General features: G+C 61.0%; 94 protein-coding genes and 8 pseudogenes (1 of these 102 running past the window's edge). 44 read left to right on the top strand and 58 right to left on the bottom strand.

Features of this window, described 5'->3' with window-relative positions; genetic code table 11:
• Positions 1 to 319 precede the first annotated feature (319 nt).
• From GJB56_RS29340 to GJB56_RS29355, 4 genes are all read right to left on the bottom strand, one after another.
• On the bottom strand, positions 320 to 2,332 hold the full coding sequence (locus GJB56_RS29340; RefSeq protein ID WP_154606709.1) for a hypothetical protein: 2,013 nt from the start codon (positions 2,330 to 2,332) through the stop codon (positions 320 to 322).
• A 172-nt stretch (positions 2,333 to 2,504) separates the two neighbouring features.
• A complete protein-coding gene (locus GJB56_RS29345; RefSeq protein WP_113683927.1) occupies positions 2,505 to 4,661 on the bottom strand; it encodes an N-6 DNA methylase in 2,157 nt (718 codons plus the stop codon).
• Positions 4,658 to 5,209: an NYN domain-containing protein gene (locus GJB56_RS29350; RefSeq protein WP_113683926.1), complete on the bottom strand. Its 552-nt coding sequence runs from the start codon at positions 5,207 to 5,209 to the stop codon at positions 4,658 to 4,660. Before GJB56_RS29350 ends, GJB56_RS29345 begins: the two co-directional genes overlap by 4 nt.
• 593 nt (positions 5,210 to 5,802) lie before the next feature.
• The gene (locus tag GJB56_RS29355; RefSeq protein ID WP_113683925.1) at positions 5,803 to 6,759 is read right to left on the bottom strand and encodes a recombinase family protein; all 957 of its coding nucleotides are present in this window, start codon (positions 6,757 to 6,759) and stop codon (positions 5,803 to 5,805) included.
• Between the two features lie 413 nt (positions 6,760 to 7,172).
• Here GJB56_RS29355 and GJB56_RS29360 point away from each other — a divergent pair, with 413 nt between their 5' ends.
• From GJB56_RS29360 to GJB56_RS29370, 3 genes are all read left to right on the top strand, one after another.
• On the top strand, positions 7,173 to 7,376 hold the full coding sequence (locus tag GJB56_RS29360; RefSeq protein ID WP_003939930.1) for a cold-shock protein: 204 nt from the start codon (positions 7,173 to 7,175) through the stop codon (positions 7,374 to 7,376).
• 712 nt (positions 7,377 to 8,088) lie between these two features.
• On the top strand, positions 8,089 to 8,814 hold the full coding sequence (locus tag GJB56_RS29365) for a DUF4352 domain-containing protein (RefSeq protein ID WP_154606710.1): 726 nt from the start codon (positions 8,089 to 8,091) through the stop codon (positions 8,812 to 8,814).
• Positions 8,815 to 9,700: 886 nt separating this feature from the next.
• Positions 9,701 to 10,132: a hypothetical protein gene (locus tag GJB56_RS29370; RefSeq protein ID WP_154606711.1), complete on the top strand. Its 432-nt coding sequence runs from the start codon at positions 9,701 to 9,703 to the stop codon at positions 10,130 to 10,132.
• A 385-nt stretch (positions 10,133 to 10,517) separates the two neighbouring features.
• Here the strand turns inward: GJB56_RS29370 and GJB56_RS29375 are convergent, their stop codons facing one another.
• The 4 genes from GJB56_RS29375 to GJB56_RS29390 form a co-directional block, all read right to left on the bottom strand.
• Positions 10,518 to 12,305, bottom strand: coding sequence for an AMP-dependent synthetase/ligase (locus tag GJB56_RS29375; protein ID WP_113683920.1), 1,788 nt, complete (start codon positions 12,303 to 12,305; stop codon positions 10,518 to 10,520).
• A gap of 161 nt (positions 12,306 to 12,466) precedes the next feature.
• On the bottom strand, positions 12,467 to 13,873 hold the full coding sequence (locus tag GJB56_RS29380) for an FAD-dependent oxidoreductase (RefSeq protein WP_113684008.1): 1,407 nt from the start codon (positions 13,871 to 13,873) through the stop codon (positions 12,467 to 12,469).
• Positions 13,874 to 14,019: 146 nt separating this feature from the next.
• Positions 14,020 to 14,847, bottom strand: coding sequence for an SDR family oxidoreductase (locus GJB56_RS29385; RefSeq protein WP_113683919.1), 828 nt, complete (start codon positions 14,845 to 14,847; stop codon positions 14,020 to 14,022).
• A gap of 24 nt (positions 14,848 to 14,871) precedes the next feature.
• Positions 14,872 to 16,425, bottom strand: a complete 1,554-nt coding sequence (locus GJB56_RS29390) for an aldehyde dehydrogenase family protein (protein WP_113683918.1) — start codon at positions 16,423 to 16,425, stop codon at positions 14,872 to 14,874.
• Between the two features lie 134 nt (positions 16,426 to 16,559).
• Here GJB56_RS29390 and GJB56_RS29395 point away from each other — a divergent pair, with 134 nt between their 5' ends.
• Positions 16,560 to 17,801 carry a PucR family transcriptional regulator gene (locus GJB56_RS29395; RefSeq protein ID WP_113683917.1) on the top strand — a complete coding sequence of 414 codons (1,242 nt, stop codon included), beginning with the start codon at positions 16,560 to 16,562 and terminating at the stop codon, positions 17,799 to 17,801.
• An 84-nt stretch (positions 17,802 to 17,885) separates the two neighbouring features.
• On the opposite strand, the gene GJB56_RS29400 is transcribed toward GJB56_RS29395, so the two are convergent.
• On the bottom strand, positions 17,886 to 18,506 hold the full coding sequence (locus GJB56_RS29400) for a TetR/AcrR family transcriptional regulator (RefSeq protein WP_024488148.1): 621 nt from the start codon (positions 18,504 to 18,506) through the stop codon (positions 17,886 to 17,888).
• 93 nt (positions 18,507 to 18,599) lie between these two features.
• Here GJB56_RS29400 and GJB56_RS29405 point away from each other — a divergent pair, with 93 nt between their 5' ends.
• Positions 18,600 to 19,958: a cytochrome P450 gene (locus GJB56_RS29405; protein ID WP_113683916.1), complete on the top strand. Its 1,359-nt coding sequence runs from the start codon at positions 18,600 to 18,602 to the stop codon at positions 19,956 to 19,958.
• 162 nt (positions 19,959 to 20,120) lie between these two features.
• Positions 20,121 to 21,263, top strand: a complete 1,143-nt coding sequence (locus GJB56_RS29410; protein ID WP_113683915.1) for an acyl-CoA dehydrogenase family protein — start codon at positions 20,121 to 20,123, stop codon at positions 21,261 to 21,263.
• Between the two features lie 419 nt (positions 21,264 to 21,682).
• Here the strand turns inward: GJB56_RS29410 and GJB56_RS29415 are convergent.
• Both GJB56_RS29415 and GJB56_RS31790 read right to left on the bottom strand, forming a co-directional pair.
• Positions 21,683 to 21,985, bottom strand: a pseudogene (locus GJB56_RS29415) (hypothetical protein); the annotation flags it as partial.
• Between the two features lie 170 nt (positions 21,986 to 22,155).
• Positions 22,156 to 22,386: pseudogene (locus tag GJB56_RS31790) on the bottom strand (SOS response-associated peptidase family protein); the annotation flags it as partial.
• An 898-nt stretch (positions 22,387 to 23,284) separates the two neighbouring features.
• Here GJB56_RS31790 and GJB56_RS29420 point away from each other — a divergent pair.
• From GJB56_RS29420 to GJB56_RS29460, 9 genes are all read left to right on the top strand, one after another.
• A complete protein-coding gene (locus tag GJB56_RS29420) occupies positions 23,285 to 23,962 on the top strand; it encodes a hypothetical protein (protein WP_113683914.1) in 678 nt (225 codons plus the stop codon).
• A gap of 4 nt (positions 23,963 to 23,966) precedes the next feature.
• Positions 23,967 to 25,253, top strand: coding sequence for a molybdopterin-dependent oxidoreductase (locus GJB56_RS29425; RefSeq protein WP_113683913.1), 1,287 nt, complete (start codon positions 23,967 to 23,969; stop codon positions 25,251 to 25,253).
• 1 nt (position 25,254) lies between these two features.
• Positions 25,255 to 25,767: a hypothetical protein gene (locus tag GJB56_RS29430; RefSeq protein WP_113683912.1), complete on the top strand. Its 513-nt coding sequence runs from the start codon at positions 25,255 to 25,257 to the stop codon at positions 25,765 to 25,767.
• Between the two features lie 77 nt (positions 25,768 to 25,844).
• Positions 25,845 to 26,450: a methyltransferase domain-containing protein gene (locus tag GJB56_RS29435; protein WP_230091241.1), complete on the top strand. Its 606-nt coding sequence runs from the start codon at positions 25,845 to 25,847 to the stop codon at positions 26,448 to 26,450.
• On the top strand, positions 26,450 to 27,811 hold the full coding sequence (locus tag GJB56_RS29440; protein ID WP_113683910.1) for a hypothetical protein: 1,362 nt from the start codon (positions 26,450 to 26,452) through the stop codon (positions 27,809 to 27,811). The genes GJB56_RS29435 and GJB56_RS29440 overlap by 1 nt, the downstream gene beginning before the upstream one ends.
• A 63-nt stretch (positions 27,812 to 27,874) precedes the next feature.
• Positions 27,875 to 28,687, top strand: coding sequence for an S-methyl-5'-thioadenosine phosphorylase (locus GJB56_RS29445; RefSeq protein ID WP_113683909.1), 813 nt, complete (start codon positions 27,875 to 27,877; stop codon positions 28,685 to 28,687).
• Positions 28,684 to 29,742, top strand: a complete 1,059-nt coding sequence (locus GJB56_RS29450) for an NAD-dependent epimerase/dehydratase family protein (protein ID WP_113683908.1) — start codon at positions 28,684 to 28,686, stop codon at positions 29,740 to 29,742. The genes GJB56_RS29445 and GJB56_RS29450 overlap by 4 nt, the downstream gene beginning before the upstream one ends.
• Positions 29,735 to 30,409: a glycosyltransferase family 2 protein gene (locus GJB56_RS29455; RefSeq protein ID WP_113683907.1), complete on the top strand. Its 675-nt coding sequence runs from the start codon at positions 29,735 to 29,737 to the stop codon at positions 30,407 to 30,409. Before GJB56_RS29450 ends, GJB56_RS29455 begins: the two co-directional genes overlap by 8 nt.
• Positions 30,406 to 31,104 (top strand): TIGR04282 family arsenosugar biosynthesis glycosyltransferase, encoded by a 699-nt coding sequence (locus tag GJB56_RS29460; RefSeq protein ID WP_113683906.1) that lies wholly within the window; start codon positions 30,406 to 30,408, stop codon positions 31,102 to 31,104. Before GJB56_RS29455 ends, GJB56_RS29460 begins: the two co-directional genes overlap by 4 nt.
• A gap of 375 nt (positions 31,105 to 31,479) precedes the next feature.
• Here GJB56_RS29460 and GJB56_RS29465 read toward each other — a convergent pair whose 3' ends face one another.
• The 6 genes and pseudogenes from GJB56_RS29465 to GJB56_RS29490 all read right to left on the bottom strand — a co-directional run bounded on the left by GJB56_RS29465 (position 31,480) and on the right by GJB56_RS29490 (position 39,184).
• On the bottom strand, positions 31,480 to 31,950 hold the full coding sequence (locus tag GJB56_RS29465; protein ID WP_162793442.1) for a GtrA family protein: 471 nt from the start codon (positions 31,948 to 31,950) through the stop codon (positions 31,480 to 31,482).
• Complete coding sequence (locus tag GJB56_RS32140) at positions 31,950 to 32,663, bottom strand: anti-sigma factor (protein WP_154606712.1); 714 nt, start codon at positions 32,661 to 32,663, stop codon at positions 31,950 to 31,952. The genes GJB56_RS29465 and GJB56_RS32140 overlap by 1 nt, the downstream gene beginning before the upstream one ends.
• Positions 32,664 to 33,890: 1,227 nt before the next feature.
• A pseudogene (locus GJB56_RS29475) lies at positions 33,891 to 35,083 on the bottom strand (IS110 family transposase).
• 614 nt (positions 35,084 to 35,697) lie between these two features.
• Entirely contained in the window at positions 35,698 to 36,273 is a 576-nt protein-coding gene (locus GJB56_RS29480; protein ID WP_113683903.1) for a zeta toxin family protein, read from the bottom strand.
• Complete coding sequence (locus GJB56_RS29485) at positions 36,270 to 36,647, bottom strand: TA system antitoxin ParD family protein (RefSeq protein WP_113683902.1); 378 nt, start codon at positions 36,645 to 36,647, stop codon at positions 36,270 to 36,272. The genes GJB56_RS29480 and GJB56_RS29485 overlap by 4 nt, the downstream gene beginning before the upstream one ends.
• A gap of 584 nt (positions 36,648 to 37,231) precedes the next feature.
• Positions 37,232 to 39,184 (bottom strand): cutinase family protein, encoded by a 1,953-nt coding sequence (locus GJB56_RS29490; protein WP_230091249.1) that lies wholly within the window; start codon positions 39,182 to 39,184, stop codon positions 37,232 to 37,234.
• Positions 39,185 to 39,480: 296 nt separating this feature from the next.
• Here GJB56_RS29490 and GJB56_RS29495 point away from each other — a divergent pair, with 296 nt between their 5' ends.
• Entirely contained in the window at positions 39,481 to 40,551 is a 1,071-nt protein-coding gene (locus GJB56_RS29495; protein ID WP_113683900.1) for a PDDEXK nuclease domain-containing protein, read from the top strand.
• A 109-nt stretch (positions 40,552 to 40,660) separates the two neighbouring features.
• Here GJB56_RS29495 and GJB56_RS29500 read toward each other — a convergent pair whose 3' ends face one another.
• From GJB56_RS29500 to GJB56_RS29560, 12 genes are all read right to left on the bottom strand, one after another.
• Complete coding sequence (locus GJB56_RS29500; RefSeq protein WP_113683899.1) at positions 40,661 to 41,458, bottom strand: hypothetical protein; 798 nt, start codon at positions 41,456 to 41,458, stop codon at positions 40,661 to 40,663.
• On the bottom strand, positions 41,458 to 43,308 hold the full coding sequence (locus tag GJB56_RS29505) for a hypothetical protein (RefSeq protein WP_113683898.1): 1,851 nt from the start codon (positions 43,306 to 43,308) through the stop codon (positions 41,458 to 41,460). Before GJB56_RS29505 ends, GJB56_RS29500 begins: the two co-directional genes overlap by 1 nt.
• 28 nt (positions 43,309 to 43,336) lie before the next feature.
• Positions 43,337 to 43,636, bottom strand: coding sequence for a type II toxin-antitoxin system PemK/MazF family toxin (locus GJB56_RS29510; protein WP_113683897.1), 300 nt, complete (start codon positions 43,634 to 43,636; stop codon positions 43,337 to 43,339).
• A complete protein-coding gene (locus tag GJB56_RS29515; protein WP_113683896.1) occupies positions 43,636 to 43,872 on the bottom strand; it encodes a YlcI/YnfO family protein in 237 nt (78 codons plus the stop codon). Before GJB56_RS29515 ends, GJB56_RS29510 begins: the two co-directional genes overlap by 1 nt.
• A 433-nt stretch (positions 43,873 to 44,305) precedes the next feature.
• The gene (locus tag GJB56_RS29520; RefSeq protein ID WP_230091242.1) at positions 44,306 to 44,932 is read right to left on the bottom strand and encodes a TetR family transcriptional regulator; all 627 of its coding nucleotides are present in this window, start codon (positions 44,930 to 44,932) and stop codon (positions 44,306 to 44,308) included.
• A 110-nt stretch (positions 44,933 to 45,042) separates the two neighbouring features.
• On the bottom strand, positions 45,043 to 46,017 hold the full coding sequence (locus GJB56_RS29525; RefSeq protein ID WP_113683894.1) for a DUF2637 domain-containing protein: 975 nt from the start codon (positions 46,015 to 46,017) through the stop codon (positions 45,043 to 45,045).
• Between the two features lie 640 nt (positions 46,018 to 46,657).
• The gene (locus GJB56_RS31800) at positions 46,658 to 46,810 is read right to left on the bottom strand and encodes a hypothetical protein (RefSeq protein WP_007733689.1); all 153 of its coding nucleotides are present in this window, start codon (positions 46,808 to 46,810) and stop codon (positions 46,658 to 46,660) included.
• A 158-nt stretch (positions 46,811 to 46,968) separates the two neighbouring features.
• Entirely contained in the window at positions 46,969 to 47,751 is a 783-nt protein-coding gene (locus tag GJB56_RS29535; protein ID WP_007733691.1) for a ParA family protein, read from the bottom strand.
• Positions 47,752 to 52,030: 4,279 nt separating this feature from the next.
• Complete coding sequence (locus tag GJB56_RS29540) at positions 52,031 to 52,288, bottom strand: hypothetical protein (RefSeq protein WP_007733695.1); 258 nt, start codon at positions 52,286 to 52,288, stop codon at positions 52,031 to 52,033.
• Between the two features lie 777 nt (positions 52,289 to 53,065).
• Entirely contained in the window at positions 53,066 to 54,007 is a 942-nt protein-coding gene (locus GJB56_RS29545) for a phospholipase D family protein (protein ID WP_113683892.1), read from the bottom strand.
• A 670-nt stretch (positions 54,008 to 54,677) separates the two neighbouring features.
• Positions 54,678 to 54,860 carry a hypothetical protein gene (locus GJB56_RS29555; protein WP_154606713.1) on the bottom strand — a complete coding sequence of 61 codons (183 nt, stop codon included), beginning with the start codon at positions 54,858 to 54,860 and terminating at the stop codon, positions 54,678 to 54,680.
• Between the two features lie 28 nt (positions 54,861 to 54,888).
• On the bottom strand, positions 54,889 to 55,371 hold the full coding sequence (locus tag GJB56_RS29560; RefSeq protein WP_019749519.1) for an SRPBCC family protein: 483 nt from the start codon (positions 55,369 to 55,371) through the stop codon (positions 54,889 to 54,891).
• Positions 55,372 to 56,132: 761 nt separating this feature from the next.
• On the opposite strand from GJB56_RS29560, the gene GJB56_RS31955 reads away from it, so the two are divergent.
• Positions 56,133 to 56,267, top strand: a complete 135-nt coding sequence (locus GJB56_RS31955; protein WP_256065141.1) for a hypothetical protein — start codon at positions 56,133 to 56,135, stop codon at positions 56,265 to 56,267.
• Between the two features lie 528 nt (positions 56,268 to 56,795).
• On the opposite strand, the pseudogene GJB56_RS32145 reads toward GJB56_RS31955, so the two are convergent.
• A pseudogene (locus GJB56_RS32145) lies at positions 56,796 to 56,950 on the bottom strand (transposase); the annotation flags it as partial.
• Positions 56,951 to 58,133: 1,183 nt separating this feature from the next.
• Between GJB56_RS32145 and GJB56_RS29570 the strand changes: the two are divergent.
• A complete protein-coding gene (locus tag GJB56_RS29570; protein WP_113683887.1) occupies positions 58,134 to 58,316 on the top strand; it encodes a hypothetical protein in 183 nt (60 codons plus the stop codon).
• 1,346 nt (positions 58,317 to 59,662) lie between these two features.
• Positions 59,663 to 60,442 (top strand): hypothetical protein, encoded by a 780-nt coding sequence (locus tag GJB56_RS29575; RefSeq protein ID WP_113683886.1) that lies wholly within the window; start codon positions 59,663 to 59,665, stop codon positions 60,440 to 60,442.
• Between the two features lie 203 nt (positions 60,443 to 60,645).
• Here the strand turns inward: GJB56_RS29575 and GJB56_RS31500 are convergent, their stop codons facing one another.
• Positions 60,646 to 61,215, bottom strand: coding sequence for a DUF6328 family protein (locus tag GJB56_RS31500; RefSeq protein WP_195849642.1), 570 nt, complete (start codon positions 61,213 to 61,215; stop codon positions 60,646 to 60,648).
• A 348-nt stretch (positions 61,216 to 61,563) separates the two neighbouring features.
• On the opposite strand from GJB56_RS31500, the gene GJB56_RS29585 reads away from it, so the two are divergent.
• A complete protein-coding gene (locus GJB56_RS29585) occupies positions 61,564 to 61,878 on the top strand; it encodes a WhiB family transcriptional regulator (protein WP_113684007.1) in 315 nt (104 codons plus the stop codon).
• 109 nt (positions 61,879 to 61,987) lie between these two features.
• Here GJB56_RS29585 and GJB56_RS29590 read toward each other — a convergent pair whose 3' ends face one another.
• Positions 61,988 to 62,284 carry a phosphate signaling complex PhoU family protein gene (locus GJB56_RS29590; RefSeq protein ID WP_113683885.1) on the bottom strand — a complete coding sequence of 99 codons (297 nt, stop codon included), beginning with the start codon at positions 62,282 to 62,284 and terminating at the stop codon, positions 61,988 to 61,990.
• Positions 62,285 to 62,685: 401 nt separating this feature from the next.
• Positions 62,686 to 62,892 (bottom strand): annotated as a pseudogene (locus GJB56_RS29595) (SRPBCC domain-containing protein); the annotation flags it as partial.
• Between the two features lie 228 nt (positions 62,893 to 63,120).
• On the opposite strand from GJB56_RS29595, the gene GJB56_RS29600 reads away from it, so the two are divergent.
• Positions 63,121 to 63,693: a TIGR03086 family metal-binding protein gene (locus tag GJB56_RS29600; protein WP_113683884.1), complete on the top strand. Its 573-nt coding sequence runs from the start codon at positions 63,121 to 63,123 to the stop codon at positions 63,691 to 63,693.
• A 1,114-nt stretch (positions 63,694 to 64,807) separates the two neighbouring features.
• Here GJB56_RS29600 and GJB56_RS29605 read toward each other — a convergent pair.
• Positions 64,808 to 65,194, bottom strand: a complete 387-nt coding sequence (locus GJB56_RS29605) for a hypothetical protein (RefSeq protein WP_113683883.1) — start codon at positions 65,192 to 65,194, stop codon at positions 64,808 to 64,810.
• Positions 65,194 to 65,835: a nucleotidyltransferase domain-containing protein gene (locus GJB56_RS29610; RefSeq protein ID WP_113683882.1), complete on the bottom strand. Its 642-nt coding sequence runs from the start codon at positions 65,833 to 65,835 to the stop codon at positions 65,194 to 65,196. Before GJB56_RS29610 ends, GJB56_RS29605 begins: the two co-directional genes overlap by 1 nt.
• Positions 65,836 to 67,051: 1,216 nt before the next feature.
• Between GJB56_RS29610 and GJB56_RS29615 the strand changes: the two genes are divergently transcribed.
• From GJB56_RS29615 to GJB56_RS29635, 5 genes are all read left to right on the top strand, one after another.
• Entirely contained in the window at positions 67,052 to 67,714 is a 663-nt protein-coding gene (locus GJB56_RS29615) for a response regulator transcription factor (RefSeq protein WP_195849643.1), read from the top strand.
• Positions 67,711 to 68,946 (top strand): sensor histidine kinase, encoded by a 1,236-nt coding sequence (locus GJB56_RS29620; RefSeq protein ID WP_113683879.1) that lies wholly within the window; start codon positions 67,711 to 67,713, stop codon positions 68,944 to 68,946. The genes GJB56_RS29615 and GJB56_RS29620 overlap by 4 nt, the downstream gene beginning before the upstream one ends.
• Before the next feature lie 63 nt (positions 68,947 to 69,009).
• Positions 69,010 to 69,507, top strand: coding sequence for a DUF2231 domain-containing protein (locus GJB56_RS29625; protein ID WP_113683878.1), 498 nt, complete (start codon positions 69,010 to 69,012; stop codon positions 69,505 to 69,507).
• Between the two features lie 35 nt (positions 69,508 to 69,542).
• Complete coding sequence (locus GJB56_RS29630; protein ID WP_113683877.1) at positions 69,543 to 70,190, top strand: HemK2/MTQ2 family protein methyltransferase; 648 nt, start codon at positions 69,543 to 69,545, stop codon at positions 70,188 to 70,190.
• The gene (locus GJB56_RS29635) at positions 70,187 to 74,560 is read left to right on the top strand and encodes a non-ribosomal peptide synthetase (protein WP_113683876.1); all 4,374 of its coding nucleotides are present in this window, start codon (positions 70,187 to 70,189) and stop codon (positions 74,558 to 74,560) included. Before GJB56_RS29630 ends, GJB56_RS29635 begins: the two co-directional genes overlap by 4 nt.
• Positions 74,561 to 74,563: 3 nt before the next feature.
• Here GJB56_RS29635 and GJB56_RS29640 read toward each other — a convergent pair whose 3' ends face one another.
• On the bottom strand, positions 74,564 to 74,998 hold the full coding sequence (locus tag GJB56_RS29640) for a DUF1003 domain-containing protein (RefSeq protein WP_240190418.1): 435 nt from the start codon (positions 74,996 to 74,998) through the stop codon (positions 74,564 to 74,566).
• 964 nt (positions 74,999 to 75,962) lie between these two features.
• On the bottom strand, positions 75,963 to 76,154 hold the full coding sequence (locus GJB56_RS29645) for a hypothetical protein (protein WP_113683875.1): 192 nt from the start codon (positions 76,152 to 76,154) through the stop codon (positions 75,963 to 75,965).
• A 1,006-nt stretch (positions 76,155 to 77,160) separates the two neighbouring features.
• Between GJB56_RS29645 and GJB56_RS29650 the strand changes: the two genes are divergently transcribed.
• Complete coding sequence (locus GJB56_RS29650) at positions 77,161 to 77,451, top strand: hypothetical protein (protein WP_154606715.1); 291 nt, start codon at positions 77,161 to 77,163, stop codon at positions 77,449 to 77,451.
• A 501-nt stretch (positions 77,452 to 77,952) separates the two neighbouring features.
• Positions 77,953 to 79,248 (top strand): alpha/beta hydrolase, encoded by a 1,296-nt coding sequence (locus GJB56_RS29655; RefSeq protein WP_162793441.1) that lies wholly within the window; start codon positions 77,953 to 77,955, stop codon positions 79,246 to 79,248.
• Positions 79,249 to 79,499: 251 nt separating this feature from the next.
• On the opposite strand, the gene GJB56_RS29660 is transcribed toward GJB56_RS29655, so the two are convergent.
• Positions 79,500 to 80,756 (bottom strand): COG4705 family protein, encoded by a 1,257-nt coding sequence (locus GJB56_RS29660; protein ID WP_113683871.1) that lies wholly within the window; start codon positions 80,754 to 80,756, stop codon positions 79,500 to 79,502.
• Positions 80,757 to 80,895: 139 nt separating this feature from the next.
• On the opposite strand from GJB56_RS29660, the gene GJB56_RS29665 reads away from it, so the two are divergent.
• The 3 genes from GJB56_RS29665 to GJB56_RS29675 all read left to right on the top strand — a co-directional run bounded on the left by GJB56_RS29665 (position 80,896) and on the right by GJB56_RS29675 (position 84,004).
• Positions 80,896 to 81,822 carry a phosphatase PAP2 family protein gene (locus GJB56_RS29665; protein ID WP_113683870.1) on the top strand — a complete coding sequence of 309 codons (927 nt, stop codon included), beginning with the start codon at positions 80,896 to 80,898 and terminating at the stop codon, positions 81,820 to 81,822.
• Entirely contained in the window at positions 81,819 to 82,490 is a 672-nt protein-coding gene (locus GJB56_RS29670; RefSeq protein ID WP_113683869.1) for a DedA family protein, read from the top strand. The genes GJB56_RS29665 and GJB56_RS29670 overlap by 4 nt, the downstream gene beginning before the upstream one ends.
• Positions 82,491 to 82,603: 113 nt before the next feature.
• Entirely contained in the window at positions 82,604 to 84,004 is a 1,401-nt protein-coding gene (locus GJB56_RS29675; protein WP_113683868.1) for a sensor histidine kinase, read from the top strand.
• Between the two features lie 221 nt (positions 84,005 to 84,225).
• Here the strand turns inward: GJB56_RS29675 and GJB56_RS29680 are convergent, their stop codons facing one another.
• From GJB56_RS29680 to GJB56_RS29705, 6 genes and pseudogenes are all read right to left on the bottom strand, one after another.
• On the bottom strand, positions 84,226 to 85,266 hold the full coding sequence (locus GJB56_RS29680) for an ABC transporter ATP-binding protein (protein WP_113683867.1): 1,041 nt from the start codon (positions 85,264 to 85,266) through the stop codon (positions 84,226 to 84,228).
• 76 nt (positions 85,267 to 85,342) lie between these two features.
• Complete coding sequence (locus GJB56_RS29685) at positions 85,343 to 85,507, bottom strand: hypothetical protein (protein ID WP_154606716.1); 165 nt, start codon at positions 85,505 to 85,507, stop codon at positions 85,343 to 85,345.
• 255 nt (positions 85,508 to 85,762) lie between these two features.
• Positions 85,763 to 86,274: pseudogene (locus tag GJB56_RS29690) on the bottom strand (hypothetical protein).
• A 422-nt stretch (positions 86,275 to 86,696) separates the two neighbouring features.
• A pseudogene (locus GJB56_RS32150) lies at positions 86,697 to 86,957 on the bottom strand (MerR family transcriptional regulator); the annotation flags it as partial.
• Between the two features lie 1,300 nt (positions 86,958 to 88,257).
• Positions 88,258 to 88,395, bottom strand: coding sequence for a hypothetical protein (locus tag GJB56_RS29700; protein WP_154606717.1), 138 nt, complete (start codon positions 88,393 to 88,395; stop codon positions 88,258 to 88,260).
• Between the two features lie 152 nt (positions 88,396 to 88,547).
• Complete coding sequence (locus GJB56_RS29705) at positions 88,548 to 89,246, bottom strand: helix-turn-helix domain-containing protein (protein ID WP_195849644.1); 699 nt, start codon at positions 89,244 to 89,246, stop codon at positions 88,548 to 88,550.
• A gap of 252 nt (positions 89,247 to 89,498) precedes the next feature.
• On the opposite strand from GJB56_RS29705, the gene GJB56_RS29710 reads away from it, so the two are divergent.
• Both GJB56_RS29710 and GJB56_RS31505 read left to right on the top strand, forming a co-directional pair.
• Complete coding sequence (locus tag GJB56_RS29710; RefSeq protein WP_113683863.1) at positions 89,499 to 90,614, top strand: ABC transporter substrate-binding protein; 1,116 nt, start codon at positions 89,499 to 89,501, stop codon at positions 90,612 to 90,614.
• Between the two features lie 81 nt (positions 90,615 to 90,695).
• A complete protein-coding gene (locus GJB56_RS31505; protein WP_195849645.1) occupies positions 90,696 to 91,292 on the top strand; it encodes a hypothetical protein in 597 nt (198 codons plus the stop codon).
• A gap of 32 nt (positions 91,293 to 91,324) precedes the next feature.
• On the opposite strand, the gene GJB56_RS29720 is transcribed toward GJB56_RS31505, so the two are convergent.
• The 4 genes and pseudogenes from GJB56_RS29720 to GJB56_RS29735 all read right to left on the bottom strand — a co-directional run bounded on the left by GJB56_RS29720 (position 91,325) and on the right by GJB56_RS29735 (position 94,665).
• On the bottom strand, positions 91,325 to 91,849 hold the full coding sequence (locus GJB56_RS29720; RefSeq protein WP_230091243.1) for a hypothetical protein: 525 nt from the start codon (positions 91,847 to 91,849) through the stop codon (positions 91,325 to 91,327).
• A gap of 195 nt (positions 91,850 to 92,044) precedes the next feature.
• Positions 92,045 to 92,158: pseudogene (locus tag GJB56_RS29725) on the bottom strand (pyrroline-5-carboxylate reductase); the annotation flags it as partial.
• 510 nt (positions 92,159 to 92,668) lie between these two features.
• Positions 92,669 to 94,105 (bottom strand): MFS transporter, encoded by a 1,437-nt coding sequence (locus tag GJB56_RS29730; protein ID WP_113683861.1) that lies wholly within the window; start codon positions 94,103 to 94,105, stop codon positions 92,669 to 92,671.
• Complete coding sequence (locus tag GJB56_RS29735; protein WP_113683860.1) at positions 94,102 to 94,665, bottom strand: TetR/AcrR family transcriptional regulator; 564 nt, start codon at positions 94,663 to 94,665, stop codon at positions 94,102 to 94,104. Before GJB56_RS29735 ends, GJB56_RS29730 begins: the two co-directional genes overlap by 4 nt.
• 343 nt (positions 94,666 to 95,008) lie before the next feature.
• On the opposite strand from GJB56_RS29735, the gene GJB56_RS29740 reads away from it, so the two are divergent.
• Both GJB56_RS29740 and GJB56_RS29745 read left to right on the top strand, forming a co-directional pair.
• Complete coding sequence (locus GJB56_RS29740) at positions 95,009 to 96,154, top strand: cytochrome P450 (RefSeq protein ID WP_268248337.1); 1,146 nt, start codon at positions 95,009 to 95,011, stop codon at positions 96,152 to 96,154.
• A 147-nt stretch (positions 96,155 to 96,301) separates the two neighbouring features.
• Positions 96,302 to 96,634 (top strand): hypothetical protein, encoded by a 333-nt coding sequence (locus GJB56_RS29745; RefSeq protein ID WP_162793439.1) that lies wholly within the window; start codon positions 96,302 to 96,304, stop codon positions 96,632 to 96,634.
• Between the two features lie 39 nt (positions 96,635 to 96,673).
• On the opposite strand, the gene GJB56_RS29750 is transcribed toward GJB56_RS29745, so the two are convergent.
• Complete coding sequence (locus tag GJB56_RS29750) at positions 96,674 to 97,660, bottom strand: DMT family transporter (RefSeq protein WP_230091245.1); 987 nt, start codon at positions 97,658 to 97,660, stop codon at positions 96,674 to 96,676.
• Positions 97,661 to 97,734: 74 nt separating this feature from the next.
• On the opposite strand from GJB56_RS29750, the gene GJB56_RS29755 reads away from it, so the two are divergent.
• The 5 genes from GJB56_RS29755 (at position 97,735) to GJB56_RS29775 (ending at position 101,916) form a co-directional block, all read left to right on the top strand.
• Positions 97,735 to 98,610 carry a LysR family transcriptional regulator gene (locus GJB56_RS29755; RefSeq protein WP_113683858.1) on the top strand — a complete coding sequence of 292 codons (876 nt, stop codon included), beginning with the start codon at positions 97,735 to 97,737 and terminating at the stop codon, positions 98,608 to 98,610.
• Positions 98,611 to 98,705: 95 nt separating this feature from the next.
• Positions 98,706 to 98,963 carry a hypothetical protein gene (locus GJB56_RS29760; protein ID WP_113683857.1) on the top strand — a complete coding sequence of 86 codons (258 nt, stop codon included), beginning with the start codon at positions 98,706 to 98,708 and terminating at the stop codon, positions 98,961 to 98,963.
• A gap of 108 nt (positions 98,964 to 99,071) precedes the next feature.
• Positions 99,072 to 99,980 (top strand): transposase, encoded by a 909-nt coding sequence (locus GJB56_RS29765; protein WP_230091246.1) that lies wholly within the window; start codon positions 99,072 to 99,074, stop codon positions 99,978 to 99,980.
• Positions 99,981 to 101,244: 1,264 nt separating this feature from the next.
• Entirely contained in the window at positions 101,245 to 101,565 is a 321-nt protein-coding gene (locus GJB56_RS29770) for a hypothetical protein (protein ID WP_113683854.1), read from the top strand.
• Positions 101,566 to 101,643: 78 nt separating this feature from the next.
• Positions 101,644 to 101,916, top strand: a complete 273-nt coding sequence (locus tag GJB56_RS29775; protein ID WP_154606719.1) for a hypothetical protein — start codon at positions 101,644 to 101,646, stop codon at positions 101,914 to 101,916.
• Between the two features lie 642 nt (positions 101,917 to 102,558).
• Here the strand turns inward: GJB56_RS29775 and GJB56_RS29780 are convergent.
• Positions 102,559 to 103,242, bottom strand: coding sequence for a hypothetical protein (locus GJB56_RS29780; RefSeq protein ID WP_154606720.1), 684 nt, complete (start codon positions 103,240 to 103,242; stop codon positions 102,559 to 102,561).
• Positions 103,243 to 103,521: 279 nt separating this feature from the next.
• Here GJB56_RS29780 and GJB56_RS29785 point away from each other — a divergent pair, with 279 nt between their 5' ends.
• Complete coding sequence (locus GJB56_RS29785) at positions 103,522 to 103,962, top strand: hypothetical protein (protein WP_230091247.1); 441 nt, start codon at positions 103,522 to 103,524, stop codon at positions 103,960 to 103,962.
• Positions 103,963 to 104,259: 297 nt separating this feature from the next.
• On the opposite strand, the gene GJB56_RS29790 is transcribed toward GJB56_RS29785, so the two are convergent.
• Positions 104,260 to 104,688, bottom strand: coding sequence for a hypothetical protein (locus GJB56_RS29790; protein WP_230091248.1), 429 nt, complete (start codon positions 104,686 to 104,688; stop codon positions 104,260 to 104,262).
• Positions 104,689 to 105,467: 779 nt separating this feature from the next.
• On the opposite strand from GJB56_RS29790, the gene GJB56_RS29795 reads away from it, so the two are divergent.
• Positions 105,468 to 106,004, top strand: a complete 537-nt coding sequence (locus GJB56_RS29795) for a hypothetical protein (RefSeq protein ID WP_113683848.1) — start codon at positions 105,468 to 105,470, stop codon at positions 106,002 to 106,004.
• 934 nt (positions 106,005 to 106,938) lie between these two features.
• Here GJB56_RS29795 and GJB56_RS29800 read toward each other — a convergent pair.
• The gene (locus GJB56_RS29800) at positions 106,939 to 107,598 is read right to left on the bottom strand and encodes a hypothetical protein (protein ID WP_113683847.1); all 660 of its coding nucleotides are present in this window, start codon (positions 107,596 to 107,598) and stop codon (positions 106,939 to 106,941) included.
• A gap of 77 nt (positions 107,599 to 107,675) precedes the next feature.
• Positions 107,676 to 108,047, bottom strand: a complete 372-nt coding sequence (locus tag GJB56_RS29805; RefSeq protein WP_154606721.1) for a hypothetical protein — start codon at positions 108,045 to 108,047, stop codon at positions 107,676 to 107,678.
• 410 nt (positions 108,048 to 108,457) lie between these two features.
• Here GJB56_RS29805 and GJB56_RS32020 point away from each other — a divergent pair, with 410 nt between their 5' ends.
• A complete protein-coding gene (locus tag GJB56_RS32020) occupies positions 108,458 to 109,054 on the top strand; it encodes a hypothetical protein (RefSeq protein ID WP_326839314.1) in 597 nt (198 codons plus the stop codon).
• Between the two features lie 48 nt (positions 109,055 to 109,102).
• Here GJB56_RS32020 and GJB56_RS29815 read toward each other — a convergent pair whose 3' ends face one another.
• From GJB56_RS29815 to GJB56_RS29835, 5 genes are all read right to left on the bottom strand, one after another.
• Positions 109,103 to 110,488 (bottom strand): exodeoxyribonuclease VII large subunit, encoded by a 1,386-nt coding sequence (locus GJB56_RS29815; protein ID WP_113683845.1) that lies wholly within the window; start codon positions 110,486 to 110,488, stop codon positions 109,103 to 109,105.
• Positions 110,489 to 112,332: 1,844 nt separating this feature from the next.
• Positions 112,333 to 112,662: a hypothetical protein gene (locus GJB56_RS29820; protein WP_113683843.1), complete on the bottom strand. Its 330-nt coding sequence runs from the start codon at positions 112,660 to 112,662 to the stop codon at positions 112,333 to 112,335.
• Positions 112,659 to 113,219 (bottom strand): hypothetical protein, encoded by a 561-nt coding sequence (locus GJB56_RS29825; protein ID WP_113683842.1) that lies wholly within the window; start codon positions 113,217 to 113,219, stop codon positions 112,659 to 112,661. Before GJB56_RS29825 ends, GJB56_RS29820 begins: the two co-directional genes overlap by 4 nt.
• Positions 113,216 to 113,671, bottom strand: coding sequence for a hypothetical protein (locus tag GJB56_RS29830; RefSeq protein WP_113683841.1), 456 nt, complete (start codon positions 113,669 to 113,671; stop codon positions 113,216 to 113,218). The genes GJB56_RS29825 and GJB56_RS29830 overlap by 4 nt, the downstream gene beginning before the upstream one ends.
• A 301-nt stretch (positions 113,672 to 113,972) precedes the next feature.
• Positions 113,973 to 114,284, bottom strand: coding sequence for a hypothetical protein (locus GJB56_RS29835; RefSeq protein WP_154606722.1), 312 nt, complete (start codon positions 114,282 to 114,284; stop codon positions 113,973 to 113,975).
• Positions 114,285 to 114,896: 612 nt separating this feature from the next.
• Between GJB56_RS29835 and GJB56_RS29840 the strand changes: the two genes are divergently transcribed.
• On the top strand, positions 114,897 to 115,343 hold the 5' portion of the coding sequence (locus GJB56_RS29840; RefSeq protein WP_080666669.1) for a helix-turn-helix domain-containing protein. 18 nt of this gene lie beyond the right edge of the window; 447 of the gene's 465 nt are visible here — the first part of the coding sequence; its start codon is at positions 114,897 to 114,899; the stop codon falls past the right edge of the window.

The raw sequence follows: 115,343 nt of genomic DNA on the forward strand, positions 1-115,343 counted from the left end.
ATTCGCTATCACAGCGATCGTTGGTACGAGAGGTTCGTTGTCGACTCTCGCCGTGAGATCGAAGAGGTACGGCAGTCGATCACGGAGTACAGATACGTGTATCGAACGGACGCGTTCGTGCTTACCTTCGGGACATGCCCCCTGGTCTCACAGCGAATTAGATGCCGGTGTGAGCCCCACCCTGGATCTGAGCCTAGTTTGGTCGACCGACTGCAGTTTTCGCGATCGCACGCAAACGGTGGTACCGATAGCGCGTTGCGCATTCGGTACCACCGTCATTGGGCTCATCTTGATCCTATGTCGTTGCGACAGTTGCATATCACCGGATCGTGATGTCGATTTCCTTGGCCGCCTCGTCGAGACTGGCGAGAACCTCGTGAAGGAAACCGTTGGGGTCCGAGGCGTGGACGTGGCGGCGAAGGATCTCCTCGCCGATGTACCTCGCGCGGTCGACCGTCGATCCCGCTCCGCTGAAAGCGAGGGATCTCTGCCATGCGGGTTGAGCTGTTACCGACAACCTGTCGTGGATCGGGTCGGACAGCCTTTTGGCGATGGCATTGGAGAACTCGTCGATCACCGCGGTCAAGATGATCGAATCGTCAGGGCGGCGACCGGTCCAACTCGTCGGGGTTTCGAGCTGCTTGTAGATCTCTTCCTTGACGAATTCCCGCAGGTCTGACGATGGACGCAGTGTGTTGTATTCGTCGGCGCTGCCTTCGGCGAAGCGGCGGTTGAGGGCTTTGATCCGGGTCCAATGTTCGCGGGCAATGCCGGACAGTGCCTTCAGCCCGAGCACGGCGTCCCAGCGGCGGTGAAAATCTCCGATTCCGGCGACGACCGCCTTCTCGAGGCCTGCCTTGTCGTAGACCGGACGAGCTGGACCCAGATCGGGTCGGTCCGTGACCTTTTCGATCATCTCGAGCAGCCGCGTGAACTGATTGATCGACCACTTTCCATCGGTGTCTGTCCGCTGGAGGGCCATGTCGATACGCGAGAGAAATACTCTGTTGTCATCCAACCGCCGACGCAGCGCTTGTTCTGCACGTGAGTTGAAATCGTCTCGGATCGTTGCCAACAGGTTGTTCACACTGTCGAGAACATGATGAGCCCGGTCCTTGATGGAAGCAAGATTGTCGCCGGTGACCTCGTCGAAGTGAGTGAAACAGAAGATCAGTTTCTCTGCGTTGCCCGAGGTCAGGATCGAGCGGACCGCGGCGGCGGGAGCTGCCTGCATCGGCTGGGCGGCATTGTCCACCAGCAGTACCGCATCGACGGTGTTGATGCGGTTCGCGACTGCTGTCGACAGGGACGCGGAGGACTTCGGGGTGTGACCCAACCCTTCGCCGTCGATGAGGACCAGACGAGGGATTTCTCCCTGCCACCAGGTGGGGTGGAACGGTCCTGCGACGCGGATTCCGTCGACCAGCGGGGTGAGAAGATGTCCGAACAGTGGTGCGTAGTTGGAGGAGAACCTGTTGACGGCGCGAAGGAACGCAGTCCGGTCGCTACTTTCCCACGTCCAGTTTTCCGGCCATCCGTGAACGTCTCGCTCGATCTGTCCGGTGGACAGGGCTGAGAACCGTTTTTCCATCTCCGCCAGCAGAGACGTGATGACCGCTTGGAACCTCTCGTCGGTGCGCAGCAGACGATCGAGTTCGTCGTCGAGGAGCTCGGTGACAACCTGCTCGTCTTCGGTCGTCGCGTCGAGTTCCTTGCGGATTGTCTCCGCATACGCGGTTACCAGCTCACGCAGCGTCCCGATCGCCTGATCGATCACCGCGTTCGTCTCCTCCAAGTCGATGGAGGGAAGGTACTCAGGGTCGGCATCGAAACTCGCGCTCTCCCCTTCTGCGTCGTCTGCGGAGTCGAATTCATCGAATTCATCGAACTCGTCGAACTGCTTCACGCTCTGTTCGTTCGCGGCGGGTTCGGTTCGTCGTCCCAGGATGTAGCTGAAACGGAACCGTTGTTGCTCGTGATCGAGTAGGCGATCGCGCACGTCTTTCTCAGCCGCGCCGTGCAGGATCGCCAGTGCTGCGCTGCAGCCGCAGTCTTCGAGATGTTTGACGACCTCACTGCGACCGAAGAAGGTGATGACCGCTTTGAAGTCCCCGTCGGCGAGGACGATCTCGGAGTCGGCCACTGTGGTCTTGGCTGTGGAGGTGGAGGGGAATCGGTCGTTGACGGGATCGGTTCCCAGCAACTGACGAACAACGGTGGTCTTGCCTGCCCCCGTCGTACCGAGCAGCAGGATCTGCCGGTAGTCGTCGTCCACCGTGGGCAAAGGGATGTAGCGCTCTCGAACTGTCCTGCTCTGTTCAACTGCTCCCATGAGGGGTTCTCCTTGTTTTCTACGTACAAAGCGTGTGGACCGGTGTCGGTCATGTCGCGGCGGCACATGCCCTCCCCTTCTCGCTGGTGGAGTGAGCAGAACCTGGTCAACGAGGTTCAGCAGGTAAAGCGGTTGTGCACCCGCCGATCTACCTGACGAATTCGGCCAAATCTCAGCGTGCGACGGTGATTGCGTGTGAGGCGAACGCCACCGAAAGCGAACTCAGAAGCTTCTTGTTCAGATTCGCCTGTCGTTGAGCGAGGTCGGCGGTGTGTTCCAGTTGCGTCATCATTGCGCCGATCTCTTGTTGTTCGGCCAGCGGCAATACCGGGACCTCGATCTTGTTGATCTGCACTGTAGACGGACCGACCGGATTGCTTGCTAGAGCTGGTCGGTTCGCCGATCGGATGCACGTTCGAATGAAACCGGGGTCGGCTACCTCCGGATCCACCCGAACCACATAGAAGTGCTGCGAAATGGTCCAGCCGGCTTCCTGATCAGTCAGGACGGTGCTGACAAGTTCGGTTCTCCCTGGTGTCAATGCTTGGGCCAGGATGTCTCCGGAGCGGGTTTCCACCCGACGCCGAATCGACACTCGGTCGACGAACTGCACCTCCGGTTCGACGCCGGCCCGTAAATCACGCACTACCCGCGGGGTCAGTACTCCGATCCGATCGGATCCAGACTCTCCGGACTTTCCGGACTCGCGAGAATCGATCACCGGAGCTCCCCGGATCACCTCGACTCCGGGATACGCCTCGAGGCGTTCGGCCCGCACTTCACGTTCGACCACGGCGAGAGGGACATCGAGCGGTAGGTCGCGTTCGGTGGGGATCCGCCGAAGCTCTTCTGCCAGAGCGTGGATCTCGTCGAGTTGCTGTTGCGGGTCGACGACGTTCTGCTTGGCGAGCCAGGTTTCCGGATCCAGGCCGGTTCCCGGTTCGAGCAGAGTCCTGACGGGGAGAACGATCTCGGTATCGCTGTCGGCGATAGTGCCTGACGAACGCCACCGTCGGTACTGTTCGACGACGGTAGCCGTCTCGATCTGCTTGCCTCGCCCGTGTGGTTCGGCGATGCACGCCAAGAACACGCGATCAGAGTCGACCGTGCTCCCCGGTGTTGCCAAAATCCACAGTGCAGAGGCAATCGCGGTGTAGGGGCGCATCATTCCGGCGGGAAGGGCGATGACCGCTTCGATTGCACCTCGCCGCAGCATTTCGTCGCGCCAGTCCTTGGTGCGCCCGCTTGCCGAGAGGTCTCGACGTGGAGTCAATACCAATGCTCGCCCCTGCGGCGCCAAGTGGGAGATCGCATGCTGGAGCCAGATGCCATTGTCACGTTGTGTCGGCCTTCCGAACACCCACCTAGGGTCTGCCAGATTCACATCGTTATCGATGTGGGTACCCCACGGCGGGTTGGTGACCACGATGTCGGCTTCGATCCCGTGGAACGGATCATCGGCTACGGAGTTACCGACGCGAAGTTGGAGGTCCTGGTGTCGCAGCACTGCCCGGCTGGTCGCCACGGCAAGCACCCCTGGATCGGTATCGACACCGAACAAAGTCGCCTGCGGCTGCGCTTTTCCTACCGCGATCAACAAATTCGCGTAGCCGACGGCCGGGTCGAGGACGACACCGGCGCCAGCGGGCAGCAGATCGACGAACAGATCGGTGATCGCCGAGGGCTCGGTGTAGCTGCCGAGAGCTCGGGGATCTATCGTCAGCAGTTCGTCGTACACCTCCGCCAACCCCTCTGCCGGCACGCTCGCGACGATATCGGCCACGGATTCGAGCACGACGTCCTCGACGATCATGCGGCCCGATCGGTCAACCAACTCCAACAAGCACCCCTGCAGATTCGTCTCTCTCGCACAGATGAGATCGATGACCTGTTCGGTTGTCCGGTCTCCGGCATTTTCGGTCAGTAGCCGGCTCAAGGAATCTGCGCCGATGTCGGAGAGGTCCAGTCCTGCCGCCGGGCCCTGCTCGATCGCGGCGCGGGAAGCAGTACGCAGTAGGTGATCGAGCACGATGGCCGAACATGCAATCTTGATTGCCGTACCGGGGGCGTAGCGGCCTTGGAGGTGCTGCATCAATCGCGACGCGATGGACCGATGACCTTGTGTCTCGGTCCGACGCAGCAGGATTCCGCGTCCGTTGTCGACGAGCCACTGCTCGATCTCCGTGCGGTCGAACAGTGGGCTGGCGGTATCCGCCGCTTCCTTGGGAGCAGGAAAATCACTGTGCCGTTTACGCCACTGGGTTACCGCGGCGCGGCTGACGCCCGCCATCTCCGCGATGTCCGACGCCCTGACGAGAGGGGTACTCATGCAACAACATCCTTGGTGGAGAGTGGGTGATCGAGAAGAGTCACGTCGTGCGCGGAGAGGCGAAGTGCTCGCGAGAGGTTTCGGGTTCGACTGACCACGTGGGTGCGCATACCGGCAGCGGCCAGGGTGGACAGGTCCTGGGCGAAGATGCCGTCTCCGGACCCGAGGTAAATCGTGGTGAAGCGGCCGGCGAGGTCTTCGGTGGCAATCACCTCGCGCAGAGCTTCGTCGGCGCCGTTCACTCCTGATCTCGGTGGCAGCAGTCGCGCCGACCTCCAGGCCAAACCCGAGGCGAGGGCGTTGTGATGCGAGGCCGCCACGATGATGTGGTCATCGACGGCGGCACTGACGGCGGCAATGTAACGACGCATCGTCAACGCAGCGCCGATGCCGCGGACATCCGCTGCGTTGCACAGATTTTCCATGTCGAGCAGATGCACCACACGTTCTCCGGCGGCGCGTGCCGGGGCCATCTCCACCGGCCGGTCCAGAAGTCGAACCGGGGCCTTGGCTTCCATCAAGCGCACACCACTGCTGCAAGCGTTCATCTCAGATCCTCCTGGCCGACGGGTCCTCGTACTGCTGATGACGCTAGTACACACCCATCCTCAATGCAAGCGTTAACTCGGTTAACGCACTTAACTAAAGTCAATTTCGAAATGTGTCACTACACTGCCGATCCAAGAATTAACTTAACTAGCAGGCCAGGAAGAAGACGCTGCACCTACACCCGGGCAATAATGCAGGGCTTGAACCTCACTGAACCGCATCCCGGACCTGCCACTCGTTCCCGGCGAACATGAGATCTGTTAACACCAGGGCATCGACCGCGAGAACACTCCAGCCACTCGGCTGGGCACCAGTTGCCTCACTGGCTCCACTTGGCAGGTACAAAATGCGAAACAGGCCACCACTTCCGACCAATCGGCAAGAGATGGAGTCCTTGCAGATCAGGACCGCCGATGGTGCCGCGGCCAGAGTCAGTGTGGCGACCTGTTGCTCGTCGCGGTATCGACGCTAGCTGCTAGGTCTGACAGTGATGGTGGATGTTGTCGGTTCCCGAATATTGCCCCGGTAGTGAATCCGGCAGCCGGTCAGGCGTGCGCCGCAGCCTACCGACGTGATCTCGTATGCAACCCACTCAGGTGTGGTCCGGGCATCGCAGCTCAGGCAGTACGGTCCAGCCGCTCGCGGTGAGCCACTCCTGCACCGGATCCGGCAGGGTGCCACTGCGTGCGGACTGTGCGAAATCGCCTGCGAGGATTGGTCCGTCACCGCACACCGTGCAGGCGACATCGAACGCCGGCGGCCCCGGCTCGCACTGATGGCAATGCGATCGGGCGAGCACCGCAGCTGAATCGGCCGGATTGTCGGTATGAGGATGCAACCAGATCACCGCCAGGTCGCCGCGTTGATGGGCCGCTTCGGCTCTGGTGCTCGGCTCGTACCCACAGGACGGGCAGATCCGCGACATTCGCGCCGCCGCAACAGGGACCACAGCCACCGTACTCACCGGATCAGTCGACACATTCGCCGCCGGTGCGCGCTTGTTCAGATGCCCGTAGACAGTAGTGCGGGGAACGTTCAACATCGCCGCGATCTGCGCGACCGTCTTCTCCCCCGCGTCGTAGAGCTGCTGGGCGAGCACGATCTGATCGCCAGACAGTTTCGACGGACGGCCGCCGGTACGGCCTCGGGCGCGCGCTGCGGCCAATCCGTCGCGGGTGTTGGCAACGATCAGCTCACGTTGGAGTTCGGCGAGGACGGAGAGCATCCCGAACATCGCTCGCCCTTCCGCAGTGCCAGTGTCGATGCCCTGCTCGAGAACCTTCAAGCCGATCCCCCGCTCGCGCAACTCTGCACCGAGGGTGATCAGATGCAACACCGAACGCCCCAACCGATCCAGCCGGGTTATCACCAACGTGTCACCGTCCCGCATCCGAGTCAGCACCGTATCGAGTTGCGGCCGTGAAGCTTTCGCGCCGCCCGCGTGGTCGGTGTGGATGTTTGCGGCGTCGATCCCCGCTCGCGTCAGGGCATCGATCTGATGGGCAGGATTCTGGTCTGCGGTCGAGACCCGCACGTAACCGAACAGCATGTGTCGAAAACTACGCCTGTTTGAGGTTTTCGACAGAAGTTACAGCGCACGCTCCCTCGAAAAACTCCCGGCTCCGAACGAACGCGGTGACACCGCCGTACGATGGCCGTTCCTGTCAAGCTGCACCGGAAGCCATCACCTCAGGCTGCAGCACTGCACCCGAATCGACCCGATCCGAGCACCGGTTCGTTCCAGCAGACCGGCGAATGCAGGTTGGCCGCAATCCGAATCCACATCGAAACCACCCGGCCAGCGGGCATTTCATCGCCTTCCTGCTTTGTCGGACTGCATGTCTCCACCGCACTACCTATCGATGCTCTGTAGCGAGTCTGTCGTGGCCGGGCATGCAAGGATGGGAAACGAGATCGGGACTTCGATGTGAAACCCCGATCAATTGTGTAGGGAGTATCGGTATGGCACAGGGCATCGTGAAGTGGTTCAACGGCGAAAAGGGCTTTGGTTTCATCGCTCCCGACGACGGAACACCGGACGTGTTCGTTCATTACTCTGAAATCTCGGGCAACGGCTACAAGTCGCTCGACGAGAACCAGCGTGTGGAGTTCGAGGTTGGCCAGGGCCAGAAGGGTCCTCAAGCAACCAATGTGCGCGCTGTCTAATCAGTGACACAAGAAGAGGGCCGCACCCGCAAGGGTGCGGCCCTCTTCTGCATAGCGGAGGCCCTGTCGGTACGGCCAAGCTAACCGACTGTCCGTCGTCGAAAACCTCACGATACACAGCGACCTGACATAGTTTTCCGACACGAATTTATCGACGGTTCCGAACCGCACAAACTCTATTTTCAACTACGGTGGCAGATTCAGGTTCCTTTGCACTCAGCGATCCCCGTCGTCGACAAGCGCAAGCGCTGCGACAATCGGGTACGACCGGCACTGATTGAGATTGCTGTTTGCACAGTGAATTTCATCTGGATCCACCGTCGACAGTCACGTGGGACGGGAATCGACGTGCCGGACCGTGGCAGGTTACGACCGGAAGTCCGGGCGGCGCGGCGGCGCAGCGCCTACCCGGGATAACGACTGTCGCGCGTTGCCCGGCGGTATGCCCACGCATATTCGGATTCGATGTTCGGGTGTGCTTGGCCCAGGTCCTGGCGCCGAGTAGCGGTTCAACCGACGGAGGGGTCAGAGAGGTGATGTCGTGTCAGTGACCAGCGCAACCGAAAGTTCCGATCGGTGTCACCATTCTTTTCGAGAAACGTAATTTTGGGACCAAAGAGGTATTTGTCGCATCGCGATGGTAGAACTAATCGAATTTTAAACCGCAAGGGAGCTGCGAGCGAACTCTGCGAACAAATAAGAAGAAGGACACATGAATCCCGACCCGAACAACCCAGCTAACAGCAGCGACCCACAAAAAGCGCCGCAGCAGCCGTACGGACAACAACCCCCTCAGTACGGGATGCCGCAGCAGCCATACGGACAACAACCCCCGCACTACGGGATGCCGCAGCAGCCATACGGGCAGCCGCCGCAACCGCCAAAGAAGAAGCGATGGGGTTTGTGGATCATCCTGGCGATCGTTGCTTTGTTGTTCGCGGGTTGCGTGGCCGCAGTCGCTGGTGGGGGTGACGAGCCAGCGACAGTAGTGGATAACAACGGATCAAGTTCTGCGGATTCCGACAGCGCAGCCAGCCTGGATTTCCCAGGAAAGACGAGCAAGGACACCGGCGCCGACGCGGGAGCTACCGTCGATAAAAAGGGCGTTCAAATCACTGCTGCGCCTCTGGAGTCGGCAGAGCGTTCATACGGTGGTTCTCTTCTGTGCACGAACGTCACCGTCGTCAACGGCACTGACAAGCAGCAACGTTTCAATGGTTACTTGGATTGGAAATTGCAGGATCCTAACGGTGTCTCGAAAGACGCGACGTTCGTCTCCGACCGCTCCACGCTGGAATCGGGTGAGTTGGCTCCCGGAGGTCGGGTCGCGGGAGACGTTTGTTTCGACGATCCGGCAGCCTCCGGACAGTACGTAGTGCTCATGGAAACACTGCTCTCCTTCGACAGCTCACGCATCGGGTGGATCAACCAGATCTGAACGCCCCGATACAACCCTGGGGCAGGCGAGCGTTTGTTGACGCTCACCTGCCCCAGCCCGATAAGTATGCAAGCCACGCCGTGACCGTGGCCCTGACCCTGGCCGGACAAGGTCCCTCCGTACACATGGTCGGGAACCCACCACAGCAACCTCAGCGAATACGAGCTCCGGCGACGCAACATCGCCAGCCCACTCGCCGACGTTCGAGGACCCGAGGGGCGCAGCCGCATTGGCCCCGACGAATTACCAGGTGCGGTCCGGGTACCGCAGCTCAGGCAATACAGTCCATCCACTCGCGGTGAGCCACTGCTGCACCGGACGTGGCAGGGTGCCATTCCGTGCGGTGTGCGCGAAATCGCCCGGCGGACGGAACCATCCGACGGTGCCATCACCTACATCGCCAGGGTGCTTTCCACCGGAAAGCACCACACCAACAGAAAGCGGACATCGATGAACGAGACGTCCTCGCGGGCTCACCTACGTCGCAGCGATCACGCGGGACGGGGCCCTCGAAGTCGACGGGAAACGCTACGGGCCGTCCTCGGCGCCGTTGACGGACATGATGGGCCGGCATCGGCACGGTTGGAGGGACTGTCAACTGGCCGATGGGCGGCAACTTCGACAGCTGCGGCGGCAAGCGTACGCAGAAATGTCTAGTTGACACCCGTCCTAGCTCTGCCACCACACGCCGACTCGTCCACAGAATGAAGCGATCGCAATGACAATGAAAAAGTCCTGGCTAGCAGCGCCAATCCTTCTTCTCGCGCTCAGTGCGTGCAGCGACCAAGGCTCGTCTACCGAACCTGTCCCGTATGAGAGAGCAACTGCGACCGCCACGACGCCGAGCTCGTCAGGGACGCCCACACCGGTCTCCAGTGCCACGATTGTGGAACCCACGACGGACACCATCGTCGAACCGCCCACCGCTGAGGCAACATTCATCGACACGCCAACGCCGGCGGTGGCCAAGCACATCGACTACTGCACCTCGCCCGGTCCGAACACCGCGTTCACGGACGGAACCTACGGTTGGACGGACGAATGCGCCGGCCCCGCAGCCATGAACCGAGTCAGCGAAATCACCGCCAACGGAGGATCTTGCGACGGAACCACGTGCACCAACTCACTCGGAATGACCTTCACCGACCCTCGGGCCGAAGCCGGAATGACCGATGCACCGCCAACAGCTGGCACTCCACGGACCACGACAAGCACGCCCACAGTAACGAATCCGCCGAACCATCCCCAGGTCCTGTGGTCGAATTGCCTACAACAAGGCAACACCCCGGAACAATGCCGCGAAATACTCGACAACTGATGCCACGCCTAGAGAAAGTCCATTCTCGACAGGAAGTTGCATTTCTCTTGCCACAGACATGGCATTTCACGCGGGCCGCGGCCGGTGCTGACACGAGTAGCCGACAAGTCGGTGTCGACGCGGGCGCCGCCGACTAGGCACCCGGCGCAAGTCGCTATGTCTCAATACCTGAAGCGTTTCGTTGGTCGCCGCATCGCACACTATTGAGACGAGAGTTTTGGTACGCACTTCTGAGACGCGTTGAGCTGGGGCAACGCCTGATTTGTGACTTTCGGGTGAATGTGGCGTGGTTTTCGATGCCTGATTTGGCATGCTTTCAGGTTTGTCGATTTTCTCCTCAAGTTCTCCAAGGGAATTTTGGATACCAGTGAGCGGAGTCGATGGGTCAGGCGTAGAGGGCGCTGATTTTGGTCTTGTGAGCTTCGTGAATGATGTTGCGCTTGAGCTTGAGCGTCGGCGTCAATTCACCGGTCTCCTGGGTGAAGTCGACCTCGAGGATCGTGTACTTCTTGATCTGCTCGGGGTTGGAGACCTTCTTGTTGGCGTCGGCAACGGCCGAGTCGATCTCGGCGATCAGGTCGGCGTTCTTCACCAGATCGGCAATCGGGGTGCCGGCGGGCAGTCCGTTGCGCTCGACCCAACCGGGCAGAGTCTCCGGATCGAGGGTGATCAGTGCACCGATGAACGGCTGACCGTCGCCGACGACGAGGCACTGGCTGATCAGAGCATGCGCGCGCAGGGAATCCTCGAGGCCTGCCGGTGCGACGTTCTTGCCTCCGGCCGTGACGATGATTTCCTTCTTGCGCCCGGTGATGGAGACGTAGCCCTCGTTGTCGATCGAGCCGAGGTCGCCGGTGTGGAACCAGCCGTCGACGATCGATTCGGCCGTCGCCTTGTCGTTGTGCCAGTAGCCGGCGAAGACGACCGGGCCCTGCAGGAGGAGTTCGCCGTCCTCGGCGATCCGTGCGGCGTGGCCGTTGATCGGCTTGCCGACGGTGCCGACGCGCTGCGCGCTCGAGGTGTTGACGGTGATTGCGGCGCTGGTCTCGGTGAGTCCGTAGCCCTCGTAGATCGGGATGCCGACGCCGCGGAAGTAGTGGCCGAGGCGCGCGCCGAGGGCTGCGCCACCGGAGACTGCACGCTCGCACTCGCCGCCCAGAGCTGCGCGCAACTTCGAGTAGACGAGCTTGTCGAATACCGCGTGCTTGAGCTTGAGTGCCAGTCCGGGGCCACCCTTTTCGAGGGATTCGCTGTATTCGATGGCAGTGGCGGCAGCTTTGTCGAAGATGCTGCCCTTACCGCCGTCGACTGCCTTCTGGCGAGCCGAGTTGTACACCTTCTCGAACACGCGCGGTACCGAGAGGATGAAGTTGGGCTTGAAACCGGCGAACTGCTCGAGGAGCGTCGTCAGGTCCGACGTGTGGGCGACGGTGACCTTGGCGTCGAAAGCGCCGTAGGAGATCGCTCGTGCGAATGCGTGGGCGAGCGGCAGGAACATCAGCGTCTTCTTGCCGGGGACCATCGACTCCGGCATCGCCAGGCGGCAGGCGTTGGACTCGGCGTGGAGGTTGGAGTGCGTCAGCTGGACGCCCTTGGGGCGTCCTGTGGTTCCGGAGGTGTAGATCAGGGTCGCGGGCGAGGCTGCGGTGACCTGGTGACGACGGGTGTGCAGTTCTTCGTCGGTGATTGCCGAACCGCGACTGGACAGCTCGTCGATAGCACCTGACTCGATGACGAGAACCTCGCGGAGGGCTTCTGCGCCGTCGGTGACTTCCTTGTGAGTCTCCGCGTGCTTGGCCGTTTCGACGACCAGAAGTGTTGTCGCGGAATCCTCGAGGATCCACTGCGCCTGGTCGGGGGAGGAGGTCTCGTAGATCGCGACGGTGCATCCTCCGGCAGTCCAGATGGCGTAGTCGAGAACGACCCACTCGTAGCGAGTTGCTGACAGGATAGCGACGCGGTCGCCGAGCTCGACGCCTGACGCGATCAGGCCCTTGGCAACTGCGGAGACCTGCTTCGCGAATTCAGCTGCAGTGACGTCGACCCATCCGCCGTTCGACGGCCTCGTGAACGGTACGAATGTGGGGTCTTCTTCGGCGTGACGGAACACGGAGTCGGCCGTGGAAATGTTTCCAGGAATTGAGAACGACTGTGGAACTGAGAACTCGCGCACTATTGACCCCTTCAGTGACAGCTCTGTGGCCGCTTCGGTAAATGAAAACCCCCGTTCTTCTTGGAATCGGGGATGGTGTCTGCCACATGAAACGCCTTGAAGAGTTCGGACACTTCTGGGCATATTCAGGTGTTCGAGCACTCAGTTCACATGGATTCGACTCAGTTCGCGCGGTCGGGCTCCGACGCCTTCAGCATGTCGTGACGCTCGACGACTTTGATGCGCTCACGGCCTTCGGGCTCGCCCAGGCTGCGCTCGTGCGCGTCGAGGCGGTACCAGCCCTGCCAAGTCGTGTACGGCACCTGCTTGCCTTCGAGGAACTCGATGACGGCGTTCTCGTCGGGGTTCGCGGCGCCGGCGAAGCCGACGGAATCCTCGAGAAGATTCGCGACGGTTTCGTTGGCGTCACCCTTGGTGTGGCCGATGAGGCCGACGGGGCCGCGCTTGATCCAGCCGGTGACGTAGGTGGCCGGCATGAACCGGGCTGCGCCTTCGGCGTTGTCGTCGGCGACGACGCGTCCGGCGTCGTTGGGGACGGTGCCTGCCTGGTCGTCGAACGGCAGCTGCGTGACGTTCTGTGAGAGGTAGCCGACGGCGCGGTACACGGCCTGGACATCCCAGTCCTTGTACGTGCCGGTGCGCTTGACGTTGCCGGTGCCGTCGAGCTGAGTGCGCTCGGTGCGCAGGCCGACGACCTTGCCGTCTTCGCCGAGGATCTCGGTGGGAGATTCGAAGAAGTGCAGGAACAGCTTGTGGGGACGGGCGCCGACGTCGCGAATTGCCCAGTCCTGCAGCGTATTCGCAACCATGTCGACCTGCTTGGAGTTGCGGCGAGCCTGCTCGGAACCTTCGTCGTAGTCGATGTCCTCGGGGTCGACGATGACCTCGATGGTCGGCGAGTGGTCGAGTTCGCGCAGTTCGAGAGGCGTGAACTTGGCCTGGGCCGGGCCGCGTCGTCCGAAGACGTGAACCTCGAGGGCCTTGTTGTTCTTGAGGCCCTCGTAGACGTTGGCGGGGATCTCGGTGGGCAGCAGTTCGTCGCCGGTCTTGGCGAGGACGCGGGCGATGTCGAGCGCAACGTTGCCCACGCCGAGGACGGCGACCTTCTCGGCTTCGAGCGGCCACGTACGCGGTACGTCGGGGTGGCCGTCATACCAGGAGACGAAGTCGGCCGCGCCGTAGCTGCCGTCGAGTTCGATACCCGGAATGCCCAGCGCACGGTCGGCGTTGGCGCCGGTGGAGAAGATGACCGCGTCGTAGAACGACTGCAGGTCGTCGAGGGTGATGTCGGTGCCGTAGTCGATGTTGCCGAGCAGGCGTACCTGAGGCTTGTCGAGCACCTTGTGCAGGGCGGTGATGATGCCCTTGATGCGCGGATGATCGGGCGCGACGCCGTAGCGAATCAGGCCGAAGGGCGCGGGCATGCGCTCGAAGAGGTCGATGCTGACGCCGCGGCCGGAGACTGCGGTGTCGGATTTCATGAGGGCGTCGGCGGCGTAGATGCCGGCGGGGCCGGCGCCGACGATCGCGACCCGGAGTGGGCGTGGAACATTGTCCTCGGGCGACATCGGTGTCGCGGAAATGGAAGCTTCGGTGGTCATGAAGATCTTCTGTGCCTTCTGTCGTTGACTGAGATGAAGTGCTGTCATGTCGACTCCGGAAGAATCGGAGCGACGACCGAGACGAAGGGCCCGCGCATCGCGGGCACTCTGGCTCAGCTGTGACGAGCCCGCTCTTCGTAGGCCCGCCTGGCTGCGGTGTCGACGTCTTCGAGAAACACTCTGTCTGTGTGAAGCGCTCGGGTGAGCGCTTCGCTGACCTGGCGAGGGAAGAACTTCTGACTGGCGGCGAGGGCGCCGACGAGCTTGGTCACCCGTACCTTCGGCTTGGGGCGTTCGATCAATGCCACGACGGCACGTGCGATGTCTTCCGGTTCGGCGTTCTTGAGTCCGGGAAGCCCCTTGGTACCCGCCGTCAACTCGGTGTTGACGAAGGATGGCAGTACCGCGGAAAACTCGATTCCCGTGCCGCGGTGCTCCACCCGCGCGGCGTCGGTGAAACCGACGACGGCATATTTGCTGGCGCAGTAGGTGGCCAGTCCGGGCGTGTAGATTTCGCCGGCGAGTGAGGCGATGTTGACCACGTGTCCGCGGCCGCGCGGCAGCATTCGCCGAACAGCGAGTTTGGAGCCGGTGATCACCCCGAGGACGTTGATATCGAGGATCCGGCGGGTGACCGCGTCGGGTTCGTCCGCAATCCGGCCGGCGGGCATGATGCCGGCGTTGTTGACGAGCACGTCGATAGGCCCGAGGGTTGCTTCCACGTCGTCGAGGAAGGCCTCGAAGGATTCGGTGTCGGTCACGTCGAGCTTGCAGTAGCTGGTCAGGCCGAGTTGGGTCGCGGCCTGCTTGAGTTTGGCCTCGTCGATGTCCCCGATTGCCACCTTCGCGCCGAGTCTGGTCAACGCGGTCGCGGTCGCGAACCCGATTCCGCGGGCACCGCCGGTGATCGCGATGACGCGACCGTGCAGAGATTGTGTCATTTTCCTTGTGTCCTTCAGTCGTCGTTACAGGGAGTTCGAGCGGCTTGATCCGGACAGTCGGCGGCGCGGGTCACGCGCGACGAGGGCGCGCAGCAGCCGGCCGACGAAAAGACCCCGGAAGGGGGTGTACGGATACCAGAGCAATTCCCGCTTCATCACGGGTCCGCGCGGCATCGTGATCGCCTGCTGCCGGGTGTACTTGCGGATTCCGTATTCACCCCCGAATCGTGCGCCGAGACCGGATTGCTTCCAGCCTCCGTGCGGTAGCCCCAGCGCGAACAGATTGGAGAAGGCGTCGTTGATGTTCACCGCGCCGGCGTCGAGTCGGCGGGCGATCTCCTCGCCGCGGGTTCTGTTCCCGCACCACACCGTCGCAGACAGGCCGTACTCGGAATCGTTGGCCAAACGTACGGCTTCGTCGGCGTCGGCGACCTTGACCACGGGGATGGTGGGCCCGAAGGTCTCTTCCCGGATGCAGGCCATCGAATGGTTTACGTCGACGAGGACAGTCGGCTCGAAGAAGGTGCCGGTGCTCCCGGCTTTGCCTCCGGTCAGGGCCGTGGCGCCGCTGTCCACAGCGTCGGCGACGTGCCGGGCAACGAGGTCACGTTGCGCCTCGGTGGCCAGCGCGCCGACATCGGTGCGATATCCGTCGTCGTCGGTGCCCTGTCGGAGCGAGCCGACGAGTGCCACCAGTCGCGCGACGAACTCGTCGTGGACGGGGGCCTCGACGTAGACGCGTTCGATCGACACACACACTTGTCCGGCATTGAACAGGCCGCCCCAGGCGATTCCGGCTACCGCGCGGTCCAGGTCGGCATCCGCCAACACGATCGCCGGATCTTTGCCGCCCAGTTCGAGACTGCACGGCACCAGTCGCTCGGCAGCCCGCACCGCGATCGCTCGACCGGTTGATGTGGAACCGGTGAACTGCACGAAGTCCACTGAATCTACTACCGCTGCACCGGTGTTGCCGCGGCCGGTGAGGACCGAGAAAACAGGGGGTGCGCCGATGTCCGACCATCCCCGTGCGAGTTCGACGGCTGCCAACGGCGTCACCTCGGACGGTTTGAGCAGAACCGCCGCGCCGGCGAGCAGAGCCGGGATGATGTCCATCGCCGGCATCGCGAGCGGGAAGTTCCACGGAGTGATCACACCGACTACCGGGTAGGGGCGGACAGTTTTGATCAGTCGCTTGGTCATCGAGAGCGGTCCGTGGGGTTTCACACGCTCGTCGGCGAGAAACGTGCCGGCATTGTCAGCGAAGTAGTTGATCAGATCGCACGCGAGCGCGGGCTCGATGGCTGCTTCGGCGCGCGGTTTGCCGGTCTCGGACTGCAGTACGTCGATGAGATGGCGCTCGTTGTCGAGGAGCCAGTCCCGCAGCTTCCGTAGCCACTTGGCCCGACCTTTCGGCCCCAGCGCTTCCCACTCGACTTGGTGAGCGCGCAGACCTCGGACGGTCTCGGTCACTGTCTCGGAACTATTGTCCGGTACGCGCGCGACGAGGCGTCCGTCCGCGGGGCAGTGCACATCGATATCGTCATAGCCCGTCTCCGCCTTGCTTCCGGATCTCATATGAACCCCGCCTTCTATGATGTGCGCCACGTCTTATTAGAATTACACAAGCAAACTGAAGTTTTCTTGGCGAAATAGGCCAAGGAAATTGGTCATTCTTGTACTTTGAGTCCAAATGCGAAAGAGGTGCTGACGTGTCCGCTGACGACATGGTGATGACCTGGCTCCGGGAATTCGCTGCGGAGGCGCTGGTGCCCGGCACCCTCGATGGCCTTGTCGCGCGCTTCGACGCAGCAATAGTGGCGGAGGTCCCCGAAGTTTCCGCGGACCGGGAGTTGCGGCGGGACCTCGATGCCAGCACCCGCGGCCAAGGGCGTGCGCTGTTGATCTGGCTCACCGACGACTCCGCCGAGGTGGACCTGCCGCTCGCAGCTCATGATCTCGCGCGCACGATCGCCCGACGAGGTCTGCATCTGAGGGTCTTGATGCAGATCTACCGAGTCGGCCAGAAGGCGCTGCTGAGGTTCGCCGCGGAAACGGCAAGTGAGCGCATCACCGACCCCGTACTGGAACCGAAGGTATTGATACGGCTCCTGGAGCGGGCGAATCACTGGCTCAACGTGTCGTTGGAGATACTCACCGATACCTACAGTGAGGAACGAGAGCGCGGATTGAGCGGCGCGTTCGCACGGCAGGCGGAAACCGTGCAGGCGATCATCCGAGGTGAGATCGTCGATGCCGCGGCGGCATCGAACCGTTTGAATTACCCGTTGATCAGGCATAACACGGCACTGGTGCTGTGGTTCGACAACGTGCCGTCAGAGCAGACCGAGGACGTGATCGGCGTCCTGAATTCCGTTGTCCGCGCGGTCGCGGCCACGATCGGGGCTCGCCAGCTACTGACTCTGCCGTCGGGATCGCGAGGGCTCTGGGCATGGCTGTCGATGGACGTCGAGTCGGATCTCGCCGCAGTGGACATCGGTGCGGATATCCCGGCCGGGATATCGATCGCGATGGGCAACCCAGGCAAGGGAATTCGAGGATTTCGGCAAAGTCACACCGAAGCTGTTTCCGCTCAACATATTTCGGAACATCAGGAGGTTGCGGCTCGTCCGATTTTGTATGCAGACGTCGAAATTATCCACCTACTCGACGGCCACCCCGACGCGGCGAGGGCACTGGTTTCGCGTGAACTACGCGGCCTCGACGGTACCGATGCAGCCTCCACCCAGTTGCGCCGCACTCTGCGCACCTACCTGAATGTGAACCGCAGCCCGGACGCGGCAGCTCGCGCTCTCGGCGTGCACAAGAACACCGTGCGGTACCGCATCCAGCGCGCCGAGGAGATGCTCGGACACCCCATCGGGGCCAACCGGCTCAAACTCGAACTTGCGCTCGAATACGCCGACACCTACGGTCCGGCCATCCACGAGTGACACTCTTCAGCTGGCCGATGCCCTGCAGGGGTGTGGTTGGAGCCCTCGCTACCCGTTCGATCGTGAACTCCCGCACCCGACTCCTTACCGGTGGGCGGTGGAGGTGAATTGATATGTTGCCGCATCGACTATCTCGTCAGGGGTGATGGCGATCTCGTCGTTCAACCATGCGGTGACCAACTCGGCCAAGCCGCCCACAAACAGCAATCCGTTGATTTCGCCCTGGTGTGGTGGCCATGCCCGGTCGCCGTACATGCGGGTGGCTTCGTCGGCCACCATCTGAGCAAAGCCCCGCAGCGCTGCACGTCGGTGGGTGCGCAGAGGTTCGAACGCGGCGGATTCGATCATCGCAACACGTCCCTTGCGTGGATCGTCGGTCAAGATGGTGACGAACGAGGCGATGGCATTTCGTACGCGCTGCTCGAGCGTCCCGCCGCTCGCCCGAAGTGCATCCAGTCCGGCTTCGCGGACTTCGTCGGCGATTCCGTCCAGGACCTTCTGCAGGAGTTCGTCTCTGCTGGTGAAACTTTCGTAGAAGTACCGCTCGGTCAACTTGGCGTGCGCGCAGATGGCGGTCATGGTGGCGCCGCTCTTGCCTGTGGCAGCAAAGACTTCCAATGCGGCTTCGAGCAAGGTTTCATGCCGCAGTGCTGCACGCTGGTCGCCACTCAGGCCCGCGTATCGACGTGGCGTAGGAGAAGTCATAGGTCGATATTGACAGATCCGATCGCTGTGACGCAGACTACCCATATCTGACAGGATGCACTGTCAGATCAATGCGGAAGTCGAGGTTCATCCATGTCCAAGATCCTGGCCGATCCACCAGCACAGTCGCAGTTACTCCCGATCTCGGGCCGATCGGGGCTCCCCGGTGTCGGGCACGCACTCGAATACATCCGCGATCCCCTCGCCTTGATGCAAAAGCACTGGGACCGCTACGGCGAGGTCTCCTGGTTCTCGATGATCGGGCGACGTTGGGTCGCGGTCCTCGGACCCGACGCATGCCAAGAAGTGCTGCAGAACAAAGATCGAGCATTCGTCAACGGCGACGGCTGGTCGGTCCTGATCGGCCCCTTCTTCCACGGCGGTCTCATGCTTCTCGACTCGGAAGAACATCTACGACACCGCCGGATCATGCAGCAGGCATTCACCCGATCACGCCTGGAAAAAACAGTCGACGTTCTCAACCCGGCGATCGCCTCGGCGCTCGACGCCTGGACTCCCACCGACGGATTCCGCGCCTACACCGCACTCAAATCACTCACCCTCGATCTCGCCACCGACATCTTCATGGGAGGCGCGGAAGGATCCACTGAGAGCGAAATCGACTCGGTGAAAAAAGCTTTCGTCGATTGTGTACAGGCAGCCACCTCAGTCGTGCGCTACAACGTCCCAGGAACCAGGTGGAAGCGAGGACTCGACGGACGCCGGGTCCTGGAAGACTTCTTCCGGCAGTACCTACCGGCACGCCGATCACACGAAACCGATGACCTGTTCTCCGTGCTCTGCCACATCGAATCCGAAGCAGGACAACGCTTCAGCGACGACGAAGTCGTCGACCACATGATCTTCCTCCTGATGGCCGCGCACGACACCTCCACCATCACCATCTCCACGATGATGCAATACCTGGGCCAACACCCACAGTGGCAGGACAGATGCCGGGCAGAGTCCCTCGCGTTGGGAACAGCGTCACCGAGCTACGCCGATCTCGACGGACTCGTCAGCCTCGATCTGGTCATGAAAGAATGTCTCCGGATCGTCTCTCCGGTGCCGGTCATGGCGCGCCGCGCGGTCCGCGACACCCAGGTCCAGGGACATTTCGTGCCGGCAGGAACGTACGCGGCGGTGGTGCCGCATTTCACGCACCACATGTCGCAGTACTGGCCCGAACCAGAACGCTTCGATCCCGAGCGCTTCGCGGAGCACCGACGCGAAGACAAGGTGCACCGATACGCGTGGGAGCCGTTCGGTGGTGGTGTGCACAAATGCCTCGGCATGCACTTCGCCGGCGCCGAGATCAAAGCGATCATGCATCATCTCCTTCTGCGCTTCGACTGGCGCGTCGACGCCGACTACGTCGCCCCGCTCAACTTCACGTCCCTGCCGTTCCCCTCCGACGGACAACCGGTCGATCTGCGTTTCCTCGAGCAGTGAGGATACGCCAGAAAGCTTGCTCTACAGGCGAATGCAGTCACCGCTCCTGATCGCTCACATCATCGACTAATGCTCTGACGAGTTCGTACCGTCCTACGACAGTACGAACGGACGCAACGAAATTCAGTTCTCCCACAAAACATCGACGCAGTAGGAGTTGGCGTGGAACGTACCCTGTTCGAACCGGAACATGATCTTTTCCGGGAGTCCTTCCAGAAGTTCTTGGCACAGCACGTCGCGCCCTTCCACGACAAGTGGGAAGAGCAGAACATTGTCGATCGCGACGTCTGGGTGGAAGCCGGCAAGCAAGGTTTCCTGGGAATGGCCGTTCCCGAGGAATTCGGCGGCGGCGGCGTCAAAGACTTTCGATACAACGTCGTCATCACCGAGGAAGCGACCAAGGCTGGTTACAGCGGTATCGGTTTCATGCTCCACAACGACGTCGTGGCGCCCTATCTGGTCGATCTGTGTAACGACGAGCAGAAACAGCGTTGGCTGTCGGGATTCACCTCGGGAGAACTGATCTCTGCGATCGCCATGACAGAACCCGGAACCGGTAGCGACCTACAGGGCATCAAGACCAGAGCCGTCCGCGACGGCGATGACTGGATTCTCAACGGGTCCAAGACGTTCATCACCAACGGCATCAACGCCGACATCGTCATCGTCGTTGCGTGCACTGATCCCGACATCGGAGCGCAAGGCTTCAGCCTCTTCGTTGTCGAGCGCGGAATGCCAGGCTTCGAACGAGGGCGCAACCTCGACAAGATCGGGTTAAAGGCACAAGACACCGCAGAACTGAGCTTCACCGACGTCCGAGTCCCCGCATCCAACATGCTCGGCGAGGAGGGAATGGGCTTCCTCTACCTGATGAAGAACCTTCCCCAGGAGAGGCTTTCCATCGCCGTGGTCGCTGCTGCAGTCATGGAATCCGTTCTGGAAAGCACGATCCAGTACTGCCGCGAGCGCAAGGCCTTCGGCAGGTCGATCGGTAGCTTCCAGAACACCCGATTCGTACTGGCGGAAGAGACCACGAAGACTACGGCCGTCCGCGTTCTCGTGGACAAGTTCATCGAGCAACTCAATGCCGAGAAGTTGACCGTGCAAGAAGCCGCCATGGCTAAGTGGTGGACCACCGAAGCCCAGGTCAAACTGATCGACCGATGCCTCCAACTCCACGGCGGCTACGGCTACATGAAGGAATACCCGATCGCTAAGGCATACATGGATTCTCGCGTCCAGACCATCTACGGCGGCACCACCGAGATCATGAAGGAGATCATCGGGCGATCCTTGAACCTTTGATCGAGTCCGTAATCAAGACCTGGAGTGGAACTGTCGGCGGGCTGAATTTTCGATGTAGAAATCTTTTCTTGTGACAAATTGAGCATCTACCGAAGCAATAGCCCCTGGGGCATTCACGATGGCGAGGGTCACGGTGCGTCAGATCGGAAGAATAGCCCTCTGAAATGCGGAGATCGAACTCCCGAAGGCTGCAATCCGGAGCATTGAGAGGAATCGTCATCCTCACTAAGTCCTCAGACGCTAACCGATCGTGTCGCACGTTGAAACCATGACGTTGTAGACCGTGGGGTCACCGTCTGACTGCGGCCTGCCCGAGTCTCCGACTCCGTGAAGGAAACCGTTAGTGTGGTTCGCCCCCGGCAAGCTCATGGCAGCTTTTCTCGCTCAGTGCTGACCGCCTAGCCGAAATTCAGGGAACACTCGTGGAAGGCGAGGAGTCCGAGGCCGGGCATTCCGATTACGGCGACGTGTCCGCCGTCGGCGGTGATGGTAGCGAGTAGTCCGATGAGGATCGATGCTGCGCCGTCGACACTGACCACGGTTCCTCGGGCCAACCCACCGCGTGGGAGCAGATCACCTATCGGCTCCGGAACGGGAAGCATCCGGAGGGTTGATTGCGCGGTGGCCACGATCGGAGTCGGCTCGCGCTCGCCGACGGGTTTGAGCATCACCGACGGCGTAGCGGGTTCGGTGCCGTCGGAGCGGGCAGGGATCGAGGTCATCTTGCGGCGTAGCTGTTCGAGCTTTTCCGCCTTGGTCAGCACTGTCGTTACTGATGAGTGGGGCTGCTGGTTCACCGTCGCCCCACTTTCCTGGATCCGCGCGTACGTCCCGCACACCCAGGATTCTCGAACACAGGTTCGATAAAGACAGGTCCGAGAGCAGCTGGGCCCTACGCCGGTCGGGCCACTGGCTCGAGCAAACTCGGATCGTTGTTCCTCGGACTGTTCACAGCGGTCGAGACTTCATACGGTTCGAGGTGCGGCTCCGGAACGGAGTTGATCATGGCCTGGACTTCACCTTTGTCGGTGAGTGTCGGGTCGAGCCAGTGTTCCTAGAATGATTCGGGCAGGATGATCGGGGATCTGTCGTGTATGTGCCCCAAGGAATCTGAGGCTGGCCTTATCTACCCCTCGACTAATGCCTAACGGCTAAATCGCAGGGCAAGCAGGAAGTTCAGGACCCCGTCGTCCCGCACATGGCACCGAGTCACGTAAGGCACGGCGGCGCAATCACCGTCGCCAAGACGTCGGTGGCCGCACGAACGGAAGGTCGGGGTCGTGAAGGGCAATCCATGCGCTCGCAGAGAACCGTTTCTATGGCAGCAGAGGGGCGGACACTACCTATACGTATTCGTAGTTCACAACGACGAACCAAACCTGTCATCGACAGGAGTAAAAGCCCGCTCAGCAACAAACCCGGTGGGACTTCAGAATCGACGCCCACGGATGCGCTGACGGTTGCTGGCAGGTGGGGCTGTGATTTTCGTGGCGATGGCATCGCGCATCCGCGCCCCGGGGCCGAAGACTTGATTCTTTAGGTTCGGCCTTCGGCAGGTCGATCTCCTTGTCCTGCCGACCCCGCCGCGAGAACTCAGGTCAGTACGGGCGTGTGGCGGTTCGAGCACGTATCGACATGACGGTGTCGATCACAGTGTGCGTGGTTTGTCTCAATTGGACATACGTCATCGTTGCGACTACTTCACATATGTCTGATTCGTCGCGTCAATCGTGTACATCTGTTTCCAAGCGGTACTTTCACTATTCCGCACTACCAGCAAGCTCAATTCTTATCATCGCCCGATGAGAAAAGAGCAGAAATAATTGCTTCAACTACACAAATTGGCCTATCCAATTCCCCAAATAACAAACTATACATTGCATTTTCTTTACTTAAAGAAGTCCAAGTCTTTAAAGTCGGCCCATTTCAACGGAACCAAATACTTCTGCTTGGCCAATCCGCAACCGTATCGGCGCCGAATGCCTTCCGACACTCATTGTAAATATGGAAGGTTGAAACCCATGATCAACTACCGCAAATCACTCGTCGCGGTGGCTGCCGCAGCGTTGGTACTCACTCCCTTGGCAGCTTGTTCGTCCAATGATGATTCGGGGACTTCGACATCGTCGAGTTCTGCCGCTGCAACGACAACGCAACCGGCGCCGGCCGCCGAGGTCGACAATCTGACCGGCGTCAGTACAGCTGTGAAGCTCGATCCAGGTTTCACCGGAGCGTTGACGACTCTCGGCTTGACTCCCGGTGTCGTCGGATCGGCCACCCTGGCAGATGGCTCGATCAGCTTCCCCATCACCGGCGGAAACGTGAAGTACTGGACTCCCGGCACCGTGGACCCCTACGTGCAGGGAAAGATTTTGCACGACGGTAGCGGGCTCTCATTGGCTGCCGGCGCTACGACGGTCGAGTTGACGAATTTCGACATCGACCCGGGTGCATCGATCCTCAAGGGTGATGTGCTGGTCAACGGCGCTCCGGCGGCGAGCGACGCTGTTCTGTTCGATCTCAACGGTCGCACATTGAAGCCGCTGCAAACAGGCCCGAACGATACCGCGATCTTGCAGGGCACCGAGGTGAAGATTTCCTCTGACGCTGCAGCCTTGTTGAACAAAACCTTCAACACCGATGCAGTGACACCGGGGTTGCTGGTCGGTATCGCCACCATCACGATCGCAACGAAGTAGTCCGATGAGTTACGTAACTGCGAAGGTCAAGGGATTCTTCAATTCCTTCGCGCCTTCGCGGTTGCGGCCTCGTAGTTCCGTCCGAGGTCCGTGGTTGACCTCGGTATTCGGTGCAGTCTTGCTGATCGGTCTCCCGATCGTGATCATCACCGGGTTGTTGTCTTTCATCGCGTACGGTCCCCAATTCGGGCAGGCAATGCCCGATGATGTCGGGTGGCTGCGACTGCCGTGTTTTCAGTGGCCGACGCGACCGTCCTGGCTTTACCGGCTCACCCAGGGCTTACATGTGGGCCTTGGGTTGATTCTCGTACCGATTGTTCTGGCAAAACTGTGGTCGGTGATACCAAAGTTGTTCGTATTCCCACCAGTTCGTACGCCGGCTCAGGCGCTCGAACGGCTCTCGTTGATCGCGTTGGTCGGTGGAATTCTCTTCGAAATCATCACCGGTGTGTTGAACATCCAGTACGACTACATCTTCGGGTTCAGCTTCTACACCGCACATTATTGGGGTGCGTGGGTGTTCATCGCCGGGTTCCTCACCCACATCGTCATCAAGATCCCGACGATGATCCGGTCCCTGCGTCGACGCTCGTTCCGCAGGGAAATGCATACCTCTCTCGCGGACACTCGGCCGGAAGGCGACGACGACACCGGTTTGGTGGCAGAGGAACCCGCACCGGCGACCATCAGTCGCCGTGGAGTGCTCGCGTTGGTCGGCGGTGGCGCCCTCTTGGTGGCAGTGCTGTCGGTGGGTCAAACGGTGGGCGGGTTTCTGCGACCGGCAGCTCTGCTGCTACCGCGTGGACGCTCGTACGGGACGGGGCCGAACGATTTCCAGATCAACAGGACAGCGTCCGCCGCGCAGATCATTGACGATCAGACCGGTGATCGTTGGAGATTGACTGTGAGCGGGAGCGGTCCGCCCGTGGAGTTCAGCCGCACCGCATTGTTGGCGATGTCCCAGCACAGTGCTCAACTTCCCATCGCGTGTGTGGAGGGATGGTCGACAACCGAGAACTGGAGTGGGGTGCGCCTGCTCGATCTCGCCGTGATCGCCGGTGTGCCGCAGCCCGACTCGGCTCTCGTGTCCTCGCTCGAACGCAATGGCCCGTTCAGCACGGCAACGCTGCAGGGGAACCAGACCACCGATCCGGACGCGCTGCTCGCTCTTCGAGTCAACGGTGTCGATCTCTCGCTCGATCACGGCTACCCCGCCAGGATCATCGTTCCGGCTCTGCCCGGGGTGCACAACACCAAATGGGTGCAGTCCATCGAGTTCAGGGGGGCGTGAGATGAGAAAGTTCATCCAGTTCTACGGCGCGAACCCGCTTCATCTCTTGGCAATGCTGTTGTGCTTCGCGCTCGTCGGGTACGCGGTCATGGTCACCGGTCCGGACGCGTTCTGGAACACCGAAGTGTGGTGGCAGTCGATCGCAGTGTGGTTCGTCGGCGCTCTCATCGCTCATGACTTCATTTTGTTTCCACTCTATGCACTTGCAGACAGATCACTCTCAGCTGGGATCGACGCACTGCGAGGCCGCCGCGGTACACGGCCGACGTCGGTGCCTGCGATCAACTACATCCGGGTCCCGTGCCTGGGCGCGGCTTTGACGTTTGTCATGTTCTTCCCGGGAATCGTCAAGCAGGGCAGCGCAACTTACGTCGCCGCCACCGGATTGACGCAGGAGCCGTTTCTCGCGCGTTGGTTGCTTCTCTCCGCAGCGATGTTCACAGCAAGTGCACTTGCGTATTCCGCCCGACTTGCCATCGAAAGCCTTCGAAGCACGAAAGCAGGTGCACCATGACACGGACAATCACATCGGCCGACCCAGTATCGACAGATGTCGTGTTTCAACGCGCTGTTCAAGGACTCCCGTGTTGGATGACAAACGACTCCGGCATCCGCCGACAGGCACCGCTCGAACGCTGGATGGGCGACACACGCACAACACCCGCTGACCGATACGCAGATGCCATCATGCTCGCCCACTGCACCGGCCCTACCCTCGACCTCGGCTGCGGCCCAGGAAGACTCACCGCCGAGCTGACGGTTCGGGGGGTGAACGCTCTGGGTGTGGACACTTCCGAGACCGCAGTGGCGATGACCATCAGCCGCGGAGCACATGCGGTCAACCGAAACATCTTCGATCCGTTACCGCTCGTGGGGCATTGGGCGCACGTCCTGCTCGCTGACGGAAACATCGGCATCGACGGAGACCCGCTCCGGGTACTGCGCCGGGCGGCGACACTCCTCGCACAGGGCGGCGTCGTCATTGCCGAAGTGGAACCGCCGGCCGCCGCACAAGGCATCCGGGTCGGAAAGATGAGGTGGGAAACCGACGTTCTAAAAGGACATTGGTTCAGTTGGGCCACCGTCGGATTGGAAGTCGTCCCCTCTATCGCTGCCGACGCGGGATTACGAGTTGCTCGCACGGTGGAGGTAGGCCATCGATGTTTCGTCTGGCTCACAGCATCGAGTCCGCAGTGATGCAGACGGACGGCATACGCAACTTTCTCCTACGCGATTTCATCGGAGCAGCACTGGCGCTGATGCTCGTAGTGGCCGCGTTTGTCGTGCCCCGTCTCGGGTTGGGCTCGGTGACTCCGATCCTCGACAACACGACCGAGTCCTACAAGGATTTCTCCGACGCGAATCCGCTCTTCGGATTCGTCGACGCTCACCTCGGTTGGGGCACCCCGGTCGCCCTGGTCGTCGCGCTAGCGGTCGTGATGTGGGGGCCGCGCGTCGCCGCAGCGCTCCCGTGGCGCCGTCTGGTCTTGGGTACCTGGGCAACCTCCGCGATCTGGGCGATGTCGCTGGCGATGATCGACGGGTGGCAGCGCGGATTCGCCGGCCGGCTGACCTCACGCGATGAGTATCTGCACGAAGTACACGGGATCACGGATATCCCTTCCGCCCTTGCCGGATTCAGCGATCGGATACTCGATTTCCAGCCCGACTCGTGGACGACACACGTTTCCGGCCACCCCCCGGCCGCGGTGCTGACTTTCGTGTGGCTCGACCGGATCGGGCTCGGAGCAGGTGCATGGGCATCCGCGTTGTGCGTGGCGGTGGGATCGAGCGCTGCAGCCGCAGTGATCCTCACCCTGCGCGCGCTCGGGGACGAGACCATGGCGCGTCGCGCCGCGCCGTTTCTGGCCTTGGCGCCCGCGGCGATCTGGTTGGCGGTCTCCGCGGATGCACTGTTTGCCGGAGTAGCGGCGTGGGGTATCGCTTTGTTGGCCATCGCCGCACGCGGAAGCGGTCGGCGACAGTTCTTCTCGTCGGTTGCGGCAGGCGTCCTGCTCGGGTGGGGGCTCTACCTGAACTACGGGCTGGCCTTGATGGCGGTTCCAGCCGTCGCCGTACTCGTCGTCACGCGCACGGCCCGGCCCCTGGTCGGCGCCGTACCGGGAGCCCTCGCGGTGGCGGCTGTGTTCACCGCGTGCGGGTTCTGGTGGTTCGACGGCTACTTGCTCGTACAAGAGCGCTACTACCAAGGCATCGCATCCTCGCGGCCATTCGCCTACTGGGGATGGGCGAATTTCGCGTCGCTGATCTGCGCGGTGGGCCTTGCCTCCGCCGCGGCGCTGCCACGGGTTCTGACGTGGTCGAAATTACGCGCCCTCTCGCCGGTCAACGTGATGGTGCTCGCCGGTCTACTTGCGGTGATCGTCGCCGACCTGAGCGCACTGAGCAAGGCCGAAACAGAACGCATTTGGCTGCCATTCCAGATGTGGATCCTCGCGGCGCCGGCCCTGTTGCCACGCCAGACACACCGATTCTGGTTAGCAGTGCAAGCGAGCACCGCGTTGGCGATCAACCATCTGATCCTCACCAACTGGTGAGCGACGAAAACTCCGAACTCGGTACCCGCCAGGACCGGACGAGAACTCACCTAAGGACACACGATGACGAAGACCACCGATCACGCCCTCCCCTTCGCCGACATCGCAGTGATCGGTGGAAGTGGTTTCTATTCCTTCTTCGACGACGACTCGATCGAAGTGACACCGCACACGCCGTACGGAGCTCCCAGCGCCCCGATCACGGTCGGAGACGTCGAAGGGCGCAGGGTCGCGTTCCTGGCGCGGCACGGGCGCAACCACGAATTCTCTCCGCATACAGTTCCGTACCGCGCGAACATGTGGGCGCTGCGAATGCTCGGAGTCAGAAGGATATTCGCGCCGTGCGCGGTCGGTAGCTTGTCGGCAGACTTCGGACCCGGCGCAGTGGTAGTGCCTGACCAACTTGTGGACCGAACCAGCGGCCGCGCCCAGACCTTCTTCGACAACGGTGGCGTGCACGTCCAATTCGCCGACCCGTACTGCGCGCAGCTGCGCCTGGCAGCGCTGCAGCCCGACACGATCGACGGCGGGACCATGGTGGTCGTCGAAGGCCCACGCTTTTCCACCCGTGCGGAAAGCCAATGGTATGCCCGCCAAGGATGGACGTTGGTGAACATGACCGGCCATCCCGAAGCGGTACTCGCGCGTGAACTCGAGCAATGCTACGTCGCCATCGGACTGGTCACCGATCTCGACGCCGGCATCGACGCCGGTGACGGGGTGCGTGCGGTCGATGTATTCGCCGAGTTCGAACGCAACCTCGGACCGTTCAAAAAACTGGTGAGAGCCTCGATCGGGTCGGCACCCGATGGGGCGTGCGAGAGCTGCCGCGTTCACGACGGAGTCACACTCCCCATCGAACTGCCGACGCGATGAGGGTGCTGCTGACCGGCGCGGCCGGCTTCATCGGTGGACATATCCGCAGCGCTCTCGCGGGGAGGGGGCACGAGGTGATTGCCGTCGACGCGATGCTGCCCTCCGCCCACGGCGCCGCACCCCAGACACCTCCAGGGATCCACGTCGTCGACGTACGATCCCCCGACGCCATGGCCGAAATGCTCCGAGGGATCGATGTGGTCTGTCATCAAGCTGCGGTCGTGGGAGCCGGCGTCGATGCCGACGACGCCCCGGCCTACGCCAGTCACAACGATTTCGGAACCGCCGTCCTTCTGGCCGCGATGCACCGAACAGGCTGCATGCGATTGGTTTTGGGTTCCTCGATGGTTGTCTACGGCGACGGCCGCTACCGCACCGCCGGCGGTGTGACGGTGATTCCACCAGAGCGAACACGGCATGACTTGGACGCGGGCATGTTCGACAATCGCGACCCGGTCACCGGACAACCACTGACCTGGGAAGCCGTCGATGAAGACGCCCCGCTCCGGCCCCGAAGTACTTATGCAGCAAGCAAACTCGCCCAAGAGAACTACGCTCTCGCCTGGGCATTGTCGACGGGCGGATCGGTCACGGCGCTGCGATATCACAATGTCTACGGAGAATTCATGCCGCGTAACACTCCGTACTCCGGAGTCGCCGCCATGTTTCGCTCGTCCCTGGAATCCGGTCAGGCACCCCAGGTATTCGAGGACGGCAAGCAAACGAGGGACTTCGTCGAGGTTCGTGATGTCGCAGGCGCCAACGTCGCTGCGATCGAGAAACAGCTGCCCGGCTTCGGTGCCTTCAACATCTGCTCCGGACAGCCGATCACCATCGGTGAAGTCGCTAATGTGCTCTCGGATGCCTACGGTGGACCTCCGCCCGCGATCACAGGCAACTACAGGGCCGGAGATGTCCGGCACGTGGTAGCCAGCCCTGTGCGCGCCGCGAACGAGCTGGGTTTTCGGGCGAACATCATGCCAGCCGACGGACTTCGCGATTTCGCGACGATGGCACTACGAGACTGCGAGATTGCGGGGCCTCCGCATGTCTGAGGCTGCCGCAATCCAACCGACCGACGTCACCGTCGTCATTCCATGCCTCGACGAGGCCGGATCGCTTCCCGGGGTGCTCGATCGGGTACCTCCCGGCTACACGGTGATAGTGGTGGACAACAATTCCACCGATCGAAGCGCCGATGTCGCACGTGCCCACGGCGCCCGTGTGATGCGCCAGCCGGTGCCCGGCTACGGCTCAGCTGTCCACACCGGAATCCTGGCCACCACGACACCTGTGGTGTGCGTACTCGACGGCGACGGTTCGATGGACCCCGCGGAACTGCCGCCGATGATCGCAGATCTCGCGGCCGGAGCCGATCTCGTCGTAGGACGGCGTATCCCGCAACGCGGTTGCCGCTGGCCGCTCCACGCGCGATGGGGAAACGCGCTCGTCGCTGCGCGACTGCGCACGAAATATCGACTACCCGTGCACGACATCGGGGCTGCCCGGGTGACTCGAACACGATCGCTGATCGATCTCGAAGTGACCGATCGCCGATCCGGATATCCGCTCGAGCTTCTCGTCCTGGCGGCGAAGGCGGGCTGGACCGTCACCGAGCGCGACATCGCCTACCGGAGCCGCACCGCCGGCCGCTCGAAAGTGTCCGGATCAACGTTGGGCACGATCCGAGCGATTCGCGACTTCTGGAAGGTGATCGGGTGACTACTACATCGAACCACGACGACTTCGCCGTTCTGGTGGTGGCAAAGGCGCCGGTACCAGGACTGGCGAAAACGCGACTCGCGGCCGACGTCGGTGATCGCGCCGCCGCCGAAATAGCCGCCGCCGCCCTACTCGACACACTGCAGGTCGTCGCCGCCACCCCAGTACGCAACCGGATCGTCGCGATCACCGGCGATCTCACTGATGCGGTGCGCGGCGCCGACGTTCGAGATGCACTGAAGGACTTCATCGTCATCGAGCAACGCGGGCGCGATCTCGGTCACCGTCTGGTTCACGCGCACTCTGACACCGCTGCCATCGTCAGCGGTCCGATAGTCCAGATCGGCATGGACACACCGCAGCTGACACCGCAACTGCTGCTGCGCGCGGGAAGAATGCTCCAATGCAGCTCTCCCACAGCAGTTCTCGGGATGGCCGAAGATGGCGGCTGGTGGGTGATCGGCGTGCAGAACGCAGTCGTTGCGGCTGCCATTGCTGCCATCCCCACTTCGCAGCCGGACACCGGCGAGCGAACGAGAGCCGCGCTGAGAGACATCGGAGTACGGGTATTGCCCGTGGCGACGCTGCGCGATGTCGACTACCTCGCCGATCTTCGCCCTGTTGCGGCGCACTGTTCACCTACAAGCCAATTCTGCAGGGCCGTAAACTCTCTCAACCACGGAAGCTCGGCTTAACCCCTCGACGACAAGGCATAACGACATGGCACGCGAATCCACGCGTATCTGACAACATTGTGGTCGAACAAACGCCCTCGACCCTGTACGACCTCATCAGCGATCCGACGCCCATCGGCACGTGGAGTCCAGAAAATATGGGAGCGACCATGCATATCCGCCAGGCGAAAGCGTACCCCGGTATGGAATTCGACGGCCACAACCAACGGGGCGTGCGCGGTGGACCACGTAGTGCACAGTGACCGCGGCGAACATGTTCGACAAGATCGCCACGGGAGGAAAGACTTTCGCCGATTTTCGGCGTGGGAACATCAAGAAAACCCTCGAAAACATCAAGCGAGACATCGAACAAGGACCGCACAGGCTGACCACTACTCACGTGGGAACATGCTCGCCCGAAAATACCCGTCGTAACCCGAGGAACCGCACGATCGTGGCAATCAAGTTCGCGGCGACCAAAACTGACACCTCTAGCATCCGAGAAGGTTCCGGTACTCCGGAGTGCAGCACCAACAATGCGCCGCTGGTCACGACCAATCCCAGAGCAAAGACGACCAGTCCTTGCAGATACTGCCTGATGATTCCCGCGGGGCCTCGAATCCCGAAGGTGAATCGCCGATTCACCGCTGTATTGGCTATCGCAGAAAGCAAAAGCGCCAACATATTCGCGATTTGCGATGCGCAGTAGACACGGAAGATCAGGAAGAGCAGCAGGTATACCCCAGCGCTTGCGCCACCGACCAGATAGAAGCGAAACAGCTGGCTGCGGCAGATGTTCCGTACTCGCGTACACCAGGACGCGTGTATCCCGCCAGACCTCGTCTCACGCTTTCGGATACCGACCATCACGCCAACCATATGACAGCAACCGGCCGCTGTGTCGGCTGTTTCGACCCTCCGGCAGGTTCTACGGTCACCATCAGAGCATCGACGCCCTCGATCCCCGTAATTACTCGTCGGTCGTCCAATCGGCCTGCATCGACAGTCGAGGGCCCCGCTGTCGAAACCATCCACAACTGAAATTCCGACCCGCCTCGTGCCACATCTTCGAGTCCCCTGGCCTCCACCGTTACCGATCGCGGCAGATCCGACACAGTCGTCACAATGGTTCCACCGCCGACTACGTCAGTGTGCATCGTCCGTGCATCCGAAACTGCCACAATCTGTCCCAAACCCGGAATTTCACTTTCCCGATCGAATACGACAGCCCCGGCAACTCCGCCGACGAAGACGATCGCCACCGCTACCATCGCACCGATCTTTTTTGAAAGGTCTCTGCGTATTGGTTGTGCACTTTCACCGCTGTACCGAATTGAATGCTGATGCCGCAACACCCGCGCCCGCAACCGCCGACGCAGACGTGGAGGGGGATCGACTGCCGTCATTACTGCGAGGACCTCCATCGTCGACCTCACCTCAGCGACCTCGCGTAAGAAATCGTCCCTCCGAACGGAATCAGCCAGAGCGAGCCACCGCTCGATCCGCAGCCGTTCGTCGTGCGAGACCGCGTCGAGCGCATAGAGACTGGCCAATTCATCTGTGGTGACGTCTTCATCCATTGCACGAATCCAGGCGCAGTGCAGTACGCGGCAGCGCAGGGGGCATCCAACTCGCCCCGTGGTACCGATCAGGACGATTTCTGAGCAAATCGCTGCACCGCCCGCATACTCTTCGATCAAGTACCACCAGAGCACCTCCAATCAACTCGGGATGGATGCAGGCAAACCTGCTGAACGACATTCGTTGCCGACGACGGTGTGGATGACCACGCACATACGGCTTTCCGCAACGAAACAGCCGAAAATCCATTCAATGTCGGTCGAAGATCTCCATTACCCAGTTCGCAAACTCGCGTGCGCTGAGTCGGTCCCCAAGGTCAGTGAAGAACCCACGATCCCCGATGATTTCTCCAGGGAACGGCTGCGTACGGGTGGCATTGCCTGGCGGTTTTGCGCCATTTCGGCGACGGATAGCTTCCGCCGCTTGTGCACTGAGGGGATGTCGTAGTCAACTATCACCCTCACGACGTCTGTCTCCGCCGAGCCTGGCGTGCAGAACCAGACCCGCCAGGGACCGAAAATCGCGAAGGTATTGCCTTTCGCCGCAGTCCGGCAGCGCCACGGATGGACGGAACCACCAACGCACTCGCGGAGATCGCCTGCTCGACTGTCAGCATGCCTGACGCCAGGCCGGGTATCCCGCCGGTCCTGCGCAAAGCACGGTCTTGGGCTGTCCGTCGACGTCGAGTGCAACGTGGGTACCCGATTCGTCGACGCATACCGTGAGGGTCGTGCCGTGACTTCCAAGCCGATGGTCACCGACGCCTCGGTTCGCTTGCCCTCCATAGAGCAGGAGTTGTTCGATCAGCCGGTGTTCGAAGTGCCCGGAAACAGGTCCCGGAACGGTTGCAGGACAGTGGTTTCGTCCAGTGGTAGGCGAGTCGCTCGACGGCGCGGCCTTTCGGGAGTCCTTGGGGGAAGTTGCCTTTGGCGATTCCGCGAAAGTTGAACGCTGCTTGGTTTTCGATGGGTTTCAGGTCGGCAGTGTGGGAGGTTCATGCCATCGGCGCCGGTGTCGAAGGTGCGGAGGGTGCCGGCCCAGTCGTAGACGTCTTGCAGGATGAATTGGCGAATTTTTTTGAGGTGTTCGAAGTCGAAATTTCCTGTGATGGGCTGATGCAGAATGCCCTGGTAGCGCGGCTTCGCGTTCGACCACGGCGATTTTCACGGGTTGGCTGATGCCGTATTTGTTGTTGAGGACTCCGGGGGGTGTCCCTATGGTTTCTGTCAAGCGGCTTGAGTTGTGGGCGGTTGGTAGAGGGTTTTGGTCTTGAGCATGGCGAATAGGACGTCGCATCGGCGGCGGGCGAGGCAGATGAGCGCCGCGTTGTGTTTCTTGCCTTCGGCTCGTTTTCGGTCGTAGTAGGCGCGGCTGGTGGGGTCGTGCAGCGCGGCAAAGGCCGAAAGAAAAAGTGCTCGTTTGAGTTTCCGGTTGCCCGACCTCGCGGGGTGTTCACCGCGGATCGAGGTTCCGGATCGGTGGGTCACGGGTGCGATGCCGGCGTACGCGGCGAGGTGTCCGGCTGATTTGAATGCCGAACCGTCACCGACTTCGAGGAGGATGCGTGGTGCTGTCCTGATTCCGATGCCTGGCATCGAGATCAGGACCGAGGAAAGAGGGTGGGCATCGAGCATCCTCTCGACGTCCACAGCGATTGTTTTACTTTGTTGCAGTGTCTCTTTGAGCGAGTCCGCCAGTTTGGGTAGAACAGTCTCGGCAGCCGCGGACCCGGGCACCACTACCGTCTGAGACTCGAGTGCGGCGTAGATCTCCGCAACCAGCCTTGCCCCCATCCTGGGTGCGTTTTTGGCGGCGATAGCGGTCAGTTTTCGTTTACCAGCAGCGCGGATGCCGGCGGGGCCACCGCAGCGGGACAGGATCTTGAGCACTGCCGGGTGTGTCACACGCGGTCCGAGGACTCGTTCGAGCGCGGGGTGAATGCCGGTCAGCAGTCCGCGGATTCGGTTGCTGATGCGGGTTGCTTCGCCGGCGAGATCGTCATCGAAACCGATCAGCACATCCAGCTCGGCGAGTGTGTCATCGCCGGTATCTACTCGCCGCAGCGTGTGGGGCATGGTCCGGGCCGTGTCGGCGATGATGAACGCATCCCGCGCATCAGTTTTGGCTTGCCCGGGATACAGATCTGCGATGCGGCGCATCGACAGACCTGAAGGTACGCGACCTGGTGCCCGCAGGATCGGGCGACGGTGACCGGCAGGGCGCCGATCGTGTTGGGCTGATCGACGACGATCAACAGCGGCCCGTGTGTGGCGAGGCGGTCGAACACAGCGCGCAGGCGGCCCTCGTCATTGGGTAGGGCTTTGTCGTAGAGACGGGTTCCGTCGACGGCGAGACCGACGGCGTGATGTTCGGATTTTCCCACGTCGATGCCGCAAAAAACGGCGTAACTCGTGTCCATGAAGCAGTCCTTTGTCCGGTTACCACCGGTCGCCGATCCGACGTCAACACCCGACACCCACGTTATGAAGAGACCTGCTCACGATCAGCGGCCCTGTCCCTATCAGCGGTCCGTCGACGCCCCCACACCCGGCGACACCACCCCCCGGATCATTGATGACAGGGGCGAGAAGTCATACCGGGTCTGGCGACCGTAGCCCTCGGTTTCAAGGACCAGCTAAAAGATAACGGGCGATCTCGTAGGGATCGTTCACCCGGGCTGTGTTCCCTCGCATTCGGCGAGTGCTGCGGCGACTGCGATTTCGACGGCTTTGTCGCCGGCGATTTCTCCGCGTAGTTGCCGGCGGCCCGCTTTCGAGGTCGGCGGCGGTGGGTTCCATGCCTGCCATGCGGTGGCCCCGGGGCACCACAATTCACGTCGTTACCGATGTTCCCGCCAGCCCGTACGTCGTGCCGGCGCCCTGTGGGCGCGATGGCGGCAGCCCAAGCATGTGGGTGTCGGCTTACCCCGTATCGAGGGTCGCGAGGATCTGCTACTTCGATTCGGCGAGCACCTGGAAGGCACACAAAGATATGTGCGGTCACCGTCGCTGAGCGTTGGCTGGGATCGAAAACCTATTTCTGTGCTTTCCGGAACTCAGCCGGAGTCCATGCTGGCCAGGCAATCTCGCCGACCGGATCGCCGTCGACGAACCGGGCAACGATGCGCGTGACATCCGGGGCGGTATTGTCGTAAACGGTCGCATGGTCGGACCGATCAATCGCATCGACGACCAGCGACCACAGCCGCTCGAATCGCTCTCGAATCTTCACCTCAGGAACCGAATGCCCACCCTCGACAACCCGCCCGGCAACACGAGCGACCGACAACTCGACCGGAACCAGGACCACGTGCAGCACGACAACGAAACCGGCCCGGCGCGCATGGTCGATCAACTCCAATTTCGATGGATGCGAAAATACCGTCTCGGCGATGAACGACTCCCCCCGCTCGATCAGGGCCCCGCGCATGGTCGCCGCAATCCGCGCGGCCTCATAGGAATGTTCCTCGGCAGTATCAGGCCAGCGGTCCTTGGCGATTACATCCGCATTGACGAACACGCTGCCCGGAAGCAGCGGCGTGAGACGCTGCTCGACGAACGTCGATTTGCCGGCACCGTTCGGTCCGACGACAAGATCAAGACGTCTCACAAGACGATCTGCGAACCGTCAGGCAGATACTTGACAACCCGGCCGTGCTCGTCGAGCGAAATCGTTGCGCGCCCCTGAACAGCGCGTTCGGCGACATGGTTACCGGTCGCGATCGATTCTTCGAGGGTGGCTGCAATCTCGGCGTTGAATACCGCGCCTTCTTCAGCGGAGAGCACGTTCAGTGGGATACGGCCGGCGAGGGCGGCCTCGACACGCTGGCGTGCGACCTGTCGCTGGTTCGACACCTCGCGACCGACCCGGGCCCAGTGCTCGAGCTGCTGGCGTGCCGAGCGATGCTCTCGCTGTCCTTCTGCTGCCGCGGCATCGACGAGCTCTGATGAGAATCTGGTGACCTTGTCGACGACTTCTGTCATGATTCCTCCTTCGCTACAACACCAAGTTCATTGTAGCAATTTGCTACAGGAGATGTGCGTGCGTGACACCACACCAGACACCAGATTGAACGAGGAAAGAAATAGCTGACTCTTGGACCCGCCCAACAGTCGGAGAATGCACCCGTCCCGCCGACATCGACCGCTTCCGCCCTCGTCCTCTACGCAAGCGAGTCCTGGAAGCAGGCAGCGAAGATCATATTCGTCGCAAGCGGTTTCTATTCGGCGATAGAGCATTTCGGTGAGGGTGGCGTCAACCCGCGAGGAGTAGCCGCTCTTCTGCCACTATTGGTGGAAACCATCTTCGACTGACGCACTTGAGGCTCCTCAACTTCCGTTGCGGTAAGACCGTTCTGCGGAATCTCTCGTTGAGTGAATGAAGTGACATCGAAAGCTGCCGATCCTTTGTGCCCCGATTTTTTCGACGTGTCCGGGTGAGACGAGCCCGAACTCTTGCTTGCGTGGATGTTCGCGATCGATGATGCCCGCTTCGGGCCCAGGGCTGACGTGGAACATCCCTTCGTTATGTGAGCATTGAGAAGCCGGATTGTGGGCGCGGTATCGGATCATGCTGCGCGTCCGATCTGCAGATTGAGCCATTCGGAGATCCACTGGATCGCATTGCGGCCCGCGTTGTCGACGACGAGAGAGTTGTAGTTCTGGTGCGCTCCGGAGGCGAAGAAGGACGCCGCGTCGAGTCCCTCCCCTACCAAGGAGGCAAGGTCGTTAGCGCCCTGTGAGTTGGCCATGGTGGTCAACGCGCCGGCCAGTGCTGGGAGATCCAGATCCTGTGCCTGCGCGGTATCGGTGGACGCGGCCGTCGCGGACTGCTTGCCGAGCAGCGTCGGATCAGTCTTCGTAGCTTTACCGGAGAGCATGTTGACCGCGACAGAGGCGATTTCGAGTCCGACCGGGACGAGGCCGGTCATGGCAGCCCCGGCACCGAGTGGGTCCGGGAGTTGTCCTGGCGGTGGGAGCAGCTTCTCGACTGCGGCCCAAGCGATTTCCTGCACCTGCCCAACGAGGTTTGCGAGCTTGATGATGTCGACGCCTCCCAGGATCGACGCGACGAGGGCGGCGACCTGCGAGTAGCCGGACGGATCCGGGATTACCGACAGGACCTGCGAGACCCATTTCAGATCGACACCGGAAGCCATTTTCACCAGCGGGGAGACCTGGTTGTTCAGATCCCCGGCGATCTTGTGGGCACCGTGGGCGTCGAGCGCGGCGACCTTCTGTGGAAGAAGGTTCAGGTTCGCCAGGATCGCAGGCATGTCCAGGGAGGTGATGCCGGTGGCGACGTTAAGAGCTTGGTTGACGACTACCGTGGGTTTGAGGACGGAGAGAACTCCAGACGCGGTACTGAGGACGTCACTCGGTGTCGCCAGGAGCGGGGCGATCTGGCTGTCGAGGCTGCCAGCAGCAGTCGACAGGGAGGTCAGGTCCGGAGATGCGGCCGGCAGCGTCGTGGAGCCCTTGTTAGCGAGCTTGCTCGCGGTGTCGGCGATCGCGGTCACTGTCGAGAGCGCACTGCTGAGATCCGATTGGCTGGCCTTGTCCAGAACCTGGCTGGCATTGTTTTCAGCCGTCCCGGCGGCAGCTGCAGCGAGTTGCCCGTTCGCTGCAGGGTTGGCGGCACCGGAGCCGAGTAGTTCAGCGAGCGGGTTGATGGTGTTCGCCAGAGTTGTCGCGTTGGAGGCGACCTTCTCGAGGTCGACTGTGCCGTCCGTCTTCGACAGTTCACTGGTCAGATTGCCAGTGGCTGTGGCGAGGCTGGGAAGGTCGGCTTGGGAGAAATCTGACGCCAGTGCGGTGGCCAGGTGTGAATTGCCGTCTACCTGGCCATCACGTCCATTATTCGGAGCGTCGGTGAGCACTGAACCCAGCGATCCAAGCAGCGGACTCGAACCCTTCTGGATCGAGCAGTAGAGGTCTTTCGGATCGCAGATCGACGCGACCCGGCCCGACAGCTTCCCCATGCCCTGCGGCCGCGGATCAGCGATACCCTTTCCTGACGGCTTCGGGCCGATGACTGCTTCACCGTTCGTTCCGGAACCGGGATCGGCGAGGAGCCCGACCGCGAGGACTTGCTCTGCCTTGATGGGGCCGGAGCCATTGCCGATTTCAGAGGCAAGATCACCTGTGATGTCCGCACCCTGAGAATAGCCGGTGATGGTGAACTTGATGCCAGAGCACTTCGTTGCAATCTCGGAGATCACATCCTTCGCCCTCGTCAAACCATCAGACTTGCTGTCTGCGTAGGTTTTTCCGTTGTCGAAGGCTCGGGCCATGTACGGCAGAGTGTAGATCTGGGCCGCGCTACCGTGCTTGTCCGCGAGGCTGTCGGCGATCGGTTTGAGCATACCGACCGGAATCGAGGGATCGGCGTCTTCTGCGGTTTCCCAGGTTCCCGGGATGAACAGGTTGAAAGTCTTCGAGCATCCGTTCGATTGGGCGGACGCGATGCCCGGCGACATCAAAGCGATGGAGGCTGCGGCGACTGTTGCCGTCATCAGCATGCATACCGGACGGTGGATGGTCGAACCTAGGAACGGCATGAGAACCTTTCTCTACCAGGGAACACGATGTACCTGTCCGCGCGCGGACTGGTCTGAAGCGCCCGATTTCAGGTGAGGGCCGCTATGGTGCTGGACGTATTCACTCCGATCAACGCGCCCTGTGAAGAACTGAGCAGCGCGAGGGGCGTTCATGCGTCGAGTGCGCATCCACCCGATTCACCACGCCTGCGGACTGCGGTGTCCCGTGGGGGCATGTCCGGTGGGCGTTCCCAGTAGCGCTGGGTAAAGATGGACGGGTGAATGCTCCAGCCGAACTGCCCGCCGACTACACCCAGCTTCTCGATCATCTCAAGTCGCAAGTTCGGCAAGCGCGAGTTCGCGCCACCCGAATCGTCAACACCGAACTCCTCAGCCTCTATTGGGACATCGGGCACGCGATCGTGCAGCGTCAGGAGGCCGAGGGCTGGGGTTCAAAGGTGATCGACAGGCTCGCCGTCGATCTCCGATCCGCCTTTCCCGACATGCGTGGTTTGTCGCGAACCAATCTGAAGTACATGCGGCAGATGGCGAGCATCTGGGGGCGCGATGCAATTGGCCAACAAGCTGTTGGCCAATTGCCGTGGGGTCATGTGACGGTATTGCTCGACAAACTCGATAACCAGTCCGACCGCGACTGGTATGCATCAACTGCTGCTGAACACGGGTGGTCGCGCAATGTGCTGCAAAATCAGATCAACAGCGGTTTACGTCGCAGGATCGGTGCGGCACCATCGAACTTTCGGGATCATCTTCCAGCCGAGGATTCCGATCTCGCTCAACAGTTGGTGCGTGACCCGTATGTCTTCGATTTTCTCGATATCAGCGAACGTGTCGCGGAGCGGGAACTGGAGTCCGCGCTGATGCGTCGGCTGGAGCAGTTCCTTCTCGAGCTGGGACATGGGTTCGCTTTTGTCGGACGTCAGTACCATTTCGAGGTCGGTGATCAGGATTTCTACATCGACTTGCTGTTCTTCAACTGGGTGCAAGCGAGGTTCGTCGTCGTCGAGTTGAAGGTAGGCAGGTTTGAACCGGAGTATGTCGGGAAGCTCGGCTTCTATGTTTCGTGGATCGACGACAACCTCCGCAACAAGGACATCCACGCACCGACTGTGGGGATCTTGCTCTGCGCCGGCCGCAACGACAACGTCGTCCGATATTCGCTTGCCGGCACAACTGCACCCCTCGCCGTAGCCGACTACACCTATGAGACTCTCCCCTCCCAGGTTCGCGCTCTCGTTCCTACCGACGACGAGATCGCGGCAGCAGTCGAAGCCACCGTCTCCGCACTCGACTCCCAACTGCCTGCCAAACCTGACGACCCCGACTGAGAGCACCTTCGATTCCAGACCTGACAGACGGGCTGATCGATGTGGGTGTTCGATCCGAGGGTCCGAGAACGGAATTCCCCGTCCTGTCCGGCACACCGGGAGGCAGCTTCTACGTCCAGTCGATGTGGACGGATTCGATGGAGTCGAAGTGAAATCCGAACTCGTCACCGTACTGGTCGAAACCCTTGTTCTCGGGGTAGTCCATTGTGGCGTGACGTTCGAGGATCGCCACCACCCGGGCATGATCGTCATTGGCCAAAGCCATGGCGAGTTCCCGTGTTTCGTCGAGACTGAAGGGACTGTCGGAGTTCGCGAAGTCGAGGGTACGCACTCGGTAGTCGTAACCTTCCTCGGAGCCGTTGCGGACGGACACTCCCCCGCGGACTCGGATGGTGGCCTTCTTGGGTTGTCCGTCGGGTCGTAGTACGCCGGCGCGGTCCATGATGTCGCGAGCTTTGACGTTCTTGAGTTTCCTTTTCGCATCGGCGCGCAGCTCGTTCGTTTCGCCGGAACGGTAACGAGAGACCGCAGATCGTGAACGGCCGATTTTCTTTGCGACAGCGTCGATTCCGCCGAGACGTTCGATGGCGGCTCGCCGTTGCGCACGTTCGGTGACGTCGGGGTGCGGGATTCGTCCTTGCTGCGCCCAGCGGCGCAGTGTTCGGTCAGATGGGGGCTTTCTCCCGGCGTCGACAGCTGCTTGCCGCAGGCCTTCTTTACCGATTTCAGTACGGAGCTGACGTACGGAGACTTTGCTGGTGAGTCCGGCCAATCCCCCACTTTTGACTGACTTGGACTTTTCGATCCCGCTGGTCGCTGCTGTCGAGACGGATACGTTGAGGCCGTCCAAGCCGACGGTCTTTTGTGCGGGTTTGGTAGATCGTGGTTTTGGAAGATGCAGGGCCACTATATGTTTCCTTCATCTTCGTCGGTGAACGCAGCTTTGAGTGCGAGGTTGATCTCGTGGGTGTCGCGGGCGTCGGTCAACATAGCCGTGATGTCGTCGGTGAGCGGTGCGTGCTTTTCGAGAGTCATCTTCCCGAGTGCATCACTGTCGTCTGCAATGTCGATGCCCGGGGGCAGGGGGTAGACCCAGGAGTCGGTGACCGTGCGCAGTGGCCATCGGCCGGTTTCGCGAGCGATGCGCATCGCGACGCGACGGCCTCGCCAGCGGCAGTGTGCGATGATCGCTGCTCGCCAGAGCGGTTGGTGGTGGTGTTGCATTTGTTTGGCGGTCCACATGTCGGGGTTGACCATTCGGCCGATGTAGCCCTTGTAGCAGGCGCCGATGAACCGTTTCATTGCTGTGTCGCCGGTGTCGACGGCAACTTTGCGGGCTTCGCGGAGGATCTTGGCCCACTTGTCGAGAGCTCGACCTTGTTCGGGGTAGACCCATGCTTCGGTGATGTCGAGGTCGTCGAGTTCTGCGCCGATTCCGCCATCTGCGATGGACGTTTGCAGTGCGTCGAGGCTGACGGTGGTGATCCAGGTCTGGACAGGTTGGTCGGCGAGCATGTGTGGGTGAGGCAACGGTAGAGCGGGTGGGAGTGCCAGCATGTCACCGGGTGGGAGGGTTACATGCCAGAGTCCGAACGGGGTTTTCGGTTGCCGGGCAGCGTCGAGCGCGTTCTCGCCGCGAAGATGTCGGGGTTTTCCGTAGCCGAATTCGAGCATGCCAGCGGAAGCGAGGTATGCCGCTCGTTGGTCTATCGATACCAGTTGTGTTGTGTCGGCGAGTTCTTCGAGGTCCGGGATGCGTGTCCATCCGACTGCAGGTTCGAGATCTCCGCGGGGTTCGCCGTCCAGCGGTGGGACGGGTCCACCGACGGTGACGACGATTCCTTTACCGCTGCGGGTGCGGTCGCGTTTGATCTTGTCGACGATGGCGGCGCCGGTGCGTGCTGGGGTGGGGCCGGGTAGTACGCCGAGGTGTTGTGCGCACCAGGCGAGTCGGCGTCCCAGTTCCTGTGCAGCGGGGAGGTCGTCGTCGGGGAGGTAGGTTCCGGCGGTGGGTGATCCGAGGATTCCCATGTCTCCCACGCGATTGCCCCATCCGAAGTCTTTGTTCCAGTAGGTCCACACGTAGGGTTCGATGAAGATGTCGACCATGGATGTGAAGTTCCCGGTGGTGCGGGAGAGGTGAACGACGTGGCCGGGTTCTCCGCGGAGTTCCCATCCTGCGGTCAGCATTGGGGTCAGCGTGGCATGGAGTATCGCGGTGAGTTCTTCGGCAGCGCGGGTGCGGAGGATTTCCATGTCGTCGACGTCGTCTTCGCTGCCTGGGTCGATGATCCATCCGATCATTTCGCAGGCTTCGATTCCGACGATCCAGATCTGGGCCGGTGCGCCCAGCGGGGTGAGCGTTGCCCATCTGATGAGTTTGTCGAGTTTTTCGATGGAATCTACTGGGCCGGTGAGCGTGTGGCCGGATGGTGTGTAGGTTCCAGCTGCTGTGACAATGACGGCGTGGCCGTCTGCTGACTCGCCGGCGGGAGGAAGGGCGGCCGGTTCGGTTGCGCCCCGTTCGGACGCCTGGGTGGGTTCCGGTTCCACGTCGTTGGAGCGCTCATCCGGAGGGGCGACGATGCCGTCGGTTCGGGGGCGCTCCGCGGCGCCGGATTCCGTTTCAAGACAAGCGGTGTCGTCAACGTCGAACAAAGAAGGCTGGTCTGGTTCGGGAACTTCGTCCGAACGAGTAGCGGATTCTGGTGTTTCGAGCTCGAATAGCGTGAACTGCTCCCCTTTCTTCAGCGCCATGTTTCATCCTTTCCGTTCACTGTCGTCATCATTCGAGATCGAAGGCGGCGCGCACGGCTATGGACAGTGATTCTTCTTGTGCTGGCAGAAGATAACCGATGATGTTGCCGAGTGCACTGACGGGAATGGTGGTGATGTGGTCGCAACTGACCACCGCGTCGGCGGATATTCCGTTCGCGGTACTGACGGACACCTCAGTGGACAGTCCTCGGATCTCGTCGGTGATGGGCGCTACCGTGACGGTCCCGAGGTGTGGACGGACCACCTCTCGGGTGAGTACGAGGACCGGCCGTACTGTATCGAGGTTGGCTTCGTGAATTGGTCGCATCAGGTCAAGCCTGTTGGCTGTCGATTCACGGCGTGGTGGGCGAGGGCACTCAGATCATGTTCGGATGTTGCGGCCGAGAGGATCTCCGCGTCACGTGCGGCAATCTGACGGCGACGCTCCCGTTCGAGAGCGCGCAACACTAGCGAGGCCCGCGAGGTGGCGCGATGTTCCCTGACTTCGTCATCGAGAAATTCCACGATCTCGTCCGGTAGTCGTACCGCGATCTGCGTGCTCATATGCCAATGTTACCGAAATGGGATTCGTTTTGGTACCACTATCGTGTGCGAGTTGTGGAACCGATCATTTCAACGGGAGGCGAGGATCGATGAAGTACTCAGCGGCCCTAATGCGGCACACCTTCCCACGCACACGGTTTCCGCTGTCTTCATCGGGTCGATCTATATCTGGTGTTCTCCAGTCTCAGTGACGGTCCCGTCGATGGTCACGTCTTCACGTCGGCACGGCTCGGATCGCTGAAATATTCGCCATGAGACAAAGCGCTTCGGGGATTCGACTCTCGATGCCTGACACGTTGTCGCCCCTCTCGACGACGCGACTGCCTCGCTACCGTCGAGGAATTAGCAGTACACCGTGTACACGGTTGGCGACGTCACCGCGAGAATTGAGTCCGGTTCCTCTCCCCTACTCACGACCTCGCCAGCGCGCGAACTACGCATCTGAGATCAAGTACGCGTTCACTAAGTCGTCGATGCGCGAAGTGAAATCTCCAGGGTCGCCGAGTACCTGTATGACTTGAACTGCGCCGATAAATCCCGCGCACAGATTCGCTGCCAGGCGCTGGGCCGCGGAGGCGGGGAGCTGTCCGTCTGCGATCGCAGTATCGACGAGTCGGCCGGCGAGTTCCACCCACTCACGGAATGCCGGGGCCGCGATATCGAGACCTGCTTCTGTCGTGAGTCTGAGGCCGGCCCGGGCCAGCGCATCGTCAGCGATAAGCACCGCCATACCATTGAAAAATGCAGCCAACTGCTCGAGCGCTGGCAGCCCTGATTCGTCGGTTGATTGTCGAGTTCGACGGAGCGCGGTCAACCAGTGGTTGATGAGTTCTCGCGCGATCGCTTCCTTGGAATCGAAGTGGAAGTACACCGCTCCTTTCGTGGAGGCAGCCTCCGCGATGATGTCGTTCAACGAGGTGGCGGCATACCCATCGATCGAGAAGGAGCGTGCCGCCGCCTTGAGGATCTTTGCCTTCGTCTCGTGCGCTCGTTGTTGTCGGGGTCGTTGGAGCTGCTCGGACGGAACAATCAAGTGGCGTCGGTCGTCTTGGTCAGTCAATGCCGGTTCCTTACCTGCAATCTGCGCGGACTCTTCGATTGGTCAACCCCTCCATGATGACGCGATTCCTGCCCCTCGGAGAGCGTGACTTTGGTGCGTTGCGGCGCTTCTCACGTCGTAGTGACGAGTTGGTCGGTGAAATGGACGTCGGAGGCTCGCATGTCGATGAGCGGCGGGTTGTCGAATCCGGCCGCTCGGGCCGCGGTGTCGAATTTTTCGTATCGGCGCCACGAGGTCGATGTTGCAACAGGAGGATCGGACGTCTGGGCGATCATCTCCCAGGTGAGGGTCGGGTCTGCAAGCTTGCGTCGTGCGGTGTCCTTGACAGCGTCGGGCAGGTCCGATGTGGCAATGAACAATTCGAGTTCGGCGTGCTCCGCCGCCTTTTCCTTCGACGGTTCCGGGTCCACTGAGGACCTCGTTTGTTCGGAGGGGCTCTGGTGCGGAGCGCTTTCCGGTGCTTGATGCGTTTCTACGACGCCGAGAGGGTGTTGGACTGCTTCGGCTGTTTCGTTTCGCATGACGACGCTTTGCGTAGCGATCGTGCCCACGCCTGCAGCGGCATTGTCGATCTCGATTTTGTAGTCGGAATATGCGATACCCGTTGCTTTGATCAGGATTCCAAGACCGTGTGTGAAGGCGAGTACAAGCACCGGGGGGATGATCGCGATCATGGCTGCAACGGCGGGGGCGAGAGGCGTGTAGCCGATACTCTGACCTGCCGCAACGGCCTGTTGCGCAACTGTTGCGGAATGGAACGCATGGTAAGCGTTCCCGAGGATGCTGATCGCGACCACCGCAACAGCAACAGCAACGTAGAAGTACTTGTCGCGTCGATGCATCTTCAGTTTGCTCAGAATGACGATGGCTACGGTGGATCCGAAGATTGCACTGTCAACGATGACGGGAAAGATCCATGCGAGGTTTTCGGGGATGGTTCCTTGGCGCGCGAGGTCCCGCTGGACTGCGAATGAGAGGACAAATGCGCCTGTGGTGATCCCGATTGCGATGAAAATCGCGATGAGAAGTGCGGCGATCAGTGCTCCAAGCTGGATCCGCGCTGCGCGCAGACTAAAATCACCCATGATCGGGTTTTCCTTCCTACAAGGGGTGTTCTCGGTCTGGAGTCCCGCTGGTTGCCGCCGGCGGGGCTCCTCCTGTTTTCGGAAGATTTCTTCTGGTGGAACTCCTGCATTTCGTCCGCTTTGCGTGCGGTGAGGGTTGACAGCGATTTCTGGCGGTCGTATCCGGGCGTCGACTGATGCTTTTTGCGTCGCAGTCAAAGCACGTCGGGGATGTCGTTCGAGCTGCGTACGTGTTGATCTCAGAGGGACGTGGGGTGGTCTGCAATTTTGCGTGAGAATTGCGTGACGGCAGCGGATTGTTCACGCAAATTGCTCGAGGCTTTGCGCTGCCAAGGCTTCCAAGTTCTACAGAACGGTATGTCAGCAGATGAGAGGGAGATGGCGTTGCACGCACCCAGCAAGGACTTCCCACCCCGGGGGCGGTTCGCCTCGCGCCCGCACCCGACGGCCGGCCACTCTCAATATCGAGGTCCTTGGAATGCCTCCCGCGTGCATGCCTATCGGCTGTCGCGCTAAGCGCCTCTAACTAGGTCTTCCAGCCGACACACAAGATGCCCTCGCCCGTGACAGAACTCCACAATCAAGAATCAAAGAGATTCCATCACTGCGTGCACGCCGTGCACGCCGTGCACGCAATCTCCTACAGTCCCCTGGCCTTCAAGTATTCGTCCAGCGCAGCCTCGGTCATCGATGCCTCGCTAATTTCGCGATCGCCCGTCTCGTACCGCAATTTGTCGACACCACGCCGGAGGCGATCCTTGGTCGAAGGTTTGATGCGCGTGTTGTGGGTCATCGACAGCTTCTCCTCCTCATCTTTGCGAGTACTGAGATCCGCTGAAGGTGATGGTGGCGGAGCTGCAGGTGCCGCAGGGGTCGTGTCTCCCCTGGGCGGACGTTCCGGGATGAGTTCAGCCGGATGTGTCTTGCGAATGGCAGGTTCCCGCTTCACGCTCATGCCGGGGCTCCGATCACGATGGGCAACTCAGCGAGCAAGTCACTGTAGGCAAGTTGCAGTGTCAATGCTTTCCCGCCCTTGAACTGGTGGATCGGAGTGCGATTCGAGTGCGCGTCCTGGCGGGCCGCGAGTTCCGGGATCGAGGTCTTGGCGACGAGCGAGCCGTAGGTTTCCCGTAGCTCGCTCTCTCTGAACTCATGTTCGCCGGTGGATCGTTTACGACTGATCACGATCTTGTCGAATTCCAGCTTCGGATTCGCCCGTTTACGAACGGTGTCGATTGTCTCTTCGAGCTTCTGAACACCGCCGACGCTGTCGATTGTGGGTTCGGTGATGGCGACAACGCCATCTGCTGCAATAAGAACCGCGAACAGCACCTTGCCCATATTGGGAGGGCAATCGAAAAGCACGGCGTCATAAGGAGAAAGGTCGAGCCCTTCGAACGCAACGTCTAGGCGAAACACCAGGTCATTCGACCCATCCGATTCGATTTTGCCGAGCTCTTCGTCCGCGGGAATGAGGTCGACGCCATCCCATGGGGTGGCGATGATCGCCTCGGCTGCAATGCCTTCCCTGGTCTGGTTCATGAGGTGGTAGGCCGTCATCATGCCCTCTTCGAGAGTGACGCCGAGGCCGCCGGTCGTATTGCCCTGCTGGTCCATGTCGACGACAAGCACTTTTCCGCCGACCGCGGTGATGGCGCTGGCAAGCCCGAGAGTGGAGGCCGTCTTGCCTACGCCACCCTTCTGGTTGCCGAGTGCGATTTTGCGTGGCTGCATTGCGGACCTTTCATCGAGGGCGTTGACACTTGCGAGGCGTGCATTGCGTGTGAACCACGCGCTGCATGCAATATGTGCATTGCTTGCTGTGTGCGCAATCCACGCTGTACGTGGGATGCATGCAGACTGTGCGTTACGAGCGATCTGAGCACCGCATGCTAAGCCTGCTCCGCTCGCTAACCACGCACACTGTGCATTACGTGCGCGCGTAGCATAACACGCATGTAATGCGTGGCGTTCAATCCTTGCACTCTGTGCGTGTTATGCACGAGTTGCGTCAAGTGCAACCCTTGCGTTCAGCGCGTGCATAGCTGACCATGCGTGCCCCGCACCCTGTGCATGCCATGCTCGACACGCTATCCATGCATCGTTCGCAAACCCCGCATGCGTTGCACACACTGCATACCTCGCAAGCTAAGCACTCATCACCTTCAACGCACGGCATGCTATGCATGCACTGCTCGCGGCGCTACCTCCGCACGCACGCGATGCGGTGCATGCAGTCCACACCATGCATGCAGTTCACGCATCACACGTTATGCAACGTATGCACGCACGCCATGCAGCGCTAGCAGAACACGCCTTGCATGCATTGCACGTCTTTTGCTTTTCTGCATGCAGTGCATGCATTGCATGGACGCGCAAAATAGCAGGTCAATGCACTCATTGGCACCGAACGAATCGAAAACATCTGCCGTGAGTGTCACACGTTGTTGCAAAGCTCGGCCGACCGAGAGCAGCTTAGCTGCCACGATCACCCGATAGCGCGACGTTTCAGACACCGAATCGAAACGTGTGACAGTCCGTCTCCGTCAGATTTTCGTGGAAGTCGAAGGGACGCTATTGGGCAGCCAACTGACTAAAGGCGGAAATATAGGGTTCAGCAATCTCCGCTGTGCGCACAGAACAAATTGCTCAACCGTCGCGAGCGGTCCTGCCCAGCCATCCGCCAATGCGCCGCCCTTGCCGCGGATGGAAGGAACGCGCCAACCTTGCGAGGCGGGGGGCAAGACAGCCTGCCACTTCAGAAACTTTCTGATGTTCGCGCCAGGGGCACTTCAATAGAACCCGGTACCCCTTTGAAGGCCAGAACATATCTCACTTCCATCGGCGTCCGAACATCCAGGGCAGAAGGAAGGACTCACGTGAACCGCACGGATGGTGAAAACACTGAGACATCCGTGGGGACGAACAACCGCACTGATCGGGGGAGGGGTTCCAATTCTATTGAGAGATACAGCCGACTGACTGCCAGTCGGGGTGCTCATCTAACTCACGAACAACATTGCGGAATCATCTCAGGACACAGCGGGGGCCCGCGGTGAAACGAAAATTCTGCGCGAAAGGTCGGTCGCGGTGTGAACCCGGACGTGTAGGGGAAGGGACGTGTGGAGATCCGGATCAGTCGAAGTTCGGCCGCGACGGAATCACCGAAGCGAGTCCGAGCAGGCACTAACTTTACGTCACAGTGACGAAATTAGGCTTGGGGACGGGGTGGGAAGAATCAGTTCCGTCAGGCTTGATTTCGCCGCTTTGCGAGCAGAACTTTCGGGTGGGCACATTTCGAATACAGCGACGCATGAATCGCAACGCCGAAACACACGCACTTCTCGACCGAGTGGGGGAGGGGATGGAGACAGCTTCCCGTCTACAAGTATCCCGTGCACGATGCCGGCGCTGCCGTGCCGACGGCTGCGAACGACGCAAGGGGGCCCACCGTTTCACGCAACAGCGCTGCCATACATGCAATGCGTGCGTTGCAAGGCATGCATTGCATGTATGGCATGCGCGACCAGGATGCCTCGCAAAGCATGCGTCACACGCAGTGATCGCACCATGCTTCTCTGCACAAAAAGCCGTTTACCTGCGCAAATAAAGATGCTCAGTCAGGTACATGTCTCGGAGAGATATGACCGATAGGCGATCCGAATACCTACGGACGCGTCTGCATTGGAGGAAACGGCAGTCGTTTCAACCTCCTCTCGGATGTTGAACCAGTACCAACGCAGCGTTCTTCAAGCGCAGACAAGCGGACCGCCAGCCCGCCATTGACTGGTTCGGGCGGGGTCAGTTTCTCCGAAAATGGCTGTGGAGTTCCGCGAACTAGATCAAAATGTTGTCCTCCTGGTTCTTCGTGTCCCGATCAACGTCGCCATGAGTATTTACACCTGTGGCGATCAGGGTGCTGTGCCACGGACCGCAACCCTTCTCGGCAACGCTTGTCGGTCATCGTAAGCGCGATTTTGGACGTGCATCGCCTGGCTTGATGGGGACCACGAAAGCCTCAATGTTGCTGCTTGCATGTCAGGTGTGCCCGAATGCTGGCTAGGATCTTGGCGCGGTGCTCCGGGTTCGCTGCCATTTTCGTACGCTGCACATGTGAGTTTTCAAGTAATTCTTGTTCCCTCTTTCGCGCCAGGTCGGCCGATTTACGCTGTTCACTGGGTGATTCTCCGGTCCAGTCGATCCCATCGAGCCTGCGTCTGAGGTATGCCAACGGTGAGATCAGGCTTGATCTTGTTGGCCAGATCCACCCCCGATCTGCTGTGTCTCGGGAGAGCGTCTGTGCGATGTCACGTCCTGTCCATCGCGTCGTATCGATTTTGACATCGCGGAGAAGATCACAGATCACCCCGATATGTCCGGGCGGTCTGAGAGCCGGCGCATGGTTGACGAGTTCGGCTGCAGTCCTCTGAAGTGCCAGAGGCCGGGGTGTCATCGGAGAAGTGCTTCGTTTTTTTGTTGTGAGCTGGGCTCGCGCGTGCGCGCGTTGGTGAGTTCTTCCTAACGGAAGAACTTCAAAAGATAAAAAACCAACACTAGATAGGGTGTCAGTTCCTATCGGCCCTGGTCGACTGCTGTGGGGCTGATTGACGCGGTTGACGTCGGGCCTCAGAGAGTTGCGAGCTCTGTGGCGGGTTGCTCTTTCAGAGGCGCGAGACGGTCGCGTCTTGGCGAGTTTGCGGTGAGGTGTCGTTGCCACGATTGTTCGAGGGGATGACAGTGACCATGTCGATGCAGCGCGGTGCTGTTGACCCCCGTGATGGGCTTCAGCAGCCAGAAATTCCAGGGTTTTGAGGTTTCGTCCCCGGACGTGTTCGATGCCCATTCCCAGAGCGATGAGCACTCGCCTGGCGCGGTTGACAGAAGATTCGCTGACTTTGGCCCGGGCAGCGATCGTTGATTTCGCTGCGGAGACCCCACGGCCGGTGTGGGATTCGGCGAAATGTGCGTGAGCTTGTGCCACTGCGTAAGCCTTGTCGGGCTTGATCAGGTTGCGCGCGCACAACGCCTTGCCGGCCGGGCTGGTGGTGTGATGCCGGAATTGGCGGAGCCATTCCCTGCGTGATGTCCACACTGGAACGCGTGCTTGTTCCGTTGGTTCGACAGGTAGGGACCAAGAGCGTCCACGCTGGTCAGTGGACTCGTTGAGTTGCCGTGTAGCGGCTTCGAGACGAGCGATACGTGAGAGAGCATCGTCGACTGCCGCTTGCCATTCGTCGACTTCTGTCGATTGAGGGACAGCGGATCGGGTGCCGATGTGCGACACGCCGAAGGTTGGTGATATGGAATGAGTTGGGGTGTATTCAGGGTATGCGCTACCCTGAGACATACCTGCCATAGGTAAGTCCCTTCCGGGGGATGCAGTACGAGCAGAGAAAGCGCTAACTTTCGAAGCTCACCTCTCGAGAATGTTCGAGAACAGATGTCGGAGAACCTGCCAGTTCTCAGTCGACGTCAAGGACCTGCCAGTCCTTATTTCGCCGCGATGCGGTCCGCTCCCAATCACCCCCTTCGGGGGCCTTTGTGCTTTTCAAGAGGTCTGCGCTGTTTAGTTAGGTATCGGGGCACTTCGTTCGTTGTCGGCTAGGGGCGGCCTCCCTGTCTGCGGATCCGCTGTACGCGCGTTACGGCCGCGGTTGTTCGGGAGGTCTGTTCGATCCGGCGGCCGCACATCGGTACCGCTATGGGTACGGTGCTGGCTTGCTCGGATGGGACATTCGGGACGCGAAAGTGTGATCCGAGCGCCGCGAAAGCTGAAATGTGATCTGGACGTGCCAAAAATGACACAGTGAACACGTCCGCGAGTATGGCGGAATTGCGTTTCTGCGATATCATCGAGTAAGCACCGCCTCTTCCTTTCGAGGTAGTGGTGGTCACCGCCTCTTCCTTCACTGGGTTAGTGGTGGTCAGGGAGCTGGGAAGCTCCCACAACCGCATAAACGGACAGCCCCCGATGCCGCCAAGCCCTGGGGGTTGTTCGCTGTCTAGGGATAGTTCATGCGCCGACCGCAAGTTGCTCGATGCGACGCAGTGATCCAGCTGCCTCGACCTCGAGAAGTCTCAGCTGGTCCGGATGCAGTTTGTCGATGATGTAGTCCGGGATGTCCAGTCCGTGGGTGATGGCCAATATGAGCACGGAGTAATCCCCAGCAGGGATTCCGAGTTCGGCGGCCCGATCCTCGTACACCTTGTGCTGCTTGAGGGGAGCACGAGTCGCGATGTGTCCGCGAGGTCCCTTGTTGTGCTGTGCCATGAGGAAAGACTAGAACCAATCTGTAACTGATACGGGTAGGCGCGCTTGTTCGGTGTGTCGCGTGTGGTTGATGTTGCCATGGAGTTCTGAGGGATTTTGCGGCGGCCCGCCTCACAGCCCACCGCCGGCCCGACCAGCGAGGGGATTGCCGGACCACCTCTACGGCTTCCCTGAAGGTGAAGTTTGGGTGAGTTGGCGGTCGGCAGTTCGATGATGGGTCTAGCGTCGGAATCGGGTTGGATTCTTCAGGAGCGGATAGAGATGCTTGGCTCTCATGCTGTCAGACGCCGGGGAGGTTCATGTGCGACTGAACGCGGGGGAGCGGTTATGTAACCCGCGTGTTGGACGGCGCTTCCGCAGGCTGCTGCCGTGTGTCGTGGAGATGGATGGCGACAGGGGGCCTGTGGACAGTCGATGGTGCGTCTGCGAGCTCGATAGCTCGGGTCACGTGTCGAGAGGAGCACCTGAAAGATCCGGAAAGGCACCTCAACCTGTCAACTGCCGAACGTAGGCTTCCAACGGGGAGGGTTTGTGCCTTCGTGTTCGCCTGCGAATCGTGACGGGACTTCGGTTGGGGGGAGGTCGATCCGCGTACAGTGTCACGCAGAATGCTCTTTATCGCAGTTGCGCAAAGGATTTCGTTCACCGGATTCGAACATTAGAGTCGTGCGTCGTTCGACTTCCGCTAGTGGATTGCTCGGATCGACATATCGACGGTGCGCTGTTCGCGCACTCGAAGGAATGCTTCGCATTCCGTCAACATTCGTTTCTCAGGACTCAAAGGTTCCACAACGCCAACAGTTCGGCCCGAAGACTGAGCGAGCGAACGTAGTGGTTGGACCGCAGTTGTGCGCTGGGGTACCCGACATCCACGAGATACCTCTCAGCGTCTGCCACAGGAAGCGGTAGCAGGTCGTTGCGAACGCGCAGAAAGAACTGAAATTGACTGGGGGAATCCGGTATTCGATCCTGGTTCGATATCACGACAGCGGGTGGCAATAACAATTCGTTGTCCGTGGAGACACGGATGACGACGTCCCCACGTGCCATGCTGCTTGGTTTTCCGAGTCTGAGTGTTTCGAGTCGATATCTCACGCTCGGATTGACCGAAAGCTGCTTCGTTGAAGGCTGTTTCACAGGTGCGATGCGCACGGAGGTTTCGTGATCGCTGACTTGCCTGATAAACATTCGGTTGGTCGGAGTTAGAGGAAAGTCGTTGTCAAGGTTCTGCATTCGGCCAGTGATGCCGGGTATGGGTACAGCACGCCCGATCGCCCATTCGCGCGCGGCGTTGTCGATGAATATTTGGTCTACAGCAGTGGTTTCGTGGATATTGTTGATGAACGCGCGACTGTCGGCAACCACTTGGGGGTCATCGGAAATGACGACCGCTTCATGGGTGAATGTGGAATTTTCGGAAGCATTCGGCGAGCCGATTACAGCTCGTTGGTTCGTCACGATGACCTTGGCGTGCAGTGTTGACGACGACAGGATGCGAACGCCCTTGCTGAGGTAGTGCGCAAGAACGGCAGGTGAAGTGGCGTGGGCGCGGATCGCCGCGGTAGAAGCATTGACGATCAGAAGGTCTCCACTGCGAAGTGGAAGTAGTTCGGGCGCAAGGTGTCCGAGATAGGGAACAGCGGCATAGCGTGGGCCTCGCGTGCGGATCGCGCGAGTGATGTGTGGCCACGGGTTCGGTCCGTGGAAGCTGGTCCCCATAGCCTAGAACGGTAGCGCGAATCGGGCCCGATTTCTGGCTCCTGCGTGAAAGCTGCCGTTGTTCTGCGTCGTCTCCGGAGCAAAAGAAACTTCCGGATATCTGTGATCTGTCGTGGAGGTCGAAGAATGTTGTAGCGATCAACCCTGCCGGGTCAGACGGCGTTATACCCCAGTGCGACTGCAGCGCTGTCGATTCGGCGTGCGATTTCGATACGGGACGGTGGCAGTGATGGCGCCGGACGGGTGGGAAGGGTCTGCTGCTTGTTCGAGCAGCGCCCCGCACAGTGCACCGGGAAATTTGCCGCGGTACGCGATCCCGCGGGGGTGAGGGCGGGCGTGGTGGATCGTGCGGGCCCATGCCTGGAGGGGCGTGTAGGCCTGAGATCGTAGGCGCTCGCCGTGTGGATATCGGGTGACTGATGTAGTGTCGCTGGCGGGCCGAGTCGATTCGTGATCAGTGCTCGAAAAGTGAACGCGCAGAAAACGTCTCGGCATTCTAGTGTAGGTCGGGCGGCGTGGTCTTCATGAACTGATGGACCCGTGCCTCGTGACGGGGAAGCCGGGCGTGTTGGGCTGCAGTGGAGGTTCGTCTACTACTCTTTGGCAGCCTCTTGTCGCGAGTTCAGGTGAGGTGGCGGCTGGGAGGCGTCAGCGTGGCTTCGGCGCCCCATCAGATAACAGGCGGTAGGGCCGGCGTGATGGTTGTGAGCGCAACGTAGGACATGGCACTCACTGGAGACGTTGTGGGGAAGAAGATTCCGTTGAGATAGATCCATGAGGTTGCGACGGCACCGGCGATCAGTGCTGCGATTGTCGCGGTGGTGGCTGCGCGCTCGCGGAAGAGGAGCATCACGGCCCCGACGCTGGGCTTTCGGGCGGGGTCAGCGCGGATAACCTCTGGCTACGGTGCGTGCAAGGATACCGAGCGTGGCTTTGAGAGATCCTTCGGCGATGACGGGAAAGATTCCTGCTTGCCGCCAGGCGGGGCCGATATCAGACCAGTCGTAGTACGAGGTCACGAGGGAACTGTGGCCGTCGTCGGCCGGCTCGATCCGATATCCGTAGACGTGCCCGATCGGAGGCCGGACAGTTCCGAGGATGGTCCATGCTATTTCGCGTTGGGGAACAAAAGTTTTGATCGTCACTGTGACGTCGTACTGTCCCATGGGTAGGTCGCCCAGAGCTTCGCGATCCATGTGGACGACGAATTCGTCGCCGGTCGCGGTCACGAGTTCGCCATCTGCGCCCATCAGCATTCCGGATCCGTCGATGGCGACGTGCCCCTGAGGGTCGCAGAGGACCGCGAAGATCGATGCGGGGTCGGCACGGATGGTGCGCTGTACTTCGATCCGTTCGCTAGTCATGTGGCGAATGCTGCCATACCGCCGATCGGTCGGCGAGGTTTCTCTCGTTCGGTGGGTGCATTCATCGGCTTCGGTCGGTGAGGCGGGGTGATGCGCGGACATGTCGGATGCTGCCGTTCACGCGCCGGATGGTTGAGTAATCCTGAGCGGGGTAGGTGATCCATGGAGTCTTCGCGAATGCTCGTGGAGAGCGTGGGTAATCGACCGTGTGGATACTGGGTGACTGTTGTAGTGCCGCTGGCGGATTGTGTCGACTCGTGAGAGGTGCTCGACAAACGAACGTGCGGAGAGTTTCGCGATAATTTAGTGGCGGGGACAGTTCCATTCGCCGAAGAACCTGGCCATGGCACTGGGCGGTGAGGTGGGGGAGCTGTGTACGGAAATGGGGATCTCACTTGTGCGCGGTACTGATAGGCGTCGTTGTCGAGCGTTTTCTGTGGAACTTAAGTGCTAACGCACCCCTTGTTGAGATGCCGAAACTACGACTTAAGTCGGAACAATTGAGATAAATCACGAAAACTGGCACGAGTTCTAAAACACTGTCTACGGTTACTTCCACATCGTGATCGCTCGGCCCTAGATCCCGTCCTTCGGGTGACGGAAATTCTTACCGGCGACATGCGACTGTCCGTTGCGAAGGAGTGGGAAATGTTAGTTCCGTTCTTGCAGGCGATTCTGAATTTCGCCTACGGGTCAATCGATGCCGGTGGGGTCGTCATCGACGGGCTCACTGGAATCTCGAGCGAATAGGAGGATGCGAGATGAATTCATCTGATCTGGGTTCGGTTTCGGCACTCTTGCCCATGATGCTGACTGCTTTTAAGTCCATCATCACGATGCCTGTTGCGCTCTCTGTGGACTTCGGTCTCGACGTCCCGTTCAATCCGTTCAAATAGTTTAGGAGGGTGAAAATGGGTTCCTTGGAAGATGTTTTCGGTCTTTTCACCGGGTCACTGTCAGCGATCCACGTCAGCTTCTTCGAGATGCTGACTGCATTGTCGAGTGACGGATGGGTGAAGGAATGACCTTCCGATCCGACTACTCGCGGCTTAAGGAGGTGAGTATCTAATGCTTTTTTCCTTCTTGAGTAATGCTCTGGGTTCGCTTCGAGATGTCAGCGGCTTGGCGGTGATGGGAAGCATGATGATTCCCTCGTTCAGCGCGGAATAACCTGATATGCGGGTCGACTCGTCGATAGGTGACGAGCCGGCCCGCATTTTCTGTTCCGATGAAGATTCGGAGCGGCCGAAGACCGTCGATGCTCGAAGCTGTCGGCGGATCGACGAGCAACATGTAGATCTCACGAGCAGTGTGATGTTTGAGGCATCGGTGGATCTTCGGCGGCGATTTCCTTTCCACTGGTCGACGTGCGACGTAGGTGCGCTATCGCATGTCGCTACTAGTGTGGATGATCGCGATCCGCCAGAGCGCATTGTTGGCATGACGATCTCCGCCGCGGTTGGCCGGTGGCGAGTGTGCTTTCCTGCGGACGCCTCGATCGGAGAGATCCGCACAGGGCAGCGAACGATGCTTCACTGCGTAGTCTTTCGGGATTGTCGCCTGTGGTGACGAGCAGTGTGGATGCGCCGTTGACGCCGACCGGTGCGGCGAGCAGTGCAGTTGACTCGGCCACGAGATCGGTGAGTTCGCTTCGAAGCCGGTTCATTTCTTCACCCTGAGTGATCACCCGACGGGGCAGAAACCGTAACGTCGATTTGGCCGCCTCCAGAGAGGCGGTAGGTGCGCCCTATCCGACTCGCACCGTCGAGCAGTGGTGCAACAAGGCTCCGGTTGTCATTGATTCGAACTGATCACGTAGTTCGCGAGGAGCGCTGACGGTGACATTGCGTAGCGAATTAGTTGGTGCCGTAGAGTATCAACGCAATCCAGACAAACTGCTGCGAAGCGGCCAGCTCGTTTCGATTGTCCTGCCGTGTGACTTCGCGAAAGCACTCGCGGTTACAGAAAGTACGGACCTCGCCGTCGCCTCCCAATGGATCGAATCGGTCTGGCCTCGCAAACGGGGTATCTGCCGATTGGGTTGGTTCACTTCGACCACCTCGAAGCCCTGGCTGCGCAGAAGCACGGTCACGGCGACGCCATATGAACCGGTGTCTTCGACTCCGATCCGGGTCACCAAAGCAATCGACGAAAACCAATGCAGCAGAGCCTTGTAACCCGTGACTGTTGTCGCTGCGGTGAAGCGTCCAGCAGTCACCCGAGACGATCGATGACTGCGACGACGTGAAAATCGAGGAGGACCCCGGCTCGACGCACGTTGCCGCGGAAAGCCATGAACGGCCAGCAACGACCACCGACAGATCCAAACAAGGACACGGTTCGGTCAGTTGACCTTCGAGTTAGATGCAGCTCGACGCAATCATCAGGTCTAGTGTCGGCATCTTGATCTGTACAAGGGTTCTTACCCATGTCGGAGTGCAGATCGAGCCTCGCTCAAAGGCATCGATTCGTGCCACGACCGTATCCGCCGGAGTTCCGACTCCGGACCGCAACCCTTGTCCGAGCTGGCAAACCGATCACCACCACCGCATAAGAACTCGGCATCAGCGCCGCCGCGCTCCACACGTGGGTTCGCCAAGATCAAGTCGACCGGGGCGAACGGTCAGGCATCACCAGAACAGAACCTGCGCAGCTGACAAAAGCGAATAAGCGCATCCGACTACTCGAATCGAAGTCGAAATCCTCCGCAGTGCCGCGGCGCTGTTCGGGGAGAACTGCTCGACCCCAGAAGAATTCACCCGATGTTCGACATGCTCGTCGACGCCGGGACCCGTGAAGGGCTGTTGCCGGCTTTCGGTGTCAGCAACCTGGATTACTGCGTCTACAAGATCCAGCCGATGTCATCCGCCACGGATACGCTGGCAGTGGCTCACGGGCGGATCGGAGAACTCCACACAGCCTCGCGACAGCCCTACGGGTCTTGATCTGTGTGTGCGGAGCTCACGCGCGGTAGGGACATCGTGGTCAGTGAAAATCTCGTCGGCGAACTTATGAGGCTCGGCGTCGCCGGCCTGCCTGGTCCGGCGAAGACCAACGGTTGAAGGGCGTTGCGCCGGCGGAGGATCTCGTGCACCAGCAGTTTCATCGTATCGCGCCAAATGAGTTGTGGGTTAAGGGAATTACCGAACATCTTACCCGGAAAAAATTGTACTGCGGCGCGGTAGTTGACATGTTCAGCCGGAAGGCCGCTGGCCCCTCGATCGATAACTGCCAAGGCTTGACACTGGTATTGAGTGCCTTGGAATGTGGCGATCAAGAATCGGAAACCGCCTCCCCGGGGGATTGTGCACGCCGCTCGTGGTGTTCAGTTCACGTCCTGCGTATTCACTAGTAGAATTCGTTCCGCGGACTTGGCCCCCTCATTCGGCACCACCAGCGACGGGTGGTCACACGGTCCACCTTGGGGACCGCGTCGCCAGAGTGATCAATCCACTGACCTGTCGGGATGAAGTGCTCGTTGTGCAGGGAATGAGGTCGAGCCGCTGTTCTGGCGCGGTCCCAGTAATGCGGGTCGGCACGCGCGAAGGCGACGTATCGCAGGTTCAACGGTTAACCTCCCGGTCGGTCCCCCTGCGGTTGGTAGTCAATTCGTGCCACGTCCGAATCCCCGTGTGGCTTGGATTGCTTGTGGCAGAAGAGTATCCGATTTCGGTCATTTCGGGCGAAATTCGTAAACTATCGCCCAAAAGCACTAAGGGATGGCCGGGGTGGCCAGGTTGAGTTCGCGCGATCCCGTGAATGGTCACGTGGCAACACGAGCGCGGAGTGAATCGATCTCCCGTGGAGCCAATTCAGTTACGTGTCTGCCAATTCTGTTCGACTGCTCGACCGGTTCTCCGACTTCCAGTGGAGGCGAAGGGCCCTTGTGCTGCGTCTAAAGTATGAACTTTTCGCCTTTCCTTGACTTTGTCGGTAAAGTGAGAAAACTGGTACCTGTTCTAGGGATTTGGGATGCGAGAATTCTCGCCGGCACTGGACGCAGGATGCGATTCTTCTGCATCGCTGCGAAGGCTTACCCCTACATCGATCTTCTACCGCCGACCATGTGTGGACTCACTGAGCTGAAATCTACTCTCGGGCTGTCCTGCAACGGTATTCGAACCTGCCTTGCTCCGGGAAGCGACTCCCGGAATGGCGCTGTGCCGAGTTCGTTCTGTCTACGAATAGGGAGGAGGAGTTTTTCTTTGCGATGATGCCGCGATTCGAAATCTGTTGCGACATTTCATCTTGTTGAACGTCAATCGTTTCTCAACGAAAGAAAAGGTTCACAATGACTGTATCTCTCGCTCGGCGTGCCGGAACGACTGCTGCGATCTCTGCGGCAGCATTAGGTTTGGTGTTTGCGGCCACGATGCCGGCGTCGGCCCACAACGTGACGACGAATTACAACAACGCCTGCATGGGTGACCCCAATTCACTCATTGCCGGCAATGTTCACCAGCCGCTTCAGGCTCACTCCATGTCGGTTGCGCACTCGTCGTCGACACCGGGCACCTACACGATTCAGCCAGGCTCGCAAACTGTTCCGACCAGTGGTGGCGGTGCCACCGTCGTCAATCTGAATCGATTGAACCTCGTATTCAAGATCGATCCGGCAACCTTCACCTCAGCGTCTATCGTCTCCGGGACGGGCAGTGGATTCAGTGGCACTCCGGTGGTCACTCGAGTGAACGCAAGTGGTGCTGCCGACGCTACAGGGTCTTACCTTTCCCTCAATGGCGGAGTCGGAACAACGATTGCGGGTGCGAGTCCGGGCGGCTCGAATACCTCTGATGCCGGTTTGACCGCGCTTGCCGGCGCCACCTTCACGCTGCCTTCGGTCCAAGTTGTCACGACCTCCTCCAACCCGGCGGTTTACATCAACACCGACGGTGATGCCGGGAAGTACGCAAACCCGAAGAATTACATGACGTTCTTGTCGAAGGCGACATTGTTCGGAACTCAGTACGCCCCGACGATGTGCTCGGCAACGGATGTCAACCCGCGAACCGACGCGAATATCGGTTCCGTTCTGACGCCGAACGGCGGAGCGGCCAACCTGCACCCATGATTGTCGGCACTGGTGCCGCGCGCCGAGTCGATGTGACCTCCAGCGTGCGCTGAACATGCAACGTCGCAGTTCTCGGTGAGAAGTTGCCCCACGCCTGTTCGGGCGTGGGGCAGCCTTCGTTCTTTCGGCGACTTCAGTATTGAAGTGCGGTCTTGTGCCCGTCGATTCTCTTTGACGGGCGTGTTACCGGGGCCGGTGACCCTTTAGTTACTAAGTCGAGGCGCTCCCTCGATCTCGGTCCCGCGCTCGGCGCCACTTACATCGTGGACCTCGGGCACATCAAAGTCTCCGGAGCCGACGGTGCGACTGAGCGTCAGGCCAGGTAAGGGTGGGTTTAATCGGTCCCGCCGGATGAGGAGAAGGCCGGTGACGGCGAATCGTTGACCCTGCTCGACGAGGATGGGGAGGGCATGACGCCTGAAGAGTAGGCGGTGCATGGCAACAGGTGATACGAGCACGATCGTCGCTGCCGTCGACATTGCGAGCGTGATCAGGTACAAGTCCTTCTCGAAAGCTTGCAGATCCGAGAAGCGTTGCTGGAAGGGCAATGTCAGGAGGAAGCCGGTGAGGATCTGCATGCCGGTCTGGACTACCCGGAGCTCTTGGAGGATGTGGGACCAGTTGCGGTCGAGTCGTTGGGTGGGTGTCTCGTGGCGGACGCGATAGTTCCATTCTGAATCGGCGCGTGGCGGTGCAGTGGCCTCGGGACGCGGTTCGGGGCGCGGCCGCTGCGCCCGGCTTCCGTCGCCGGTTGGTGCGTGTCCGGTGCTCATCTGGGTGAGCTACCCGCTCAGCGCGTGGGGAAAACAGGCGTCCCCGTGCCAGGCGCAGGGCTGGGTACGTAATGATTTGCGTGGCGGGTTGTTTGCCGGGATCGTTCCATGTGGTGAGCTAGCGGGTTTTCGCAAGCTGTCGGCGTGGGTGTCGTTGCTCTGGTAATTCTGTGAGGCAGCGCCCGGAAAACGGGTTTGCATAGAGTCGAAGGAAGTCATCATGACGAAGCCTCCGCAGGACCAATGGGTGGGGAAATTGACGGCAGTCCGGGGTACTCGGGTGTGAGCGGAAGACCTGCCGTTCGATGAGGGCGGTTGGCGAGCAAGAAATGGGGCGGTGAGGCGATTATGGGCAGCAAGGCCGGGGGTGCCCGGGTGGGCTTGGAACAGGTAGTGATTGCTCCGTGTCGGTCACACGATCCGGAATGGTGGTTTTCTTCGGTGCGTGTGGAGCTGTCGAAGGCGATGTCGTTGTGTCGCAGTTGTTCTCACATGTCGGAGTGTTTGGCGGGCGCCCTCGCTCGCGGGGAGGCGGCGGGGGTGTGGGGTGGCCGCTATCTGGTGGAGGGGCGGATTGCGGCTGTGCCGGGCCCATGGCTTCCCTCTCGTGGGAGGGTTCGGCTGGCCGTTTCCCGGAGTAGAAATGACGAGGGAAGAGGATAAAGCCTGGGCACGAAAAGATCCGTGTGGCCGCCTAGAGCTACGGGCGCGGCGAATCGGTCGGGCGCTTCCGGATCGGCGACTGTCGTCTATACAGAGGGGTTGGTAGATTTCAGGAAGGAAGGGTTTCGGGCCGCGCGGGGAGTTGTCCGGTTTCGAGGAAGATGATGTGTCGGCCGATGTCGACGGTGTGATCGCAGAACCGTTCGTAGAACCGTCCGAGCAAGGTGACGTCGACTGCTGCTTGTACTCCGTGTGGCCATTGCTGGGCTTGGGTGACGGTGAACAGGCGCCGGTGCAGTTGGTCCATGACGGTGTCGGCTGCGACCAGCTTTTCGGCGCGTGCATGGTCGAGGTGTCGGAGTACCACTTGGGTTTCGGTGGCCCGGGCTACCGCTGTCCTCCCCATGTCCTCTACGACTGGCTGTGCTTCGGGTGGCACTGCCGGTGTGGGATGGCGTAGGCGTGCGATCTTGGCTACGTGAGTGGCGAGTCCGCGGCATTATCGAGTGGTAGCGGCTCCACGTGTTGCCGACACCTGGCCGTTGCACTCGACGGTCGGCGCCACCGCTTGATCAGCACTGGCGAGGCGAAAGATCCTGCGCACGCATGATCTTTCGTGCGTCGTAGAGGGGACTCATTCGACCAGAATCGGCAACCGGTGGGAACCTGCCGCCGGAAAACCGAGCACGCTGACGGGAATCTGCTGCTTCACAAGGCGGGGCTGGGTGATTGCCGGGTTATGGCGATCAGTTTGAAGCTCTGATCGCCAACCACCCGGCCCGCAGCACCCACATCAGGAGGAGTGTGTCATCCGAGGTAGTTGCCGAGTGCGTCGAGGAGGCCTCGGGTGCCTTGTTCGCGTCCCTGTCCGTCAGCCCAGAACTGGTCGAAGAAGATTCCGTGCTCGACGTGGGTGAATCGGGTGCAGGCATCCGTCGGCTCGAATTCCATTGAGGCTACGGATGTCGACATGTGGGCGCCGTCGAGCCGCATGTCGTAGGTCGTGACGGTGCGGCCAAGTTCAGCCGTGTGCTCCGTTCGATCGCCTCAAACCAGTCTTTCGACGGCTGGCCTGACGCCTTCACTTACCCGAGACTCTGCGCAGCGATCACCGACAAGCCTCACCTATCGCGGCTCCGTCGTCGAAAACAGCACCACAGCTACCGGGTAACCCATGTCATCAGTCAGAGTTAGAGTTGGGCGCGTTGCATCCCGGCGCAATTCAGAAGAACTGAGGCTCAGATGACTCCCGATCAGACCCCGGCCGAGGAGTACCGCGAACTTGCCGGCCGCTTCAGCGAAATCGTGGACGGTGTACCCGATCAGGCAGTGTGGAACAGGGCCGCACCGGTCGAGGGTTGGAAGGCCCGCGACGTTGTTCGCCACCTCGTCGAGTGGTTTCCGCCGTTCCTTCAGGAAGGTGCCGGCATCACTTTGCCTGCCGGTCCGGACGTCGATGACGATCCGGCAGCTGCGTGGCGCGTCTTCAACGACGGTGTCCAAGCCGTGCTCGATGATCCGACTGCCGGGGACAAAGTTTTCTCCCATCCGAACACCGGTCAGGCATCCTTACCTCAGGCTGTGGCGCAGTTCTTCACCGCCGACGTGTTCATGCACAGCTGGGACCTGGCGCGCGCTACCGGTCAGGACGAGACCCTCGACCCTGAACGCTGCGCCGTGATGCTCGCGGGTATGGAGTCCTGGGATGAGGTGCTGCGGTCCAGCGGTCAGTACGGGCCACGGGTAGATGTGGCTGACGGCTCCGACGTGCAGACTCGATTTCTGGCTTTCATCGGACGCGACCCACGCCCGTGAGGCAGTCCAGCGACGGAAGCTGGCCGCCCGGATCATGTTGCTCTGCAACAGGAGCCGTACGAAGTCTAGCCTGCCGTGAACGGTCCCTGGAGCAATGATCCGCGCGTGCTCGAACCTGTCCGCTGACGTCCCCGGCTGTCGTATGACGTCCGGGACGGAGCTTGAGGGCCAGAGTCCGGAGGGCGGTCAAGCGTCGCTGAGCGCGTAGACGCTGGTGACCCCCCTCTTTTTGGGTCGAGGTTCGACGGCTCGGCGTCCGAGTCGGTTTGGGTGAGGGGGTAGCGGTGTCAGATTTTGGGGGTGTCACGGAGGTGCGTGCTTGTTTACGGGCACGGAATCGCTGTTAGATGTGCCGTACCGGTTCGGTGGGTTCGGTGCCGTCGGGGGAGGTCGATGATCGGATCTCGGTGGAGGGCGTGCGGTTCGTGAAACCAGAAGGTCGTGGGGTGTGGTCGATTCGGGGCAGGCGCCCACCGCCGTGAGTGACCAGCGTGCTGGTTGGTGCCTGTGTGCGACTCACCCGAATCGTTCGCCGCGTGGGGTAGTCACCTGGCGGCGGGCGGGCTGAAACATCGGCGGTGGGAGCGCGTTCAGGTGGTGGTTGTGAGGGATGCCTTTCCGTGGGTACACCGATGCGAGCCGGTGCGGATTGGAGGGGAGTGCACGGCTTCGGTAACAGCTACCTGGCGACCCTGGGGCTCTTGTCTCGGCTGACCGACTGCGAGAGCTGCTCGCCGCCTCGCATCGCCCGGATGTTGCGGCGCGACAGTTCTGAAGCAGTAGAACCCAACCCGCCAACTAACGATCTTTCACAAGGAACATGATTGCGTCCGGGGTGTGCGGTAGAGGGCGGTCTCGCACGCGGCAGTAGGAGAAGTGTGACGCGAGCAGGCAGAGCATCGTGCCGAAGTCGACGACGGTGAGGCACGAATGCGGACTCCATCTGCGGTCGCATCGACCGAATCGATATCGACACCCGCCGGATGTAGGGCGCATTTCTCGTCGGTAGCGAGGGTTGGGTTCGGCGAGGTGGTTGAGCCGGGGGTCGGTCCGGCGAGGACTTGACGTTGCAGGTGTGCAACGGCAGGCGCGCTGGATCCGGGGAGTCGGGGGGCTATCTTCGAGTGGCCATTGCCTGCTTGGCTGCCTCGACGAGGTGTTCCGCTGCGCGGTTCATCTTCTTCAATTCCGCAGAGGTCAGGTCCTGGTGGGTGTAGGCAGCTTTGTTCTTCAAGTTCAGCAGTGTGTTCAGATGCCGTTCGGATCCGTTGTCGGCGCGTTTGAGTAGTGCAATGGCCTCGCTGTGGTTGCCGGTGTTCGAGTGCACACCGAGGCGCAGGCAGCAGAGGACGTCCGAGGCGGCGATACCCGCGTCGACGTACAAGTCCCCTGCGGCGTTGGGCATCTCCTGTCCGAGATGGTCAGCGGCGTCGAAGAATTCGTTCGCTTTGGACATGCGTCCCTCGGTGACAACGGAGTCGCAGTCGCGTTGTCCGGCCATCAGGACCTCTTCGCAGCAGGGCGCAGTTGCGCGTTGAGCCAGCTCCGTGTTCCCGCTATGGTCAGGCCCTGTTTCGCGACGTCTCGGAGTAGGGGTTCGCCGGCGGCGGCCGCGGCACGGAGCTCGTCCTCGGTGTACTCGACGATGCGTCCGTCGTTGCCGGTCCACGCGGTGACCAGTCGGGCGAGTTCGGTTACCCGTTCCTCCCACGCTTCGTTCCCGTCGTGGCCGGTGTCAGCGGCGCGCACCAGGAACAGGTCGATGTCGCTCTCGAGCTTCATGTGCCCGGTTGCTGCCGATCCGAATACTGCGGCATACCGCAGCGTCGTGAGCCACCCGTTCAGGTGTTTTTCGAGGCGTTCGAGGAAGGTGGAGTTCAGCTGTGCAAGTGCCATAATGGGTTCGGCTGCGAGATGCTCGGTGTTGAGGCGGTAGGTGTTGGTCCTGCCTACCTGATCGTGGAGCACCACACCTTGCGCGGTGAGGCGGTTGAGGACCTTGCGGATGCCTTCGCCTGAGCCCGTGGCGAGGATGCGCTGGACTTGGCTGATCGTGAACGTGGCGTCTGCGCTCGCCAAGACAGCAAGCACGTCGCCGTCCAGGGTCGGCGTTACTGTGGCGAACGGCCTGTTCAGCTGCATAGCAGGCACCTCCGAAGTTCCAACTAAAGTGTGAATATAGCAACTATAGTTGGAGTAGTTCGCGAAGAAGTCAAGGACACGCGAACGATAAGGCTTGCCCCCGTTCAGCAAGACTCCGGCAAGCGGACCGGGAATCTGCGCCGACGATCCCGCCGCCTTGTGGTTGGAACGTTTTCGCCGCCGATCGTCTGTTGGGAACTTGTCCTGGGGTTTAACTGCCACAAGAAGTGGGAATATCACCGCCGCGGCAGTTGATGTCGGGCAGATGATCGGCCGCAGATGGCCAACCAACCGGGTGTTGACTCCCCGGGGGGTCGGCCGCCCGATCTGCGTACCGCTTCGTCGCTTCGGATACGGTCCGCGCCGCGAACGACGACGCACATCAGATGGCGGCGATCCGATGAGCGCGCGTGTGAGCAGGCAATCGATCTGATGTATTCCTCGGGCGAGGCCGAGCCGTTCGTGCTGCCATGCAATGTGGTTGTCATCGGCCGCGGTCGAGCACCGCGGACCGCTCGATTGCCCTCGTGGACACGGCGATGCGGCGGCGCTTCGGATTCGTTCCGCTGCATCCGGCGCAGGAGCCTACGAAATCTCCTCCTGAGAGGTTGGCTCAGCGCCCGCCCGTGTCCGCAGCGTGTCGCGGACCTGCACGGTACGTGCAGCGCTGCGATCGACGATCCGGACGCACCTGTTCTTGCCCTCGTATTTTGATGCGCCCTGGCAGTCCATAGTGAGGGGGGATTGGCGTAGGTATTTCGGCCGCGTGATCATTGTCGTTGTTCGAGGACGTTTCACTTCGGTGACTCCCGCCGTGGCTCTCGATGCCCGATACGGCCTTGCCGCTTTGGAGAAGAGCTTGGCCGCCGGTGAATGATCCAGCCGCGCTGACTCTGTTCGAGCGGCCACCGTGCGGTTGGGGCTGCGTCGGCTGCCTGGTGTGCCGCCCGCAGGTTGCTTTGGCGCTGGAGGGCGCTGCCGCGTTCGCGGCTTCTGGGTTGGTCACGGTCATGCCCGCGACCGCGCTTGGGGTGTTCAGACTGGCTGCCACCGAAGAAAGTTTTGAGAACTCAACAATCGGTCGAGGTACTTACCCGGGGCTTAATGCCTGGTGTGGAGCTGCTGGAAATCGGTAGTTCCGTCGTGGAGCTCCGAGCTCCACGATTGCGCTGCAATCTTGGAGAGTTCTCAGAACGGACGTGGCAGGCTCGCAGGTATGGGCGCGAAACCACGAATTCTTCTTGTCGAGGACGACCGGCAATTGGCTGGCATGCTCGCGGACCTCTTCGAGGAGGAAGGGTATGGCGTCGACGTGGCTCACGACGGACAAGTCGGTCTGCATCTGGCGTTGACTCGCACCTACGATGCTTTCGTTTTCGATCGTGGGGTACCGGTCATCGACGGCGTGGAGTTGCTCAGAACCCTTCGGGCGAGGGATTGCTCAGTCCCGTCGTTGATCCTCACTGCTCGCGGTTCCGTTGCCGATCGTGTGGAGGGACTCGATGCCGGTGCCGAGGACTACTTGGTCAAACCATTCGAGATTCCCGAGTTGTTGGCTCGAATACGTGCCCTGTTGCGTCGCCGAACCGCCGTTGTGTCGATCGTGGTCGGTAGGTGGGAAATCGATCGTGCGAACCGGACGGCTACCGACACCGAGTCCGGATCGGTGACCTCGTTGTCCGAACGAGAGAGTGAACTGCTCGGGTTTCTGTGCGCATCGCCTGGGCAGGTTTTTTCTCGGACTCAGCTTCTGGGGCGTGTGTTCGGAAGTGCAGATACTCCGGGCACCGTTGACACCTATGTTCATTATCTCAGGCGGAAACTGGGCAGGGATGTCGTTGCCACGGTCCACGGACTCGGCTACCGGCTCGGATCATGATTGTCCGCAGCAAAATCACGGACGGGCAGTCGTCTGGGATCGGGTTCGGTGACGAGGCGCGTCTGCGGCGAGCCGGACGTTCAGCCGCGGTCCAAGCCGCCATTGCTCTCGGTGCCGTGTTGCTGATCGTCGGAGCGGTGTCCTATGTGGGCTATGCGCGGGCACAGGATCGGCAGATTCGTTCTGCACTGACTGAGGTCGCAGCCACAGCAGATGATGCTGACGATCCGCCGCCCGGTATGTCGCTGGCCTTTCGTTCCAATGGTGGCGTGGTTACCGTGAGCGTGCATGCCCCCAACGGGACCACGGAACTTTTGGATTCGCCTGCTGGGTATTCGGATTTCACCGATGGTGACAGCAACTTCAGGGCCCTCGTGTCCGACGGTGCGGAAGGTCGCGTCGTCGTGGTCGCGGCACTCGAGCCCTATGAATCAGGAAGGCAGCGATTACTTCTTGCTCTCGGATTTGCCGAACTCACCGGAATTGCTGCATCTGTGGGCGTGGTGGTGTTGTTGTCCCGACGTGCGATTCAGCCGCTGACGCAGGCGCTCGAGTTGCAACGTCGTTTTGTCGCCGATGCGTCGCACGAACTACGTGCGCCGTTGACCGTGCTGCACACTCGTGCGCAGCTTTTGGCCAGGCGCGGAGACTCGCTCGAGTCTTCTGAGCTTGTTTCGCAGCTCAACGGGCTGGTGGATGACACTCGGGCCCTCGGCGAAGTCATCGAGGACCTGTTGATGGCCGCATCAATGGACGACAGCGGACAACCCCGGAATCGGGTGGACATGGCGGCAGTGTGTGAGAAGGTCCGTGACAGTGTGGCCGATCATGCTCAGAAATCTGGCATTGCTGTCGACGTGAGTAAGGCCGGGACTGGAGAGCCATTGGTCTTGGGGATCGAATCGGCTTTGCGCCGAGCGGTTCTCGCGCTTGTCGACAATGCGCTTGCTCACGAGCGTCCGGGAGGGCACGTCCTTCTCCGCGTCGAGCGAGATCGCGACCACGTCAGAATTCGCGTGAGCGATACGGGAATCGGAATCGAACCTGAAGCGGTTCCGGTTCTGTTCGACCGATTCTCACATGGCCCGACTCAACCCGTCGGTAGCCGGCGATATGGCATCGGATTGTCCTTGGTTCGCGAGATCGCGCACGCGCACCGAGGGAAAGTCTTCGTCGAATCGACACCGGATGTCGGCTCGTCCTTCGAGATTGTGCTCCCGGTGGCTCGTTGACACCGAGCACGTTCGAGCAGGGTCCCCAGAACTCTCCAAGAAATTCTGCCTACGTTGGTCGACATGGGCCTGACCACGATCGGCGGATTACCTGCCCACCCGCTTCTCGTTCATTTCGTTGTCGTGTTGGTTCCGCTCTCGGCGGTTCTGGTTCTCTGCTCCGTTCTGTGGCCGAGTGCTCGGCGCAGGCTCGGGATTTTTCCACCGGCCATCGCCCTCGTCACGTTGATACTCGTACCGATCACCACCGGTGCAGGTGAATGGCTCGAACATAATTCGCCTCACAGCGAGTTGATCGAGATTCACGCCGAACTCGGTGATCAACTTCTGATCTGGTCCATTGCGGTGTTCGTGTTCGCGGCGACATGGTGGGTCCTGCATACCAATAGATTCTCCGAGTGGCGAAGCGCACGAACTTCACTGTCCGACAGTTCGACGCTGCTCCGGGTCGTGACAGTCGCGATAGCGGCGATGGCAGTTGTCGCGGCAGTGGGTTCGATGGTTCAGGTCTATCGGATCGGTGAGAGCGGAGCGAAGGCAGTCTGGCAGGAGCAGTCGTAGACATCCACCGAGTAAGTCCACGGCAGGAGCGCAGTGTGATGATTCGATTTCCCGGTGTCTATGCGCCTCAGAGCGATACTCGTCTTATCTCTGACGCAGTACGCGCCGAGAAGTTGGATGCGTCTTCTCAGGTTCTCGATTTGTGCTCCGGTAGTGGTGCGCTGAGTGTGTGTGCGGCCAAGGCCGGGGCGGGAACGGTTTTCGCCGTGGATATCTCGCGACGTGCCGCGGTGTGCACCTGGATGAACGGGCGACTCCGCGGTCACAGAATCCGCGTTCGTCACGGAGATCTCCTGGCCCCGTTTCACGGTCGTCGATTCGACCTTGTCGTCTCGAACCCGCCTTATGTTCCTACTGAGGGCGATCGTGCGCCGCGCTCCGGCCGTGCTCGTAGTTGGGACGGAGGCAACGACGGACGCCTGTTGCTCGATCGCATATGTGCGACGGCGCCGGGTGTCCTGCGGAACGAGGGCACGATATTGCTGATCCAGTCCGCACTCAGCGGCATCGATCGCACCGTCGAACTGTTCGCCGACAACGAACTCGAGGCATCGGTGGTCTCGAGGACCTCGATTCCTTTCGGCCCGGTCTTGCTGTCGCGCAGGCGATACCTGGAGTCGATCGGTGTCATCGACCCTGACCAGGTCACCGAGGAGATCGTCGTGATCCGAGCGAGACGATGACGCCGTTGACAGCCGCACAACGCTCGTTGTGGTTCGCTCAGTCCCTTGACCCGGCGACGCCGTTTGTCATAGCTCAGTTCGTTGATCTGAACGGTGAGCTGGACGCATCTCGGCTGGAATCATCGACAGTCGCCGCGCACCGTGAGTTCGGCGTTGCGGGCCTTCGTCTACGTGTGACGGATGAAGTGCCCGAATTGGATGAAGACCCTCATCTGACACTGGTCGGCGGAAGGCTGGATTTCCGTCGATACGACGATCCCGTCCGGGCAGCGATGACGTGGATGAATCGAGAGTGGAGCACGGCAACTCTCGATCCGGATACTGCCCTCACCGTCGCAAATCTGTTGCAGGTCGGCCCTCATCGCTGGTTCTGGTACTACCGTGCGCATCACATCGCACTCGACGGTTACTCCGCTGCACTTCTGATGCGCCGCGCCGCCGAGATCTATCTGTCCGCTGGTCCGGTGAGGCCGGATCAGGTCGACTCGGTTGTGGCGGATCGCGCGGCGGCGGTTGCCCGCCAGGAAAGCCGATACCGAGAATCACAACGCTGTGGCCGCGATCGAGAATTCTGGCACGAGAAACTCCGGTCAGTTCCTTCACCTCCGTCCTTGGGCACGAGTGTGATGGGCACTTCTCGGGGAAGTACGCTGCGGGCGAGTGGCACAGTGCCACTGTCCGATCTCTCGGCAGCAACCGTGATATCGGCGTTCGCGTCATACGTCGCGCTGATGTGTGGTGTCGACGACCTGTGTTTGTCGCTGCCGGTATCCGGACGAGTGACTGCTGCGTCGAGATCGTTGCCGGGCGCGATGTCGAACGTGGTTCCTCTGGTACTTCACGGAGTGGGTGCATCGACCCCCTCCTCGGCGGTATGCGTTGTCGAAAGCGCACTGAGCGAGGCACTTCGGCACCAATGTTACCGCCGGGAGGACATGTCCGCTCTGACTGACGGTCGACGGCAGTCAAGAGTGCAAGCGTTCGGTCCGGTCGTCAACATCATGTTGTTCGACAGGTCCCTGACCTTGGGCGCGGTACGAGGTCACGTCGAGATACTCACGACCGGACCGGTCGACGATATCGCGCTCAACGTCTACCCCGGTTACACAGGGAACATTCGCGTCGATCTCGAGGCCAACGGTGCGCTGTACAGCTCTGCCGAACTTTCTGCGCATCATGATCGATTCGTTCGGTTTCTCGAGGCATTCGTCGACACGCCGCCGGATCATCCTGCTCCGCGCCTGTGGACGGATGCCGAGCTGGGAGCCACGACGCCGGCGCGTGGCGAGCCTTCGGTCGAGCCCAGAAGTCTTGATTCTCTTCTGCGTTCCGCAGTGCACCGCGCTGCCGATTCGGTTGCCATCACCGACGGTGACAGATCGTGGACCTACGGGCACCTCGATCGGATGGCGGGACTCTGGAGTCGGCATTTGAAGTCCGCCGATGTAGGCCCCGATGATGTTGTTGTCGTGGCGATCCCGCGATCCATCGAATCGGTCCTGGCAATGTGGGCTGTGGCGCGAGTGGGAGCCACATACGTACCGATCGATCCGGCCCACCCCGTCGAACGGGTCGTGGACATGCTGGGTGTATGCACACCGAAGATCGGGCTCACGACTTTCGGGCTGCGAAATTCGTTGCCGTACGACCTCGAGTGGCTGTTTTTGGACCGTGACCCCGATGCTTTCGGGCCGTCCTTCGACGCCGAGCCCGCACATGCCGATCATCGGGCTTACATGATCTTCACCTCCGGCTCCACGGGCCGGCCCAAAGCGGTGTCGGTCACTCACCGTGGCCTGGCCAATTTGGCTACCGACATTCGCGAAAAATACGAGCTCGATTCACGCTCGGTAGTAATGCATTGTGCTTCAACCAGTTTTGACACGTCTGTCGTAGAGATGCTCGCTCCCGCTCTGTTCGGCGCCTCGTCGGTGATCTGCCCACCCGAGACCATTGGTGGATTCGAGCTGGAAGACCTCATCCGCCGTCATGCCGTGACACATCTACTCGTAACGCCTTCGGCGCTCGCAACATTGGCTCCGGAACGGGTGCCCTGTTTGAAATTCCTGATAGTCGGTGGCGAGAAATTACCGCACGACCTGATTCGCCGGTGGGCGCCGTTCGTGCGTGTTCGAAGCGCGTACGGCCCTACCGAGGCGACATGCAGTGTCACCATCACCGACGTCTTGAACGTCGACGATCGTGTGACACTCGGGCGGCTCATGCACGGAGTCGAGGCGGTGGTTCTCGACGCATCGCTCGAGCCGTTGTCCACCGGGGCCGCGGGGGAGCTCTACCTGTCGGGGCCTGGTTTGGCCAGAGGATACGAGGGGAGAGCGGGGGAGACGGCTGCGCGTTTCGTTGCGTCCACTCTTTCATCGGGGCAGCGTATGTTCCGAAGCGGCGATCGGGTCCGATGGACAGGCGACGCCCAACTCGAATTCCTCGGCCGCACAGACGATCAGGTGAAGGTGCGTGGGCGCCGAATCGAACTCGGTGAGATCGATTCCGTCCTGTACGCCCACCCGTCGGTCGAGTTCGCCACGACGTTAGTCCGCGATCTGGCCAACGGTTCGCCGGCGCTGGTGAGTTACGTGAAACTGCACTCGGGAATCCTGGACTCGGACGCGAGTATCGAACGCCTTCTGACACAGAAGTTGCCGGAATACATGATCCCGGTCGTCGTGATTCGCATCGACGCGGTTCCACTCACCACGAACAAGAAAGTCGATCGGGGCGCGCTCCCCGCTCCCACCTTCGAGCGGAGAGAAGCGGTACGGGTCGCAACACCGATCGAGTCCCGCATCATCCGTACATTCGAGGAAGTGCTCACGGCCACCGAGATCGGCCACAGCGATTCGTTCTTCGATCTCGGGGGAGACTCATTGTCTGCAACGCGAGTGATCGGCCGCCTCAACGCCGATTTCGGCATAAACCTCGGTGTTCGTGATCTGTTCGACTCACCGAGCGCCGCCGCGCTCGCGAGTTCCTTCGGCCAACACATCGGACGGGTGCCACAACTGGAACGAGCCGTCGACGCCTCGACGCCGCTGCTTTCACCTGCACAGGAATACATCGGCCGAGAACTCACCTCTCCTGCTCTGTACAACCTGCCCTTCACAATTCGCGTGCGCGGCAGACTCGACCACGACGCACTGGCTTCGGCCGTACATGACGTAATGGTCAGGCACGAAACACTTCGAACCGTATATCCGGATGTCGCGGGTTCGCCCAGCCCGCTAGTCGTGAATCCGGACCGGATTCCGCGCGGACTTACAGTGGTCGAAGGGAATTCGAGCGATGCAGAATCGATCGTTCACCAGACGCTCTCTCGGGGTTTCGATGTGCGTTCCGAGATCCCCATTCGCTTGATCGTATGTGCATACAATCGCGAAGATCATCTGTTGGCGGCGGTTGTCCATCACATCGCGGCAGATGGATGGTCCCTTGCCATTCTCGCGCGTGACCTTTCCGTCGCGTACGAGGCTCGGGTGCGGAACACGCATCCGACGTGGCCGGAGACCGCGGTGCGGTACTCGGACTATGCCATGTGGCGCACGGCAATTCTGGGAGCGCAGGAGGCGCCTACCGACCTCGCTGTCGGTCAACTCGAACATTGGGCGACGGTTCTCGACGGGGCACCGAGCGAGATTTCCCTTCCACTCGACCACACTCGACCCTCGATGTGGACATTCGGGGCCGGGCGAGTCGAATTCTTGCTTGACCCCGAGACGCATCGCGGGTTGACGACGTCTGCAAAGCGAGCCGAGACCGGGATGTTCACTGTCGTTCACGCCGTCTTGACGGCGACACTGAGTGCTCTGTCCGGTGACCACGACATCGTCATCGGTAGCCCGGTCGCAGGCCGGGGCCATCCGAGACTCGACGACGTCGTAGGCATGTTCGTGAACACACTCGTGCTTCGCACACACGTCGACGTTACGGCGGACTTCGACTCACTTGTAGCGCAGTGCCGCCGAGTAGAACTGTTGGCGCACGACCACAGTGATGTGCAGTTCGAGCGACTGGTCGACTACCTTGATCCTCCTCGCCACGCGTCGCTGCATCCGTTCTTCCAGGTGGCAATGTCGTTCGAGAACTTCCCTGCCGCAGTGCTCGAATCCGACGGGCTTACCTTCGAGGTCACGCCGCGGCCACTCGACATCGCCAAGTGTGACCTTCATTTTCACTTTGCCGAAGTGTTCGACGAAACCGGTGGACCCGCCGGGATCGAGGCGGCACTCGTCTACTCCGCCGATCTCTTCGACGCAGCTACCGCCACCCTGTTCGCCAAGACCCTGTCCGCAACCGCAGATGCTCTCGTGAGGAGTCCGGATGCGCCGCTGCTTGCGCTGGACACGAGCTCGTGACGGTCAGCGTGCGGTGTGTTCCGGAGTGCAGACATGCTTGTGGATCTCCCGCGAGAGTTCCGCGACGGTCTCGGTCAGTGCCGTGTTCGCCTCGATCAACTGTCGGAGTTGATTGGTGTTGTCGAGAGTGTGAACCGCGACTTCACTACTGATGGCATCCGCCCGTTTCGCCGAGATCAACAGAATTGCTCCCTGCATGCCGGCAAGCATCGACAAAAATAGATTCAGCAGAATGAACGGGTAGGGATCGAAACCGGTATTGCCGTTGAACCCTGCCCAGATCCCCATGATCGCGACGAACACGAAGACAAACGGCCACGACCCATACCGTTGCGGACCACATCGGCCGCACGCTCTCCGCGGGACAACTCCGAACCCGTACGGACTGCAGGATGCAGATGCCACCGATTCTTGCTTCCACGATTCATAGTTCGTCATTGTGCGCCTCTCAGTTCGGACTGCTCGCTCAGGACGGGCGGAAGCAGACGATCAAACACTCGAGGTCGATGTAGCCGGCACCTGCGCCGGACTCAGGCGGCATCCCCTTTACCTGATCGAAATCAGTGCCGCGGCACGATGCGATCACCAGAACCAATTGCCCATTACCAATACGAAGAGATCCATTGCTCATACGGAAGAGAGGGCTGATGCTCACGGATCGGCCAGGCCTGTATCGCTCAACGAGAGGGGGCAAAAACCCGGACCCCGCCATGCGGGTCGTTCGTGATCACGACAGAAGCCTCCTCGAGTCCGAATTCACTACGTGTAGAACATGTATCATGACCTGCGCGGACGTGGCTGCTCGAGAGATGGTTGCAGTAGTGGACGGATGATGTTCATCGCCATCGTGAATGTTTTGACGAATTCTTCTGCGACCCTTACGCAATACCCCGAGTTGGCGATTTGAGCCCTTAGGCATCGGCCCTTAGGTGTACGCCCCGACAGAATCGCGTGAAATTCAGCCCCGAGGGACGATGTGGGAACGCATTGTTCTGAGGATCGTTGACGCGATGACATCGAACCAGAACAACAATTGGCAATTCGCGAAAGCCGTTCTCCGGAGCCCGTTTACCGTCGGCGCGATCGCACCCGGTTCGGTACCGGTCGCGGCGGTCGCCGTTTGTCCACCCCCTCGATCATTCGACGGGGCGAGAGCGTGCTCCGTCGCACTACCCGCTGCAAAGGTTCCGGCGACGGTCTGTTGGAGACGGTAAGGGCCTCAGGAGTGCGAAATTCTTGGACCGGTAATCGTGGGTCGGAGACGGCAGAGTACTCGTGCGGCCGTCGATCTCGCGCTCCTGGCAGGCTCCTTCGAGTGTGAGGTTGTCAGCGGAGACTGGTCAAGTCCCGGCCACCAGACAACCACCGAATACTTCTTTGTGCGTGGGAGTCAGAGACATTCTCAGGTCTGTAGGCCGCGCCGCCGAGCGACGGCGGCAAAGCGATCGGCGGCCCTAGCCCAGACGTCGCGACCCTCGAAGTCGCCAGCCAGCGCATGCTCGGTTGAGCTTGCGATGAACTGTCGATATCGAATCATCAGAATGTCGTTGTCCAGGTCATCGGGGCCTTCTCCGAGTATGAGTTCTTTCGGCATAGTTGTCCTGTCTGACATAGCGATTATGCATATGGACGTCTCCCGGGCCTACCGCTCCGAGATGGTCGTTCCTCAACATCCCTCTGGATCGCTGCCACCGAAGATGCCGACCTGGGTGATGGGTGCTTCGAACACCGTCACTGAGAGCATTGGTGCGTCCACACCGCCCCGCCAGTACCAACTGTGCATCCCCGCCGATTGCTTCGCGCCACAGGCATCATATCGTCGATATGTTCGTACAGGGGCAGGTGCGATTCCATCCATGGCACCGCGTCGTCGAAGCTCATTCCGGGAAGGTCGAAGCTGATCGATTCGGCACCCATGTGCGTTGGATTGGTGGCGACTCCTGGCACCAGGATCCCGTATATGCCCGAGTCCTGCGTCTCGGGGGTAGCCAGGGGATATGAGGGAGCGCTCGAGGTTGATTGAGCGGGGATCGTGGGTTCATCGCTCGATCCGCAGCCGGCCACCAGTGATGCACAGACCAAGACGAGTGCCGAGGCATAGGCCTTGTTCATCTCCACATCAAATCAGACCAGAAGCACCAAAACCGTTGTTTCCGAAAGACTGTGTTGCGGTGAGCTGTCGGCTTGGCTCACCAGTCGTCTCACTCCATCAGAATGACGACGTTGCCCTGCAAGTGGTGCGGGTGTGATCACGGATCTCACCTCTCGCACCCCGAGTCAGGTGGTGCACCCAACCCTCTGAAATTGGGGGCACCACCCGTCGGTGGCCCATCCTCAGTGTGTTCGACGAACCAGTGTGGACGCTACGCAGCTGTTTCTGAAGGAACGCTGAATGCCTGGGGCGCGCAGTTCGATGGCACGACACTTGCGTGAGGTCTCCGGTCCAGTCTGATGTCTTCTCCGTGCGCGTGATCCTCGGGTGGTGCGAGGCCGGCGGAGGTGGCTTCGCGGGCGCTTGTGGTGGCGAGATCTTCAGCGAGGCTTCAGGTTGCCGGGCGCAGGATGAAGGGAAGCATCGGGGCAGTGAGGAACAGTGATGGTTGTTGTCGACTCTTGCCCGCGTATGGGTGGACGCCGGCGCTGTCACCGGTATGGAACTCGGCATCCATTCCGGGATGACGATGTTCTCGTCGTGGGCGCCCGACATTTCGGGCGTGTTGGCTCCGACCACTCTGATGCCTGATATTCAACAAGATCCGAATCGGTATCTGGCGCCGGATCGTCGCGACTTCTTCTACATCACACTGTGGGAGCCGACTCCGCAACAGCCTTCGATCTTTTCGCCATCCGTTCCTTCGATGATGACTGCGGCAAGGTTCGACGGGTCGTGAACGCCATCCGCGATACCTACCACGGATGCCGCTCGGCGAATTCAGCTCGGCGACGCCCACGCGGTGCACCACGGCGTGCTGTCGACAGCGGGCTTCCGTCACCTCGAGCGATACGTTCGTGAAAAATCATCTGAGTTGTCGTCCGCAGACGTCGAAGTCAGCGCGGTTCGATGAGTGCAACAATGGCCCCTTCGGGGCGCTCTTTCCGTGCTTGTGGCGTGGTGGTGGGCTCGGCCCTCACCGATCACAGCGCCGATTCGTTCCGGTTGACGGTGAAAGCTGTTGTGTCAGTGAGGGAAGAGCATGTGATGGCGGTCTGCTACCTTCCCTGTTCCGGTAGCTGTCTCACTTGGGGTTACCAGCTTGGCTGCGCTCGGTCGCGGGGGAGGGTTTCCCAGCTGTCAGCGGTCCGCGTGGCGCTGTTCACGTTGCGCGGTCATGTCAGTGTCATTTACTTGCCCTACTGTGGTCGCCGCGAACGGATGCCGGAATGCAGGAGTGATGGTTTTGCTGGACATATCGCTGATCGACGGACCCGTTCGGATACTGATTCTCGCACTGGGATGGTCCGCGTTGGTGTGGCTGCTGCGCGGACGTGGACGACGGTGGTGGCTCGCTCGTGTGCCGTTGAGCTTAGGGATCGGTGTTGTTGCGGCGATCGCCTTGTCGGTGGGAGTGAACAAGATCTGGAAGCCGTTTCCGGACGCCGTTCCTGCTGTTGCACTGCTGTGGGTGGGGATTCTCTTCGCCGCCGGCTCGCTCTCACTGCTTCGCCGAACGTCGTGGGCGGTGAAAGTTCTCGCAATGGTCGCAGTCGGTGCGATAGCAGTCTGCGGCTTGGCGCAGGTCAATCAAGAGTTCGGAACATACCCGACCATGCGCGGCGTTCTCGGTGTCAGCCTTGCCGACGAAATCGACTTCGACAGCGTCCCCGGCCGCACCGAAAACCTAGTCACAGTGAATGCCGGTGCATCGCTCGGCGCAGTGTGGTCACCGCCGTCGGATATGCCAGAGGATGGTGTGGTCACCACCGTCGACATTGCGGGAACGGTCTCGGGATTCCGCGCCCGCGATGCCTGGATTTATCTTCCTCCGGCATACTTGGCCACCCCACGGGCGCAGTTGCCGGTACTCGTGCTGGTGCCCGGCCAACCCGGAACTCCACGAGATTGGTTCGACGGTGGACGGTTGAACGAGGTGGCAGATGCCTACGCGCACGATCATTCAGGTTTGGCGCCTGTCGTCGTGGTGGCCGATTCACTGGGCGATCAATTCTCGCAACCTCTGTGCATGGACTCGCCCACCGCGAACGCCTTCACCTATCTCAGTGTCGACGTCCCCGCGTGGATCGAGACGAACTTACAAGTCGACCCCGATCATGGTCACTGGGCAGTCGGAGGATTCTCTGCGGGCGGAACGTGTGCGCTCGTGCTGGGGGTGAACGCACCCACTGTCTATCCGACTTTCGTAGACATCACCGGAGAAGACGAACCCAGCCTCGGCTCGCGTGAGCTGACCGTGGATCGCGTGTTCGACGGAAACGGTGAGGCGTTCAGCAAATTCAACCCTCTTGATGTTCTCAACCGCGGAGACTTCAAGACCAGTACCGGCACAATCGTTGCAGGAGAGGAGGATCCGGACCTTCCCCAGGCTCGTCATGTGCTTGACGCGACGACCGCTGCCGGTATGGCCGTTCGGTATCTCGAACTTCCCGGCGGGCACTCGTGGTACGTGTGGGGGCCAGGGCTGGAACAGTCACTTCCATGGTTGGCGAGGCGTGTGGGCTTGACAGCCTGAACAATCCTGCGCCACGGGAGAAGCCCGCCCGACCTTCGGCACCCGGACGGCCTTCTGAGCAGGCGCGCATGCGTGTGAATGCGGAGCGCGACCGCCGTCGACAACGATGCCACTCTGCTCCTGAGAAAACCCTGAACGCGCAGCCGTGCAATCGATCAGCACCATCTATGGAAAGTTCGACGTGCAACTCGCCTCACAGGGCTCCTGTGTACCGCCGACTGCGGGGTTACGCGCGTGCAGCGTGTGGTCGTCTACTGAAGTTCGGTCAACAATGCGGTGAGAGTTTGGGTTTCGTTAGCCGGATCGGGTGTGCTGGCCCGAACCGATTTGAGGACGCTGTCGATCCGGCCGTCGAGTGCACCCCAGACAGTCGCGTCGAGGGGGCGCAAAGATGTTTCGTCGTCGTCCCATGCGGTTTCGAGGTCTTTGATCCGTGCAACCGCGCCGGTGTGGTCACCGGCTTGCACCTTTGTCAGCGTGTCCTGCGTGATGGCGCGGAAGTTGGCGATGTCTGTGGACGGGAACACGGCGCTGACCTGCCCCGGCGTGAGGGTCGCGCTCGCCGCGGCCGTGCCGGTTTCCTCTTCGCTCGCCAGGGCCTCGTGCGGCTGGGCGGAGGCCCACACGAGCAGTGCACCGGCCGCGACGGCGACTGCGGCGTAGTAGCCGAGCATGATCCGTTCGCGTCCCCGAGGCGATGTGCCGGTCGGCGGGGGTGGGAGTTCGGGTTCGGTGACGACGTCGCGGCGGGTAATCGTGAGATAGACGACCGTCGCCACAATCGCGAGGAGGAAAATAGCGCTGGTGAGAGCTGTACCTGCACCGAGACCACGATCGGTGGACGAGGACGCAACCCAGTCGCCGAGGTTGGCGCCGAGCGGACGGGTCAGCACGTACGCGAGCCAGAAGGAGAGCACTGCGTTCGCGCCCAGCCGCCAGCCGATCACGATCAGGACGATCAACCCGGCAGGCAGCAGGACCGAGATGCCGGGCCCCCATCCGGTGATCTCGAGTGTCCAATCGCCCGCGGCAGTGCCGAGGGCGAAGGTGACCAGAACAGCAAGCCAGTAGAACAACTCCCGCGGCACCGAGACGATGCTGTGAATCGACAAGGTCCCTTCACGGGCGAACCAGACACCGAAAACCACAGCCAGGGCCGCGGCGAAGACGCTCGTACTCACCGCAAGTGGCACACCCAGATCGTCGGTCAGGACGTCGGTGTAGAGGGTGCCGGCGACGCTGAGCACCACAACCGCCAGCCAGTAGACGAACGGTACGTAGCGGTTGAGGCGCAACTGCCACACCAGGACAACGGCAAGTATCACCGTGAAAATGAGGGCGGTCGTGTTCAGGCCTAGACCCAAGGTCATGTTGATCCAGTCGGCGAAGCTTTCCCCGACAGTCGTGCACAGGATCTTGATGATCCAGAACCAGACCGTGATCTCGGGGACCTTACTCAGCATCACTCGCCGGGTCGTGGCAGCTTCAGATCTCGTTGTCTCACTCACAGATCCGACCGTAGAGAGACGATGCTGAAAACGCCCTGAGAGAGGCCGCGCACCTATTCGTGCCGACGGTCTGCCCGGCCGGAAGGGCGCGATCGGCGTCCCATTCTCAGCGGCTCCACAGCTGCCGACTTCGATACTGATGGGGTTGAAAGTAGTGGAGCCACCTTGGCTGTCATTGGTATCGGCGGCGGGGCACGGTGCGTCGGTCCGTATGAACCTGGTCGGGAGGGCCCACGAATTGGTGTCCGGCATACATCAAGGCGCTGCAGCCGCGATCGCTCTGGCCGTGTTGGTCGGGGGAGTGGCGCTATTTTCGGGTGCCTCGCTTTGGCGGAGCCTGTCAGGAACTCGCCGCTCGGCCGGAACGGCGCTGATCTGCCTGCAGGGCGCCGGATTGGCGGCGGCGTTTGTCGCGCTGGCGTATCAGGTAAAAGCTGGAGACTGGTTGACCAGCGCGGACCCGGCGGTCTTGGGTTGGTTCACCGGGCACCGCTCGGACTGGGTGACCGGACCGGCTATCGCTGTTACCGACGCCGGCGGGCCGGTGGGCACCGTCGTCCTCGCGGTCGTGATCGGTGCGGTGCTGTCCCGGCGAGCCCGATCGCCGATCCCCGCGCTGATTCTCATCGGGACGGTCGGTGGGGCTGCGCTGGTCTCGACCGTGACGAAATCCGTTGTCGGGCGGTCACGTCCCCCGATCGCGTCCCAGGTTCTGCTCGAGACGGACCATTCCTTTCCGTCCGGGCATGCGACGGGGGCGATGGCGTTGTTCATGACGGCCGCTCTCCTGCTCGGGTATGCCTGGTCTCCGGCCCGGCGGGTGTTGTTGCTGGTGACGGCCGCAGTCGTGGCGGTAGTGGTGTCGGTGACTCGCCTGTACCTCGGTGAACACTGGCTCAGCGATGTCATCGGCGGCATGCTCCTCGGCAGCCTCGCCGCAGTGATCGGCGGCGCGCTCTACACGAGCTGGATGGCCCGCTCCCACGACCGGCGCTCCAGAGCCTTGGGCCCGAGCAGCACTGCCCGGGACCGCAACAACCCGACGACGATGGGACAACCAGCATGAACGTGGCAATGGGACCTGGAATATTGGACGCTTCGACACTGCTGGGCACCCTGGGGTTGCTCGGCGTCCTCGGCGCCGTCGTCATCGAAACGGGCCTGCTCGTCGGCTTCTTCCTGCCGGGCGACTCGTTGCTGTTCACTGCCGGAGTCTTCGCCGCGCAGCCGCATCCGTTCGCCCCACTGTGGTTGCTGCTTCTCACCATCCCGATCGCTGCGATCGTCGGCGATCAACTCGGCTTCCTGATCGGACGAAAGGCAGGGGCGGCAGTATTTCATCGGCCCAGTGCCAGACGGATCGGCCCGAAACAACTCGAACAGTCGCGGAGGTTCTTCGACCGCTACGGCCCGCGCACAATTTTGTTGGCCCGCTTCGTCCCCGTCGCCCGCACCATCGCGCCGGTCATGGCCGGCGCATCCGGGATGAAGTACCGCACCTTCACGGTCTACAACGTCATCGGCGGCACCGTCTGGGGAATCGGGGTACCGACACTGGGGTACCTGCTCGGCGGAATCGGATTCGTCCGCAGTCACATCGAAGAGATTCTGATCGTAATCGTGTTCCTCTCCGTCGCACCGCTCCTGATCAACGCTCTGCGGTCACGACAGCAGAGAACAACCCAGCCGGCCCGCCAACAGGACAACGTCTCGACCGCAGACAGCGACCTGTGACGGCGAACCCGGCCGGAATGCGCGTTTCGTGACCGCGCTGAACCGTCAGATACTCGCCGATCGGATTGTTGTCATCGACGCCGCAGAGGACCGCGCGAGCGGATGATGACCGCATGAGGTCGGTACCCGAATGGCTCAGACCCTCGGTGTGGGGACTGGCGATCCGGTCTGCACTGGCTGCGGCCGGTGTCGTGACCATCGCCCTGGCGCTCGGGGCGGCGGCGTTGCTGTTCGTACTGGACCGGGCCCTGCTCTCGGCCCTCGACGACGCCGCGACCATCCGAGCCCAGGACATCACCACCAGCCTGCAGTCGGACTCACCCACAGACCTCGACAGTGAGTTGTTCGGCACCAATCAACGCATCGTCCTCGTCCAAGTCATCGATCCGACAGGGCACGTCGTGCGGACATCGGACCCCGACCCCGGCGCCCCGGCGACCGATACGCGCCCGCCCGCCGGTGGGCCGCCGGCGCGGGGACTGTCCGGGCCGACCGACCATGGGACAGATCTCCGGATCACCGCGCAGGGAGCCTCCAGCGGCGCAACCGATTACACCGTCCTCGTCGCGGTGAGCGCAGAATCTGTAGAAGCCACCGTCGCCACCGTAGGTGGACTCCTCGCCCTCGGTGGCCCGGCCATCGCCCTCGTCGCCGCAGTAGCGACCTACACACTGGTACGGCGTTCGCTGCGATCGGTCGAACACATCCGCACCCAGGTCGCCGCCATCTCGAGTAACGACCTCGGTGAACGGATTCCCGTGCCCACGCCCCGCGACGAGATCACGGCGTTGGCCCGGACCATGAACGACATGCTCACCCGAATCGACGCCGGCCACACCGCGCAACGCCGATTCGTCGCAGACGCATCCCACGAGCTACGAAACCCATTGACCACCCTCACCCTTGCCCTGGAGCTGGCGGACGCCCGCCCAGAACTGCTCGATCACGAACTCGTACGCGAAACATTGCTACCCGAGGTCACGCGCATGCATCTACTGGTCGACGACCTGCTGCTGCTCGCACGCGCCGACGAACACGGCCTACCCCTGCGGCTCGGCGACGTGGACCTCGACGACGTCGTGGACGCAGAAGTCCACCGCGCTCGCGGTGGGACCGAGAAGACGATCACGGCCGCGTTGAGCCCTGTGCGGATCTGCGGCGACCACACCCAACTCGAGCGCGTAGTGCGCAACCTCATCGACAACGCCATCCGATTTGCGGCACAGACCGTCCATGCGCAGGTAATGCAGTATGGGGACACCGCGCAGGTCATCGTCTCCGACGACGGCCCCGGCATCCCGCAGCCAGATCGGGACCGAGTCCTCGAACGGTTCGTGCGACTCGACAATTCCCGTGAACGCAACCTCGGCGGTTCGGGCCTCGGCTTGGCGATTGTTGCGGAAATCGTTTCCGCCCACCGAGGTTCGGTACGGATCGGTGACAGCGGACAGGGCGGGTGTCAGGTCGTGGTCACACTTGCGGCGAGTCCGGTGACCCCGGCCGAGGAGTCCTGAACCGATACTCGGCGCGGCAGAGTGCGCGTCGGGGCGTGCGCACCAAGGATGATCGCACCAAAGACGATTCTGTCTCCGGCTGGCTTCGCGACGTCAGACCGACCAGGCAGTCGATTCGGCATCAGAGGTGGGTGCCCCAGCACGCCGGGCGAGACTAGGCTGCGTCTTGAAGATGGGTCCGTAGTTGCGGTCCTCCTCCGGATCCCTGATGCGTTCGGATCTCAGGCGGGGTATGTCACGGCGGGGCCGGCGACTCGGATGCCGACGCCGTCTCCGGGGGTGAGAGCGGTGGCACCGAAGCGGCGGACCGTGACTCGTTCGGCGTCTGTTCCGCTTGCGGTGTCCAGGCGGATGCCGAGCAGCATCTCGGATCCAAGGTATTCGATGTCGACTACCGTCCCGGATATGCCTGCGCCGTCCGGGGTGAGTTCGATCTGTTCCGGCCGCACCATGATGCGGGCGTCGCCGTGAATGTCATTCGGCGACACAGCGATATCGCCGAGCGCAGAGTGGGCTGTGCCTTCCACGACCTGTGCAGACAGAACGACGGCGTCACCGATGAACTGCGCGGTGGGGACATCGATGGGGGTGGAATAGATTTCGCGTGGGGTACCGATCTGCGCGAGGCGTCCGGCGCTCATGACCGCCATACGATCAGCGAACGAGAGAGCCTCGGGCTGATCATGGGTGACGAGGATGGTGGTGATTCCGGCCTTTGCCAGGACATCGGCGACGATCCGCCGGGTAGTGGCCCGCAAGCCGGCGTCGAGCGCGGAGAATGGCTCGTCCAGCAGCATCAGTTCCGGTTCGCGGGCCAGTGCACGAGCGAGCGCCACGCGCTGTTGCTGCCCGCCGGAGAGCTGGTCGGGTCGCCGGCTCGCGTAGGAGGCATCGAGCGAAACCATCTCGAGCAGTTCGGCGACCTTCGATGCGGTCCGATCACGGCGGGGCAGCCCGAACTCGACATTGGCGCCAACAGTGGTGTGCCGGAACAGCGCTCCGTCCTGGGCGACGTATCCCACCGACCGTTGGTGCGCGGGCGTCCAATTTTCGCCTGCGACGATACGGCCGGCAAGGGCGATGGTGTCGGCGTCCGGTTTCTCGAACCCGGCGATCAGGCGGAGCAACGTGGTCTTCCCGCAGCTTGACGGCCCGACAATAGCGGTAGTGGATCCGGCCTCGACGCCGAACGCGATCTGGTGGAGGCCTGCCGCGGAGCCGAACCTCTTGTCGAGCCCTGCCACTTCGAGTGCGTTGGTCATAGTCCGGCTACCTTTTTCCAGCGCACCTCCGCCAGACGGTTGACCTCTCCCCCTGAACGACGCGAGCTGGTGTCGGTTACATGCCGACCGGTGGGCGGGATTCGGACTGACGACAGACCAGCTCGTCACGGACGATCTGCAATCGGAGCTCCTCGCACCGACCCAATTCGTTCTGGCTCTCGAGCCTGTTCAGCTCCGCGACCAGCTCCGTATCGGTCATGGCGCGCCGTACGTCCTTCATTTGAGATGCCTCTCGATCCGCAATGTTCTCGTCTCGGCATACCCCCGACCAGTCGACCGGTAATCAGGGAGGGGGCTGGCCAGGGATGCACCCTCATCGGCTAAACACCCTGGCCAGCCCCTTGAGCGGTGAGGATACAGGCGCTGAGTGACGGTAAGGGTGTCGAACGTGGGGCTTGCTGCTCGGAAGATGAGCGGCAGTCGGACGACGCCGGCTTCGGTGGCCGATTCTCTGTCGCAGGGGAGGACGGGAGGCTCAGTCCTTGGTCGGGCGGTCCCAGATCGCGTGGTGGACAGCTGGCCAGAACTCGAACCCCGCGGTTGCGAGGCCGCCGACGCCGATGACGCCTATCGCGGCGTCGACGCTGATGCGTCCCTCGTTGGCCCAGTACACATCTTGCAGATCGAGAAGCAACGCCAGCTCATCGACGATCAATGCGGATCCGGCGCCGTAAGCAATTGCGGCCGCGGGATGGCGACGGTGCCGTTCAGTGCCGCGCAACGCGACGGCCCCGAGGCCGGTGAGCATGCCGATCCCGATGTTGTAATGGTGAAAATGTTTGCCGCCGATACTATTCCGCCACCGCTGGGACCGTGCCCGGCCCTGATCCAGTGAGTCAGCACGCGCACACCGCCAAAGGTCACGGCGAACGCGGTCCACGCCCACACCGCAGAGCGTTCGCCCGGGTCGAGATTGTTCTCCCAAGCTTCCCGAATCTTTGTCCACCGTCGGCTCGAGAACCGCGGTGAACCGTCCGGGAACGACACATCGCGAGATGCGTTCTCGGGTGTCGGATCGTGCAGGTCGGCCACATCGCCCATAGTGGCACTGGAATCGGTGAGTTCGCGGCAGTTTGCCTGGATGCGGTGCTGACAACGATTTCCGCTCGACAGATGACGGGTGACCGTCGCTGCTGCTGTCAGCCTGCTCGACGAGCTAGACCCTACGGATCGCCCATTGCGTTTGACGTGGGCTGCACGCGATCGTGAAACGCACTAGTCAGTCCGTGACCTTGGAATGGCGGACTTCCGCGAGCGGTTCGCGAACGCCCTCGGGCCTAAAAATTTAGGTCGGACAGCGTCGGGACTTCCGTGTTGATGCGATCGATTCCTACTTCACTGACGAGATCGAAGCTGGCGATTGTGCGCGACGCGAGTTCGCGATGGAGGTAGCCAGTCCTACGTTGACAGATTGTCCGGCACGCGGCCTCGAGTGGGGTGCCGGCGGCGACGAGTTCGTGGGCGCGGGCGGCGATGCGCAGTTGATAGCGCGAGTAACGGCGGTGCCCACCGCTGGAGCGTTGTGGGGTGAGGAGTTTCGCGGCGTCGAGGCCGCGGAGGAACGCTTGCCGGACACCGAGAATGTCGGCGGCGTGGCCCATGCTGTAGGCGGGATAGTCTTCGTCGTCGAACGTGCCGGACAGCTCGCGGGCGGATGTGTCTGCCGAGATGGCGGTCTTCTCTCACTGGAATGGACAGGGCCCCCGGCGCGGGGGGTGCGCCGGGGGGCCGAGACGGGTCGAACTCACTCACTGAACCAGTAACAACTGCACTCTTTTGAGCTTCCGAACTCGCACACCATGTCCGGTAGCCCTCGTGAAGGTGGTGCCGGGACCTGAACTACACACTTAAAACACAACTTTCGGTCCCGGCACGTCCCTGCCCTGCGGTACTGCGTGCGGGTAGTTCGTCTCTCCCGCACTTCTTGATTTCGTTCCTGCGAGAGAAAAGATACAACACGCGTCTGGAGAATGTCTACCCTGGCGGCTGTAGAAATTTTGGATCGAACGGTCACGGTTTCGATGCTGGGGGAGATGCCTGGTCGGCGGCGATGTCGCCTGTGGATGGCGGGCCGGAGTCGGGGGACCCAGTGTCGTCCTCTGGGGTGGGGGAGCGGAATCGTAGCGCGGTGATGTGATCCGCCAGCGCTGAGGCCTCGCCCCACACGCGGGGCCGTGGGCATGAATGAGGCGATGCGCTCACAAGGTGGCTTGCGAAGGAGCGGAACGGAGGACTCGACGGTTCGCAAACTTCGTAGAGGCGAGCAAGGATGCACTGCCGGGTTCGGTTACGTGTTCATATCGAAGGGAATTCAACCGAACACATACCGGATGTTCTGTTTAAGGTGGAGGGGTGCGCGGTCGCACGGACGAATGACCCGCACTGATAGTGGGTCATCTGGGTTGTGTGCTCAACGCAGATGACGTTGAACCGCCCCGGCTCATCGTGAAAGAGTCGGGGCTTCGGCGGCTTCGCTGTTGAACCGCCAAAGCTGACCGAATTTTATGCAGATCCCTGTATCACGTAAAGGATCGCAGCGCGGTTGATCCCAGAGCCGTTGACGAGCGCAGCTGGTGACGCCAGGTGCTCGTTTGGCCGACCAGATCGTTTGCAGCTCAAGGACGCAACTGAACAATCCTTCTTACTGATAAGGTTTTTAGGCCATTCTTTCAATGAAAGGTCATGCACTGCAACGAAATATGTACCTCGTGAACGTGTGTATCGTCAGTATGGAGTGGCAGCGTCGATACCAGAGTGAGAGTGGACGTCCTGCAGCCTCGGCCGCAGCGATGCGCTCGTCGATGACGTCGCTTCCTGCGTTCTGTTCGACCCCGGTACGGATCGCGACGGCGACGGCGCGGGTGCGGTCGGCGGGGCCCGAACGTCGACGTCGCGAACCTGTCAGTGTCGTTGCCCATTCTCGTGCACTTCGGTGGCGGCGGGTGGGGTAAGGGCCGGGCCGCAGCATGGTCAGCCATGAGTGCTCTCCGGTTCGGGTGCAGCACCGGTATCTTCGGTGTGGCTGCTCGGCAGCACTTTCTGTATTTCAGCCGGGATCGGCAGCGCCCCCTGCTTGTCCGGCTCTTCACGAGTGAACTTGCGGTCCATGAGATCGCTCGCGGCGGGGGCTGATGTTGTGGTCGAACACGTGTATTTCGCGGAATCCCTTTCGCGCCATAAACTTTCACGAGTGCGATGTTGCCATGGCAAACGCCAGGAAACGCTGGGGGCTCACAAGTCTGCGGACCATCCCGGTGTGACTACTGGCGGTGAGTGCGGGCGTATGCGGATGGGGTAGTACCGAAGACACTTCGGAATGCTGCGATGAATCCGCTGGTGGTGGAGTATCCGGTGCTGGCGGCTATGGTAGCCACCGCTTGTCCGGCGGCGAGCGCTTCGAGGGTGGAGTGCATGCGTGCTCGCGTTCGCCATTGCGTGTAGGAGAGTCCGGTCTCGGCGGAGAAGGCGCGCATCAGTGTTTTCGTGCTGACGCCGGTTTCGTGTGCCCACTGCTGCAGGGTTCGGTTGTCTGCGGGGTTGTCGAGGATCGCGGCTGCGATGGCTCGTGCGCGTCGATCGTGTGGGAGCGCGAGAATGTCCTTGCGTTCGGGGGCGCGTTCGAGTAGGCCGAAGAGCGTCTGTACGCATTGTTCACGATGTTCGTCGTGGACCGCGCTCCCGGTGAGGTAAGTCAGCAATTCGGTCGCTAGTGGGTGTGCGGTGACGACAACCGGACGTTGCCAGCGTTGCCCACCAGGCGAAAGCTCGGGATGGACGTATGCGCTGACGAGCGCGCCGGCGGTCATAATCGTCATCTCGTGTACGAGGTAGCTCGGTAGCCAGATCATGTGTTCGGTATGCAGGTGCAGTCGCCGGTTGTCGACGTCGATCTGCATGCGGCCCTGGCGCATCCACGCGATCTGATGCTCGCGGTGTCGGTGGGCACCGAACGAGGTCACCGTTTCGACGTTGTGCTCGAATACATGGAAATCGCCAATAGTCCTTTCCGGCGTAGTCATTGCCTCTGAACTTGTCCTTTCCGTAGCGAGATACCTCCGATGAGACAGACCGTGTGTCGTGTCGGGAGTATGTGTGTCTCCTTCGAGGCATAGCGCCAATAGCATGGCAAGGCTAACCTCAAGCTGCCGCGGCGGGGTTGCCGATGGGCTGTTCAGGCATTCGCTTTCCTACAAACATTGAGGACTCAACACATGTTCGGCGTTCATCAGGGACGATTCACGCTGCGAGGATTACGCGAAAAAGGACTCGCCTTCGCGGCGGCAGGAATGGCGTTGTCCGTCGTGGCGGGATGCGGTTCCGCACCAGTGGATACGGATCAAGCAATCGATCTGACATCCGATCCAGCAGCATGCGCGGACAGCGACGCCACGCCCGCGATCGATCGTGCATCCGGGCCGTTCATCTTCACCGACGGTCGCGGCCGCACCATCGCGCTGGATCGTCAACCCGAGAGCATCATCGCCGATGAGGAATCTGCGGCAGCGCTCTACTCGTACGGCATCAAGCCGACCGCGATCTGGTCCACCACCCCGATGGACAAGAGCCCGATCCTGCAGTGCCTGGACCTGACAGGGGTGCAGTCGGTGGGCGAGGCATGGGGGTCGATCAGCGTCGAATCTGTACTCGCATTGGCTCCTGATTTGATTGTCGGAGAATATAATCCGCGATTCGAGCAATTCGGTAAGCTGACAACAAAAGGCGACACCACGAAGTCGGATGTCCTCGACAGCGCCGCTCCCACCCTCGGTGTCACGCTCGAGACGACGTCGACCGAAAAAACCATCGACAACTACCAAGAATTGGCTCGAGCGCTCGGTGTGAACATCGATGGTGGCCGTCTGGCAGAAATCAAAGCCGACTTCGAGGCGGCAGTGGAGAACTTCCGGCGGGTCGCAGCCGAGAAGAAGGACGTGATCGGGATGGGTATCTGGCCGCTCGATGTTGCCTACATCCTGGACCCGACGGCAGATCCGGACTTCAGTGACTACCTCAGCTGGGGACTGGCGATGTACCGGCCGGAAGCCACGGACGACGGTTACTGGAAAAAAATTTCTTGGGAGAACATCACCACCGTCGACGCGGATTTGATGTTCATCTACCACGACGTCGCGAACGCGGCCGATGTCCAGCTGTCCGAACTCTCCGACCAGTACCCCACTTTCGGCACCCTCTCGGGTGTCGACGCCGGACAGATGGTGCTCTGGGACTACGGCGCCAACAAGAGCTACCCGCGCTACACCAAAACCATCAATGCGTTCGCTGATGCTTTGAGCAAGTCAGAACCCGTGATCCCCGCCGACCGCTAACGCCGCACAACCTCGATGTGGTCGTCCCTGTCCAGAATCTGGGCGGGGACCGCATCACCGATAAAGGAGGAGTCGCGAAAGGTGCCCGATCCAGCGCCCTGCGACGACGCAGCCCGTAACGCGACACCTCTGCTCAGTGAGCTGAAACGACGGGGAGCTCGCCAAGGACAGATGCTCGGCTACCGCGTCGAAGCGGTCGGGCAAGGCTCACAGTTCGTCGACCTTGCTGTCGGCGAAACAATGGATGAGGAACTGTTCGAGTGGGAGGGGCCTGCCGTCACGCAGGAGGAGCGCCAGCTGTTGCTTCGAGAGGAGCATCTTGCCGCGCAACGCGAGCAAGTGCAGTGGTTCACGAACAATGTGACTGACGAACACTTGACGGTGCGAGTGCCTGTCGATTTCACCCCGGACAGCATCCGTTCAATGGACTCTGGGGGTTTCGACGCGTCGAACCGTGTCGCGATGCTCTCTCGGCGCCCGCGAAGCGCGCGAGGCTGGGAACCGAAATGGGGCGTGCCCCATTACGTCTGGTCGACCCCGCTGTGGGACTGGGCAGCTGGGGCGATCCATGCCGACTTGGACCGGGCAGCGGTTGAAGAACTCCGACAACGCTTGCATCCGGGCGAACCGGCGGACCGCATTCGAAGAATTGATCCACCCGGGCGAGGACGTATCTAGCGGATGCCTTTAGTCCGGTCCTGCCTCCTGGTCTAGTAGTTCATGACCAGTTGGTAGCGGTACCAGGGCCCGCCGAGATTTTCGACGGTGAGGTCGCCGTCACGGCCACCCGGGGGGTGGCTGGGGGAGTAGACCCAGCCCGACTCGCTGGTGAAGCCCCGCCGCGCGTCGGTGAAATACACTTCGCCTGTGGGCATTTCGTAGGCACGGTCTACTTCGAAGCGGCCGATCCGTTGACTGTCGAGCGTGTCGGAGTCCGGGGTGGCGAGCAGTCGCCGGGCGATGGCCTCAAATTGCGGACGGTCATTGTCGAACTGTGGGGCGCTGACGAGGGTCACGATCACGCCGAGTGCTGTCACCAGTGGCCAGGCGAGCATCCACCACGCCCCTCGGTGATCGTGTCGTAGGGCGATGATCGTGGAGACTGCCCAGATGCATCCGGTAGTCAAGAGAAGCAGTGCCGCCGCTGCGGCGGTGAAGTACCAGTCGTTTCCCGGTGGCCACCAATGGCCCCGCGCCAGCACGAGCAGCACCAGTGCTGTGAGGGTAGCAACCATGACCACGATCCACGACAGGGTGCGTGGTCTGCGAGCACCTGCCGGTCTGGCCGCTTCGTCCATGGCGTCAACCTACCGGTGTGCGGCAATGACTCCGAGCCGTTTGGTGCATCGTGGTCATTCCGGGAACGTCCGCTGAAGCTGGGGCGCTGCAGCGCGGGAGTTGCAACGGGGGTCCGTCGACGGCGAGCGTCATCGCCGGGTGAACAGGAGATCTTCGGGCTTGTGTCCACCGCGCAGCAGGCCCGACATGAGGGCTTCGCCGATCATTCCTGCACCCAGTACCGAGATCACCATGGCGCCGAGCATAGCGGTCTGCCGACGGTCAGTTGGGTGGTGTTGTGGCGGCTTTGTGTAACGGCTTTGAATGTCGTGGATTCTCAACGAACAAGCTATTCGATTGGTGTGGAACCGATGTCACGGGCATGTGGAGATAGTGCACGTTCCAGATACTGCACACCGCCAGTCAACCTGCCGGGTCGTCGCTGAGTCGGTACAGCAGACTGCTTGAAGAAGGTTCACGAGGAAGTTTTGACGTGCCGGATACCCTTCACCGGCAACGAGTCTCACTGACGAATGGTTTGCGTTTATGCAAATTCTTCACCAGAAGGCACCGAACACGGCCGCCGAGGTGCGTGCGCTGCGATCGCTTTCTGACAAAGGACGCCGAACGCGCTACAGCGCCGTGGACAGCAGAGTTTCGGGAGTTCATTTCTCTTCGCGATGGCCAAAACGGCGGATCGGTGAAGAAGACTTCGTCGGAAGTACGGCGAGCGCGATGCTATCTCCCGGCGGTCACTGTGTTGCTTCTTCGGTTCTTCACTGCGACGGTGGCCGGTTGTTCCGAGAGGCATTGATTCCAGCAGCGAGCACGATGGTGAGGAGTGCCAGAGCGCATGCGGTCCACGCTGCGGTCGAGTAGCCCGAGTTGGTTGGGGAAAAGGAACCGGTCACTGTGTGCGCGGCCAAGATCACACCACTGGCGGCACTACCGATGGAGAAGCCGACCGAACGCACAACCTGGTTGACGCTCATCGCGGCCGCGGTCTCTTCGGAGGGTGTGACTGCCAGGATCACCTGGGGCATCACGGCGGAGAAGCCTCCGACACCGAAGCCCAACAACCCCATGATCGCGATCGGCCACGCCACGCCCATGTCGCGGACGGTGGCGAACAGGACACACGCGAGGGCGATAACGACACCGTTGGCGATGAGTAGACCAAATGGGCTGACCTTGCGGCGCGCCTTGGGCACTACACGTCCTGCGACGAAACCCAGCGCGGAGAACGGGACCAGCACCAAGCCCGCCTCGACCTCGTTGAGCCCGTAACCGTAGCCGACCTCCGGGGGAGTCTGAACGAAGCGGGTGATCAGGGTGAAGAGCAAGTACATGGCGATACCGGAGACGAACATTATCAGGTTGGCGCCAGCGACCGCCGGGTGCCGCAGCGCGGTCAGATCCACCAGCGGATGCGCCACTTTCCGCTCGACGGCGACCCACACGGCCAACACCGCTGCCCCGCCGAGGAGGACCGATACGACTACCATCGGCCTGATCGACCACCAGCTCGACTGGCTCGTAAATACAAGCACCGCAACAAGACCGACGGAGAGAAGGGACGCTCCCCACCAGTCCACCGACTCCTTGGCCGGTGCGGCCGTACTGTCAGCTGGGAGTGCAACGACGGCGGTGATCAGCGCGGCGACTGCGACCACGACACCGAGTAGGTATGCCGCGCGGACGCCCCAAACTTGGACCAACAAGCTCGCGATGGGGTATCCCACGCCGATGCCGACGGTGGAGGCCACGGACAGCATTGCGATCGTGCCCTCTGCGCGGTCCCGGAGGTGTTGGCGGGCGGTGGCCATCATCAGTGCAGTCAGGCCCAATCCGATCCCCTGTGCTGCCCGACCGAGCAGGAGCACGACGAACGGTGCGGGCACGACGGTCGCCACGCTGCCCAGCGCCACGACGGTCAGAGTGGAGAGGACGACTTTTCGCCGCCGGTGGGCGGCACCGAGGCGGCCGAGAAGCGGGGTGGCGACAGCGCCTGTCAGCAGTGTGATGGTCAACGTCCATTGGGCAGTGGACAGTGAAACGTCGTAGTCCTCGGCTACGGAGGTGATGAGGGGCGCTCCCAAGCTTCCGATTGCTGCGACCACCAATGCGATGAAGACCAGTGCCGCCACCATGTTGGTGTCGCCGCGCTTGGTGGTTCCGTTGGGGTGTGTCTCGGGAGTTGTGGAGGCGTTCATTGGTTGTTCTCCTCGGTCAGATGATCGAACAGTCCGGCATGGATGCGGGTGCGGATGCCGCGCGCCCACTCGGTGTCGAGGTCGTCGATGTCCAGCGCCGCGGCGACGTTGAGCAACATGCCGTAGGCGAGGAAACTTTTCACCGCCACCGGAGGCATACCCGTGTGATCGGCTGTCGCCGTCCACATTCCGGACATGTGATTGCGCACCGCATCGCGAACCTCGCGGTCACCGCATGCGGCGAAGGCTTGCAGTTGTACCAGCAACTCGGTGCGGTTCGACAGGGTGCTGTTGTTGTAGTACTCGCCCATCACGGCAACCGACTCGGGTCCTGTGGTGTCTGCCGCTGTACGGTCCATTCCGTCGATGAGGTGCGTGAACGCACGCTGGACGACTTGGAGGAACAGTTCCTTCTTGGTGCCGAACAGCCGAAAGATGTAGGCCTGCGAGATTCCCGCGCGATGGGCGAGTGATTCCATCGACGCGCCGTGCAGGCCAGCTGCGGCGAACTCCTCGGCTGCCAGAGCGAGCAGCTGTTCGCGTCGCTGCTGGGCGGTCATTCGCTTGACTTCACGTTTACTCACCCCGCCGAGAGTAGTAGTTAGTAGTCACTAACTACTAACAAAAATTCGAATTTGATGGTGGATATGTGACGGAACACTCCCGTTGTCGACGCCGCCAATCGGGGAGGGAAATGCGGACCTGACGCGGCAGCGGTATGCCCAAAGGCCGGGCAGTTCATCGCCTTTCTGCAAGCATCACCATCGCTCCTGGGTGGCATCGCGCTGACCGGGACCAATTCTGTTCGGAGATCGTATGAACAACGAATCGCCAGCGCAGCAGACAACAGAGTGCCCCTTCAATGGGGCAGAACAAGTCGGATCTGCATCTCCGGCGCCAACGATGCAGGTCGCACCAGGAAGACTGCCCATGGTGGGCCATATGTGGCCACTGATGCGGAATCCTTTTGATTTTTTCGCTGACCTTCGTGCCAGCGGCAACGTGATCAAGATCTACATCGGAAAGCGTCCGATCTACTTCCTCACCAACGCGCGACTAGCCCACCAGGTTTTGGTGAAGGACGCGCGCTCGTTCGGCAAAGGCATGGTGTGGGAGGCCGTGCATGCGTTGAGCGGCAACGGTTTACCGGCCTCCGGTCGTGAGTTGCACCGTCGCCAGCGGCGGCTGATCCAGCCGCTGTTCCATCGGAAAATGATTGCCTCCTACGCGCAAATCATGACCGCCGAATCGCAGGAAGTGGCCGAATCGTGGCAGCCCGGGCAGAAGATCATCGTGCAGAAGGCCATGCTCGAGCTGACGCTCACAACCATCGTGCGGTCGATGTTCTCAGGCAGCCTGCCCAAGGACGTGGTGCAGGAGATCATCCGCTCGTTGCCGATCTTCACCTACGGCATGGTCGCCCGCACCGTCTTGCCGGCCTGGCTGTGCAAAGCCTCCGGCTTCGATCGACGTTTCCTCGGCGCGGCAGACAGACTACGAGCCACGGTCGATCACGTGGTGCGCACCGATCAGAGCGCAGACGGAGCAGACCTACTCTCGCACTTACGCGCAGCACGCGACCCGGAAACCGACGAGGCAATGAGCGAGGACCTCATTCGTGACGAACTGGTGTCGATCATGATGGCGGGCACCGAGACCACCGCAGCCACCTTGACCTGGGCCTTCCACGAGATCGCGCACCACCCCGAGGTCGAGGAGAAGCTGCGCGCCGAACTGAGGGAGGTACTCGGCGGCCGCCCCGCGGAGTACGCCGACATCGCCAATCTGAACTACACCCGCGCAGTCGTCAAGGTCCTGCGGCGGTACTCACTGCTGATGCTCTTCCGCCGCGCCGAGGAGGCCGTCGTGATCGACGGCATTCCGTTGCGGGCGGAATCCGCTGCAACGCCAGATACCTCAGCCGACTTGAGTGCTGTGCGTACGACCTTGACTCCGGTGAGCATGATGTCGTGGTCTCGGTTGAACACGGCGGAAAATCCTGGTTCGAGCCAAGGCGGTTCCATGGACGGTCGGACGAAGTCCCGGTAGATCTCCGGGGAGAAATCGGAGGCGTACCGCATGCTCTCGGTGGCACCGGCGTACAGGACCCCGAGTTCGGTGAGTTGGTCGGCGAGGTCGGACCACTGTTCGGTAGCCAGTGAGTCGAGCACGGCTGATAGTCGACTGTTCATGGAAATGACGAAGAGGTGGAACAGGTGGTGGCCTTTCTTCCATCGGGTGATCGCTTGTTGGGCAGCACCGTTCGGTGCTTGCGGGGTGCGATCGTCTTGGCCGGTCGAGAGGTGGTCCGTCGGCGCGGCCGTGGGCGCGGAGACTCGTTCCTGTGCAGCGACGGCGGCTGCCGCGGCGGCAGCGTCGCCGACGACCACTGCCAATGCGTCGAGCAGACGTAGCCGTGAGTCGTTGTTCAGCGTGGATCGTGGGAGGTCTGCGGTGATGGCGGTGACGACGGTCAAGGCACTGACCGACCATGCATGTGCGTCATCGCTGCGCGAGATTCTGAAGTAGGTGTCGTACTCGGCGCTTCGGGTGGCCGGGATGGTGCTATCAGTGGGTAGGACGACTCGATCGATGCTCGTCGGAGATGGGGTCATGAAGGCCTCTTCCGTGGCTTGAAGTGGAGTCAGGGTGATGGGGTTTTCGGGTTGCGGTCCAGACGGCTCCGACGACGACGGCGGCTCCGACCAGCTGAATCCAGGTGGGTCGTTCGCCGAGAACGGCAAAGCCGAAAGCGATAGCCAATACCGGTTGCAGCAGGAGCAAGGCAGCGACAGTGTTGGCCGCCGACGATCGGGATCCCGCGCTGATGAACAACCAAGCGGCAACCTGCCCGAGCAGGGCAAGGGCGATCATCCATCCCCAGGCAGACCCGGAGATGTCGAGATCGAGGTCACCGAGGCCTATCGACACAACTCCGGCAGTCACCGTTGCCGATGCTGTGGCCACGCAAATCGGTGTGACCAGATGGGTGGGACTTGATTGCATGGAACGGCGGTTCATGAACAGATATGCGGCGTATGCGGCACCGGCTGCGATTCCCAGGATGGAACCCCGCAGCGCATTGTCGGCTCCTGATCCGCCGATGAGTCCGCCGGCGAGTGCGACACCGAGCAGCATGCAGGGAACAGCCATGAGAAACCGTCGAGGGATGGCGGTTCGATCTACGACGAGCGCGATCAGAGGTAGCACGATCACCTGGACGTTGATCAGCACAGTGGCGATCGATGCACCGACGTCGAGGATGCTCGCGGTCCACATGACATAGTCGGCCCCGAGAAAGATCCCGGCACCAATAGCCAAGGGGTACAACTTCGTTGGCATCGCCCCGCGCCGGTGTAGTTCCCACAGAGCCATCGGAACGAGTGCTGCGAGCGCTATCAGACAGCGTAGAGATGCCGCGGTGCCGGAGGTGACGTCGGAAAGCTTGACGAAGGTGGCGGACAAAGAAAGTGAAGCGGCACCTGCGATCACCAACGCCGCGTTTCCGCCCACCCCCCGATCGGTGGCGGTAACTGCTATCGCGGTCTTGGTCACCTCATCAAGGCAACCAGGTACAAACCGATAAGTCTAATAGTCAGTTCTTCCGAAAACACGGTAGCATTACTTCTATGTTGTCGTGGGATCGTATGAAGATTTTCGCAGCGGTAGCCGAACACGGATCGGTAACCCGGGCTGCGGAGTCCTTGCACCTCACGGGACCGGGAGTGTCGCAACATATTCGGAAATTGGAGAAAGAAGCTGGGACCTCACTCGTCGAGAGAGAAGGCAGGTCGATACGGCTGACTCCCGCGGGGCGGGCGCTGGCGACGCGCGCGTCCGCCATGTCCGCCCTCGCCGACGCGGCCGAAGACGACGTCGCCTCTATCGACACCGCCGTTACTGGAGCTCTGCGAGTGGGCGCGGTCGCCAGCGCGCTGCGCCGGCTGGTGGTTCCGGCTCTGGCAGATCTTTCTCGCACGTATCCGCTGCTGCGCCCCGAAGTCGTTGACGGAGAAGGAGTCGACCTGCTCGACAGGCTCCAGCACCGTACCCTCGATCTCGTCGTATTCGAGTCCTGGGACCATCGACCAGCGACCGTCCCAGCAGGCATCGAGGTGCACACCCTCCACGCCGAGAACGTGCACCTCGCGGTCCCTGCCGACGACCGGCGCGAGGTGGCGAGTCTCGCCGACGAAGAGGCCTCCGTCTGGACAGTATGCCCAACAGGTTCCGATGCACACTCCGCACTCGTACATGCACTACGCGAGGCCGGAATCGAGCCGACGATTCGATACGAGGTGTCCGACTACTCGACTCAACTCGCCCTCGTCGAAGCGGGGCTCGCTGTCGCACTAGTTCCGGACACCGCGCGAGCGAAAACGGCAGGCGTGCGATATCTACCCACCGAGCCGGCCGTGACACGTTCGTTGCGAGCGGCCAGTTCGACCCGAATTCCCGCAGTCGGTGCATTGCTCGACGCGCTGAACAGCATCCTCTCGAAATGAGAGAAGTGAGGCCGCGCACCGAACCGCGCGCAACACACCGAGCAGTGCCTCGGTCACGTCCCGACGGACGTACCAACTGTTGGCCGTAATCGTGCATGCGCAAAGGGAGACGACTGCGGCCGACGAACGCCGTCGCGGCGTTCGTCTTACTTGTGATCGCCGGGATACTCGTCGTGGTGTCCGTCTACAGCGTTCTCTACTACTCGCGACACCGGAGACCCGCCGACGGATTCCCGATCAGTCTCACCTACCGTCACCGGCACTACAACCGCACCGGCGACCCCGTCACCGACATCCCACGATCTGCGAGCGGGTACGACTACTCGAAAAGTAGTGATGCGTTGACCTGTTGAGACCAAGATCGATTCTCGAACACTCCCAGACCCCAGCGATCGCTGCATCCATGAATTCTGCAACGGAGCGCCAGGGTCGTACCATGAACTTTGCGATAGATTCCAAGGGTGAAACAGACCGGGACCGCTGTTGTCGATTGCCATCAGTTTGTCGTCGGATCACCGACAGCCGAGACGTACGAGCCGTCGGAGACTGGCAGTGTGATCGAGGTAGGGCCAAACTTTGTCACCATCATGACCGGGATCGCCTACGGCCCTGCCTCGTTGGCTATCGAGGTATTGGACCACGAGCCCGGCGAGCTCGATCCTTCTTCTGTCGAGTGGGAGGTGGTGGAAGAAGCGACGGTCAAAATCAGCAAACCTGTCCGGGCCATCACTACGGATGGGGAACTGCTGCCGGACTTCGCTAAAGTCCCAATCGCCAAGGGAATGCACACGTTCCGCGTATCGGCGCAGGGCCGCGACCTCAACTGGGACCTCACCGTAACTGAACCAACGGAATCATATTTGGTACAGGTGTGGAAGGTGACCCAGCCCGCTGCCATGCGCAGACTCCGCAAGACCGACACCGCCTGGAACGACGAGATCGTGACCCACCCGGTTCGGAACTTCTGGGATCCTGATCCGGCGGGAGATGCAACGCTCTACCTCGAATTCGGCTACGAGCAGATGGCTACGTGGGCCAAGGAAGAAGCCATCCGATGGGGTGGACGGCCACCCACCGACAAACTACAAGGCCAGCCATACGCCCGAGAGTTTGCGGGCCACGACAGGATGCTAGTCGACGCTCTTGCTCGATGTCGAGCGCCGAAGCTTCGGCGAATCGCAGCATGGTCAGCGCGTCGTGCGTACACGATCGCCGGCATCGCCGAGATCGACTGGATCCGCGCCGGACTCGACGCGTTGGACAACGACGATCCACTGCCGTACCCGTTCGACAGTCGGACCGGCGCCAATGTCTGGGATACCTTCCTCGCGGAACCCCGCATCGAAATGTGGACCACCGACGACAACTGAGAGAAGCAAGCGACGACTGCGCTCATCGCCCACCGCGCGTTGGTCGACGCCAACATGGAAGATCCACTGTCGGCAGCCTTCAACGCACTGCGGACTGCGGCAATTACCGATGGGCACAACTATCTGCCACTCATCGCTGAGCTGCGACGCGAGTTCTTTCCAAAGTTGGCACCAGCAGATCAGTACGAGCGCTGGATAGGTCACAGCGTGTAATCGCCGTGTGCAAGCAACGAACTGACCTAGTGAACTACACGGTTCAGTACGCCTGGACCGTGTAAGTCGAGTGATCGACGACCGACAGCTCATAGATCGCCGCGAACGGTGCAGCACTGGGCATCCCGCAAGAACGATCGCTCGGGATTGAGGGACGGAACCCATTGCCCCGCGCGTCAACCAGCCACACGACAGGCTGGCGAGCGAGACTGAAATTGCAATCACGCCTGCTGAACGGAGACTTCGGCCGAGAAGGCTGCGACACCGCAGCCATGAGCTCTGAAAGATCACCTCCACGAACCGTCTCGTCGACCACGCGTACCAGCGGGTCGCTGCCTTCGACATCGGTACTCTCACTGCACGTGACAACCTGAACCGCCGCGAAGTCCTTCGGTACGGCACCCGCATCCGGAGCTGATGGGATTCCAGGCACCTCACGTACGGGGTCAGTCATGATGGCCCCGAGTACATTCGGTGCCTCACACGTGACATCGTGAGTGACGATCGCGTCAGGGAGACTCGGCAGAGTGCGAGACTCCACTCGCATGAAATAGACAGCGAATGACCCGATGCATACCAGGACGACAGCGGCGGCGATCCGACGTCCGATTCCCACAACCCAACAGTAGCGAGATGAAACCTCGACAGTGAGGGTAGCCAGCACCTGCGACCGAAAGATCGGGGCAAACTGCGTACCAAGCATATCTATGCACTGCTTGACCGCGTCACTCTCATTCGATCGATTGATAGACCCGGCAGATTCGATTAGGCGCACCCGACAGATCAGCGAATCTGATGGCGCTGCCGTCATATCGGAAGGGCTCGGTGATGGAGCTTCCGTTGAGCGTGCAGTCGTCTTCTGAAACTGACACAGGGTAGGCGATCAGCGCAGAGACGCACAGTAAAGTCAGCGGCATCTGGCCCTCGTCGTGCAGTCAACAATCTTCTGTCTTCTGTGGGGCTGGTGAGAAAGTTACTCGCTGTGGTGATCACCTCGGCACAAGACTGAGAGGGCAACACAATCTCAAGGAATTGGGAAGTCACGGTAGTCATGGTCGGACTACTTGGAACCGCGGCGTGCGGGACACCGGAAGCCAGGCCCTCAGACGACCCGGGCATTGCTCGAGCGGGCCTGCTGCCCGACGTATCGGAGCTGCCCGCAGGCAGCCAGGTCGAGCGACTCGATCGCGAAGACCAGATGATCCTGAACCTCAATATCCACGCACCCAGCGACGGGATCGGACTGGACATGAACCCGGTCTTCGATCCGGCCCAATGCGAGAAGGAGAGCCTGTACGCCGACGACGCCCGCGCCGGTTTGATCGAGAACGGTTCCGCCAGTGGCGCACTCCTCGCAAGTGGCGGTACGTAAGTGACGTTGGTCAGTGAAACAGATACAGATGTGCCCCGGGTGATCGAGGCGCACACCGGGCAGTGTTCGTCCTACAGCGTGACCTCAACCAGCTTCGGCGGCACGTCCCAGCGCACGATTCAGACGGAGCGGCTCGATCTTCCTCCGACTCTCATCAGCGAAGACGCCGGAATCCTGCATGAGGTCAGCCATCCAGACAACCCGGACTGGTCCGACACCGAGGTCCTTCTCGGGTACGCGACAGTCGACAAGTACACGGTGGTGGTCCTCGGATACCAAGGCAAGCAATCCCAGCCCGAGTTCGATGACGTATTCACCCGGGTTGTCGAGAAAGTCCGGAGGCTTGGCTGAGTGAAGAGCCGACCGAGACACACGCCTGTGCCGTGCCAGGCCAGTCCTGTGCCGCTGCGGGCCTGGGGTGGAGATCGGATTGCGATAGAGCACAGTGGTCTTCTGAAAAGTGCAGTTGTCTGATGAAGCTGACATCTTTGGTCTCTAACCTCGCCGCGAGCGCCGACCCTTTCGATTGGCGAACCGCACGAACAATGCCGTGCCCGCGGCCACGATCCACGCGGACACAATGATGATTCCCGCGATGGAGCTGTACCGCTGGAACCATGGCTGTCCTACCGCGGTGTGAGCATAATCCCAGCTCAGACCATCCACGCTGCTCGCGAATACGCCCAGCAATCCGATTACCAGGACTACACCAGCGAATATCGCGACTTTCAATTTGAAGCGTTGGTCGCTATCGAGTCGAATGCATTGAACCGCCATCGTGCAGCCTCCCGAACCGAGTCGGACAGTGCAAATCTCTTGGGTAGTACCACCCTATGCCCCTGCCCAGCACTGACGGCTGTTCTGGGCTGGGTGAATCGCACCCCCGGCGTGAACGCCGCATCCCGATTCCCGGCACAGATTCTGTTCGGGTCGACTATCGCTCAGCAAGAGAAATCGGTGCACGCGCCGAGTGGCTTCGTTCGCATCTGCCAATCAAGCGTTCGGCGAATCCTGCTGCACGAAGGCAAAGTTCACGCGTCGTGGCGCATTAGGATCCGGCGGTGGAGGCTTCTGCAACTCGAAGGCTGTGGCGAACCAGCCCGATGACGGGATCTCGATCTCCGGAGTCGTGCGGTCGTTGATGTCGATCGGCGCAGCCGTCGCAGGATCAACCTCGTCCCATAAGGTCACCACCTGCTCTGCAGCTGACGCGAATTCCCCGGCGTCGAGGACGTGCTTTGTTTCGTCTAGGCCGAAATGTGGCCATGCGAAGTACACCTGAAGGTCGCCCGCAGGAGGAACCGGGGCAAGGACGAGTCCGGTCCGGTTGTGGACGCCGCTTCCGCCGCCGCCGTTGGCACTGAGCCCCGTTCGTCTGCCGGGAAGATTTGTTGCCAGAGTTCCATGCGCGTCTTCGAATCCGAGCAACATCGGAGGCGTGTGGCCTGACTCGGGTTTGCCGAACCCGTACATTCCGAGGAATCGGTCGGTCGATTGCACGCTCGCTTCGATAGAAAACGTCATGCACGTGCTGTAGACAAGAGCTCCGGAGATCCACACCGCGATGGCGTCGGTCTGTGCAAGAACCAGCCGTAGCGGCACTACAGCGGGGATCTCGTTGGTGGGGATGCCGCGGAAATGTTGCACTGCCAGGGAGGGACCACGTTCATTGCTCACAGGAAGCACCCTGCCACGACTCGGATTGTCCTGCACTCGTCTCGTACTTCTCACGTCGAGAGGGCCGGTCCCATCGCGATGACAGCTCTGGCCTTTCAACTTGGGTGGAATCGCAGCTACACCGCCGGCGCCCGGCGATCTTGTCTCAGCTTTCGGTGCCTCAGAACCGAACGAATGAGAGACATCCGAATATGCGCGTAGCTATCCAAACGATCAATCGGCGGCGAAGCCGTGCGACGGATTCACCGTTCTGATTCAGTGGTCTCAATGAACGCACGAGTGAGCCAAAGATCGCACGTTCGCTTCCTAGCCTTTGCTGCCGGTGGCCTTCTGAGCATCGCCGCAGACCGTTCAATCTCTCGTCGGAATCCGACACGACGAACAGTGGTCTATGCCGCGGGGCTGGTGGGCGCTGCAGTTGTCTATCCGATCTCGCACCTGGGGCGTACTGCGGATTCGGCTGCGCTCACCCGTGAGTGGATTGCGGTGTTGGCGACGGCGGCGATCTATGTCGGTGCGAGCATTCTGCCGGCACAGGGTGCTGCGCGGCTGACCGCTGGCGGATGGCTTGGGCATGCAGTTTTCGATCACGGACACGATCGAGGTGGGTCTTCACGGCTGCCGCAGTGGTATCCCATGCTGTGCGCTGGCTTCGACGTTGGTGTAGCAACGTTGCTGTGCGTGTCGAACACTCCTGCGCCCTCGAGAACCACCGCGTAGCCGCAGAATCCGGGCCAGCCCATTCAACTGCGCATCGATCTGTCGACATTGGCCGCGGCGCCCATACGGTTCGGTAACCGCTGCCATCGATTTCGGACCGGCACCCACGTGAGCGGCAAGCACCACTGTGTCTCAGCCTTCGATGCCTCAGCAACGGCCGATTCAGAGACATCGAAGAAACGGATAGCTCCTCACCGTTATGGACGATCACGCTAAGGGAGTGGGACGGCTCGCCCTCGTAGAAGCTCACAACACCATTGAGTACCGTCGACCCGTCATCCGCCAAACCCGACAAGATCAGTGAGAACCGGACGCTTCGACATTCACCGGCCCAGCGCCCTGCCTCGTCAACCGTGTCCGACCGATGCTGAACACCTGCAACACAATCGCTAGCAACACCGCCAATAACGCAGCCGGGAAACTACCCACGACCGACAGCAACTCCGGCGACGACGACGTGAACGCCGAAAAGAAACCCACCACCGACATCACCAGCAGCAATCCCGCAACAAACCAGCCGGCCCAGGGCCGCGGCACCACGGCCGGAATCAAACACAGCAACACCGGCACCGCCAGAACAGGAATAACCGACCACCCGAAATAATCCCAGATCGACTGATTGCACTGCGCCGACGGCAGGGAGAGCCCGATCTCGCAATCGGTGATCTCGAGTATCGACCACAACGCCACGAACACACCCAGAGCGTTAGCGATGATCGCCACCACGATCCACAACAACCGAATTACCGTCATCACCCGAGCATGCGATCCGCCGTCGCTCCTGAAGGACCTCGTTTCCTCACTCGACCATGGACACCCTTGTCGTAGTTGGGTTCCGAGCATCGACGAGGGCTGGCTGCACTGGGAATTCCCCTAGGACTCCACGATGTCTCGCCTGAAACTGTCTCGACAACGAACGATTAGGAGACAGGGCTGCAGAGGGAAGTCTGTCCCGTCCTGGTCGCAACTGCAGAGCGCGTTTGTCGTCAAGACCCGCGGCGGCAAACTCGAAACATTGCGGTGTACGTATGAGCGATTCGAAACTTACCCGGTTACGCAAGTCCACCGCAGCAAAACATCTAGAGTGCTGACGGCCGCCAAAACGATTCACAAAGGAACATAGGAAACGATGAACCTAGTCGTCGATCCGATATTGCAGTCCTAGGTCGGCAATCAATCGAAAGTATGAGTTTCCAAATGCAACCACCTAAAGGTTGAAAGATTGTCGATCCAACGCTTGGAATTGACTCAAACACGTCAACTGTATTTCGTTATCGAAATGTTACGGACTTTTTCTCGATTTAGTATGAGACCATTCAGTACGTTAACAATCCATCGAGAACATGAAACCTCGAAGACGTGACTGATTCGCCACAGAGGGATTTCAGATCGCCGCCGAATTCGTAGGCGCGCTATTTTCAGCGCCGCGCATATAGTTCCATGTTTGATTTCCAGCGCCTGAACGTGAAAAGGCATGTCAATCGATACCCTTTTGAGGAGACACCGTGAACAAACTGAATCGAAAGATGACTCTGTGGACCAAGGGGATGGTGATCTCGGCGGCCACGATTCTCGCGGTAGGTACCGGTACCGTTATCGCCGCCGCAGCACCACAAGTACCAGTAAAGCCCACTGATTCCTCGCAAATTTCGGAGGCACCACCGATTCCCGCCGACCCTGCCGAGATGGAAATCGAAACGACAGTATCCACCGACCCCGAGGTCGAAGCGACGGAGCCGGCAGACCCCACAGATCCGACTGTGATCGCGCCACGAGCGGGCGGGCGCAACGGATGCACGAACCTCGATGTGCTCGGCGGTCCGCAGAGTTGGTCGGCCTCGGCATATGTTTACGAATGCAAGGGTTTCTTCGGGCATATTCATATCTGGGGGCCAGGAATCGACATCAACTCCCCGACATTGGGAGCACCCTACCTGGCAGTATCCGGCCGAGGAGCCGGCGTTGTCTGCGCCGAAGCGTGGGCTCACGTCAACGGCGGTTATCAATCCTGGGGGCGTCCCTGCCTGACCGTGCACGTCTAGCGGTCATGTCCATTAGACATAACACGAACTAGCGTAGAACCATGTTCGTGACCAGGCTTTTCGAAGTCTGCCTTGACTGCGCAGAACATTGGCCGTCCCGGGAGCGGAAGTCACCCCGCTCTTCGGGACGTGCCACTGGCGAAACACGCCTGGACGAAGTTCAGCGCAAAATTGTCGAACTGGTGACCGCTGCTGGATCTATCCCCGTATATATAGGTGCTGATGCCTCCACTATCGACGGATCATCGGTGGAAGTTCTTGCGAGGTATGCAAATATTTCCACTGTTGAATCCGCGCGAGAAGCGCTCGACATTCTTCTGATAGAACATCGTTTACAGCTCCAACCCGTCACTGCGGAAAAGTGGATCGAATTCTCCCAACTAGGGATCCCACGCCAAGCCGTATGCGAATTGCGTGCCAGTGAGGTCTAATGCCTAGAGGCAAAAGTATTTTAGGTACCACTCGTTATCCGATTGCGGCGGCACTTTCAATCGAATTGCTCCAAATTTCAATCAGATGGGCTCCGACCATTTGAAACCAGGCACTGAACTATGCACTGTGTTCAATCCCAGTCCGCAACACGTCAACAGCGATCGCCGCGGATAAGCTTCCGCCAGCGGGACGGCGCGATGGCGATGCTGCACGTTTTGAATGAGGCCGATACGTTCTGCGACGTTACGCCCACGGTAAATGGCGGGCGGTCGTTCTCTGCGTGGATCAGACGCTTGCGGCGGCGAGGAATCGTATGAAGATGAAGTAAGCGGGCGGCGCTACGTTCAGTCACCCTGCTCCGACGGCGACTTTCACCCAACGTCACCGATGCGGGCGGAACCAACAGCGTCGAAATCGGCATGCTCGTCACTGCAGACGCCATCACCGAAGCGCCGGCCACCTAGACCGCGAACATGTACGAATCTCCGAGCTGCCGGTCCCGTCACTGAAACAGTGGGGTGGTGACGAGCTTCAACTTGTAGTCCTGGACCTGTTGAATATCGCCGTAATCGTCCTGGGCCATGATTGTGAAGGACTTCGCCCGTCCACCTTCCATCCGCGAGTAGATGGCGAAGGTCATGAAGAGGTGCCGGGGGTCCACGCCAGGATCCTTGAGGGTCCAGGTCGCAGTTCCCACCGTCGCGTCCCATCCGCTGGCGTTGGTCTTCTTCTTCTCGACCAGTGTGAAGTCGTTCAGCCGAGTCAGGCTCTGGTACGCCTGTACGGTGGCCTGCTCCTCGTCCTTGGCGTACTTTTTCTCCCAGTTGTCGAAAGCGATTGCTCCGGTAGCGATGCTGCCCTCAGGAAGACCTGTCAGGTTGGAGAGAACGGGTCCCTCTGCGTCATCGGTTTCCTCATCCATATTGGAGAGGAATTGCCAACCGTCCACGAGGGGCATGAGGATCTGGGTGTCGGTTCCGGGCCATTCGAACCGCTGATAGTCCACTCCAGGAAGCGGAACCAGGGTGGTCTTGTACTCGGTTGACGTGGGGGCAACGGTCGTGGCGACCGGAGCGCCGGAGACCGTCTCGGTGCAGCCCGAAAGGAGCAGCACGGAGGCCAGCGCTGCCGATGCAACCAGTTGGCTGTTTTTTGGCTTCATGTCGGCGGTTTTCCCTTGTCAGTGCAGGGCGGGAAGCAACGCGCTCACCCCGCCCTGGACGTACAAAATGGACCTGGTCACCACTCCTGGACGATGTCGACGGTGCTCGTCCAGATCGCGGGGTTGTTCACGCTGAACGAGACCTGACCTTGGTGGTTGGCGGTCTCGTCGACCAGCTGACCGATAGTGGCGCGGACGATGGTCCCGTTGTTGTAGATCGAGCCATCACCGGAATACACGCCCCAGTATTCGCCGGGGATGGCGTTGAGGAAATCAGCGGCGTTGGTGTCGGCGAGGAAACGCGTCTCGTTCTGATCGAACCGAACACCGACATAACCGTCTCCGGAATACGGCGTAGCGGCAGAAGCGACACCCGCCCCGAGGAGAGCGACAGCACCGGCCGCGACCGGTACCAACAGCGCAGCTACTGCCATACGTGAACGGGACATGGAAACCTCCTGTGACGCGAAGGCTGCATCGGCCGCAACCAACTTTGATGTAACTGACGGTATCGCAAAAAGCGGTAACCGAACATTTGCGACAAGATGACCTCGATCACGTTCGAGCGGAGGGGAAATGCCCCCGAAGGTTGCACTAGTACGAATTGACTAGGCCAAAGGTCACAGGTGCGACGAAAATCCACTATGCAACCGTGCGGCCCCCGCTGGACTGGTTGCTCTCCAGTGAATGCTGGGCACTCAATCCGGCCGGTCGGGTCAACCTCGCCTGGCAATGACACCTATTGTCGAGGTGCTGCGGAATAGCGCGCAGGTGACTGCGTGAAACTTACCTCTGAACTGCAGAAACAAAAGTGTGTACCCCCTTTGCTTGAAATGTGTAGGGGGGTACACATATTCTAATGACGAAGCGAACAGAACTTCTCAAAGAGATACGAGCATTCGCCAAGGAGGCGGGGCTCGAGATCGATGAGACCGAAGGCGGAAATCACACCAAGGTGTGGTCGGGGGACGGCGCACCGTTGTCGCCCGGCACTCGGAAAATACCCGAGTTGACCGCCACGGCAATTCGCAAGCAGCTCGTGATGACCGAGACACGGAAAGGGGACGAAATGAAGGTCACAGCACACGCAGTCCGATCCGGCGACTGGTGGTCGGTGGACGTCCCCGAGGTCGACGGGCTGTTCACACAGGCCCGACGTCTCGATCAAATCCCGGCGATGGTCGCAGACGCGGGAGAGTTGCTCACCGACATTCCTGCAGCCGAGTTCGAGGTCACCCTCGACTACGACTTCGATCCGGCCGCACGCCGCGAGATCGAGGAAGTCAAGCAGCTCAACGCAGCCGCTCAGCGAGCGGTCGACGAAGCCTCGCGCCAGTCGCGTGCAGTCGTCCACGACCTGCGGCAGCGCGGTCTGTCTGTCCGCGAGATCGGCGTCATGCTGGGCATCACCCCCTCGCGGGTCTCGCAGCTCGGCAAGGACAAGGCCACGGCCTGAACCATCCATGTGTGGCGTTGCTCGCGCGGGCTGTCGAAGTGGGTGGTTTCACGGGTTCGTGAGAGTGGCAGGGACCTGCGCCCAGACAGCTCTGTGTCGTCGCGGAGTGCGGGCTTTCCTTGCTGCGTTGATCCATTCGATGGCGTCAACAGGCACTGCGCGTGTTCGAGTGGGTCGCGGCGGGGCGTCTGCCTGTCTTCTGTGCCGCCAACAAAGGGCCGTGATGACTGCTGTTGCGACGAGGATGACGGTGGGTGCAGTCAGGTCCTCGGACCTGGCCGTGGCGATCATGGCGGCTATAACGCCGGCCAGTGTTGCGATGAGCGCGGCCGTTGCCCAGTGATTCTTTACTCGGGCGGTGCCGCTGGCGTGTAGTTCGTTGAGGAAGGCGCCGCGCCATTCCTTCGCGTGTGAGGAGTTCACCGCGTTCATTTGTTCGAGTTCGCGGCAGCGTTCACACTGCGCGTCGAGTTGTGTTTGTGCGCTTGCGGTTTGTGAGGCGGGCGCAGGCACTGTTGCGGCGCGTGGCTTTCGCGCCCCGTTCCTTGCGAACAGCTTGCGGACGAGTTCGTGTCCGAAAGCTGTTGGAGTCGAGAAGTGATCTACTGCAAGACGTTCCGCGTTGCTTGTGTGATCGGCGGCGTGTCCGATCGCAACCATGACCGGTACCGGGCATTGGTGTATGGCACGAGCGAGTTCCGGATCGTTGAATGACCAGAGATCGGTCCAGTGGCCTCCGCCGCGAGTGATCAGGATGAGGTCGGCGCTTCCTTGCTCTATAGCTGCGAGGGCCTTGACGAGCTTTTCTGCAACAGTGTGGCGGTTCATCGAGACGGGTACATGCGTGAACTTTGGGAGTTGGATGCTTCCTTTGCCCTTATTTTCGATGACCGCTTGAATGTCTGTGACTGCTTTGGAGTTGTCGGGAGACAAGACTGTGACACGTTCAAGCCTATCGGGCCATGAACCCTTGGGAATGTCGCCACGATGGGTCAGCTGCTGCACGGCGGTGAGGTGCAGCTTCTCGGCGGCACTCACTGGGCCTTGAATTGTTTTCTCGGGTTGTGCTTGCCGTGCCTGCAAGACCAGTCTGTGAGTGGCGGGATGGTAGGTGAGGTCGCCGGCGATGGTTACTCCGGCTCCTACGGTGAAGTGCTGGAGAAAGTTTCGCTGTGTGTGACGGTATAGGTACTGGCCAACTGCGTCTGTCGTTGCGCGGTCGAACTGAACAGGGATGCTGACTACGGCTCGGTCAACGGGGACCGCGAGTTCCATGGTCCAACCGGACCTTAATGACTTCAGTTCGCGGCACTCTCCGGTGATGACCACCCTCATCTTCGAGCACGAGGCCAGATGCGAACGTACGAGTTCGCCTGCCTCTGCGATGGCAATCAAAGGCCCACGCTTTTCGGCCCACTGCTCCAAGTTATCCATCCCCCGCCTACTTCCCCCGTGAATTCGACCTTGGGAACGAGCCTGTCAGAGACCTCCGACAGGTTCACCGTCGAGGTGCAGGAGCCAGACAGAGCGCGAGGTAGCAAGACGATCCGCGAACATCGCCGCTCAGTTCGTGTGCCCACCATGAAAGACCGAACGCGTGGTCGTCGTGAGTACTCGACGGAAAGGGGTCTGAGTTGCTTGGAAGGTTCGAACGATTTCGATTCGAGTTGTTTCCGTCGCTCTGCTCGCATCGCGCTTTCGCAATTCTGCGCGTCGTTGGGATTGTTCCGAGCGCCGAAGGCGATCGTGTTCGAGCCTTCGTTCCGTCGGCGAGCTGACGGTCCAATCCAGTTGGGTCATTCGCCAACGCAGGAACGCGCTCGGCCGTGGGATGTGGTTTGGCCATGACCAGCCTCGTTGTTGGGTGTCTGTGGTGAGTTGGTGTGCGATGTCGCGGCCGGTCCATCGGGTGGTGTCGATTCCGGTTTGTTGGAGGGTGTCGCAGATTGCTCCGATGTGGCCGGCTGGTTTCAGTGTTGGTGCGTGGGCGATGAGTTCGGCTGCTGCGCGTTGGAGGTGGAGGGGTCGGGGTGTGGTTGTTGGTTGGTGTGTTGTCTTGCCCGCGTGCGTTTGTGCGCGCGTTGGTGAGATCTTGAAAGCAAGAGCTTTAAGTGCAAATCCCCCGGAGGGGGATAGGGGGTCACGGTGACCGGATTGTGGATGGTTCCGTGTGGTGGTTTTGGACCGGTATGCGTTGGTGCGCAGTGTGGCTCGGGAAGGTTTTCTGGGTTTTGTGAAGGGAGGGGTGACGGTCGTTGCTACCGGGCGGGGTGTGGTGAGCGCCCAGGTGGAGGCTGCACGGAATTGGCGGTAGCCGTGGTGTGATTCTGCGGCCATGGCTTCAAGGCGGCTGAGGTAGCGACCGCGGACGAGTTCTACTGCGACTCCGAGGGCTGTGAGGACTCGGCGGGCGCGTTTGACGGTGGAGGTGCTCACTCCTGCACGGCGGGCGATGGTCTCACGTGAGGCGGTCACTGAGCGTCCGGTTGCGCTTTCGGCGAGGGAGGCGTGGACGACGGCGACAGCGAAGACGGCTTCGGTGCTGATGGTGTGGGTTGTGCAGAGTGTCGTGCCGGTGGGGCAGTTGAGGAGGGTGCGGACTTGGTGTTGCCAGTGTGTGCGGCTGGTCCAGGTCGGGGTACGGCTGTAGGTGCCGTCGGGGATGGGGAGGGACCAGGAATTTCCGCGTTGGTTGCTGGTTCGGTTGAGTGTTTCGATGCGGGCGACGTTTTCGGTGGCTTGCTGTACGGCGTGGGCCCATTCGTCATCGGAGATCGAGGCGTGGCGCGTTGAGGGTGAGCGGTCGAGGATTGTGTTGTGTGGAAGTGTTGAAGCTGGTTCAGGGTGTGCGTTACCCTGAGATGTACCAGGCACAGGTAAATCCCTTCATGTGAGTGAAGAAGTGCAGTACAGAAGGCGGAGCGGTTACTTCGGCTTCATCAGTGACAGCGAGCCGGGCATGGCTTTGCTGTTGATTTGGCTCAGTGTGTGGCGAACCCCCGTAAGGGGGTTTCGTCGTTTCTGGACTGCGTCTATGGAGTTGTGTGTCAAGGCCTTTCGGATGTCACGCTGGGTGGTGGCGGGGCCTCTCTTTTCGGCGGTGTTCGGGTCAGGCCGGGTGTTTATCGAGAGCAGTTGCCGCTGGCGGTCTGTGACGGACGCCGGCCTCCGATGTGCGGATCTGTCGCGTGTCTAATGTCAGGAACGTGTGGTGCGAAGCGAAAACACCGCTCCCACAACACCTGCACACCCCAACGCGACAGCGAGAACGAGCGCAATCACGAATGATTCGCTCGAACGGGGATGTGCAGATCCAGAAGCCCGCGCAGCGCAACCGCGACCTCGTGAATCTGATCGACCGACGCCGTTTCCGGATCGGAGGCAACGAGATCTGCCACGTCGATGAGGTTGTCGCGCAACCCGACCGACAACTCGCGAGGGCCGGCGAGTGCGTCGATGGTGTCCCGGACGATTGTTTCGGCGAGTTGGCGTACTTCGGCCATCTCGGCGTCGGTGGGGAAGGTGATGCCGACTTCTTTCAGGAGCGCTGTGGAGGCGGTGCTGATCATGGATTCGATCAGCGGCGATCGATGCGGTGTTGTTGTCATGATGCTGCCCCCAAATGTGTGGAAACCGATGATGAGGCGGTGCGTGTGGGATGAATCCAGTGTTCGACGGCAGCAGTGATAGTCGTGCGGGCGGTGGCAGGGTCCTGTGCGGTGATGACGGCGGTGAATGCTGAGGTGACTGCTTCGATCGCGGAGGTCTCGAGTCCGTTGCAGTGGTCGAGTCCGTCGGTGATCAGCTCCAGTGCGGTGTTGAGGACTTCCCAGTGACCGTCCTCGTGCGGTGTATGCGCTGCGATGAGTTCGGTGGTGGGGAGTTGTTCTGCGGCCCACAGTTCTCGCACGTTGAGGGGGTGGATGGGGTGGGCGGTGAGTTGGCACAGTCGGGCGACGGGGGCGCAGACGTGGTCGAGTCCGTCGACGATCGCGGTCATTCCCCAGAGCGGGTGGGTGAGGAGGTCCGCGAGCCATTGCCATCGTTCGGCGGGAAGGCCGGTCGAGGCGGGGGAGGGGAGGGCCCCGGTACTGATCCCGTAGATGATGTCCGGGAGGGGACGGTGGGGGTTGTTCAGTTCGTCGAGCAAGCGGTGTGTTGTCATGTGGGGCAGTCCAATCGGGTGACGTCGAACGAGACTGATGTGCAGGGGTGAAGGTGTGCGGAATCCGTCGCACCGGTACGGATAGGTGCGAAGACGGCGGCATTTGAGGGGTCGACCCTCAACGGGCCGTGGGCTTCGATCAGATCGCGGGCATGAAGAACTGCGCGGGAGTCCACGTCGATCAACCCGTACACATCCGGTGAGTCACCGGTGTCCGGGTGATCGTGAATGAAGGTGCGGCGACTACGCAGGCGGCCGGCGACTTCGACGAGGATCCACAACCGGTCGTAGCGGTCCCGTACCGGCACATGGCCGTGGGTGTCGGCGAGGATCCCGTACATGGACCACGCTGATTCGAACGTCCTCAAGATCAGCGCCGCAGACTCATCCGATATCGATGTGTTGAGCGGCGGCGTGAAGACCGGAGCGAACGACCCCACTATCGGGGTCACGCAGCGCTCCCACGAGAAGCGCCGCGATGCCCGTCGACCCGCCGATAGTACGAACGCAACACCGCATCCGAGGTAATCGGCCGGCCACGATGACTGAACGGCACACCCGCCCAAATCATCGACCGAGGCGGAGTATCCGCCGCCACCATCGACGACAACTCCTTCCGGCAATCCGCCAAACGCGGGCACCGGAAACACTCAGCCTGCGCATCCACACCCGCGCGATACGAACCCTCATCCAGATCCCACGATTGAGGATCGACCGCGCACGCCAACACCGTCGGCGGCGGCACCGCGGCCCTCACGCGGCCACCTCCGAATCCCTGCGACGGCGCGTTGCTGTCGTCAACGACTCGTACAGGCCCAAGCGTTCACCGTCGACGATATTGCCGTGACTGTCATACGCGTTGCCCGCCATGATCATTCGCTGCGGACCATCACCGCGCTCCACGGCCGCGGCCGCATCTATACGGCACTGCGCCAACAACGGGCACGCCTCACACGAGGAGATCGCGCGGCGCCACTCCACCACCGTGCGCCCATCCATCTCCCACGACCGTGACTTCCCCGCGCACAAACCCTTACCCGGCTCGGCACCAACAATCGGCACCACACCCCGAACCTCCAACTCCACACGAACAGCTCGCACAGTCGGGCACACATCGCACTCCGACGAGAAAACGAACCCGCACCGCGCGCACCGACCAACCCGATCAGGATGATGCGAAGCAGCAACCCGAAGAAGATCGTCAGTACTGAACTGCGGCAACACGACCGCAGATGTTCCCCGGCCCTCACGGTGCGTCAACTCATGCAACGCGGCCGCAGCCTCCGGGCACAACGGAACAAGCTCCGAAACACTGAAACCGCAACCATCGCAACGCCCGCCGATCGACGAATGCCGCGCAACAAGCCGACGAAGCGTCAACGTCGATAACGCGGCATACCGATTGCGGAACACGTCATCCGGACCTGATGGGTCCACTAAGATAGACATCGCAGAGTCCTTTCTGCATCTGAAGAAAATGCTGGACGGGTTGCATCCCGTTTGGTCTGGTCCCTCGGTCGTTGGCGCGACTGGGGGACTCTTCCGTTTTTTGCTCTAGTTGTCTCCCTTGAGGTCGTTGACTACGACTTGACCGCCATCTAAAACCGGTCATCTAAAAATAGCCGCGTGTGCGAATGGTATCGAGGAGGCGGCACAGTGTCTACTAATGACAACGAGATGCGAAGGGTGCTGGCTGTGAGTCGGCGAGTGATGCGGGGGTTTTCCCCGTCAAGTCTTGTGGCTGCGCGCCGCACTGCGGGGATGTCACGTGCGGAATTGGCGCGGCGGGCGGGAGTGGGTGAAACGACGATCCGGCGCTGGGAGCAGTCGAATTCCTCTCCGCAGGTTGATCTTCTGGCGACTGTGGTGGCGGAGTTGGGTGTAGAGATCGCCGATATCGTGCAAGTGCCTGAGGATGACAGGTACCCGGGTGATTGGCGCGTCTTGAAGGGTTTAACCCAACCGCAACTTGGGATGCAGGCCGGCTTGCGGACACCGATCGTTGGAGGCATCGAGCGGGGCGAAATTCCGTTGTCAGACGTCGTGGCGGAGAAACTTGCCCCGGTTCTAGGTGTCTCGGTTGACGAGTTGCTCGCTGCGCATATGCGGGTTCGTCATCGGGGG

Source organism: Rhodococcus sp. AQ5-07, from assembly GCF_009707305.1.
In the GTDB taxonomy this organism is placed as follows: Bacteria; Actinomycetota; Actinomycetes; order Mycobacteriales; family Mycobacteriaceae; genus Rhodococcus_F; species Rhodococcus_F erythropolis.

Coding starts and splice junctions, on each gene's coding strand:
- GJB56_RS29545 (WP_113683892.1), bottom strand. CDS start 54,007: ATGGGGACCAGCTTCCACGGACCGAACCCGTGGCCACACATCACTCGC.
- GJB56_RS29505 (WP_113683898.1), bottom strand. CDS start 43,308: ATGGCGCTGAAGAAAGGGGAGCAGTTCACGCTATTCGAGCTCGAAACA.
- GJB56_RS29590 (WP_113683885.1), bottom strand. CDS start 62,284: ATGGGGAGGACAGCGGTAGCCCGGGCCACCGAAACCCAAGTGGTACTC.
- GJB56_RS29665 (WP_113683870.1), top strand. CDS start 80,896: ATGGGGTTGAAAGTAGTGGAGCCACCTTGGCTGTCATTGGTATCGGCG.
- GJB56_RS29760 (WP_113683857.1), top strand. CDS start 98,706: ATGCGCAAAGGGAGACGACTGCGGCCGACGAACGCCGTCGCGGCGTTC.
- GJB56_RS29600 (WP_113683884.1), top strand. CDS start 63,121: ATGACTCCCGATCAGACCCCGGCCGAGGAGTACCGCGAACTTGCCGGC.
- GJB56_RS29350 (WP_113683926.1), bottom strand. CDS start 5,209: ATGAACGCTTGCAGCAGTGGTGTGCGCTTGATGGAAGCCAAGGCCCCG.
- GJB56_RS29635 (WP_113683876.1), top strand. CDS start 70,187: ATGACGCCGTTGACAGCCGCACAACGCTCGTTGTGGTTCGCTCAGTCC.
- GJB56_RS29625 (WP_113683878.1), top strand. CDS start 69,010: ATGGGCCTGACCACGATCGGCGGATTACCTGCCCACCCGCTTCTCGTT.
- GJB56_RS29720 (WP_230091243.1), bottom strand. CDS start 91,849: ATGGTTGCTACCCTCACAGCACTGGTGCTGCTCGTGCTGGCGCGGGGC.
- GJB56_RS29515 (WP_113683896.1), bottom strand. CDS start 43,872: ATGAGCACGCAGATCGCGGTACGACTACCGGACGAGATCGTGGAATTT.
- GJB56_RS29620 (WP_113683879.1), top strand. CDS start 67,711: ATGATTGTCCGCAGCAAAATCACGGACGGGCAGTCGTCTGGGATCGGG.
- GJB56_RS29645 (WP_113683875.1), bottom strand. CDS start 76,154: ATGCCGAAAGAACTCATACTCGGAGAAGGCCCCGATGACCTGGACAAC.
- GJB56_RS32020 (WP_326839314.1), top strand. CDS start 108,458: ATGACGAAGCGAACAGAACTTCTCAAAGAGATACGAGCATTCGCCAAG.
- GJB56_RS29440 (WP_113683910.1), top strand. CDS start 26,450: ATGCAGACGGACGGCATACGCAACTTTCTCCTACGCGATTTCATCGGA.
- GJB56_RS29740 (WP_268248337.1), top strand. CDS start 95,009: ATGCAGGTCGCACCAGGAAGACTGCCCATGGTGGGCCATATGTGGCCA.
- GJB56_RS29455 (WP_113683907.1), top strand. CDS start 29,735: ATGTCTGAGGCTGCCGCAATCCAACCGACCGACGTCACCGTCGTCATT.
- GJB56_RS29400 (WP_024488148.1), bottom strand. CDS start 18,506: ATGACTTCTCCTACGCCACGTCGATACGCGGGCCTGAGTGGCGACCAG.
- GJB56_RS29680 (WP_113683867.1), bottom strand. CDS start 85,266: ATGACCAACGCACTCGAAGTGGCAGGGCTCGACAAGAGGTTCGGCTCC.
- GJB56_RS29560 (WP_019749519.1), bottom strand. CDS start 55,371: ATGACTAGCGAACGGATCGAAGTACAGCGCACCATCCGTGCCGACCCC.
- GJB56_RS29385 (WP_113683919.1), bottom strand. CDS start 14,847: ATGACACAATCTCTGCACGGTCGCGTCATCGCGATCACCGGCGGTGCC.
- GJB56_RS29380 (WP_113684008.1), bottom strand. CDS start 13,873: ATGTCGCCCGAGGACAATGTTCCACGCCCACTCCGGGTCGCGATCGTC.
- GJB56_RS29535 (WP_007733691.1), bottom strand. CDS start 47,751: ATGCAGCCACGCAAAATCGCACTCGGCAACCAGAAGGGTGGCGTAGGC.
- GJB56_RS29800 (WP_113683847.1), bottom strand. CDS start 107,598: ATGAAGCCAAAAAACAGCCAACTGGTTGCATCGGCAGCGCTGGCCTCC.
- GJB56_RS29825 (WP_113683842.1), bottom strand. CDS start 113,219: ATGACAACACACCGCTTGCTCGACGAACTGAACAACCCCCACCGTCCC.
- GJB56_RS32140 (WP_154606712.1), bottom strand. CDS start 32,663: ATGGATGAAGACGTCACCACAGATGAATTGGCCAGTCTCTATGCGCTC.
- GJB56_RS29465 (WP_162793442.1), bottom strand. CDS start 31,950: ATGGTCGGTATCCGAAAGCGTGAGACGAGGTCTGGCGGGATACACGCG.
- GJB56_RS29605 (WP_113683883.1), bottom strand. CDS start 65,194: ATGGCCGGACAACGCGACTGCGACTCCGTTGTCACCGAGGGACGCATG.
- GJB56_RS31500 (WP_195849642.1), bottom strand. CDS start 61,215: ATGAGCACCGGACACGCACCAACCGGCGACGGAAGCCGGGCGCAGCGG.
- GJB56_RS29575 (WP_113683886.1), top strand. CDS start 59,663: ATGACTGTATCTCTCGCTCGGCGTGCCGGAACGACTGCTGCGATCTCT.
- GJB56_RS29770 (WP_113683854.1), top strand. CDS start 101,245: ATGGTCGGACTACTTGGAACCGCGGCGTGCGGGACACCGGAAGCCAGG.
- GJB56_RS29430 (WP_113683912.1), top strand. CDS start 25,255: ATGAGAAAGTTCATCCAGTTCTACGGCGCGAACCCGCTTCATCTCTTG.
- GJB56_RS29685 (WP_154606716.1), bottom strand. CDS start 85,507: ATGAAGGACGTACGGCGCGCCATGACCGATACGGAGCTGGTCGCGGAG.
- GJB56_RS29615 (WP_195849643.1), top strand. CDS start 67,052: ATGGGCGCGAAACCACGAATTCTTCTTGTCGAGGACGACCGGCAATTG.
- GJB56_RS29735 (WP_113683860.1), bottom strand. CDS start 94,665: ATGACCGCCCAGCAGCGACGCGAACAGCTGCTCGCTCTGGCAGCCGAG.
- GJB56_RS29510 (WP_113683897.1), bottom strand. CDS start 43,636: ATGCGACCAATTCACGAAGCCAACCTCGATACAGTACGGCCGGTCCTC.
- GJB56_RS29365 (WP_154606710.1), top strand. CDS start 8,089: ATGAATCCCGACCCGAACAACCCAGCTAACAGCAGCGACCCACAAAAA.
- GJB56_RS29745 (WP_162793439.1), top strand. CDS start 96,302: ATGACGAAGAGGTGGAACAGGTGGTGGCCTTTCTTCCATCGGGTGATC.
- GJB56_RS29700 (WP_154606717.1), bottom strand. CDS start 88,395: ATGGACCGCAAGTTCACTCGTGAAGAGCCGGACAAGCAGGGGGCGCTG.
- GJB56_RS29585 (WP_113684007.1), top strand. CDS start 61,564: ATGGGCAGCAAGGCCGGGGGTGCCCGGGTGGGCTTGGAACAGGTAGTG.
- GJB56_RS29525 (WP_113683894.1), bottom strand. CDS start 46,017: ATGGGTGATTTTAGTCTGCGCGCAGCGCGGATCCAGCTTGGAGCACTG.
- GJB56_RS29820 (WP_113683843.1), bottom strand. CDS start 112,662: ATGACAACAACACCGCATCGATCGCCGCTGATCGAATCCATGATCAGC.
- GJB56_RS29805 (WP_154606721.1), bottom strand. CDS start 108,047: ATGTCCCGTTCACGTATGGCAGTAGCTGCGCTGTTGGTACCGGTCGCG.
- GJB56_RS29655 (WP_162793441.1), top strand. CDS start 77,953: ATGGTTTTGCTGGACATATCGCTGATCGACGGACCCGTTCGGATACTG.
- GJB56_RS29490 (WP_230091249.1), bottom strand. CDS start 39,184: ATGCTGATGACGGCAACAGTCGCCGCAGCCTCCATCGCTTTGATGTCG.
- GJB56_RS29435 (WP_230091241.1), top strand. CDS start 25,845: ATGACAAACGACTCCGGCATCCGCCGACAGGCACCGCTCGAACGCTGG.
- GJB56_RS29445 (WP_113683909.1), top strand. CDS start 27,875: ATGACGAAGACCACCGATCACGCCCTCCCCTTCGCCGACATCGCAGTG.
- GJB56_RS29345 (WP_113683927.1), bottom strand. CDS start 4,661: ATGAGTACCCCTCTCGTCAGGGCGTCGGACATCGCGGAGATGGCGGGC.
- GJB56_RS31955 (WP_256065141.1), top strand. CDS start 56,133: ATGAATTCATCTGATCTGGGTTCGGTTTCGGCACTCTTGCCCATGATG.
- GJB56_RS29570 (WP_113683887.1), top strand. CDS start 58,134: ATGTTCGACATGCTCGTCGACGCCGGGACCCGTGAAGGGCTGTTGCCG.
- GJB56_RS29710 (WP_113683863.1), top strand. CDS start 89,499: ATGTTCGGCGTTCATCAGGGACGATTCACGCTGCGAGGATTACGCGAA.
- GJB56_RS29405 (WP_113683916.1), top strand. CDS start 18,600: ATGTCCAAGATCCTGGCCGATCCACCAGCACAGTCGCAGTTACTCCCG.
- GJB56_RS29340 (WP_154606709.1), bottom strand. CDS start 2,332: ATGGGAGCAGTTGAACAGAGCAGGACAGTTCGAGAGCGCTACATCCCT.
- GJB56_RS29390 (WP_113683918.1), bottom strand. CDS start 16,425: ATGAGATCCGGAAGCAAGGCGGAGACGGGCTATGACGATATCGATGTG.
- GJB56_RS29670 (WP_113683869.1), top strand. CDS start 81,819: ATGAACGTGGCAATGGGACCTGGAATATTGGACGCTTCGACACTGCTG.
- GJB56_RS29450 (WP_113683908.1), top strand. CDS start 28,684: ATGAGGGTGCTGCTGACCGGCGCGGCCGGCTTCATCGGTGGACATATC.
- GJB56_RS29420 (WP_113683914.1), top strand. CDS start 23,285: ATGATCAACTACCGCAAATCACTCGTCGCGGTGGCTGCCGCAGCGTTG.
- GJB56_RS29355 (WP_113683925.1), bottom strand. CDS start 6,759: ATGCTGTTCGGTTACGTGCGGGTCTCGACCGCAGACCAGAATCCTGCC.
- GJB56_RS29485 (WP_113683902.1), bottom strand. CDS start 36,647: ATGACAGAAGTCGTCGACAAGGTCACCAGATTCTCATCAGAGCTCGTC.
- GJB56_RS29730 (WP_113683861.1), bottom strand. CDS start 94,105: ATGAACGCCTCCACAACTCCCGAGACACACCCCAACGGAACCACCAAG.
- GJB56_RS31800 (WP_007733689.1), bottom strand. CDS start 46,810: ATGACCCACAACACGCGCATCAAACCTTCGACCAAGGATCGCCTCCGG.
- GJB56_RS29540 (WP_007733695.1), bottom strand. CDS start 52,288: ATGGCACAGCACAACAAGGGACCTCGCGGACACATCGCGACTCGTGCT.
- GJB56_RS29610 (WP_113683882.1), bottom strand. CDS start 65,835: ATGCAGCTGAACAGGCCGTTCGCCACAGTAACGCCGACCCTGGACGGC.
- GJB56_RS29675 (WP_113683868.1), top strand. CDS start 82,604: ATGAGGTCGGTACCCGAATGGCTCAGACCCTCGGTGTGGGGACTGGCG.
- GJB56_RS29815 (WP_113683845.1), bottom strand. CDS start 110,488: ATGGATAACTTGGAGCAGTGGGCCGAAAAGCGTGGGCCTTTGATTGCC.
- GJB56_RS29755 (WP_113683858.1), top strand. CDS start 97,735: ATGTTGTCGTGGGATCGTATGAAGATTTTCGCAGCGGTAGCCGAACAC.
- GJB56_RS29425 (WP_113683913.1), top strand. CDS start 23,967: ATGAGTTACGTAACTGCGAAGGTCAAGGGATTCTTCAATTCCTTCGCG.
- GJB56_RS29640 (WP_240190418.1), bottom strand. CDS start 74,998: ATGACGAACTATGAATCGTGGAAGCAAGAATCGGTGGCATCTGCATCC.
- GJB56_RS29360 (WP_003939930.1), top strand. CDS start 7,173: ATGGCACAGGGCATCGTGAAGTGGTTCAACGGCGAAAAGGGCTTTGGT.